Origin of the sequence: Sphingobium sp. EM0848, assembly GCF_013375555.1 — a bacterium.
Lineage (GTDB): Bacteria > Pseudomonadota > Alphaproteobacteria > Sphingomonadales > Sphingomonadaceae > Sphingobium.
The window spans coordinates 114,418-229,760 of the sequence record NZ_JABXWB010000003.1 but is presented as its reverse complement, the minus strand read 5'-3'; the positions used below and the strand labels follow the sequence as shown (position 1 = coordinate 229,760).

Sequence of the window (115,343 nt, the reverse complement as noted above, 5' to 3'; positions counted from 1 at the left end):
GAGGTCGTGATGACCGATCCGCCGGATCATACCCGGTTAAAGCGCCTTATGATGAAGGCGTTCACACCAGGCCGCATCCTCAAGTTCGAGCCGTGGATCCGCGAGATCGTCGAGGACCTGCTCGACGGACTGGACGGCGTTGAAGAGTGTGACATTATCGAACGGTTCACCGCCGCGCTTCCCCCGCTCGTCATCGGGAGGCTGATGGGGGTGCCCGCCGAGGACGCGCTGAAGTTCGGTAAATGGGTTGGAAACATCGTCGTTCTTGCCGGTACCTGGCAGTTGAGCGAAGAAGAGACCCTTTCCTGCTGGAGAGGTATCCGCGAGTTCGAGGACTATGTGCGCGGGCTTGTTGCTCTACGTCGCAATAATCTTGGTGAAGACGTCGTCTCCTACCTAATCGAAGCCAAGGGCGATGAAGGTGAAGCGGCGCTCGACGACCAAGAATTGTTGCACAATGTTTTTAACATCGCGGGAGCAGGTGCCGACACGACAGGTCAGTGGCTGACGGTAACACTTTACTGCCTGTTGTCCGGCGACCGCGAATGGGATCGTGTGGCTCAAAATCGGGCACTTATCCCCGCAGCCCTGGAGGAGTCGCTCCGCTATCGCGGTGTTGTGCGATCGCTTGTGCGCAAAGTGACTCGAGAAGTGACCCTTGGCGGCATCGACATTCCTGCCGGCGATTTCGTACTTTTCAATCTCACCTCTGCCAATAGAGACGGTGCCGTAATTTCTGACCCGGACAAGTTCCTCATCGACCGGAAAAACGTGCGCGGCCATATAGGATTCGGGCACGGCGCCCATACCTGTTTGGGTGCTTCACTCGCCCGACTCGAAGCGAAAGTCGCACTCGAATGCTTGATGGACCGCTTCCCGAACCTTCAGTTGGCCCGCGGGCAAAGTGATTTGAAATACCAAAACAACCTAATGATTCCCGGCGTGAAGAGCCTGAACGTGAAGCTCCAATAGAGCTTCACGTGCACCCGCACTGGAGTGCTTCTGAAGCCTCAAAAAGTGGCTGTCGCAAACTTTGGCGCGGGACGCAGTTTGGCTCTTTGACATAGTGGATTATGCCGCGAGGTGGTCGAACTGCTCGGCGAGGGACAGATTTCGGGTGTCGTTGGCGGCGATCATCTGGCCCTTGCGGATCATGTGGACGAGTTCGATGCCGCCGAGGATGATGGCGGCCGCGCGCTCGGACTTGAAGCCGAGCATCGGGCGGATCCGGCGCTTGATGCGCCGATGGTCCTGCTCGATCCGGTTGTTCATGTACCGGCTCTGCCGGACCTTGAGCGGCTTTGTGTCCGGCCGGTTCCGCATCCGCACTTCAGCGTGGCATTTCCGGGCCGCTTCCAGGTTGGTCTGGCTGCCGTCGATGGTTACCTGCACGGGCAGGCCATGGCGCGCATAGGCCCTGCGGAAGAAACGCTTCGCGTCCTTGAGGTTGCGCGTAACAGGAAGTCGACCGTGGCGCCGCTCTTGTCGATCGCCCGATACAGGTAGGTCCACTCGCCCCTGACCTTGATGTAGGTCTCGTCGACGTACCACTTGCCAGTCACAGGGCGCTTGCGGGCGTTGAAAGCATCGAGCAGTTGCGGCGTGTAGCGCACCACCCGGCGGTGGATCGTCGAATGATCGACGCGAACACCCCGCTCGGCGATCATCTCCTCCAAATCCCGCAGGCTCAAGGCGTAGCCCAGGTACCAGCGTACGCACAGCAGGATCAGCGAACCTTCGAAAGACGACCTTTGAACAACAATCCCATCCCTGACAGCCTCGTCAGGCCAACCTTCTCACACTCAACGAAATTTGCGACAGAACCCATGAGGGTCATGACAACGCGAAGGGGAAACCAATAGGCGATATCGGAAGAAAAGTCACATGCATTGCCGAGATCTTCCATGCGATCGACAAATTTTTTCGCAATGGCTGCGATCTGCGGTTCAAATTTTCGAAGATTCTTCGGGCCGAACCAGTCCATCGTAACGCCACGATGGGGTCCTCGTAACATTTGTGCAAAAAGTGACGCTAAGCAAGCTATTGAAATTGCGCATGAATTCCAGTTAGAATCGCCGTAACATGCTGATATAAAACAATATCCTGTTATTTTCGCGTGGCTGATGCAAATCGATGCCCGGCGGTTAGATTGGAAGGCTGATTGGGCCGGCAGAGGACGAGTCGTGGGCGACTGGGCGAAGCGCTACCTTGGCTGGGATCACTTTCCCGCCATGCTCGAGGCGCTGGAGATCGACACCTTCTTCACGCTTGTGGGCGACGAACCTGCGGCAATCCAGAGCCATCGCCGCGACATGAACCGCCTCGCGATAGCCATCCAGATTGGTTACATGCGCATGACCGGCATGGCGCTCAATTCAGTGGAAATGATCCCTTCGGCGGTGCTGGTGCATGTCGCCGGCGAACTGCAAACCCCTCCGCAGCTCACGTCGATCCGGGCGCTCTATCGCCGTCGGCGCACCCTCCATGAACATCAGGAAGCGGCGCGCGAGATCCGGCGGGAGTTCGAGGCAGGGGTGCAGGCCCGCTTCACGCCGCTCCTCGCGAACATTCCGGCCAGCGAATGGGGCGGCCGCCTGGCGGAGAATCGGGAGGGTATTACACGCCTCGAATGGCTGCGTGCCGGGCTCCGCTCGAAGAGGCCGCAGGGGATTGAAGACCACCTCGCCAAGATCCGGTTTCTCAAGGAGCTTGGTGCGCAACAGCTTGATCTGGGGCTGACGGAGACGGTGCTGGTTGCACTTGCGATGCCGATATCAGCTCGGAAGGCCGCAACGCTTGGCCGGCTCGGGTCTGCCAATATGCTCGCACTGGCCTGCTTCCGGCGGCTGACCTTCTTGCGCCTCAATGATCAGGGCCTGACGTTGCTCGATCACCGGTTCGCCGACCTGTGGCGTCAGGCGCGTGGACGCGCGGAGGCCAATGACGCGCAGGCCCTGCGCCGGTTGCGGCATCTGCCAATTGACCTGGCGGCGCTCGGCCGTGACGAAAGCCTGGGTGATGATGCGTTCCGCAGCGCAGCGCTGGCGATGCTTGAGCCGTTCGTCGGGAACGTGCTGTTTGTACCCCGTAGCCGGGTTGCCGCGGTGCGGGCAGAGCTCGCCGCGCAGGAACGGCAGGTGACCGAGACACTCGCGGCCCTGGCCGAGTTCGAGCTTGATACATCGGCAAACCCGAACCTCTCCGCGGCGATCGGCACATTGGCAAAAGCGCCGAGCGAACTGGCCGCCGGCACCGGCAATCCCTTCGGCTCGACCTGGCGGGATTTGCTGGTATCGCAGGATCGCAAGGCCGCCCTCGGCGCGTTCAACGCCGCCACTTTGCTGCTGGTCAAACGCTCGCTACGCAACGGGCAGGCGTCCTGCGGCGCCAGCATCGAGCATCGCTCGCCTGAAGATCGCCTGCTCCCGGCGCAGCTGTGGCGCCGCAGTCACAAACTGCTCTCACGCTCGCTGTCCCTGCCCGGCTGCCCTGAACGCATGTTGTCCCGGATCAGGGCGCAGCTTGGCATCAGCCTGGAAGCGCTCGCCGAAGCGGTGAAGGCGGGCGAGCTGCGCATTACCAACAACCGTCTCGTTGTGCCCCGGATCAAGGTCGACCCGGAGCCGCCCGAACTCGCGGCGTCGCGCCGCCAGCTGTTTGCACAGATTGGCAGCGTCCAGATGGCAGACCTCATGGTCGAAGCCGACAGCAGGGCCCAGTTCTCACGGACGCTGCTCGGCCGCCCGCCCCATGGCGAAACCGAGCTTGCCCTCGTCTATGCTCCCATTCTGGCGCTCGGCTCTGACATAACCGCCGCCGATATGGCGCGGATGGTCCCGCCGTTCAGCGCCGAGGCGACCGGGGTGATGATGCGCCGGCTCGTCGCGCAGAAGCGATTCAGGGTTGCCAACGATGTCATCCTCGGCGCCTTCTCCCGGCTCCCCGCCGCCCACTTGTGGGGAGACGGGCTTTCGGCGTCATCCGACATGATGAGCGTCGAGACAAGCCGGCGCCTGTGGGCCGCCCGCCACGATCCCCGCCGCCGCACGCCTTCGATCGGGACCTAAACCCACGTGCTCGATCAATGGCCGATCCTCTACGATCGCCCAATCCTGGTGAACCACCGCCAGGCTGGTGCGGCAATCGAAGGTGCACTGCACCGTCCGGAAATCGAACGCGTCGCGGTCGACACGCACGGGTTCACCCATTTTGCGATGGCTATCGCCAAGGCGGTCGGTCTTGATCTGTGCCCGCGCCTGGCCGATCTGGGTGAGCGCAAGCTCTATCTCCCACGCGGCTTTGCGGTGCCCGAAATCCTTGCGCCAATTGCCCGCCCTTGTGTGTCGGCCCGGACAATCTCCAAGGGCTATGATGGCTTCCTGCACGTAGCGGCCTCGATCCGGCATGGTTGGTGTCCCGCTACCTAGGCGATCGAGCGATTTGGGGTCGCCGCTACTGGCGCGGCCATCCATCAGACCGGCGAGACAATCGGCAAGCTGCTGCGCACGATCTACCTCGCCGACTACCTTTCCAACGCCGAATTCCGGCGGACCATCCATGCGCTGTTGGCTCAGGGCGAGGCCGTGCACCGGTTGCAACGCGCGATCCATGACGGCCAGATCGGTGGCACGCATGGCCGAACCGGCGAAGAGCTGACCGCGATTTCCGGAGGGCTGACGCTGCTCACCAATCTGGTTATTTTCTGGAATGCCGCAAAGATCGATTCTGTCATCGCCGATGGCCCTGACAAATACCCGCATGCGCATTTGGCGCGCATCGCGCCGATTGCACACGCCCACATCAACATGCGCGGGACAGTCCAGTTCAGTATCGAGCTTTACCGCGCCGCCTTGCTCGATCGACCCTCACAGGCAACCGTTCGGGCCCAAAACGCCGGAGCGACGTGAAAATAACAGGATGTTGCGCAATATCAGTATGTTACGCCACAAAAGTCGTAAGCGGGGCAAATTTCCGGGCAGGGGGACTGGACAAGGTTGGTTTGGCGTGATTCACACTGCCGATGACTTCGGGCAACGACATTGGCGGTACAAGAGGCGAGGAGGATATTCGTCGGGTTGTTGCTGCGCTGGTTGAGCGTTGCGACCGTCTGGAAGCGACGAACCAGGATCTGCTGATCGAGAGGGCGGCTGACAAGCTGGAGATCCAGGCATTACGGGACGAGATTGCGCGATTGAAGGGCGATCCGCCGCGTCCCCGCTTCAAGTCGAAGCCATCGGGGATGGAGAAGTCGACGTCACCGACACCGGGGAAGAAGCGGAGCAAGCGGAGGCGTGGGGCGGTGCAATCGAAGCTCACCGTCAGCCGGGATGTGACGCTGAAAGCGGCAGTTCCTGATGGCTCACGTTTCAAGGGTTACGAAGACGTCTTGGTGCAGGATCTTCGGCTTGAAGTTGACGTCATCCGCTATCGTCGCGAGATTTGGCGGGGTCCTGATGGTAAGCGGATCGCAGCAGAGTTGCCGGCGGGCATTTTGGGAGGCTTTGGCCCCGAGCTACGGCGCTTTATCACGGCGGGTCATTTCCAAGGTCAGATCACCAGCGAACGGCTGTGCTCGATGTTGAACGGGATGGGTTTGGCCATTTCCAAACGCCAGGTCGTACGACTGCTCAGCCGTGGGCTCGACGATCTGGTTGCCGAAGATCGGGCGATTTTAGCCACGGGGATTTCCACGGCGCAATGGATCAATGTCGACGACACTTCCGCTCCGCATGCTCGCAAGAATGGGTATGTCACCCATCTTGGGGATCGGCGCTTCGCGGTGTTTCGCAGCAGCTTTTCCAAATCGCGGCGCAATTTTCTCAATCTTCTTCAGGCGGGCATCAGCCATTTTGTCGTCAACGACGAAGCGCTAGCCAAAATGCGCGAGATGAACCTCGCGTCCGAACCGATTGCCGTGCTGGAAGCCCACGAAGCCAAGCATTTTGAGAGCCCCGAGGCGTGGCAGGCGCATCTTTGCGCGCTGGGCTTTGACAAGTTGAGCGTCACGCCCGATCCCACCAAGGTCGCGACCGAAGGCGCGCTATGGGGCGCCCTTTGCGAACAAGGTCTGCTCGGCGACACAGCTATCGTCTCCGATGGCGCCGGTCAGTTCCGCGTCGGCAGCAACCATGCGTTGTGCTGGGTACATGCAGAAAGGCTGGTCCACAAACTCCATCCCCGCTCGAAGAAAGATCGTGAAGCGCTCGAACTCATCCGCACGTTGATCTGGTGGTTCTACGCCGATCTCAAAGCCTGGCAAAAGCATCCGGATCCCAAACGGGGCCGTGCCCTCAGGGTTCGTTTTGACCGGATCTTTGCCCGCAAAACCGGCTTTGTGATGCTCGATCGGCAATTGGCACGCCTCTACCGCCAGAAAAACGATCTCCTGCGCGTTCTGACACGTCCCGAAATCCCGTTGCATACCAACGGTTCGGAAAACGATATCCGCAGCTTTGTCACCAAGCGCAAAATTTCCGGTGGCACCGTTAGCGAACAAGGACGGATCGCTCGCGACATCATGCTCGGCCTGATCAAAACCTGTGCCAAGCTTGGCGTCTCCTTCTACCAATTCCTCGGTGATCGCTTCGCCGTTCCCGGCGCGCCATCCGTTCCATGGCTGCCGGACCTCGTCAGCGCCGCTCCCGCCTGACCGCCCGGGAGTTTGCCCCGCTTACACAAAAGTCTGAATTTATCGCGCATATTCAATGGCTTGCTTAGCCTCACTTTTTGCGCATATGTTACGAAACCCTCTTATAGGGCTCGACCGCCGCATTGGCCGTCATCGTCATGCCGGCATAGACGGGTCCATAATCCGGGACATTGCGGCAGAAGCCCGCCCAGGCGAGCATTGACCGATCGGAGACCGAGAACCAGCTGCGCGTCTTCGACCCGGGATCGCCATTCGAGTTGGCGAAGTGAGTGAGTGGGATCGGCCAGGCAATGCCGGCTCGCCGAATGGCAGCGGCGAGCGCGCAGCTCGCTTAGTCGAGGAGGGACGCGCCACTGTAGCCGCGCTGATCGGGGAAGCCGCGCCCGAGATTCTTTTCACCTCGGGGGCCACGGAAGCCAATAATCTCGCGATCCTCGGTGTCGCGAACAGCCAGGGCGATCGTCAGCCTGCACGGCGAACAATTCTTATCTCCGCTGTCGAACACAAAGCAGTTCTCGAGCCAGCCGCGTGGCTCGCCTCACATGGTTTCAACGTCGAGCACATCTCCGTTGAGCCCTCCGGACGGATTAATCTCGAACACTGGCGAGATCACTACCCCCTGATCGTCGACGACAACGTTATGAAGAGGGCCCCGATCGGGGCCCTCTTCATAACGTCATGCCTGCATCATCACTGGCCTGCTTTTACTCCGCCCCGCTGGCCTGGAATCCGACCGGCGTTGGCACATGATCGCATCGACCATGCGGCTGAGCACGCGCGCGGTATCGGCGATGCTCTCGCCGCGGTCGATCTGCGTGGAGCCCGCGTCCATGACGATGGCGCTGCCGCCGAGTTGGCGCATCGCCATGTCGAACGAGACGCGCGTGCGCGTCGAGTTCTTCTCGAAGATCATCGCCAAGACATGGCCGGTGAGAGGCGCGTCGGCATCGGGCCGGCCCTTGGTCCAGGAAATCCCGGCAGAGTCCTGGCGCGTGGCCTTGCGGTCGAGCGCGTCGCCCAGCATCGCGGCGACGGCATCGCCGCCCGCGTCGGTGAGATCGATGAAATGTCGGGTCATTTTCCTGCAGGCTCCGCCCCATAGCTCGCGGCGCCGGCCGAAAGCTTTTCCATGAATTCGTCAAGATGGCTGTCGTCGATGACGAGCGGGGGTACGACCCGGATCGTATTGTTGCCGCCCGAGACGGTCAGCAGGCCGTGGTTGTCGCGCAGATGAGCGACGAAGCCGCGCGGTTCGACCTTGAGCTTGATGCCGAGCAGCAGCCCGCGGCCGCGGACTTCCTCGAACAGCTCGGGATAGTTGCCGATGAATTGCTCGAGCCGGCCGGCTATCTTGGCACCTTTGTCGCAGACGTTGGCAAGGATGTCCTCGGCCGAGAAAGCGTCGAGCACCGCTTCGCCGGCGGCCATGGCCAGCGGGTTGCCTCCATAGGTCGAACCATGCGCGCCCACGACCATGCCGCGCGCCGCCTTTTCGGTGGCGAGGCAGGCGCCGAGCGGGAAGCCGCCGCCGATGCCCTTAGCCGTGGCGACGATGTCGGGCGTGATGCCATACTGCTCATAGGCGAAGAAGGTGCCGCTACGGCCGTAGCCGCACTGGACCTCGTCGAGCGCGAGCATCAGATCGTGCTCGTCCGCCAGCGCGCGCAGGCCCTGCAGGAAGGCGTCGGAGGCGGCGCGGATGCCGCCTTCGCCCTGGATCGGCTCGACCAGGAAGCCCGCGGTATTGGGCCCGATCGCCGCCTTCGCCGCATCGAGATCGTCGAACTCGACGTACTTGAAGCCCAGCAGCAGCGGCAGGAAGCCCTTGTGCATCTTTTCCTGGCTCGATGCGCTGATCGTAGCGAGCGTTCGGCCGTGGAATGCCTGGTTGAAGGTGATCAGTTCGAACTTGTGCTCGTTGCCGCCGTGCTGGTGGTACGAGCGCGCGGTCTTGATCGCGCATTCCACCGCTTCGGCGCCAGAATTGGTGAAGAACACCGTGTCGGCGAAAGTCAGGTCGACCAGCCGCTGGGCCAGGCGCTCACCCTGCAGGCTACCATAGAGATTCGATACGTGCATGAGCTCGCTCGCCTGGCGCTGGATCGCACCGATCAGGCCGGCGTGCGAATGGCCGAGGGCATTGACCGCGATGCCCGCGGCGAAATCGAGATAACGGCGGCCGTCCTCGCCGATCAGGTGGCAGTGATCGCCGCGCACCGGCCGGAACTCGCACCTTCCATAGACGGGCATGAGCGGGGTGATGGACATCGTCAATTTCCTCTGCATTTCGAAATCGAAAGTCTGATCGTCACATCGCCGCTTTTGCGATGCTTCGGGAAACGCAAACTACAAATGGCGCCCCCCCGAGTCCGCAGACTCTTGGGGGCCGCCATTTGCGCGCGTTTATGCTGTCGCGAGCCCCGGGTCAAACGACAGGGGCGGTACGGACGGGATCAACCCTGACGCGGCACCAAGTTGACCGCCGAGTACTTTCCTCGTCGGTCGACCTGCTCCAGCCGCAGCAAGTGCGTGTGCTGAAGCGTGACCAAGTCCTGAAGTGGCTCCAGTCACGATCACGGGTACGCCTTTCACATTCATGTTTCGTCCCTTTTTGGAGTTTGCATTTATTGCATGGCCTGCGGCGAGTAATCAGGCAGGCCCGCTACTTTTCGCCCGTTCATGACTACGCAGGAGAAAACGCTGTACTTTTCCGCTCGGAGTTTTGGGTAAAGCGTCGACGAATTCGATTTCCCGCGGATAAGCATGAGCTGACAGTCGACCCTTCACATGTTGCCGCAATTCTTCCGACAGTGCCTCATCAGCCTTCAAGCCCGCTTTCAGGACCACAAAGGCCTTAATGATTTCTGTACGTTCTGGGTCGGGTTTCCCAATTACTGCCGACTCCAGCACGGCGGAATGCTCTAGCAGTGCGCTTTCCACATCGAAGGGTCCAACCCGATAGCCTGACGTTGTGATGACGTCATCAGCCCTCCCAACGAAAGATATGCTTCCATCATCATTTATTTCCGCGGTGTCGCCGGTCAGAAAGTAACTGCCTTGAAAAGCAGGAGTCTCGAGCCGGTGATAGCCTTTGAACCACATCAGCGGAGAGTTGGGCACATCGAGAGCCAAATCTCCGGGTTCGTTTGGCCCTAATTCGCATCCCTCTGGCGACAGCACAACAACCCGATGTCCTGGAACCGAATAGCCTGCTGCCCCCATATGTACGGAATGTTTCAAGCCATGATGATTGCAAAGGACCATGCCAAGTTCGGTTTGCCCGTAATGATCATATATCGCTACTTCGAGGAGCTGCTCGAACCAGCGGATAATCTCCGGATTCAGCGGCTCGCCAGCGCTGCTGACCCTCTTTAGCTGGCCCTTGACGCGATGTGCCTTTTCAGGGCCGTCGCCTACCATCAAGCGATAGGCTGTAGGCGATCCCGCCAGGTTCGTGATTCCGCATTCCGCGATCACGTCGTATGTGGAATCGACAGTGAAGCTGGCCTCCTGGAACACCGTCGTGATGCCCATGGCCAATGGTCCGACGACTGCATAATAGAGACCATAGGCCCATCCCGGGTCCGCCAAGTTCCAGAATCGGTCGCCCTCGCGAAGTCCCACGGCATCGCGCATGTAGCCGACGAAAGCGGCAATAGCGCGAATCGGCACGAACAAAGGCTTCGGAAGACCCGTCGTGCCTGACGTGAACATCAGCAAAAAGGGATCTTCGAAGGCGCAGGGCACCGGCGCGAATACATCGCTCATTACATTCAATGCGCCCCAAAAATCTGGCTCTTGCGCATCTTCGCCGGCACCAACGGTTACGATCGCCGTATCGACGGCAAGGCCGGTCAGCTTGGGACGATTAACAGTATCGGTGACGAGGACCTTTGTTTCGCCGGTTTTCAAGCGGTATTCAATGGCTTTGGGGCCGAAAGCGGTAAACAGCGGCTGGTATACGGCGCCCAATTTCCAGGCGGCAAGCATGGTGATCAGCAGTTCCGGCGTGCGAGGCAGCAAGCCCGCAACACGGTCACCTTTACCGACCCCCAGGTCCGCCAGAACATGAGCAAATTGTGAGGATCGGAGTTTGAGATCGGCGAAAGTCCAATCGCGCGTCTCCCCGGACAGGCCTCGGTGCCGCAGTGCAATGCGCTCCCGGTCGCTGGCGAACCGTTCATTACAGATTTCTGCCGCGTTCCCATGCCCTCCACAATCCATCGACAGAATCGCCATAGCCCGCGACGTGTCGAATGTGGCGGCGGCCTCTGCGTAAGAAACAGATCGGCCAGTTGCGTGCGATGACGAAGTCCGCATAATGCTCACCTTGAAGCTGTTGTGCAATGCCCGCGATAAACCCTCGTGTTCACGCCTCGACGGCCCTTATCGTCGATGAGGCGTTCGACGAGGAAAGCCGGTGCTGCTGCTGTTGTCTCTAATTCAGTTCGACGCGGTTCTGAATCTCGATCGCCGCATCAGCTGCGAGGCATAGTGAGCGTCGGCGGCAACTATTACTCGGTCCGGGGTGCCAGCTGGTGCATTTGCTCTGACAACGCCACCAAGCAGCCCGTTTCGTCAGTGATTGCCGCGCCGGCACAGGTCGGCGCGGCAATCGTCCTTACCTCATCTCCCGCAGGCGCGCTGTTGCGGCCTCGTCGACCGTCATGCGCTTGGGATCGATCACGACGCCATAGAGCTCCTTCGCCGCCTCAATCGAAACGTATTCGTCGAGAACGTCGTCGAGAACGCGAGCCGCGGGACGATCGGTCGCCTTGCCCCAGCCGCCTCCGCCGGTGCTCTCGAACTTGAAGGCCTGGTCATAGCCGAACGGATGGCCGGCCAGTAGCGGGCTGGTCCACGCGCCGTTAGGGGACAGGCCGCCGATGACCAGCTCGCGCCCGTCGGCGTCGATCTGTGTCGATCGCTGAACGGCGCTGCGACCTCCTCCGTTCACGCCTGGGCTACCCTCTCGCGTACGCGACGTTTCCATGCTGAGTTCCGCGTCGCACAGGAAGCGCACCTTGAAGAACGCCCCCAGGCCTCCACGGTTTTTTCCCGCGCCAGCCGAATCCTGCCGCAACTCGAACGCCTCGTATTCGATCGGAAATAGCAGTTCGGCCGCCTCTGCCGGCAAGTTCATGCAGTTTCCGAGTGGATCCATCGTGACGTTCATGCCGTCGTTGAACGGAGTACCACCCCAACCTCCGGCTGGCAGGTCGGAGAACACGTCCGAGCGCCCCTGCGGATCCACCACGGAAGCCACGAACCAGTTGCACTCGGAGCAAGTTGATCCGGTCACGCGGTCCGGAATCGCCTTGGCCAGAGCCTGCCAGACGGCACTCGTGATCTTTGACGAAGTAAGGGTCGTACAACCGATCGTCGGTGCCGGCCATTTGGCGTTGAGCCAGCAATCGTCGGGCAGGACGATTTTGATCGGCGCGAACATGCCGGCATTCGACGCGGCATGCGGTGCGAGGAAGAACTGCACCGAGTAGAATGCGGCAGACGCGGTGTTGGCGAAGGGCGAGTTGATCGCGCCTTTGCAGATTGGATCGGACCCCGCGAAATCGACCGTGATGTCGGAGTCCTTGACGGTGAGCGTGACCTTGACCTTGACCGGATCGTCGGAGAAGCCATCGGTATCCGCGAAATCCTCGGCTTCGTAGACGCCGTCCGGAATGTCCTCGATCGCCTTGCGGGTGATCCGCTCCGTGTAGCTGATCAGTTCGCGCATCGCCGCCTTGAGGGTCTTGGTGCCGTAGCGGGCGGCGGCCCGTTGCAGCTCGCTTTCCGCCGCCTTCAAGGCGCCGAGATGGGCCTGCAGGTCGCCCTTGATGAAGTGCGGCGTGCGGGTGTTGTTCATGATGATCGCGAGGAAGTCCTCGTTGACCTGGTAGTTCTCGTAGATCTTGATCGGCGGGAGGCGCAGACCTTCGGCCGCGACGTGCGTGCTGAACGATTGTCCACCCGCCGCGCCGCCGCCCAGGTCCATCCAGTGCCCGCGGCTGCCGGCGAACCCGATCAGCTCATCCTCGTAGAAGATGGGCATCGTGAAATTGACGTCGTTGATATGCGTTCCGCCGCAATACGGGTCGTTGAGCGCGATGATGTCGCCCGGCTTGAGCGTCTCAATCGGAAAGCGCTTCATCGAGGCATCGGCGCTGTATTGCATCGCCGCAAGATGGACCGGGCAGTTGGCCGCCTGGGCCAGCAGCCGCAGCTCAGGATCATAGATTGCGTTGGAGAAGTCCATCATATCCGCGAGGATCGACGAAAAGGACGTCCTCTGAAGCACGGTCGTCATACGCGAGCAGGCGTATTCGAACATGTTGCGCAGCACCTCGAATGTCACGAGGTCGATTTCCTTGCTCGCGACTATCTGGCCGCTTGCGTACTGAACCGTCATAATTACCTCCGGTACATCTTAATTGATCGAAATGATCAGGTTGCCACAAGCGTCAACAAGTCCCTCGCAAAGAGGGGGTACGATTGCGATCGAGTCGCTGTATTCGACGACCGCCGGACCTTCGACTTTAGATGAAGGTGCAAGGTCGCGCCAACTATAGATCGCAGTATCGACCCACTTGCCGTCGAAGTAGACCGCACGGGCGCCCGGATTGGCGTCCGGCTTCGGTTTGGTGAAGTTGAACTCCGGCGGCTGCTTAAGCTCGCCCACCGCCGTGACGCCGACTGCCACGAAGGCGATCTGGAAGTCGGTCGAGCTAACGCCATATTCGTGCTGGTGGGCCGCATGAAACGCAGTCGCGATGGCCGGGAGATCCGACTTTGTGATGACACCGTTCGGAAGATCGGTGTCGACTTCGTAGGTCTGACCGACGTAGCGCATTTGTGCGGTGCGCTTGAGCGTTATCCCCTCGCCGTTGATGCCATCTTCCGCGAGACGTTCGCGGGCTTTCGTGTCGAGATCGCTGAGTATCTGGTTGAGATGTTCGAGATCGATCTCTTCGATCGTCGCGTAGATGAACGCCTCCAGGTCGTGCCGCAGGTTCATGGCGGTTGCACCCAGCGCCGAAGCCACGCCGGCTTGCGCCGGGATGATGACCTTGGGAATGTTCATGGCGCGGGCGACGAAACAGGCGTGCATCGGACCTGCGCCGCCGAAGCTCGCGAGAGTGAAGTCTCTCGGGTCCCGGGCTCGCGCAACGACGACGCCTTTTAATGCCTGCCCCATCTTTTCGCAGTTGATGCGGATCATGCCTTCGGCGACCTCGAGCCGCGACATGCCGACCTGGTCAGCAACCGAATCGATCGCCCGTTCCGCGGCCTCCACATCCAGCGTGAACTTGTCGCTCAGCGAAGGATGCAGACGGCCCAGGATCAGATTGGCGTCGGTGATGGTCGGCGTCGTTCCGCCGCGTCCGTAGCAGGCAGGCCCCGGTTCGGAGCCCGCACTCGCCGGCCCCACGCGGAGCGAACCGCCTTCGTCGACCCAACCGATCGAACCGCCGCCGGCGCCGACACTGTGGATGTCGAGCATCGGAACGCTGACCGGAGTTTCCCATTCGATCTCGTAGTTCCGCGTGATCAGCCCTTGCCCGTGCTCGACGATCGAAGCATCGAAGCTCGTACCACCGACGTCGGTATGAATGATGTTCGCGATCTGGGTCGTACGTGAGAGGTAGGATGCGTAGGCGACGCCTCCGGCGGGACCGGATTCGATCAGTTCTTCCGGGCGTTTCTTCGCGTTTTCAATGCCCATGGCGCCGCCATTGCTCTTGAGGATCAGCAGAGATCCGGCAAAACCCCTGGCGCGCAGCGCTTCTACGAGCTGGTCAAAGTAGGTCGTCATGACCGGCATGAGGCAGGCACGGATGGCCGTCGTGACGAAGCGGGCGTGCTCTCGGAAAACCGGTCGGGTTTCCGCCGAGATCGCGACGTGAACGTTTGGATTCTCCTTCAGAAGGATGTCCCGCACGCGCTCCTCGTGGACCGGATTCGCATAAGAATTGATGAGGGCGACGCCGACGGCCGGCATCTCACGCTCGGCGATGATCCGCGCGATCTTCTTGACGTCCCCGGCCTCAAGCGGCCGGCGGATTTCGCCTTTCGCTGAAACGCGTTCGGCAAGGGTGAACCGATTGCGGCGCTTGATGAGGGGCAAGGGCTTGGTCTGGTAGGGATCGTAGAGCGACTTACGATGTTGCCTGGCGATCTCGATGGTATCGCGGAAGCCTTCGGTGGTTATGAATGCCGCATCGGGATAGTTTCGCTCAATCAGCGAATTGGTGCCGGTGGTCGTCCCGTGCATGAAGAAATTGATCTCGCCAAAGGGCACGCCTGCCTTCTCGACAGCCTCGATCACTCCGCGCGACCTGTCGTCTTTGGTCGTTAGCACCTTTCCCGTCCGGTACTCCTGCGTTGCTTCATTCCAAGCGAACAAATCTGTAAAAGTACCTCCAACGTCCACGCCAACTCGCCACATATTAAGCCTCCGTGTTTGCGAAACCAGCCAACGTCGATGGAAGTCTAGAGAGACGAGCCGACTGCGTTGGGGCCTATCGAATTGATGAAAATGTTACGTTCCAGTTCGTGAGACTTTCTGCTCGAATCACCCCTGTTGCGTCGAAACACAATGATGTCGCCGTTCGATAAGCGCGGGCGACTTGTACGGGACGCGCTGCCCGCGAAGGACACTTTCTGCGAGGTTGCCGCCCGCATGACGCTGATCGGGATGGGTGGAGCATCCCGATGCACCGGCCATGCATTGACGGCATTTTATCCCGACCGAGCCGGATATCGTCGTTCGTCTGGCCGCGTACCACTCGCTTCTCCGCAGATAATGTTGATCTGCCCAAAACCTGTGATGCAGTCTGACCTCGTGCCGATAAAGAGAAAGGTCCAGTTTTCGCGCAGTTGATAGGGCCACTGCTATAAATTTGGTTGCATTGGCCAATCGTTGGGCGCAAACCACGCGCCCGCCACGGCCAGCCGACCTGCAATCGTTAACTGTGAGCGCGGAGGGGCGGCATTCCCGATGAAGCGCGTCGCGGCTTGCGCGATCCGCCGCCCGCTTTACAAAGCTGCGAGACGGCGGCCGGGAAATCTTAAGGATGGACCGAATTCGGCCCTGCTCTATCATTTCAATGCGCCGGCCAAGAGCTTGACGCCTTTGATAATTTGAGGCTCTTCCAAAGCCGAATATCCCATTACGAATCCTGCCCGGATGGGCGGAGCCGAATAGTAAGGCGTAACGGGATAGATGCCGACGCCAACGTCTTCGGCACGCTTGACCATCATATGGCTTTCATCGTTGCGCCGGTTCGCGAACCAGACGAGCATGTGAAGTCCTGCGTTGGCGCCCGTAACCGAGATTTCTTTGCCAAATTCCTCGGTCAGGCATCGAAGTAGCGTACTCCGGCGCTCCCCATTGCGCTTTCGGACTCGCCGGAGGTGCCGTTCGAAATGCCCCTCGACGATAAAGTCGGTAAGCGCATCTTGTTGCAGGCTGGAGGTGTGCCTGTCGGCGATATGCTTGAGAGTCTTGACGACGTCGATCAATGCGGGAGGAAGCACGAGATAGCCCACGCGAAGCCCGGGAAAGAAGGTCTTCGACATGGTGCCTGCGTAGATGACGTGCCCGTGTCGATCCAGGCCTTGAACGGCTTCCACCGGCCGACTGTCATAGCGGTACTCGCTGTCGTAATCGTCCTCTAGGATATAGGCGCCTGTCTCGCGCGCCCATGCGAGAAGTTCGAGGCGCCGAGCCAGTGGCATGACCGCTCCCGTTGGAAACTGATGCGATGGCGTAACGTAGGCGAGACGTGCGCGCCGCGCTGCGTGCGGCAAATTGCGGACGCAAAGTCCGTGCTCGTCGACACGGCCGAGAACGAGACGCGCGCCGGCGGCAAGAAAGACTTCTCTCGCACCAGGGTAGTGCGGGTCTTCGGCAACGACTATATCGTTCGGGTCTATCAGTGCGCGAACGATAAGGTCGAGCGCCTGTTGAGACCCGTTGACGATCACGACTTGCTCATCGGTGCAATTGACGCCACGCGATCGACGGAGATAGTCGGCAATAGCGGAACGAAGCCGGGGTTGTCCCGCCGCCGTGCCGTATATCAGAGACTCGATGGCCGAATTGCGCGCATGGCGTGTCAGCAACTTCCGCCACAGATCGAAAGGAAAATCAGCAACGCTGGGCAATCCATAACGGAAATTGTAGTCCAATCGAGTGGTTCGCTGCGTGTTCAAAGGGGTCGGAATGACTTGCGCTCGGATCGCATAGGCCGACAAGCCGAAATGGCCGCTGTTCTCGCTTTCTTCGGGGGCAACCAAACTGACCAAGGGGGTGTCGGGCAAGTGCGGGCTGACGAATGTTCCCGCTCCGACCTCGCCTACGATGTATCCTTCGGCGAGCAACTGCTCGTATGCCAATAAAATCGTATTGCGAGAGACACCAGCTTCTCGGGACAGATCGCGCGTAGACGGGAGGCGCGCCTTTTCGGGAAGAACGCCGGTGAGAATTTGATCTCGAAGAGCTCGATAAATCTGCTGATACCGCGCTCCGATTCCGTCCGTCTTCAGCAGCATCGAAATGGCCCCATCAAAGATCCTAGGTACGAAGCATGGTCCTCCCACAGCAACGAAGAATGCACGCCGTTTGGATAGTCGTCAACAAAAATGGCCCTAATCGGCGACTTACAAAGGACAAAATTCCATACCACTTGTGCGCCGCAACGGTGCTTCGGTGCCACCCGGATATTGAAGGGGCATTGTCCCAATATCACCGACGGCGGCTGCGACGCCGCTGCCGAGATTGGTGGGATGCGCTTATTGGTCGTGCGACGCTAAAGGTCAATCAGCGACGATCGTCGCTGATTGACCTTTGTCGGAAGATGGCGAACGGAACTGGCGACCCGCGTCGCTCTGAAATGCTTTGAGGCCGGACGCCGCTACTCTGGCCGCGCCGGTTTTCGCGTCATTCCGGCCATTCAGAGGGGAAGGGACGACCGGAACCGGTTGGCACAGTCATGGGAGAAGCGCAAGCTTCCCACTCAGTTCTGACACCCGATGACAGAACAAATGGGATGAAATCCTATAGGGCCAACGCGATGGAGTGCCGCTCTTACAAGCGACCTGACATGCTTGCGTAGCGGCTTGATCTGTCGCTATGCCTTTGTCTATCACGGCACGGAGCCGGAAGATCAAACGGATCGACTCCTAGCCAGATGGGTTCGACCTTTGCAATAACGGCTTCGAGACTATCGAGCATTTCTCAGATCTCCGCGCGAGACACTTTGAGAGAGGGCATCGGCCGCAGGCTGATCGAAAGGGATATGGCCATCCGATGAGGCTCAGCAACGGCCCCGGACGATTTCAACGGCACTTTATGGGTGACGCCCTACCCAACGGACAAGCCCTTCTAGGGACTTTGCCGACCGCGCAGCTTGCCAGAATTGGGCCACTCGGTCGCTGGCAAATTGACCCCGGTTTCCCGGGGAGTGTCCAATCAGTCAGCCGAGCCCTTGTAGGGGCGGCTGGCGTCAAAGCCCGTGACGTGCTCAGGCGCCGTCACACCTTCCGGAACGAGTACGTCGCGTTGTGGAACTCCGCTCATCAAAGACATCGGCAGGACGCCGGCCCAGACCGGAACACCGGCGTCTTCCTGATCGCCAGGAGGCCCCGATCGCGACTTGGCCGACGCTTCGTCGATCTCCATCCGCAGCACGGACGTCGCCTTCAACTCCTGTGCGGTCATCGGACGCATCATATCCCAACGCCCGGGGAACAGGCTGTCGAGGAAATGCTTCAAGCTTTCGGCCTTCTCATCGGGCTCGGCCACCAGTTCGGCATTGCCCAACAACATCACCGAACGGTAATTTACCGAGTGATTGAAGGCCGAGCGGGCCATCACGAAGCCATCAAAGTGCGAAATCGTTATGCAGACCGGACGGCCTTCCACGGATTCCAGCATCCGACTGGCTGCGGAGCCATGCCAATAGATGTAATTCCCCTCGCGCCAATACAGAGTAGGCGTAACGAATGGGGCGCCGTCGATCACATAGCCAACGTGGCAAAGGAAGCCAGCGTCGATGACGTCATAAAGCGACTGCTTGTCGTACTTCCCGCGCTCATGCATCCGACGCGCCCGCACACGGTCCGTCTTCGGGGGAGTTGTGATGTCTTGCATAGCGATCGCCTTCCATGAAGTTTATCTAGTGTTGGCACGACCTGCATAACGTCGTGTGCGTTTGTCGTTAGATTAATCCCGCCCTGCGGTTGAACGTAAGAACCACTTCGTCAAAATCGGTGCCCTCCACTCCCAGTTGATCGACAATGCTTCGACAACGCATCGGCCGCCTCGGTCGCGCATCGATCCGCTTTGGAGGTGAGCTAGCTGCTGCAGTCACCCCATGACCAATCGAGTCTGGTGATTTGCCCTTCGTGGCTCTCAGGTTGAAGACTGCCAGCGAAAGCGCGACGGCTAATCCTTGAGCCGTGTGACATAAGTCTTCGAAAGTATCTTCCAGGTTGCCGCATCCTTGGCGAAGATAAGCGTATCTTCAAAATAGGAGGCGGCGTTCTCGACGATGACCCGAGCGATGGCCAGATTGTGATCGATGAAAGAAAGCGACCTTACCTCTTCCAATCGATTGGATATCTCGATCGGCTTGCGGGTCCGCACCATATCGAGATATGAGGCAATCGCGAGAGGTCGTGGGCCACCCTTTTCCACCGAGTACAAGTGTGCGGAAGCGTGAAACGCCTTCGACAGCAAGTCGGCATCGGAATTGTAGAAGCCATCGAAATATGATCGCAGGGCTGAGAGAACACCGCTGAAATCCCCGGCCTCTGGACCGCGCCAATGCATCTGTCTGTTCATGGCTATCGTCCTCGTTAGCTATCAACGGCCACTGCGGGCGTCGAACACCTAATGTACCTTGTCCTGGCTTGGCTTACCTGAACGGCAAGGCAGCACGGCAAGTGATGCGAGCCCGAATGTGGGCCTCGGCAAACATCATATGCGTCGGCATCCCGATCCAATAGGTCCAATTGGCGACAATTTTCTGGAGCCAGACGGTGTTTTCACCCAGCCTGCTGGCTGCGAAGCATGTGAGTATGAGTCACCACCCAGCCCCCAAGCCAAAGTGGTTCCGGTGCTTCAAATCGTCGCCGCAAATAATTCCCATGGCTGCGATACCATATGTCCTGCAACTATGCTTGCAGATACAACGAGATACGCCCGATAGAGGGCGGATTGCATTATGCTGTTAATACATAAGATCTTCTGTCTGTCCTTAATTCGTCTGACTACGACTCTATTCCGCCCAGGCATAAATATTTGATCTCGAGGTAGTCCTCGATTCCGTACTTCGATCCCTCTCGCCCATTGCCGCTTTCCTTCATCCCTCCGAAGGGAGCGACCTCGCTCGAAATGATGCCTTCGTTGATGCCGATGATGCCGTATTCGAGCGCCTCGGCCACACGGAAGATTCGTCCGATATCGCGACCGTAGAAATAGGCAGCCAATCCGAACTCGGTGGCATTCGCGAGATTGACGACTTCCCTCTCGGTGCTGAAGCGAAAAACTGGCGCGACGGGACCGAAGGTCTCTTCTCTGAAGATCAGCATGTCCGGCGTCGCATCGGCCAGAACCGTCGGCAGGTAGTATGTCCGTCCCAATGCATGGCGTCCGCCGCCGGTCAGAACGCGCGCACCTTTGCTCACGGCGTCGGAGACGTGCTCGCTGACCTTCTCGACCGCCTTGCCGTTGATGAGCGGGCCGATGGTCACGCCAGCCTCAAATCCGTTCCCCACCTTCATGCCATTGACAGCCTCGGTCAATTTCGCGACGAAGGCGTCGTAGATTTTGTCTTGCGCAAACAGTCGATTGGCGCAAACGCAGGTCTGCCCGGCATTGCGGTATTTGGAAGCGAGCGCTCCCTTCACGGCCGCATCGATGTCCGCGTCGTCGAATACGATGAAAGGCGCGTTGCCGCCCAACTCCATCGACGTGCGTTTCACGGTCGATGCCGCCTGCACGATGATCTTCTTGCCCACGGCCGTCGATCCCGTGAAAGTCACCTTTCGTACGATTGGGCTCGAGGTTATTACTCCGCCGATTTCTGTCGCCGATCCGGTCAAGACCGAGAAGACGCCGCCCGGAATGCCCGCCCGCTCGGCCAGCACCGCAAGCGCCAAGGCCGAAAGCGGCGTTTCTTCGGACGGCTTGACCACCATCGTGCAACCGGCGGCCAGCGCCGGGCCAGCCTTCCGGGTGATCATTGCCGCAGGGAAGTTCCACGGCGTGATGGCAGCGCAGACTCCAATCGGCTGCTTCAGGACGACGATACGCCGGTCGGAGGCGAAGCTGGGAACGGTATCGCCGTAGATGCGCTTTCCTTCCTCGGCGAACCACTCGACGTAAGAAGCTGCATACATGATTTCGCCGCGACTTTCCGCCAGCGGCTTGCCTTGCTCGGCCGTCATGATCGTTGCAAGGTCTTCTTGGTTGGCGACGATCAAATCGAACCATTTGCGGAGCAGCGCGGCCCGCTCCTTTGCCGTCAGCGCACGCCAAGCTGGCCAAGCAGCGTCGGCGGCGGCAATTGCACGGTTGGCTTCGGCCGCCCCCATGTCGGGCACGGTCGCCAACAGTTCGCCGGTTGCGGGGTTTGTGACCGCTAAAGTGGCACCACTGTCAGCCAGCGTCCAGGCGCCGGCGATAAAGCAGGCGCTGCGCAGGAGTGAGCCGTCGGCCAAATTAGGCGGGCGGCTTGCGATCTTTGCTTGCGACGTCATAGGCGTACCCGTCCAATAGAATCAACTCGAAGCGATGTGCTAGCTTGTTCAGGTGCTGGAATGCGGACATTATAGTTGACGTTCAAAACGAATCTTTGAGAAGCGCTCGCAACAGCTCAAGTGCTTGAATGCATTCCGTGACCGGCCCCCACTGAGTGGTCACCCGGCATTTTTATATGCTACAACTAAGAGGGCCACGGACTTTGTCCGCTTACGCCCGGGCCTGTCTGCCCGATGGTTCGAAGCCTATGCCCTTCGCTGGCCGGGACGATGGGCGGATTCCAGCCAGGGTCGGCTCAGGTAAGACTTACGGCCAGAAAGGACGCTCGCGCGGCAGGCTTTCGCCCGTCCGCGTCAGCGCCGAGGCGGGGGTTACTTGAAGCGGACCTTCAGCGACACACCGTAAGTGGTCGGCATGCCGGTGGCCTGCGTGATGATATCGTTGTACGAGATGACGTTCTGGACGTTGAATTGGTTGAAGATGTTCTTGCCCCAGGCCGATATGGTGAGCCGGTCACCGGGGAAATCGTAGCCGATACGGGCGTCGACCAGGGTGTAGCCATCGATCCGGAACGGATACGGCTTGATCGACCGAGCGGGCGCGCCGGGAATGCGCAGGATGCTGCCGCCAATATAGGCATCAACATCAGAGCGATAGTTCACCGAACCGCCGACGAAGACTGATCCACCATTGCCCGTCGCGATCCGGTAATCGACGTCTCCGGTCAAGCTCCAGCTCGGGGCGAAGGGCAGACGGTTGCCGGCGAAGTTGAACGGCTGATTGTGGTTCGGACCGCCGATGTTCCCGAACACCGTGGTGGCTGTGTATTCGTCCACCTTGGTCTTTAAGTAGCTGGCCGAGCCCGTCAGGGTGAGGCCAGACACGGGCCGGACCACAAGGTCGGTTTCAACGCCGAAGATATGCGACTTCGGCACGTTGTCGAGGCGCTGGAGCAGGCCGAAGTTCACGTCCACGAACGTGCCCTGGATCTGCTTGTCCCGGTAGTCTTGATAGAAGATCGCTCCGGTCCATTGTACCACGTTGCCCAGGAACTTGGCCTTGAAGCCGCCTTCGTACGAGGTGACCTGTTCCTGTTTGGCAGGCCTGAAAGTGTCGGTCGTGGTGGCGGTGAGTACCGGGAAGCTGCCCGCCTTGAAGCCCCGCGAAACGTTGGCGTAGAACAGCAGGTCACGCGTCGGCTTGAAGTCAATACCCACCTTCCACGAGACGTTATCCTCGGAAAGGCGGTCCAGGTAAGGCTTGCCATTCGAGAAATCCGGGAAGAGCGTGAAGCAGGCACCCGGATTGTTTATGCCGAGACCGAACGCTACCGAAGCGCGCTGATCGGGCGTAGTGTCGCTGTTGCACAACCGCTCGTGGTTGACCGAGTGGGTGTAGCGGATGCCCCCTTTCAGCGTGATCTGATCGGTCAAATCAAATTCACCGTTGGCGAACGCGGCGACATTGTCCATCTTGCCCCGACTGTCGATGGTAGAGATATGAGCCCAGGCGACTGCCGCATTGGACACCCCGTTGTCACCGAAGGGAATGTCCTGGGATTCAACCACCTTGCTGTGGTTGTAATTGCCTCCGACGGTCCAACGAAACTGCTGGCCGGGAGCCGCGGCATTGGAGATCCGTAGTTCTTGCGAAAAGTCGCTGATCTTGCCCTCGTCGCGGGGATTGTCGACAAATTGATAGGGAGAGCCGTCCAGGTCGAACGACATATTCTGGGTCAGCCGGCTGAAGCCGGTGATCGAAGTGATGGCGATGCTGTCACTCAAGTCCAGGTCAGCGCGCAGCGTGGCCTGGAACAGGTTGCGGTCACCCGTCGGCACGGCGGGCTTCGTAATAGACTGGAAGCCCGGCGTGTAGCCCGGGGCGGGATTGAGCGGAAAAGGCAGCCCGCCGGTCAGCGGACCGGGGGTGCGGGCAACCGTCGACCAGCTCGCGGCGCGGAGGTTTTGCGGCGCGAGCGCCGCATTCAGCTCCGCAAAGGTCGGCGCCGAAGTAGTGGACGGGAGAGAGGCGATTAGCTGCAGCGCCTGCGGCTGCGAGCGATCGACCGATCCGTTGATATTCAGCGCGAACTTCAGCCGGTCGCTGGCCTGCCAGGCGGTAATCAGGCGGCCGGCAAAGTAATTCTCTGTCCCATTCTTCTGCGAGGGATCGAGAAAATTATACTGCCAGGCGTCGCGATGCTTGGCATCGAACGCTAGGCGCATCTGCACGGTGTCGCTGATCGGCCCGCTGATATAGCCGCTGCCGTGTATTTCGTTAAAGCGGCCATAATCGAGGTTAAAGCCGGCCTGGAGATCCTTGGTTGGCTTGGCGGCGACGTAGTTGATCGCACCTCCGGTCGAATTCTGGCCGAACAGGGTGCCCTGCGGACCCTTCAGGACTTCGACGCGCTCAAGGTCGTAGAGCGAGTGGCCGGCGAGGACCGGGAAGGTCAGCGGCGCTTGATCCATCGAGATGCTGACCGCCGGATAGACGCCCAGCGCGTCGGCATTGTAGCCGATGCCTCGCAGGGTGTAGACCGGGGTGCCGTGGGTTGACGGCGCCAGCGCCATGCCCGGGACGTATTTGACCAGATCTTCGGCCTTGCCGATGTTGCGCTTTTCAAGGAGCGAGGTGTCGAACGCTGCGATGCTGGCGCCGACCTTGTTGATGTTTTCGTTGCGCTTGTTGGCCGTGACGATGATGTCGCTGGTCGATTCCGCGCTTGCCTCGGCGGACGATGCGTCGGCGGCTTGTGCCCAGGCTGGTGGGGCGCTGACCGTGAAGACGACAGCCGCAGAAGCAAGCAGGCCGGACCTTGTAATGATGTTCATTCCACTCACTCCCTGTTATAAATTTTCGAGACGGCTGAAGACCTCTTGATAGGATATGGTCGCCATCACCCTCATTGTACTTGTCGCTTCCCAAGGTCCTTGCGTGCTGACGGCAGCGTGCGAATTGCCGCGGTCGGCAGAAGGCCATGATTATTCCGGAAGCGCGTCGCGGGAGACGACCGACAATTTCTTGCAGAACGGCCCCTTGGACGTCCACGTGATATGCTGGCCGGACGAAAGGCCGATCACGTCGCCCGCCTTGAACGACTGCGTCCTTCCGCTGTCGGTCTCGACCACGTCTACCTCGCCCTCGAGGAGCAGGATGGTCTCGTCGCCGTTCGTGCAGGTATAGGGCGTGACGAGCGTGCCGTTTTCATCGACAACGCTGCCGGCGATCCCCTTGCCCGACCGCCATACGCAGCTCATGAAGGAGCCCGTCGAGCCTCCGCCTCTGATGACGTAGTACTCGCCTGCGACCAGCGCGCCCTCCTTGGGCTCGACGAAATGAAACACGTCCCAGTCGGCTGGATTGTCGCTGACATGCCTGATCATGAGATCCCGCGGCGGATTTGCGGTCGGCTCGGTGCCATTCCAGATACACCAGTATTTCTTGAAGGCCGGCGCCTCGATCTCCCATTGCACTTCGAGGCCCTTGGGCAGGTTGATGACGGAGCCGGGCCCAACCCGATAGCTCTGGCCGGTGGAGGTCACGGTCAGCGTCGCGCTGCCGTCGATCACGCAGGCAAGCTCGTCGCCAAGCGGCGCGGAACAGAGAAACTTGTGCGATCCGTCCGCATTCGCGCCGGGAGCGGTCGGCCCGGTCCGCCAGAAGCCGGCCTGCAGCGATCCCGACGTGCCTTCCGGTCGGGCTATCGTCACTTCACCGTGGATCTGCCGACCGAGGCTCGGTTCAATCCAGTCGAATGGCGCCCATTGGTCCGCCGGTGGATTCTGGACACCGCGGTGTACCGTATAACGCGGGCCGGACTGAACGTCGTGCAATGAACCGGTGGCCATATTCTCGCCTCCTTGGATTGCGCCTTCACTGGGAATTGCGCCTTCACTGATTTTAAGTGCCGTGCGGCTACGAGAGGCGCCAGCCCATGTTGCAATATTGATGCAAAAGCGGGCCATGCCCTAGAACCATGATTTATGTTTTCGATGGTGCCATTTCGCCTGCCGCGGCGCGCGTTGCACCTTAGCCCCGTTAGTCTCCCAGTAGATGGGACCCCGAGGAATCCGGGGGCATGCTTCGCTCTGGTGCCCTGCTTGGACTACCCGCGCCGTCTTCGGCCGGATGCTGGCGAGGTCTTTCACGGCGAGGTCGGACAGGCGCGGTAACGGACGTATCGCGATTTGCACGCAACAATCGCGAATGGTATTAGCGTTCGAGATCTGCATTGCCGTTGATGTGCGGTTGATCGTCCAGGTGACCGTCCCAAGGGGACTGTCGAAAGGCGAGCGCAGAGCGGCGACAGGTCGCTTAGCGGAAATCTTCGGGCAAGCTTGGTAGGCTGATCTGGCTCCGTCAAAAATGCCCGAAATGGCCCTAGGTCGCGGGGGCAGACGTGCTCTAGCTAGATCCGCGCGGCGCTTTTCGGAGTGTCGCGATGAAAATGAAAGCTGCAGTGTCCCGCGACGATCTTAGCGACTTCGGCAATCAAGGAAGACAAAGATGATCGATCTCACCGGCAAGTCCGTAATTATAACCGGCACAGCCAGCGGCATAGGGCGTGCGACCGCGATACTCGCCGCCAGCCTTGGCGCGAATTTGACGTTGGGGGACCGCACCGAAGAAGCCGGGGCCAGCGTCGTCGATGAGATCGAAGCTGCCGGGGGAACGGCGCAATTCGTGCGGTGCGATGTGGCGCAGGAAGACGATGTCGAGGCGCTCGTTGCCGCTGCGGTGTCCCGGTACGGACAGCTGGACGGCGCGCTCAACAACGCCGGCCGCCTCAGTGTAGGCAAAGATCTCCATGACCTCACCTGGGATGAAATTGAGCAGGTCTACGCCGTCAACGTGAAGGGCGTGTTCCTGTGTATGAAATATGAGATCAGGGAGCTTCTACGCACAGGTGGCGGGTCGATCGTAAACACCGCCTCGGGGAGCAGCGTCGTCGCCTTCCCGCGCGCCGCCGATTACGTCAGCAGCAAGCACGCGGTATTGGGGCTGACGCGCGCCGCTGCGCTCGACTACGCACAGCACAACATTCGGGTGAACTGCGTCATGCCGGGGACAGTGTTGACCCCGATGCTCGAAGGGCTTTTCGAATCGGCACCGGAAACCAAGGCCTTCCTTGAGTCGCGAATTCCGATGGGTCGGCTGGCACAGCCCGAGGAAATGGCGGGCAGCGTCATCTGGATGCTTTCAAACCAGGCCTCTTATGTGACCGGTGCCGCGATCTCGGTGGACGGCGGGTATACGACGACCTGAGTCAGACTGATGCCCCCTTGTCGGCACGTTCGGATCGTGGCCATTCTGGCGTGATATGGAGGCAGGCGCGACCTGACCGTATCCCCGTGAAGCTTCGCCGCGTGGCCCTCTGCGGGGTTTCGCGATTAACATGAAAGAGGGCCGCCTCGAGAATTCGGCCCCAGCGCACAGGAGGATTTCATGCCTGAATACAAGCTACTCATCAATGGTCGCCTGGTCGATGGTGCCGGGGCTATGGACGTCATCAACCCCGCCACCGAGGAGGTGCTGGCGTCCTGCCCGCACGCATCCGAAGCGCAGCTCGACCAAGCGGTCGCCGCCGCCAAGGCCGCCTTTCCCGCGTGGGCGCGGACGCCGATCGAGCAACGCCGCCAGGCGATCCTGCGCCTTGCCGACGCGATCCATGCCGATGCCGGCCCGCTGGCCCGCCTGCTGACAGAGGAACAGGGCAAGCCGCTGCCAGAAGCCGAGGCTGAAATCGCCTACAGCGAGGCCTTCATCCGCCAGATGGCGACGCATGAACTCCCGGTGCGGGTGCTGGAGGACAACAACAATCGGCGCGTGGAAGTGCAGCGCCGCCCGCTGGGCGTGGTCGGTGCGATCATTCCGTGGAACTTCCCGGTGCTGATCCTCGCCTTCAAGCTGCCCTTCGCGCTGCTCGCGGGCAACACACTCGTGGTAAAGCCGGCGCCGACGACGCCGCTGGCGACATTGCGCATTGGCGAATTGATGGCGGACATTTTCCCCGCGGGCGTGGTCAACGTCGTGACGGACCAAAACGATCTCGGCGCGCGCCTGACCAGCCATCCCGACGTCGCGAAGATCAGCTTCACCGGGTCAACCGAAACGGGCCGCAAGGTCATGTCCGGCGCCGCCGCCTCGATTAAGCGCGTAACCCTTGAGCTTGGCGGCAACGACGCCGCGATCGTGCTCCCGGATGCGGACCCTGTGAAGGTAGCGTCGGGCATCTTCCAGGGCGCATTTCTCAACGCGGGCCAGGTCTGCCTGGCCATCAAGCGGGTCTATGCCCATTCGGATGTATACGATGCGTTGTGCGCCGAACTTGCCCGTCTCGCCGAGGAGACTGTCGTTGATGACGGACTGAAGCAGGGTACCCAGATCGGCCCCCTTCAGAACCGGGCACAATACGAGAAAGTGAAAACTTTCCTGGACGATGCCGAAAACGCCGGCACCATTGTGACCGGCGGCGTAATGCCGGATCGGCCCGGATTATTCATCCGTCCAACGATCGTCCGCGACATCGAGGATGGTACGCGGTTGGTCGACGAAGAGCAGTTCGGGCCCGTTCTTCCGATTATCCGTTTCGATGATCCGGAAGATGCGCTTGCTCGCGCCAATGCATCCGCGATGGGGCTCGGCGGTTCGATCTGGTCGGACGATCGCTCCGCCGCCTATGATCTCGCCAGCCGTATGGAAGCGGGCACCGTCTGGATCAACAGGCATCTGGATTTCGGCCCGACGATTCCGTTTGGGGGCGCCAAGCAGTCCGGTATCGGCGTCGAATTCGCGGAAGAAGGATTCCACGAGTTCACCCAGATTCATGTCATCAACGAAGCGCGATAGGCCATTCCTCACCGCCGTTCCGGCCCAAATCATCAAATCGGTCTAGCCGCTCGCTTGGCCACCGCTCGCTGTGATCGGCCCCTACCGGGTGGTCCGGTTGGAGATGTTGCCGAGCAGCGGCTTGATATGCGTCTTGATACCGCTCTGGTCCATCGCCAGCGAGGCATCCTTGATCGGCCGGTTCCGCCGCCCCAGGATGCGGTCGGCACGCGCCTCGCTCAGATGCCAATCGCACAGTTCGGCAACGGTCATCTCCTTGCGGGCGCGGCGTGTCCCCTCGGCCGGGTCTTCGCCGGCGGTGACCCCGCCCAGCTGCCGGCGGCAACGCCAGCCTGATGGCGTTAGTCTAGTGCCTGCCCATAAACGCTAAGATATTGAAATATTGCGTTTAATCCAGGAATTCGGGCTTTGAAGGCCCGACGGTGTCGGTTATGCTTTGGGCTCAAACCACTGAGATCATGGCATAATCAACACACGCCGGAGCCGACAATGCGCCAGAAACGCATCATCCAGAGCAGCCTATTCGATCTGTTTGCCGATCACCAGATCGGACGTGAGCTCAAGGCTATTTCCGGGTGGCTCGAGGCACACAGTGAGCTGCTGACACTGGTGGCGGCTGATCTTGGCGAGGCTGGCATCAAGGACACGGGGCGCCAGGGTTTGCCGGTGGAATCGGTTCTGCGATGCGCCGTGCTCAAGCAGTATCGCCAGCTGAGTTACGAGGAACTGGCCTTTCACCTTGAGGATTCCTCTTCGTTTCGCGCCTTCGCCCGGCTGCCCCTGGCATTGTGCCCGAAGAAGTCGGTGCTGCAAAAGACGATTAGTCGGATCAGGGCGGAGTCCTGGGAACAAATCAATCGGGCGTTGCTGAGCGATGCCAGGCAGGAAAAGATCGAGCGCGGGATGGCCGTGCGGATCGACAGCACCGTGTGCGAGGCGCTGATGCACGCCCCCAGCGACAGTTCGTTGCTGTTCGACAGCGTGCGGGTCATGACACGCTTGCTCAAGCAGGCCGCCAGCCTTCCGGGCGGCACCGCCGTCGCCTGGCGCAATCGCCAGCGGCTCGCCAAGAAAAGGGCGCTGGCGATCCGATACAGTCGGGGCAAGGACAGGAAAGCCCGGCTGTACCGGGACTTGATCGATGCCACCCAGGCCACGATGGCATCGCTCCGGAGCCTTGCGTTGCACCTTGCCTCGAGCATCGAAAGCGCAGCCTGGCGTCTTGAGGTCGAACACTATCTGCCCCTGATCGAACGGGTCATCGACCAGACCCGGCGACGGGTCTTCACCGGCGAGCGCGTACCGGCGGCCGACAAGTTGGTCAGCCTGTTTGAACCGCATGCCGAAATCATCGTCAAAGGCGGCCGTGATGTCCAATACGGCCACAAGCTCAACTTCTCCACCGGCAAGAGCGGCATGATCCTCGACGCCGTCATAGAGGATGGCAATCCGGCGGATGCGGCACGCTTTCTGCCCATGCTCGAACGGCATGTAACCTTGTATGGCCAACCACCGCGCCAGTCAGCTGCCGACGGTGGCTTTGCCAGTCGTGACAATCTCAAACAGGCCAAGGCAATCGGAGTGCGCGACGTCGCATTCCACAAAAAGTGCGGTCTAAAAATCGAGGACATGACCAAGAGCAAATGGATCTATCGCCAGCTGCGTAACTTCCGAGCTGGGATCGAGGCCGGCATCTCGTGCCTCAAGCGAGCCTACGGCCTGACGCGATGCACATGGCGTGGGATCGACCACTTCAAATCCTATGTCTGGTCGTCGGTCGTCGCCAACAATCTCGCAATCTTCGCCCGCCTCAAGCCAACATAGTCAGATCCGCACCCCCAGAACACTTCACCGGACGCCACCGGGCGATCCCTCTTGTCTACTGCCCGGGCAGAAGTGCCAGTCTCCCCTTAATCCTGCCCTCGGGCGTCAAAACAGCGACCCGTCCAACTCATAATGCGCTGTCGATGCTGATCCAGCCCGAGCCCAAAGCCCAACCAGATCGCAAAAACACCCCGTTTATGGGCGGGCACTAGCTGTCTGGTTGCGACACATCATTGGGACATGGTAAGCAGCGCTATTGCGGATCACGCATGGCGCTTTGCTGCTCTTGTTGATGAGGTTTTGTGATGGTGCAGATACATCCCCAGGCCCGAACCACGCCTGTTGTGCGGGCGGAAATCGCTCGTTCTACCGAGTCTGCCAGTGTCGTCGCAAAGCGCTATGGCATCAGCGACGAAACCTGTGGATCGGCGCCGATGCGTAACCCTGTCCTTGCGCAGCGCAACTATCTGAAATAACGTGCGAAATTGAGATGGTGCTGGGGTTCGAACCGGCGCCGATCGGGACCCCAGCGCCGCAGTATTTTTAGTTCACTTCCAGCGGCTTGGCCGAAATCTAAGCGGGTCCCGTCTCCAGGCCGATCCACAGGGATGCGCAAAAGAGCGCCCCTGGCGAGGCGTTGGCAAACATCGTGTTTCCCGGTCTGAAGAGGACATGATTGTCAACCGGCGCCCCCAGGCCGGATTAGGCGCCATGCTGCAGACAGATACTGTCGGCGTGGCTGCATCGGACTGGCCGGAACCGGTCTCTGCCACACGCATGACAGCCTTGGCGGACGCCCGGCTCCCCGCGCTCCGATCCTGGCCCAACGACCAACGCCCGATTTCACGAGCTCGCCCATTTTTCAGATGCGCGAGATCAACAGCCCCGATCTGGAACGTCGCCGGCGCAGTCTGCTGCGCATCTTCTACAAGCGGCGCATTGCCGAGCTCGAGACCCGCCTGCCGGAGATCGAGCCACAATGTTTCCTTCTGAGCTGATCAAGCGCATTTGTATGGTTGCGGATCGCATGATTGGCGGCATAAGCGAGGTCCATGCAAAGAAGCAGCAATCTGAATGGTGTTCGACGTTATAATGAGCGCTTGGCGCTCGCCACAATCCGACGGCGCAACGGCGCATCAAAGACGGACATAGCCAACGCGACTGGCCTTTCTGCGCAAGCAGCCGTCAGAATTGTCGATGCGCTGGAAGCATCGCGGCTAGTCGTGCGCACCGGCAAACGGACGGGCGGCATCGGTCAGCCTTCCATAATATATGAGGTGAACGGCGATGGCGGTTTTACGGTCGGCGTCGAAATCGGTCGCGAACGGCTGACGTTCGTCCTGCTCAACTATCGCGGGGAAGTGCTGGACCGCCATGTCCAGCCCGTCGATTTCCCGGTTCCGGCTTTTGTTCTCGATCAAACGGCGGCGTTCCTCGATCGTCAGCTTGCATGTCTTTCAGCGGAAAAGCGCGCATCGTTCCTGGGGGTCGGCATAGCCATGCCCTGGTTTATCGGCGAATGGCGGCAGGAAATCGGCATTTCGCAGTCACAGGCAGACTGCGGACCTGGAGGATGATGACGATCATCATCAGCACGATCATGATCGGGAAGATTGGAGCGAGCGCGGCGTTGGCCTTGCTGGCCTCCTCGATCGAGCCCGCCGTGTCGATATGATATTCGCTCGGCAGCTCCCTGATGATCGGCTGCAGCTTATCGAATATCGCGGTCGAGACATCGGGTGGCTGAAGACCGTCGGCAATGTCGCCCCGCACGGTGATGGTCGGCAGGCGGTCGCGGCGTTGGAGGATCGGATCCTCCATCCGCACCTCGAGCTTGCCGATCTGACTGACCGGCACGCGCTCGCCGCCGGCGCCCGTCAGCGTGTAATCACCGATGCGCGCCGGGTCGAGCCGGTCATTGCCGGCGGAACGGGCAACGACATCGACGGTACGGATGTCTTCCCGTGCCTGGCTGACGGTGACGCCGGTCAGCATCCAAGCGATATGACGGACGGTGAATGGCATTTGACAGCGCCGTTCATTCCGCCAGCGAGGAGAGGTGGTCGGCGCCGTACCGCCGATATGCGGGAGGTTCTGAACGCGATGCTCTACATTGCGGCGAGCGGTTGTGTGTGGCGCCTGCTGCCCAAATGCTTCCCACCGGTGTCGACGGTTCGACGCGATCAACACAGTGCTGGTCATGAACCTGCGTGAGATCGAGGGGCGTGAGGCGTCACCCAGTGCCGGTGTGATTGACAGTCAATCGGTCAAAACCACTGAAAGTGGCGGAATTTCCGGCTTTGACGCAGGCAAGAAAGTGAAAGGCAGGAAGCGCCATATCCTGACCGACACATGCGGCTTCCTGATCTTCATTCTCGTTCACGCCGCCGATATTCAGGATCGGGACGGTGCCGTTGATGTGCTCGCTGCAGTCCGCAAACGCTTCCCGTGGACGACACGATCTCCTGCGCGTTGATTGTCACCGTGAATTTCCTGCCTGACTCTAAATTGGCGTTTCGGCCGACTGATTGACCGGACTAAGCGGGCGTCCGCGCGAGCGTCAATCGGCGCCTGTTACCGTCCACATTAATTCGGCACCATTTGGGGCCGCTGCGACAAAACTTTTGATCAGCAGTCTAATCTGAATGAACGGCTGCCTTGGGGTTCCAAACCTCACTCACGAACGGCAGCTATGCTAGCGGGAGCCGGCGGGATCCACCGGCCAGACTCGAGCCTGCGCTTTCGTAAAGACGTATTGGGCGGGCAGCTGTTGCATCTCAGATGCCGCGTGCTCGCACCGCTCAGACAGGTCAAACGAGCTTTCCCCGGTCAAACGGAGGGCAGTTCCTGAATGCTAGCCAGCACCTGCCCGGCATATTGCAGCGGGCAGATCAGCAGATCGGGCAGATAGACGTCTGCCTGATTATAGACGAGCGGGCTGCCGTCGATGCGGCTGACGTGGAAGCCCGCCGCCTGCGCCACCGCGACCGGGGCACAGCTATCCCACTCATATTGACCGCCCGAGTGGAGATAGATCTCCGCTTCGCCGCGGACGACCGCCATCGCCTTGGCGCCGGCCGATCCCATCGGGACCAGTTCGGCGCCAAGCTTCTCGGCCACCGCCACCGCCTCCGCAGCGGGACGCGTGCGGCTGACAAGCATGCGGAGCTTTCCTTCCGCTGCCGCCGCATCGAGCTTGCGCTCGGTGCAGAGTGTCAGCGGAATACCGGGCAGCGCGACTGCGCCGATTTCCGCCTTGCCGTTGATGGCAAGCGCGATGTGGACCGCCCAGTCGGTGCGCTCCTCCCCATATTCGCGGGTGCCATCGAGCGGATCGACGATCCACACGCGCTCCCGGTTCAGGCGATCGGAATTGTCCTTCTCCTCTTCGGACAGTACGGCATCATCGGGGCGCTGCTCGGCCAGCGCCGCCATGATGAAGGCGTTGGCAACGCGGTCCCCCGCCTTGCCCAGCGCCTTACCTTCGAAGAGGCCCGACTTCTGGAGCGTGACGAGGATCTGACCGGCGATCCCCGCGATGTGGCGGGCGAGTTCGACGTCCGTCACTTCAGCAGCTCCTGGAGGATGAGTTCGGCCGCCATCTTCGTCCTGTCGATGTGAATGGGTATGTCCATCTACCGAGCCTTCTTGCTTGTGTCGGGGTCGGCGGTCGCGCCCCCGTAATGGGTTGGGAGCGGGTTGATGCCTTCGAGCGCTCGGCGCGTCCTGTCGGCGATAGCCGACCCATAAATTTCCGGTTGCATGATCAACCAGAATTGGCCGGCGTCGATACCGGCAAACGCCCAACGTGCGAAGTCTTCCGGCTCCATGCCGGTTTGCTCGGTAAAGTCCCGCATTGCCGAGATGGAACGGTCAACCGAGACCTCGGACCCAGCGCCGCGAGTGTCCGCATAGATTTCCGATCTGACGGCGCCTGGAGCGAGGACTGATACGGCGACCCTGGAATTCTCAAGCTGGAGCTCGACCGCAAGCGCTTCGCTGAGCGCCACCACGGCGAATTTGCTGGCGGTGTAAGGCGCGATGAGGGGGCTGGACAGAAAGCCACCGATCGATGCCGTATTGACGATCCTGCACGCCAGATTGCTTTCGATCATGCGCGGCACGAAGCTCGCTACGCCGTTCACCACCCCCATGACATTAACATCGAGGATCCGGCGCCAACGATCTGTTGGGATCTTCCAGCTCAGCCCTCCGGAGAGAAGGCCGGCATTGTTGAAGAGGAGATCTGTTCGGCCAAATTCACCAAAGACGCGATGCGCGAGCGCAGCGACGCTCGCCGTGTCGCTGACATCTGTCACCACCGAAAGCGGCCGGCCGTGCAGATCAGCCCCCAGGCTCGCCAGGCCCGCCTCATCAACGTCGGCGATGACCACCTGCATACCACGCTCATCAGCGATCCTGGCCAGCCCGCGTCCGATACCGCTGGCTGCGCCCGTCACCACCGCCACCTTCTTGGTTTCCATCTCCGTTTTCCTTCAATCCAGCGGACGGACTGACGACAGTCGGTGCCGCCGCTGCCCTCGCCTTCCCAGTCGTTTCACCGCATCAGCAGCTTCAGCGCCCCTCCGTCGCCGTCGCCTTTCGATCAGACGCCAAAGCCGCCAGAGACCGAGATCGTCTGGCCCGTCACATATCGCGCGCGGTTCGAGCAGAAGAAGACTGCAGCCTGGCCGATATCCTCGGGCTGGCCCCAGCGCTTCAGTGCGAGCAGCTTGTGAGTCTCCTTCACCCATTCCTCGTCAAACACCCCCTGCCTGGTGAGTTCGTGGAACATGCCCGCGTCGATGACGCCGACGAGCACCGAGTTGGCGCGGATCTCGAACTTGCCCTCTTCCTTGGCGATGCCCTTGATCAGCGCTTCGTTCGCTGCCTTGGGCGCAACCGAAAGCCCGTCCATCGCCGGCCACCAGTCATGCCCGGCCGAGCCGAGATGGACGAAGGAACCACCACCGTTCGCCCGGAAATGCTCGATCAGCACTTGCGACGCGGTGAAGAAGCCGAACACCTCGACGTCGATCGCGTTGCGATAATGATCCTGCGTCCACTCGACGATGTGGATCTGCGGCACCAGCGGGCCCGCACCCCACACCAACGAATGGACGCGGCCATGCTCCATGGCGGCTTCGGCGACAGCGGCTTCGACCTGCGCCTTGTCGCGCACATCGACCTTATGGATCGACGCCTTCACGCCATGCGTGCGGATCGCTTCGGCCGTCCTTTCAGCGACGTCCTGCTTGGAGCGGTAGCAGACCGCGACGCCGGTGCGCGACTTGGCGAACTCGATCGCGACACCCTGGCCGATGCCGCCGCTGCCGCCGAACACCATCACCGCGCCTTCGGGAAAATCACTGTTCATATCGATCCTTTCTTGCGGCACTCGAAGCGAACGGTCGGAGGGGCCACTGGATTTAAGGAAATGGCGTCAGGTGGTCACATGCAGGCAGTGCCCACCTGACGCAGTCGCTCCTGGGAGGAAGTAAGGGAGTAAAAGCCGCTCTAGAATTTCAGCAAGAAATCCAGGCCATAAGTAGCTGGCTCTGCATAGATGTTGCCCGCATAGCCCAAGGCACCAAAATCAATGCCGAACTCGCGATATTTCTCGCTGAAGACATTCTTGCCCCAGGCGGCGATTTCGGCTGACCCGCCACCCAGCTGGAGGCCCCGCAATGCGAGCCGGAGTCCAACCAGATTGCGCCCGTCCCCCCGGATTTCATCATTGAAGGGCGCGCCCACGGTTGTCGGATTGAAATATATCTTGCCGCGATAATCATAGTCCACGCGGGCAACAACCTGACCGACACTCATAGGTGGGAATTCATATTGTGCCGACGCGCTGATGGTCGTTGTCGGCCCGACCACGAAATTGGCGCTATCCTTGACGTCAACGAACGTATCGGTGACGGGATCGAGGATAAGAAACTGCTTATATTTGCGGTTCACATAGCCGACATTGGCAGCAAGCGTCAGCTCGGGTGTCGGCTTTGCAGCAAGCTCTGCCTCGACGCCCCAATATCGCGCCTTTCCCGCGTTGACGGTAGCGGTCTGGGCTCCTCCTGTGCCGGCCTGCGTCTGCTGGAGCTGAACGTCCTTGTGATCGGCGTAAAACCCGGTGAGGTTCATTCGGAGGCGACGGTCGAACAACTCACTCTTGATGCCTGCCTCGTATGAGGTGAGCGACTCCGGATCAAAGCCCGAATTCGCCGAGCGCGCGTTGAACCCACCAGATTTATAGCCCGTCGAGACCCGGCCATAAGCAAGCAGATCCGGAGTGGCCTGGAAATCGAGGCTTACGGCAAAATTCGTCTTGCTGAAGCTTGCGTCCGGCGAACGTACATAAGGCGAGGTTTGCGTGAGATGCTTCTCGTCCTCGGTATAGCGTATCCCGCCGGTGAGGGTGAGCCGGTCCGTCAGCGAATAGCTCGCCTGCGCAAAGGCAGCGCGCGATTCCGACTCATGTTGATATGCAAGCAGGCTGCCCAACGGTACGCCAAAGCCATTGAGCGTGACGTCCGGCGTAAGCGGGATCGGAACTGGCGATGGCAGGACCAGCAGGAAGTTGGTCGGGTTGGTTTCGCGTGCCTTCTCGTCAAAATAATAGAGGCCGCCGACATATTTGAAGCGATCGCCGATATTGCCCAGAACATTGAATTCCTGCGACCATTGGTGCTGCTTGCGCTCGTTCTGGGCCGTGAAGAGATTGATTGGCCTGACACCCAATGGGATGAACGGGTTCGGCGGAGCAAGGATCGCAGGGCTCACGGTGAAACCAACGAGACCGGCATTACCGCCCAACGTGTCGAGCTGGTTCAGTCCCTGCCAGCGTCTATAGCCCGTGAGAGAGCGAACGGTGACATCACCAAGCTCGATGTTGACCGTCAGGGTGTGGCCCTCGACTTCATCCCTGATCCGGCCGACCGGGGCCAGTGCCAGTTGGTCAAGCCGGCTGCGGGAAAAGACCGGCGCCGATCCGCCTAGCCCGGGCGAAGCGTTCAAATAATCCAGGACGTCCGGGCGCACCGCCGTCAGCTGGAATGCGCCAGCGATGCTCTGTCGAACCGAAAAGTCGAACCCATAATCGAGTGTTACCGCACCCGACTCGTAGCGCAGCGCGGCGCGAACGGCGTCGAGATTATAGGCGCCAGGATCGCGATTATCGGGTTTAAGCACATTGTTGACATAACCGCTGCGCTGCTTGTGCACGAAGCTGACGAGACCCTTCAGCCCTGATCCGCCAATATCACCAGTGTTGAGGGTGAATCCGCCCTTCGCAAGATCGTAGTTACCAAAAGATGCCTGGGCAGTGATGCCAAAGTCCTCCGACGGCTTGGCCGTGATGAAGTTGACAGCGCCGCCGATCGTATTGCGGCCGTAGAGCGTGCCTTGGGGGCCACGAAGAACCTCGATCCGCTCGAGGTCCAGGACTTCGAACGCTGCCCCAGCTGAACGGCCAACGACGATGCCGTCAACATAGAGACCCACGGGGCTGTCGGAGGTCAGGACCTGTTCGATCTCGCCGATGCCGCGAATGAAGAGGGAAACATTGGTCGCAGACGAAGCCCCCACCGATACGGATACGCTCGGCGCGACGGATGTCAGACCGGCCACGGAAGCGATGCCCCGGCTCCTGATCGTGTCGCTCGTTACCGCGCTCACAGCCAAGGGCGTTTGCTGTAGCCGTTCGGACCGCTTCTGGGCGGTGACGACAATGTCACCAAGCCCGCCGTAAGCCGAAGATGCGCCTGCGGATCCTTCCTGCTCCGATGCCTTGTCAGCTTCGGACGACACGCGGGCGCCAGCTGGGGGCGTGACCTGTGAATAAGCGGGATAGCAAAAACACATTACCGCAGCACTTGACAGGAAAAGGCACGCCTTCATTTTTCTCTCCTTGGATATTTTCCGCGCAATCTTTACTGTTACGCTTGCCTTTTTATGGCCTTGGTCCGAACGTGAACTTTCATCAGAACGGCTTTTCTGGATCTTGGCACTCTGAATTTGGTTCAACAATTTGGTCGCATCATCAGATGAACTAATTGGATTGCCAGCTATGCATCTTGGATCGCCCGAAGCCGGGCGAATTACAAGCAGCGACATGCCCCAACAATGCTCAGTCGATCCCTAAAAATGCTCAGAACAGGTAAGTCGTTTCCGTTCGCCCCCGGTCATGGAGGCCGGGACTAAGGCTAGCCAGTTCGCGGCGGCTTCCGAGTTATGCCATGACGCGACAATAACCCTCACGTCGCAATTGCTTCGCGCCGTCAGGACCGCCATTCCTGATGAGTTCGGCCGGCGGACGCCAATCTTCCTGGTTCATGATGCTCGCCGACATTTCCGGCGCTACGCCGTCGGTAAGCCCGACCCAGCGCATGAAGAGGCAGCCGGTGCCGTCGGGGCCAATTTCCACCCAATTATAGGTACCCGGATCCGTGAGGCCGATGACAAAGGTGAAGCTTCCGTCGCAGTTTGGCGTGGCCAGCGGCGTAGACACATTCGAGCGGACGGCGAGGATCTCGCCCACGCCGCCCCAGATGTTCGTCAGCGGCACAGTCGCATAAGCCGCGCTGCCAAGCGTCAAGGTGATGATCATCACTTCATCGCGGTCAAGGCGGACATGACCGATCGAATAAGCCTGCGACGCCGAGTAAATGCCGGTCTTGTTGATGGCGGGGTCGCCGAACTGATTGGCCGGCCCGGCCATGGCGAAATTCCTGGTCGTGAAGATCAAGTCGTCGACATGCTTCCGAATATGGGTCTCGGCGGCGGCATCTAGGGCCGGCAGTTCTATGGAGGTCGGATCCGGAAGAGGCTCCGTCCGAACGATCTCAAGATCCAGAGGCATTTGTGACCTTGGGTCTCCGATGACGTCGCGCAGCAGGAGCTGATAGCTGTCTTGATCCACCTGGAAGTGATTTTGCCGATCGCCCGCTTCCTCGCCATCCACGTAGATGTCGAAGGTGCCGTCGGAGCTTAAGGCTAGATCAGCGAGCGCGAGCGTTTTTTGATAAACTTGGCCCGCCGTCAGAAGAGCATATTCTATCGCAAGCGGTGCTTGCCCGTCGCGCACCCGGCCCCGGATATGCAGCGAAGAAGCCCCATGGAGGGGCACGAACCGATAGACATAATCGAGATTGGTATGCGCCGTCCGCGTGGCCGGCACAGTCTTTCCATCAATCTCGTGTCCCAGCCGGCCGAAGGCGTGCATGAGAGGCCGGCCGGGATCGGCGTTGGCGGTGTTCAGCAGGCCGCAAAACACCGCCCGCTCGAGTTCGAGTTCGAACTGGCGAAGCTGCGCTTCGTCCGGTTCAATTTGTGCGATCCAGTGCTGTGCAACAGATTGGCCGACCACTGCCAGCGATCTGTCGCCAAGAATTCTGAGTGCCAAACGCTCCACCCATCTCTGATCCGATGTGTCGAGAGGAGGCTGAGAAATTGGCATGACCATCTCCTTTTGTTCGGGCAGCGCCCCCGCGCTCGTCGTCGCGCGGCGGCCCCTTGATGTCGGTCGAAACTGGCCCGTGCAATCCAACCCAGATCACAGAATTGCTTGGCCTTACCTCAAATATGCTCACAACGCCACACGCCACTTGCCTCTGAGCATATGTGCACCAATGATGCGCACTTCCGTTCCGGCATGGTCTGGACGAGAAGCGCGGTAACGCCCTAGTCATCGCGTCGATCGGGACAGGAAACACCTCCTGCCGAATCCCTAGGAGAGATGCATGGGCAACCCCAACGAGCTCGGAAGCGAGGATCGCCGCAAGACGTGGCAGCCGGCCCCGCGACCCGAATGGCTAACGATGCTGAACCAGCTTGGCGACAAGATGGATGGCCAAGCCGTCATCCCCCTCGACGAGGATTCGCTGTTCAGCGCCGCCCGTCACAATACAGGGCTGGATGATTTTGGCGACGACGGCTGGATCGAGCACTTCCGAGTGCTCATCAAGGCTATCGAGGAGGAAGCCAGGCTAAACTTCTTCGGCAGAATTCTGACGCGCTCTGAACTCGTCAGCTATCTCGAGGCCAGGCTCCAGGTCACCGAAGCCTATCGTCTCAATCCTGAGATCGAAGACGAGGCCATTGTCGAGCCCGTCTTCATCCTTGGTCTCGGGAGGTCGGGCACAAGCATCCTCCACGAGACGCTGTCGCACGATCCACAATTTCGTTCTGTTCGTCGCTGGGAGGCGCTCTACCCCGCGCCGCCTCCAGAGGCGGCCACCTATCGGACCGATCCGCGGATACGCAAGGCACAGGACAGGATCGACATTATCGACGCGATCTCACCCGAATGGAAAGGTGTCCATCCCACCGGCCCGGAACTGCCGGTGGAGGATATCGAGTTCACCTATCTCGCCTTCTTTTCCGAAGTGTGGGTGAACGCTTTTCAGATCCCGACTTACGAACGGTATTTTCGCGAGCAGGCGGCCGATTACCATTTCCATTGGCACAAGCGCATTCTGAAGCTCCTCCAGTTCAAATATATGCAGAAGCACTGGCTACTAAAAAATCCTACCCACATGGAGCGGATCGAGGCACTCCTGAAGGCCTATCCTGACGCAAAGATCATCCTTCCCCACCGGGATCCCATCGTCACCGCAGATTCGGTCGTGAACACATCGGGGACCATCTATTATTGGCGGACGGACAACCCTTTTCTCTATCCGGACACGGCGAGCGCCTGGGCGGACATCGGCTCACGGGTGGCGATGTGGGATGACGTGATTGCGGCTATCGAAAACGGTGTGCTACGCAAAGGCTATTACGCCAATTTGCTATATTATGATTTCATCGCTGATCCCCAGACGGTGATCGAGGAGATATATCGGGATCTCCATCTCGAGCTGAAACCTGAGGTGCTTTCCTCGATGCTTACGTGGCTAAAAAGCCGTCACCAGTCAGGTCATGGTAATTCGTCCAAATACCAGAAGTCCCGCCAGGGTGACGCGCGAACAGCGGTAGAGCGCGAGAGCTACAGAAAATATCAGGAATACTTTAAGGTTCCTGACGAAATCTGAGGAATGCCAGGAGCGACGACCGTGAGCAGCGATAAGAAATATGCGCCGACCGAACAGCTCGTCCTCCTCCTGCGCAAGGCGGAGAGCGTTGGACTCTCCGCCACCGCGATTCTTCGCGAGTGTCGCTTTTCCTATTCCTTTGAGGATCTCCTCTTGCGACGAGTCCGGCATCTGCCGGTCACGGACTTCGCGCGCATCAGCCAGCATTGCGTTAACAGCATCCGTCAGGTGTACGTTCCGGCAGGCATTACAGGTCTGTCGCGCGAAGATTTCGACCTGATGTGCCACGCGCTCGTTACGAGCTCGTCGTTGAGGGAGGTGATCCAGCGCCAATCGCGGTTCTTCGAGATTTGCGGACGAGCATATGGCTGGCTCGATACCATCGAAGCGGACGATATGATGAGGATGGGGATCCACCTCGGCCCCGTAGAGGAGGGTTGGCGCACATTCTTCACGCTGAATGCTTTTCTCGTCTTCTCCAGGCTATTCGAGTGGCTGATCGGTCAACCGGTAGATCCCAAATATGAGCTCGTGATGGGAATGGACGAAGAATCCGCCTCAATTTCTGCGGTGTTCGGCATCACGGTCAGATATAATGGCCAGATGGACGGCCTGATTTTCCCGGCGCAAGCGCTAGACCGCCCTGTGGTCCGAGACGGCGTTGAAATGCGCCAGTTTCTGCAATCATTCCCCTTCGACGTTCTGCTGCCCGCAGATATGACCGTGAGCCTCTCGGCCCAGGTCACGGCTCTCTACCGGGACGCAATGCTGAGTGCCCGGCCGCTTCCCAACCATGTCGAACTGGCCAAGCGGTTCGGTATGTCGAGTGCTACGTTCCGGAGACACCTGGAATCCGAGGGCGGTTCGATCCGCGAAATCAAGGCCAACATCCGGTATCGCGTCGCGCGAGAATTGCTGGCTGCTGACAACGCGCACTTCGACCAGGTCGCGACGATACTGGATTTCAGCGGGACCAAAGCGTTCACGCGCGCGTTCGTGGAATGGAGTGGCACCACCCCAATCGCGTTTCGACGAGACACTCTTTCACGCCGAGGTGCGTCGGCCGACGGAAGTGGGCGCACAACCGGATGAACGGTAACGTCGTTTGTCGACGGTCCACCTATCCGTCAGCTGAAGGCCCTCGTCGGTCGGAACCGAAACTCAGCTGCAGCCTGAGTGGTGTGGCGCCAACTCGAGAACGGCTATTTCTGTCACGCCAGAACATAAATGGATGGCAGTTATTGGGAGCGGCCAAATCCCAGCGAACGACTGGATTGTCGGCGGATGCAGTCGCTCCGGTAGGCCCAGCTGAATGTCTGGTTGCCCCAGGTCTCTTCCCCAGACCGGAAAGTCGGCTAGGTCCCAGGGCCGGTCAGAAATAAAAGGCACCCTGTCCTTTTTAGGTCGTTTTAGCTGGTTCTAGCGGATGCGGTTAGAACTATGTAATTTTGCTACAAACGCGCCGAAATCATTAAGCTGCAATTCATGCGCCGGCCGGCCGCAGCCAATTCTCAACCCTGAGGCCGGGAACACGCGCGAACTCGCGGACATTGTCCGTCACCAAGGTGGCATCGAGCGCAAGCGCATGCGCCGCGATGAACATGTCGTTCCCCCCGATGGGCGTACCCTGCCGCTCGAGGGCGGCGCGGAGCGCGCGATAGTGACGGTCTGCGTCCGCGGCGAGTGGCAGGACGGGAAGTCGCTTGAGGATGCCCTCCAGCTGTGCGGTCAGTCGCTCAGAACCGCGGCGCTCGGCACCGAACCGCAATTCGCTGGCCACTACAACGCTTGTTGCGACCGCATCATTGGGCAGTTGGGTAATGCGCGCGCCGATCACGCCCCCAGGGTGCCGGACGAGATCCGACAGGATGTTGGTATCGAGCAGATACATGGGTCAGAAGTCGACGGGATCAGGCGGCGTGTCTTCGATGGCGCCGAAATCGTCGTCGATCGGCTCCAGGGTGGCCAAATAGGCAGCCAGCGACAGCACGGGGGCCGGCTCGATGATGAGGCGATCCCCATCCTTGCGGATGATCGCGTCCTCGCCCGGCAGCTCGAACTCGCGCGGAATGCGGACCGCCTGGCTGCGACCATTCTTGAACAGTTTGACGTGACGATAGGCGTTCATGGCGCCTCCTTGGCCTATGTCAATAGCATATGCCAGCGCGTTTGGCGAGACGAGATTCGGCCTCCCATAACTTGTCTATGGGACCGCAGGCTAATGATGAACCATCTTCATTCGAGCTTCCGCATCAGGCTTCATCTCAAGGTCTGTGCGCCAGACAAGATCCCATGGGGACAGGTCGCTATCCACTCCCCATGGGATCTTGTTGGTAGCAATACGGAGATATTGGGCTGTCGTAGCCAAGGCGCGGTGGCCAAGCAGGAGTTGGATGGTTCGCACATCAGTCCCAGCTTCGAACAAATGAACCGCAAAGGCATGCCTCCTATTTCTCCGAAGAGATAGGAGACACTATGTTCCCATACTGATTATGTCGGGTAATTTCCCATATCCCACGTAAATCCGTCGATTCTTATGGCTTTCCAGAGACATAATATTGATCGCCTTCCACCAACAGCGTGGCCAAAGACATTACCTCACGACGCAAAACTGGGTCGTTATCGGCCGGTAGATCGTTTGCTCGGTTTCCTCATCAGTCTGTAGCTCAAGAAATTATGTCGCGTGGTATGTCCACGGATGCGCCGAAATGCCCAATGTGCCGCCGTTCGGACAGCGCTACCCGACATAATCAGTATGGGAATATAGTGCCTCATCCCATGGGGGCTTACCGGTTTGGTTAGCCCAGACCGGGCATGCGCTTTCTCGCAGGCGAGGCCTACTGCCTGACGGGTGATTGGTCGATCATCGGATGTACCGGGAAATAGCCAATCCTTGGGCCTGGCAACGCGCCAGTAGCTGGTCAGGATATCGAGCAGCCTCACGGACAGCATGACGTAGCGGTCCTTCTGCCCCTTGCCTTGTTCGATCCGTAGGACCATCCGCTGACGGTCGATGGCACCGCGGCACTTCAGATGCGTAGCTTCGGAGATACTCCTTCGGTCAATCAGGCTGGTGTTTACAGCCAACTGATTGTGCCCGATTCGAGAGCCCTCAAACATGGCGTCACGGCTGCGGCCGGACCTGGCAAAATGACCTCAGTCCTCACTTCCGCAAATGTGTTGGACAAAGCCGGCACCACGCGCCAGCTCCCGCGAAGCGGGTCGTCTAATCGCCCCTCTGTCAAGCCAGCAAAATCATTCGTTCATAACTGTTGCCATGCGTATGCCGGGTACAGGGTCGTCTACGCGGTCGATGCAAGTTGATCGCCGCAGGATGGGTTCCGTAGGCAAGATCTTCCTATGTTCGTGACGCAATCTGCTTATGAGGACAGTTGCTTCCCGCTTCGCGGAATGATCTCGGCCGCGTCCCGGCAGGGACGGCTCGGCACGCCCTGAAAGGGCGTTATCAGTGAAACGATGAGTGTTCTGTTAATGGCGTTGGTTTATTGGGTCAGACTGATACGGTGGTCCCGGCGTTTGGATCGAACAGTTCGCCCGTCTTCAGCATCGCGTGCATGATCACCGCTAATTTGCGGGCAAGAGCTACAGCCGCTCGCTTGAAACCAAGCCGCTCTTTTAACGCCAGCGCCCAAGTGCGTAACGTGTTCGTCTCCGTTGATCTGTTCAATATGACCGCGGCCGCCTCGTACAACAGCGTCCGTAACTTAGGGTCGCCACGGCGCGAGATGTGGCCTTCATAATCAACTTCCCCCGATTGATATCGCTTTGGGGTGAGCCCGACCCACGCCCCGACAGCGCGGGAGTTCTTGAAGTTGATCGAATCCTCCACTGCTGCTGCAAAGGCGGTAGCGGTGACCGTGCCCACGCCAGGCACCGAGGTGAGCAGACGGCAGCGTGGATCCGTGCCAGCCATCGCAACCAGCTGCTTGGTCAACTCCGCCACCCGAAGCCGAATATCGCTCCAGGCCTTAAGCAGCGGTAGGATGATGCGCGACAGATTGTCTTCGCCTTCCAGAAGCGTAACGACGTTGCGCTCAAAAACGCTGCCGGTGCCTTTGGGTATGACAAGCCCGAATGTCTTCATCAGCCCGCGTATCTGGTTCGACATCTGTACCCGCATCTTCATCAGTTGGCGTCGGGCGCTGATCAGCGTCCTCATCAACATGCTGTCAAAGCCTTTGACGCGCACCTCCCGATAAAAGCCCACCTCAGCCAAATGAGCCAGACCGTCGGCGTCGTTTGCATCGGTCTTGTTGGCAGCCATATCGAGGGCGGCCTTTGCATGGCGCGCGTCTATACAGATCGCGGGCAAACCCTCCGCAGTAAGCGCATGGTAAAACCAAACCGACAACGGTCCGGTCTCAAATACCACGCGCTTTGCATTCGGCGCGCGTTTGCGGATCACTTCGGCAAGCAGTTTGGGATCGGAGGCACACTTGCCGCGCCAAACGCGCTTGCCATCCTGACGAACCGATAGCGAAGTGTCTTTTAGAGAAACGTCGAGTCCGATATACTGATCCACGGTTGTCCTCCGTCTGATGCTGGGCCCGGTCCAAAATCGTGAGCCCGTTCTTCATCTTATCGGGGGGCAACCAACCTTCCAGTAATCTCGTGCTCCTGGCCCGCGGCCGGTGCTCCCGCGATTACGTCATGTTCGTCCAACTTGCGCTTATGGAAGGTCCGTGATCCGTGGTCCGGTCGGAGTAGAATGGGCATCCGCACGCTCATAGCTGTGCCGCGGTTCTGTTCGAACATGCTCGAAGGATTCGAACCCATGTTACCAATAAAGCTGAACCTGCGGGTGAACCCCTAATCAAACTTCAGCCAACCGCCGTTCGCAGACAGATTTTACAAGACCTTGAAGGCAAAAAAGCCTCTCACCGAGCCAGTTCAATTCCTCGTCCGTTACTTTGTAATGAGGCGAGTATCTTGCGTTCACATAGGCTTGGCGTAGCAACTCGAAGCAACGGCGGCTGAACTTGTCATCGCGCGGCCACGCCTCAATCAGTTCGGGGGCAATTTCTTCCGCATGGCCGCGCAGGAAATTGAGCTTGTGAGATTTCGGCGAATAGAGCGTCAACACGAGCAACGCGCAATGATATGCCCGCTCTGCGGCTTGATGGAGCGTGAACGCAGCGTCATTGCGCTCATCGTCCTCAAGGTATCTAGCGGCACCCCTCACGGCGCTCAAAACCTTGGGAAACCACAGATCAAAATATTCTTTAGCTTCCGCGAGGGCTTTTTCGGGCGCAAGCTTCTGCGGCGTAGCCAGCCCAAAGCCTTCCGCCTCATATAGCGCAATGCCCTGTTTGGCGATGTCGACGAAAAAGGGACGCCCATGTTCGAGCTGCTTATTCAGGTCCTTGAGACTATGCACGATTAGGCCCACCGGCGCGCTGAGGGTTCCCGTTATCGTCATCTCGCGCATCAGCCGGTCTTCGGCCGAGGCCCAATAATCCACTACATCCGTCAACCGCTCATCGTTCACGACGACCAGAATGTCATAGTCGGATTTGTAACCGCCGATGGGATCGTCCACCCAATCGCCACGCGCATAGGAGCCATAGAGGATGACCTTGAGGATGCGCGCCTTCTTTTTCCAAGGCGCGGTGCTCTCGCCAATGACGGCTGCAAATTCCTCAAACAGGATACGCATGACCTCTTGCAGCTCCTGCTGCTTGGGTGCCGGAAGATGGTCAAGGTCGGTTCGCATCACATTTTCACACTGTCGAGGGAAGCGCTGCAAAGCAAGGGGTTACGCGTCAGACTGAGTAAGCGGGGCAAACTCCCGGGCGGTCAGGCGGGAGCGGCGCTGACGAGGTCCGGCAGCCATGGAACGGATGGCGCGCCGGGAACGGCGAAGCGATCACCGAGGAATTGGTAGAAGGAGACGCCAAGCTTGGCACAGGTTTTGATCAGGCCGAGCATGATGTCGCGAGCGATCCGTCCTTGTTCGCTAACGGTGCCACCGGAAATTTTGCGCTTGGTGACAAAGCTGCGGATATCGTTTTCCGAACCGTTGGTATGCAACGGGATTTCGGGACGTGTCAGAACGCGCAGGAGATCGTTTTTCTGGCGGTAGAGGCGTGCCAATTGCCGATCGAGCATCACAAAGCCGGTTTTGCGGGCAAAGATCCGGTCAAAACGAACCCTGAGGGCACGGCCCCGTTTGGGATCCGGATGCTTTTGCCAGGCTTTGAGATCGGCGTAGAACCACCAGATCAACGTGCGGATGAGTTCGAGCGCTTCACGATCTTTCTTCGAGCGGGGATGGAGTTTGTGGACCAGCCTTTCTGCATGTACCCAGCACAACGCATGGTTGCTGCCGACGCGGAACTGACCGGCGCCATCGGAGACGATAGCTGTGTCGCCGAGCAGACCTTGTTCGCAAAGGGCGCCCCATAGCGCGCCTTCGGTCGCGACCTTGGTGGGATCGGGCGTGACGCTCAACTTGTCAAAGCCCAGCGCGCAAAGATGCGCCTGCCACGCCTCGGGGCTCTCAAAATGCTTGGCTTCGTGGGCTTCCAGCACGGCAATCGGTTCGGACGCGAGGTTCATCTCGCGCATTTTGGCTAGCGCTTCGTCGTTGACGACAAAATGGCTGATGCCCGCCTGAAGAAGATTGAGAAAATTGCGCCGCGATTTGGAAAAGCTGCTGCGAAACACCGCGAAGCGCCGATCCCCAAGATGGGTGACATACCCATTCTTGCGAGCATGCGGAGCGGAAGTGTCGTCGACATTGATCCATTGCGCCGTGGAAATCCCCGTGGCTAAAATCGCCCGATCTTCGGCAACCAGATCGTCGAGCCCACGGCTGAGCAGTCGTACGACCTGGCGTTTGGAAATGGCCAAACCCATCCCGTTCAACATCGAGCACAGCCGTTCGCTGGTGATCTGACCTTGGAAATGACCCGCCGTGATAAAGCGCCGTAGCTCGGGGCCAAAGCCTCCCAAAATGCCCGCCGGCAACTCTGCTGCGATCCGCTTACCATCAGGACCCCGCCAAATCTCGCGACGATAGCGGATGACGTCAACTTCAAGCCGAAGATCCTGCACCAAGACGTCTTCGTAACCCTTGAAACGTGAGCCATCAGGAACTGCCGCTTTCAGCGTCACATCCCGGCTGACGGTGAGCTTCGATTGCACCGCCCCACGCCTCCGCTTGCTCCGCTTCTTCCCCGGTGTCGGTGACGTCGACTTCTCCATCCCCGATGGCTTCGACTTGAAGCGGGGACGCGGCGGATCGCCCTTCAATCGCGCAATCTCGTCCCGTAATGCCTGGATCTCCAGCTTGTCAGCCGCCCTCTCGATCAGCAGATCCTGGTTCGTCGCTTCCAGACGGTCGCAACGCTCAACCAGCGCAGCAACAACCCGACGAATATCCTCCTCGCCTCTTGTACCGCCAATGTCGTTGCCCGAAGTCATCGGCAGTGTGAATCACGCCAAACCAACCTTGTCCAGTCCCCCTGCCCGGAAATTTGCCCCGCTTACTCAGACCGCTGTATGCGGCTCCACCGGCTTGCCCTTGAACGGCATGACCTTGATTTCGCCCTCACGCTTGCGAGCCTGCGCAATGTCATAGCTGTTCTGCATCCGCATGAGCGTGTCCATCGACACGCCGAACGCTTTCTCGATGCGCAGCGCCATTTCCGACGAAAGGCTTGCACGCTCGTTGAGCAGGGTCGAGAGGGTCGCCCGCGTCACACCCAACACTTCGGCCGCCGCCGTGACCGTCAGGTCCAGCGGCTCGATGATTTCATGCTTGATAAAACCGCCGGGATGGGCCGGGTTCTTCAAACGAATGCCTGCAATCGCACTCATGGCCACCTCCTAGTGGTAATCCTCATAATCAAGGTCGATGATCTCGATCTCATCACGGTCGATCCGAAACGTCATCCGCCAATTTTTCGTGACGAACAGGCTCCATGTTCCCTTGCGGTCGCCGGTCAGCAGGTGCGCCTTCCAGCTCGGCACGGTGCGCAATTCGTCCTCCCGCTCCATATCCTGGAGGAAGGACAGCATACGCCGGACCTTGCCGATGACCACGGGTTGCAGCCCGCTTTCATCGTCGTCCTCCATGAGTCGGCGCAATCCCTTGTGGATCACGTTTCTGATCTTCATATCGACCTCTACTCTTTAAAGTCGTTCGGTGTCAAGTGACGCCATACAGTACGGGCCGCGCATTATAGCCGGTTCAACCCAACATCCGCTCAATAGCAGCACCAATCTGCTCCGCAGCATCGAGCAGATGGGCATCGTCAAGATGGGCATAGCGCGCCGTCGACTGGATTTCGCTATGGCCAAGCAAGCGTCCGATCATGGGCAAGGTTTCTTGGCTCATGGCCGCATGGCTCGCGAATGTGTGCCGTAGGTCATGCAGGCGAACGCGGCGAAGACCCGCTTCGGCCTGGAATTCCGTCCAATAATAATCGACGGCCTTTAGCCGACGCCCATAGTTGCGGTTCCAGAACAGCCATGGGCTCCGCATATAGCGCGGCAAGCCGTCGATCAGCGCCCGCGCCTCATCCCCCAGCCAGACCGTGCGCGGCCCCGTCTTGCTGTCCCGCAGCTTGAGCCTGTTCCCTCGAACGTCGCGCCATTGCAGGTCCATGATCTCACCAGCCCGACAACCCGTCAGCAGCATGAGCGTGATCGCGGTCGCAGCGATGGGCCGAACCGCCTCGTCAGTGGCCCGTACCCTGGCGAGAACAGCACCGACCCGCTGCAACTCCTCATGGCTGAGGAACCGATCGCACCGGCGCGTGCGATTGAACCGGATGGACTTGCAGGGATTGCTATTCTCAAGCCGATAGCCCCACGCCTCAGCCTTGTTCATCATACTGCTGAGGATCGTCATCACCCGGTTCGCCCCACCGGGACCAAGGCGGTTGTTGAGGTCGGAAAACCAGCTGGCGACATCGGCCTCATCCAGTCCATCGATGGTCCGGTCGGGAAAGGCACGATCGAGATACAGCCGCCGATATTTATTGTGGGTGTCGAGGGTGGACGGCTTCCAGCGCGGAGACCAGCGCGTCCAATATTCCTCAAGGAAATCGACAAAGCCCGGCGCAGACCTGATCCTCTTGCGTTCCGCTGCCGCATCAAGGCCCAGCTGTGCGTAGGCAATAACCCGCCGTGACACGGTGGTCGCCTGGTGGCGGGACAGGACCGTTGCCGGACCAATGGTGACCGTCCGCAGGCGACCAGCCATTCGGGCCTGGACGATATAGACGTTGCGGCCGGAGGGATAATGGCGGATGCCAAACCCCTGCCCGCCAAGCCAGGTCGTTGTCCGCGCCTTGCCCCTTGGCAGGCGGGTGAAGTCGAATGCGACGCCCACCTCCGCCAATGCCTCGCGGACCACCTGCTTGAGTGCAAGCGCGGTCATGGGCGAAGCCCTATCGCCTGGGCGAGATTGCCGGAAATCCGCTGCGCCGCATCGGCAATGACATCATCGGATAGATGGGCATATTTGGCGGTGGTTTCGGGGAGAAGATGACCGAGCAACGCACCGATGGTCGCCAACGGAACATTGTCCATGATGGCGGTAGATGCAAAGCTATGGCGCAGGTCGTGAAGACGAACATCCGGCAACGCGCAAGTCCGCCGAAATCTGAACCACCAACTGTTCGGGTCCAGCGGCGCCGACCCATCCCGATTGGGAAAAACATAGGGGCAACCTTCCACCCGAGGCTGCATGTCCAGGATCGCAAGCGCCTGCCTGTTCAGCCAGATCGTCTTGGGACCGGTCTTGCTGTCGGGCAACGCCAGATGCGGCGGCCGCACCCATAGCCATTGCAGGTCGCGAATCTCGCTGATCCGCGCGCCGGTATATAGCAGCAGGCGAATCATGGCGACTTCGTCGGGATTGTCTGCCTCGGCTTCTCGCAATGCGGCCCCCATGCGACGATATTCGAGGGGCGACAGATAGCGTTCGCAGGCCTCCCGCTTGTATCGCGGCAACCCCCGCGCCGGGTTCGAGCCCTTGCGCCGCAAGTGAAGCGCTTCAGCATAGTCGAGCAGCGCCGAAAGGACCGGGACAGCGCGATTGTAGCTGGCCTCTCGGCACCCTGCGCACTCATCCCGCCAACGCCTGACATCCGCCGACACAATGTCGGCTAGGTGCATTTTCCCGAAATAGGGTGCTAGATCCCGACGCCAGGCAGCGTGATTGCGTTTGGCGGTGGACGGCTTCCAAAGCCGGATCATGTCGCACCAATAGGTGGCAACAAAGTCCGCCATCGTCGGACTGGCCTTGATCACCGTTCGCTTGGGTAAGCCATCCAGCGCCACGTCCGCCAGCAACCGCCGCGCCTTTGCCCGTGCCGTATCCGCATCGACTTCATTGGTACGCCCCAGGGAGACACGCTTCCGGGTTCCGCGATGCCTGACGCGGACACACCAATAATAGCGGCCCGTCGGCCTGACACGCAGGCCAAAGCCCGGCAATTCCGTATCCCAGATGCAATAGTCCGTCGTACGGAGCGGTAGCTTTCGCCGCGCAAAATTGCCGTCGAGATAGGCCCGGCACCCAAGCTTTTGCCCGTTGGGGACCATAAGACCATCATCGACAGCCGAATCCGCCTCGAAAGTCTCGGGAAACAGGGCGTTTTGGGGGACCCAATCGCCAGCGGGAGCAGCCGGACCCGCGGGCAGGTCGAGGAACTCAAATGGCGGTTTTATTGAACTTTTTTCCATACATGCACCATATGGTGCGTGGGGTGTGCTTATGCCTTGGGGATGATTCTGTGGCTTCTGGTCGTGCTGGTCGTGGCTCATAGGGGGATGGTTCGCGCTTCCGGCGGGGCAAGGTTCCGCCCGACGGGCGGAACAAGATAAGGGCGGCTGACAGGTGAATGGCGAGGCCATTGACGCGCAAAAAAGCGCTGAGAGAAAAGCCCCAGCGCGGGTCATCCGTCGGGCCTCCAGGACCGACGGTCCGGCAGGGGATCGACACCCGGCAGGGCGGAGACAAGGCATCGCCTTGGCTCCGTGAGCCTGGGTCGACGGCGTCCCTGAAAGGGGCGTCGGAGGCCCAAGCGAATAGAGCTCCGGTCGGCGGTGAGGAACGAACCGCCGAGCCGCCAGCCTTTCCCTTTGATCAGCTCGATTAGCGAGCGCCGAGGCGGCAATCCCCATCGCCACAGCAACGGCCGGGCGTGAGGGCCGAAGGCCGTCACGCCCGGTTCGTGGCGTATGGACAGTGGGAGATTTTGGTGGTCGAGAAGCCGATGCCGTGGACTTGGCATGGAGCTCGATCGCGGGTTATAGAGGGGGTGTCCGGAGCCCTATCTCATGGACAAGGAACGCCACTATGGCACGCACATTGGAACAGGAACGCGCCGCGATCGAGGCGGAGCAGCAGAAGCTGGCTGGTCGCATGAAGGCGCTTGAAGACAAGGAGCGTGAGGTCGCGATTGCGACCGTCGAGAGGTCGGGATTGCTGAAGGTCGAGGGGAAGAGGCTGACCAGCCTCATGGACCGGATCAGGACGCTCGGAATCGACGAAGTCCAGAAGCGATTGGGAAGCTGAAGCCACCACGGCGCGGCATCGGGCCGCGCCTGGTCATGGCGGGCTCGATGCCCGTCATGACCACATGTCCGACAGCAAAAAAAGGAGAGCCGCAGCCCTCCCCTGTCGTTCAATAATCATCCAGCAGTTTGCCGGTGACGGTATAGACGATCCGGTCGATGACGGTCATCGGCAGCGGATCATGATCGCCCTCGTCGAGGACGAGATAGCCGACCACTTCGTCGACGATGACATGCTGGTCGAAGAAGCTGTGCATCGCGCGGCGTTCGGCATTGGCGCACGCGGCGAAATAGGCGGCGTGATCGGCGCGGAACTGGTTCGTGATCGTCTGCATCATGATCCTCCTGTCTTGAAATGACAGGGTCAGTGCGCGCGGGCGGAGCGGGGTCGGGTCAAGGACGCGGGCCACCGGCCCGCGCCGCGAAGCGGGGAGTGGGGGAACCGATTTTCTCAGGGTTGGAACGGAGCGAAGCGCAGTGGAGGCCCTGTGAAAATTGGCGGGACCGCTCCTCCTTGCACGCGGCCCCGCTCCGCCTGGCACAATGGGAAGTCAGTGAGATTTTTCCTCTCGTCGGGAGACTCGGCCGATGCGTAGCGACGCGCGGACCGAAGGGGCCGTGCGGCACGCGAGCGAGCCATTCAGCTTTCGACCTCGCGGCAAAGTCGATTGATCGAAGACGACTGTTTCCGGCTGGACGAGTCCTTGAGCCCGATCATGGCGTCAATCTGATCCATAACCTCGTCATGAGGGATAGTCCGCCCGGCATCGACATCAGCCAGTCCCTGCTGAACAGCCTCAAAGATGCGGATTCCCCTGTCGACATAGGCAGTCAGCACATCTGCTGCGAGAGCAGCCCTGTCCCGTCGCATCGCGCGTGCGATCCGCTCCAGCTTTTCGGCGGATTCATCGCTTATGCTGATGGTCATGGTTGTGGCAGCAGTCATACACATTTCCCTTGGGGTCCACTGAATTGCATAGCTGCGTCAGCTTGTCTTGTCCTGCAAGTTAAGCCCATTCGAGGCGGGAAGACGCATCGGCGTTCCCCAGTTGGAGAAGCCGGTCGAGCCGCCCGAGGTAATCGGCGACGCCCGTCTCCTGACCGCGGCGTTTGACGGCAGGGTTGGTGATCCGCGCGCGGATGTCCGCGATAGCGATTTCCCCGACGCTATGGGGATGCAGGCCGAGGCTTTCGAGCAGCGCATAGGCATTGCCATTTGCCAGGTTGAGTTCCAGCCCCTGGTCCGACGTGAGTGCGACGCGCATCCGGATGCTGCGATCGGCATCGACACGGTAGACCATGACGCGCCGGCCACGGAACTGGGCCTCTTCAAGGACTGCAAGGACATCTGCATCATGGTCGAAAACCCACGCCACGCTCGCGAGTGCGAGCGGACAAATGCGCGCCTCGAAATGATAGCAGAGATAGTCATCGCCCCGCGCGTCTGGATGGAGCAGCACGATGCCCAGCCGGTCGCCCTGGGCGCGCAGATAGCGTTGGAATGCTCCGAGTTGGGGCGCCGTGATCTTGGCCATTGGACCTGACCGGTCATCGGCGTCGGTGGCGATGCGGAATGTGATGGACATGGGCTTTGCCTTCCCTTGTTGAGCCGGAAGGCCACTCCCCTCTTTCCTTTTTGTCTCCGTCGCAGCGGTGCCGACATGGGAGGGGATCCGGGCGCGAGATTCCCGAGCCTGGAGTTGGCAGACGTTGCTGTGCCTGCCGGATGATCTCCGGGTTCGGGCGACGCATCGCTCTCGCTATCCGGTTCGTCCATTTCGTCATCGCCTGCCGCCTTGGCCTCTGCCCTCTCCTGCTCTTCGAGCTGGGCTTTTTCTACCGCGTCGGTCTTGAGCGCAAAACACTGGGCGTTGGTGCAATAGCCATCATCGACATGGGTTTCGAATAGCGCGCGCTGGGCGGCCGAGTTGAACGGACAGGTCGTACACTCGCTCTTGTCGAAGCAGGCATCGGCGAGGCTTTGCGTGACGCGCATCAGCAATTCGCGGGTCTTGCCGATGTCGAGGCCGGCTTTGAGGATCGTATCGAGGGCCTTTTCCTGCTTGTCGGCCGGAACGGCGGCGAGCAACTCGGCGTGCCCGACCTTGATCCGCCGTTCATCGAGCGCCAGTTTGACCGCGTCCGCGAGGCCTGCAAGCGCGAGACGGCGATCCAGCTTTGCGCGCGACCAACCCAGGCGACGAACGGCCTCGGCGCGATCATTGTGACAGGCGGCAAGGACGCGAACAGCGGCATCGGCCTGCTCGGTTTCGGACGCATCGTCGCGCACATCATTTTCGTCGATGGCAGCTTCGAGCGCTTCCTGGTCGGTCATCTCACGGATGACGACGGGTATTTCCGCTTCGGGTCCAAAGGCTTCGAGCGCGGCCTTGTACCGGCGCCCACCTACGACAATCTCGTATGTGTCATCCGACGCCGATGCCGGCCGCACCAACATGGGCTGGATCATTCCCCGAAGGCGAAGGGATTCGACAAGTTCGTCGAGCTTCTTCCGGTCGAAATAGCGGCGTGGATTGTAACCGGGAGTGATGCGAGAGAGTGGGACCATGGCAGTCCCGGTGGGGCGCGATAGGGTCAAGGCGGGTCTCCTTATGGAACGGAACGGCATGCCTGCTCACGGCTGCGTGCCTTCTTTCCGGCGAGCCTCATGCTCACCCCTTCCACTCCCCCTTCCCTTTCAAACCCGGGCCACGCGAAATTGACGGGTCCAATCGTTCATTATATGTTCTTTCACGAAGGAGATTTGTCCGTGAATTATGAGAAGGAAATCCGCCGCTTTTTCGATCTCGACATCATGCTGCGCGACGCAGCGCTTGATCCTGAGATCCGTCCCACGCGCCGGATGATCGCCAATGCCTGCATCGGCATGTCGGCCAATGACGCCTATTATTCCGTGCGAGAGCTGCGCGAGGCGGCACAATGGGTCCATGAGGGAGAGCCAGCCGGCAAGGCGAAGCTCATGTCGGTGCTGTCGAACGATAATTGTGACGATTTCCAGCGCTGCATCTATTTCAGCCTGGCGGGCCGCGGCATCGTCGAAATGCTTGACGATCTCGAATGGCTGGAAGACCTCCTGGAGCGCCGGGGCCGCATCGCGAGCGAGCAGCTTCGCATGAACATCCCCACCCTGCCGATGGCGCAAGCCTATGTGGCCGATGAACCCGATGGCCCGATGATCGCGATGGATCGGGACTTCACGCAGGGCTCATCCTGGTGGATGGATGAGGCGCTGCGGCGCTGATCCTCGGCCTCGGCGAGAAGTTATGCTGGTTTGTGGAGCCGGCCGACCCTCTGAAGCTGCTGGTTGGCTTCAGCACATCAGCTCGACCTCGACATGATCATCCCGTGCAGGTGCGATCGATACCCGAAAAGGCTGAAACGCGTTGCCGGTACGGATGATGCTGACGGGCCGGACACCCTGGTCGAATATCTGCGAGGCGACCCGCTCGGCATTCTCACGGCTGCAAAGCGCCCGGCGTTTAGCAGAGAGGGGTTCAGGCAGAGCAGACATGACATAACCTCTTGCTGGCATAGGGTGTATGCTCATCGCTTCATGCGAAGACGGTTTCATCTCACTGTTCCGGCCGCTTGGTTCTCTGCCTATTGCTTTGTGGGCGATGCGAGGTCCAGGCGCTTAACCGCGCTGGCTTCGCAAGCCGCCTTGTGCAGTGCGGCCCAATCGTCGGGCGGATTGCCGTCGTCCAGCATCCCCTTGAAGACCTTGTAGGCGTCGGACCTCGCGCCATAGGTCCGCAGGGTCTTTTCGTCGTTGACCCACGCGAAGATGATAACCTTGGCGGTCGAGTCATAGCGGAAAAACAAGCGAAAACGGCCATTCCCGAACTTCGCCCGGAACCAGTGCTTGTAAGCTTCACCGAGTGTCGAACCCTGCCGATATGTCGTTGCCGTTGGATCAGCCGGGACAGCTTCAAAAACGAGCTTGCTCAACGCGGCCAAGAGTTTGGTATTCGCGTTTTTCCGATATTCGTCGGGCTTCTTCGCCTTCAACACCTCGACGGCCTCGGTCAGCTTTTCCAACTGATCAAGAAAGAGAGGATGCGCCAATATGGTCCAGCCATTGATAGTGAGCATGGCTAGATTGCGACATCCCCGTCGATCTCTGCGTCGAGGTCAACATCCATATCCCCAACGAGTGCCGCCATGCGATCACGCAGCGAAGCGGGCAGCGGGGCGATGGAGGTGCCCGGATGTCTGGTCATGTCGCGCGCCAGGAATTCGAGGAAGCTATCGACGACCGGATCGCTCACCTCTTCCGTTGCCTTCTCGACATAGACGCGGTGCGCATCATCGACAAAGAAGGCGATGCGCCCGCCATAATCCACGCCCAAGGCCTGTCTAACGGCCTTGGGGACGGTGGTCTGACCTTTGGCGGTGATAGTGCTTTCTTCTTTCAGCAACGCAGCCATGTCTGGCTCCCAACTTAATCCTACATCTAGGTAATGGAATTTCCTTACCTTGTCAAGAAGGCGACGTTTCGGGCGTCAAACCGATCGCCGCTGCCTGAGATCGCTTGCAATAATATGACGTCCAGATCGAGCAGCACCCCGCTACGCCCCCCCCGAAGGCGTCATGATGCCATGAGCGGGCGGTAGCCGGAGTCGTCGGCCATTTCCTCCGCCCAAACCGTCATCTGGAATTCGTCCAGTGTGATGCCGCATTCCTCGAGCATGCGTGCCGCCAACCACGGATGGTCTGCAACCGCGTCCACCAAATCATAGCGGTGACCGCGATAGCTTTCGAACCAAGTCCAGCGATCATCTTCCTGCATTGCGGGATCACGTTCAATCACGAGCAGGGAAGCGTCGAGTTTTAACATGGCTTCAAGAAGCTTTTCGCAATGTTCGACATTGAGAGTCTCCCTGGGTCCATGCTGACCGTGATAGCCCACCGACAGGTTCGTGCATTCGGGGATGATGCCGGCATATTCATTGGTGTCGGTAAAGACGCCGGTATTATCGGCTTCATATCGGAAGTCTGGATTGAGATCGTTGAGTCCTGATGCCAGGCTGACCGCAAAAGCATCCGAGCAGGTTCGCCCGTAGCTTTGATGCGTGATGACATCGCTGAAGCCTGCACGGTCGAAGGCAATGGCTGCGTCGATGCCCTTTAGCGTTTCAGGACTATTTCGTCGGATCCAGTCTGAGCCGAGACAGCCGCGTTCCTCGCCGCGATGGAACAGATAAAGGCCAGGGCGGTCGGCCGCGATCATGTTGAGCATGATCCACAGGCCGGCGCCGTCGTCGGCACCAAGCGACATGCCGGGCTTGCCGTCACACAATGCAACGATGCCACGCTCGTCAATCCAGACATCCTGTCGCCCGCCACGAGCCGCCACGGTATCGACGTGACAGCTCCACAGGACGCGAGGTCTGTCACCAATGGTGAGCATCCGATTGCCGAAGGCGTCGGCGGTCATGCCAGGAACTGTATCGAGATATTCCCGGCAGAAAGCGCGCTCAATGGCGCTGTCATGGGGGCGTGCCCAAGACAGGATTTCAAGTAGGCCGCTGCGGCCCGCAACATCATAGGTCATGGGATCAAACTCCTGCGTGGGAGGCGTTCGCGGCCTGGATCGGCGCCGCGCTCGCGATGGCAGTGAGGAGATTTTCGGAAATCTCGGTGGGCTCGTGTTGAGCGCCTTGCGAACGCACACCTACATGGGGTTCACGGTGGTCATGACGCAGCACCGCGAAACGAAACTGGTCGATCTCGTCTTGCTCGCGCCTGAACCGCTCATCACGCGCGCGCGCTCCTGCGGCCTGCCACTGGGCGACTTCGGCCTGAATGGCGGCCATCTCGTCGTGGAACTGGCGGTAAGTCAGAATATGGGCGTTGGGGAGACCGTCTTCGTCATCGTCAAATGGCTCAGGCAGATGCTCTTCGGACAGCCATTCGCCATGATATTCGGTGAGATCGTCTCTATGGAACCATTCGCCAGAGGCGTCGCACTGACGACAGCAGTCGCTGTCCCACCATTCATCGCGATATTCGAGGTAGACCGCATCGAAATCCTCGACGTCCTCCTCAAGTACGGTATGGGAGCCACCGTCACTGTAAACTATGATGAAGGATTCATTATCGCTGTAATGTCGTTGATTATGATCACAGAAGGTGGCGTGGTCATTAAAGCAGCCATAACACCATTCTTCGGCACTGCCGTCTGCGATATGGACCGTTTCATGAGGCTCGCCATCACAGTCGCACCGTGGGCAATACCAGGGAATATCAGCGAGGCCAGTCGTACTACAGGATGAGATACTGCCATGACCGACAATGAGATATGCGCCGTCGTCGCGAAGATCGCCACCCTGGTCGATATAGGGGACGACGAAATAGTCGCCTTTAGGGATGCGCCCGATACGAGCGCCGTTCAGTTCTCCTGACCTGTATCCCGCCCCTTCGAGCAGCAATCTGAGGCGCGATACATCGCCATAAATATTGGTGTAGATTCGACGATCAGGCCAGACGACACATCGGGCTGTGGCATCCTCGCGGGAACCGATGTAGGCGAGCGCAGTGTCGGGCCCGGCATAGACCCGAACGGGATGGCATGGACTCTCGAAATGGTCAGCCTCGTGCGCCATGCAACTGTTGGGACCGCCGACATAGACGTCTTCAATTTCGTCCGCGTCCTGGGTGATTTTAAGGGCATGTTCCTCCAGCAGCACAGAAAGCCGGGCGCACCATGCCTCGATAGCATTATTGTCCAGATGCTCGGAAAAGAAGCGATTGAGATAGCGGCCAGGCGAGATCACCAGCTGGCGGTCGACCTGCCCCTTTGCCGCATTTTCGGTATAGGCGATCTTGCCCGCGTGGGCCTTGGAGATATGGCAGAAATGTTCACCATGCCTGACCTGGTACCAGGGTTCGTCGTGCCAAGGGGTGGGCGAGTAGGTGCCATCTGCAAATCGCAACTTCTCGCGGATTTGCCAGTCGATGTCGCCGATTTCGGTGCCAGCAAGCGCTATGCGAAATTGGGCATTGGGCGCGCGCGATAGAAGCTGCTGCCGAGCTGTCTCGGCCTCTTCGAAGGAGGGCCAGAGATATTGCTGATCGTCTCTCGGCGCCCAGATGAATTCTGTCGTCACCGGGCGCCACTCGGTTTGCGAGTAGGGGTGCAAGATTTGGAACTGTGCCATGGGCGTGACTCCACGCAGCCGCATCCATTGCCCGCGGCTGGATTTTGATTCGGGTTGCGGAGGGCTCAGCGAGGGAGCGGGAGCGCCATTCTGGTTATCAGGCCGGCAGATCGATCTGCGCTTTGCTGCCTACCCTGCCGAGGCAATTTTCGAATGAGGCCGATCACATTTCGGATCGAGGCCAGGTTGCGCACCTTGATGAGCGGTACGGCGCGAAGGGGCCCAGCAACGGCTCGATTTCGCGGGCGCACTTGATCTGTGAGTGGCCGGGAAGCGGCTTCAAATAGGTCGGTCATTGGGATCTCCGAAGTCTCGCTGCCCAATCGGCAGCATCACTTCCCTTCCCCCTCTCCTCTCGCCTCGGATGAGGACCGGGCCGTCATCGCATCCCCGCTTCTCGGGCCTCGGCCCAATCTTCGAATCCGCGGGGTGGCGGTCGTCGGAAAATCTGGAGACCCGGTCGGGCATAGTGGGTCACGGCCTTGCCAGCGGCGAGACGGCCTGGGCCATTGTCATCTTCTGCAATCAGCAAGGTTCTGACCGACAGGGGGATCTGCATCTGGATGAGGCGCTCGGTCCCCATGCCCGCCCAGCAGGGGATGAAATGGAGGAGACTGAAAGCGGCGGCGTCTTCGAATCCTTCCGCGATCGCGAGAACGTCTGTTGCCGGCGCGCTCCGCCACGCGGCGTTGCCCGGCACGCCTAACATGCGCTTGTGGGTGTATCTGGCTGTACGGGGATCAAGGAAAATTCGCTGGATTGCGCGCAACATTTGTCCCTCCCGCAAGGCGACGAGAAGCGCGGGAAGGAACACGGTTCGCGGCCTCGGGAGATAGGGGCAGCGGGGATGGAAGCGGAGATCCGGCAGGTCCGGTGGCAAGCTGCGCGAAAACAGATAGTGCTCGGCCAGAGTGCTCTTGACTCCCCTCCCCTCCTCCCAAATGCGGTGAGGATTTCCAACCTGGGGGCGAGGCGCGGTTGATGGTGGAGTTGCAGGGCCATGCGCGCCAAGCCGTCCCAGTTCGCGCAATATGTCCTCAACCTGGCAGCCGGCAAAGCAATGGACGAGGATTCCCCGATCACCTTGCCGCAGCGACAGGCTTGGATGGTTATCGGCGTGCGCAGGGCACCGGCACATGGCAACATTACCGTGCCAGTCACCTCCGAGCTTGCTGACGATGGCGATCAGTTTGGGCGATGGTGTATGGGCGACAAGCGGCATAAGCGTACCTCCGGCTTATGCTCTCGCTCCCCCTCCCCTTTCCTTCGGCTGCCTCGCGAACCATCTGAAGGCCTTCAGGCAGCCCCGGATTCCGCTCGCTTCTCATGCCATGGTATATCGGAGGCGAGATTCCGGGGGGATTCTCGAACATCTGCCGCAGCGGCGGCATGTTCCGACGAACTGGCACCTCGTTACGCATATCCGGCTGGTGAATGACCGTCGGCCAGATAATGGCCACGCCTTCCTCCGCTGGGAGCAGTTGCGGGCAGTTGCCGATGGCGACGGTATCATTTCGCTCGAAATCGCCCTCAGCGCGATCGAGCCGGTGCGCCGCCTTTCGGTCGGACGCGAGGGGGCGATAATGCAGGACCGTCGCTGCTGGTCCAACCTTCGTGACCACGGCAACAACAACCTCAACAAGGGCTGGATCGAACTGGGCCGAATGGCATCTGGTGAATTTGACAGACGACCGAAAGCATAAGCTTTAATATGGGTCGGCTTCCCTCCTCCTTATTAAGGTTTTTTGATGCTGCCAGGCGCTTTAAGACTCTATCCCGCGTTTGCGATAAGGTCGGCGCGGCAACATGACTGACCATTGCAAACCGCGTCGACCAGCTTATGGATTATCCCAACGGGCAGCCGCTGCGCGTCCAATGATCAGTGGAGGATGCGCGCACCGGAAACACCATCCGTCTGAATGCGCCGTCAACGACACCTTTCTGAGACAGGCTGCCGGGAACCTTGGCTAGTACCGCAGCCCCATCGACCTCGAGGACAGATCACCGGCAAATAGAGCGCGAGGGATGGAGAGCTTATCGATCTGGTTGATCGCGCAGCAAAGACAATGTGACAAGTTCGCAGCAGCCTCCGGAAATTCTAGATACTTCCAGATTTTGGAAGTATCTAGAATTTTATGGCCGGACTCGCCGATCAGATTTCACAGGGTAGGCTGGCCGACCGCGTTTTCAACGAATGCCAGCTCGGCGAAATGCTGGGCGGTGGCGACGCCCGTCGCTACGGCCTCGTTAACCGGGCTCTCAAGGACGGCTCCCTGATCCGCCTCAAGAGCGGCATTTATATGCTCGACAAACGTTACCGCAGCGAAGCCATTCATCCCTTTGCGGTCGCACAGGCGCTCCTTCCCGGAAGTTATGTTTCGCTCGAGACCGCCTTGGCCTATCATGGGCTGGATTCCCGAAGCGGTATACAAGACGGCGAGTGTGTCACCAGGGCGAAAGACCGTCGTCCAGCAAAGCCCCGTACTTGGGCAATTCAGCTTCCACCCTCTCGCCATTTATGACTATCGCCTTCTGGCCGCCGTATCTCGCACGAAATTCGGGCGGCTCACCGCGTTCATCGCCGACCCCTTGCGTGCGCTGATGGATCTGGTCGCGTTCCGGAAGGCGCAATGGTCTGGCGTCGAATGGCTGACCGCGGGGATGCGGATCGAGCACGACGCGCTGCTTTCGCTCAGGAAGAAAGATTTTGCTGCGCTCCAGAGTGTCTACAAGCACAAGACGGCCAATGAGTTCCTGGCAAAGCTCGAAACGACGATCCTGTCTGGTAACACAGCAATAAAGGGACATGACATCGGATGATCGAGATGATCCAGGCGCGCGCGTTCAGGCATAGACTGGGTCGCTGAAATCGAAAAGGGATCAGTTGCCATGGTCAGCGGGCGAGTTCGATGGAGATCCCAATGTCGAGGGCCTGCCAAGCGCGATCAGTCGTCACGGCAGTCGCGCCCAGTGAACCGGCCAACGCGAGGCAAGCCCGATCGCCCAGTGAGAGGCCCGCCGACCGGGTGGCGGCGCGCAGCAGGCCGGTATCGATTGCGAGCCCTATTTCTAGCGGAATGACGGTTAGTTCAAGCGCGTCAATATTAGCGCGGATCCGATCATCGGGCATTCCACGCTCCTGGAGCTTGGTCGCTACCTCAGCAAGGTTGACCGCGCTGATCACGGACGCCGGCAGCGCCTCAATCACACGATCGGAACCTGGCTCTCCATTGAACACCGCCAGCAAGGCCGAGGCATCCAGCACCACCTCACTCACGCGCGGCTTCCGCCCGGCGATCTGCGATCAGCTCGTCGACAAGACTAACGCCTGAAGGCACATATTTGCGCACCTCCGCCTGAATGGCCTTAATCACAGCATGATAAGAGCGAACGCGCAGTTCGCCATCGACGACCTCGAGACGTACGTTGTCACCATCGGAAAGGCCGAGTTCCTTCCGAACGTCCGCCGGAATCTGAAGTCGGCCGCCCGACACGATGCGGCCTCGATATGCGGTCATGACAGCCTCCTGAGTTAGCGAAACCAACATATAGCACGACAGAAGTAGGCTCGCTATACACTCAACAGTCCATCTGTATCCTTCGTAATAAACCGCCATTCGGTAGGCAAATTGTCTCGATCAAACGTGCTTAGTGATCGATCTGCGTGGTTATTCTACACAGTTTTGATTGCGAAAGAGATGCGCAATGATCGCAGAGGTTCGTAGGATGGCGTTAATTTCCGCCGTACCATCGCGAACCGAGTTTGGAAAAAAACCTCCAAAAATACAGTTTATTGACAACCATAGCAGCGCTTCATATTTTATTGGTAACCGTACTTCGCGCGTGATTCGGCTTGGGGCACTTTTATGATCGATACCGTTTCCAACCTCAAAGCCATGGTCGAAAATGGTGAGGCCCTCAGTGCCCAATTAAAGAAGGTCGCTTTCCGACCGCGGATACGGAAGAACTTGGAATTGACCTTCGGTCCGGGGCGAGCGGCGGACCTGATCGGCCGTACTCCCGAGGCCTTGGCCAAGGCCGAAGCTAAGGGTCGCCTACCTGCGCCCAAGATCGGCTCGAACGGCCGGCGCTATTACACGCTCGAAGATCTGACGCTGATCCGTCAGGTTCTCGGGATCACCCCAGGAAAGCAGGCGCATGAACCCGCAGTCGTCCTTGCGGTGCAGAACTTCAAGGGGGGCGTGGGCAAGAGCACTATCACCAAGCATTTGGCCGACTATCTTGCGCTGCAGGGGCTGAGGATACTCGTCGTAGATTGCGACCCTCAAGCGTCAACCAGTTCATTGTTCGACGTAGACCAGCAAGAGTTGTGGGAAAGCGAAGAAACACTCGCGCATTTCCTGGCGCCTACCGCGCCGCTCAACGATTTTCGACGCACTATCCGCGATACAGCCTGGCCCACGACCAAGATCGTGCCCTCGAGCCTTGGTCTGGGCGAGATCGAGTGGCACATGGTCGCCGGCGCGGAAGGACGCGAGGAGATCATGCGCCGGTTCGGTTTGCTCAGGGCCGGTATCAGCCAGGTCCGCCGTGAATTTGACGTAATTCTGCTGGATCCACCGCCAGCGATGGGATTCCTCGGCATGAACGTGATGGCTGCGGCGAGCGGTCTCGTTGTCCCAGTCCCGGCGCGGCAGCTCGATTTTCTCTCGACGATCCACTTCATGACCAACATCGCCGATACGCTGGAATCCCTTCACGAGCATGACATGGGCGTGAATTACGACTTCATCCGCGTCGTGGCCTCCAATTACTCGCGGTCCGCCGATGGTGAAGCGGGCATGCTGCGTATTCTGCAGCAGATGTGCGGCACGAACATGCTGACCAATCCCATTCTCGCATCCGAGGAAATCAAGAATTCGGTGCAGGAGTTCCGGTCGGTCTATGAGTCCGACAAACCGATCTCCTCGCACAAGACCTTCACGCGCTGCCGGGATAATCTCGATTTGGTCTTTTCTGAAATCCTTCATGTGATCCGTCAGCAATGGCCTTCGACCAGCCTGACGGGCTTTGGCGATCAAAATGTGCTGGATGGTGAGGCCGCATGAGCAAGCGCGCAATTTTCGATGAGGTCATTGCCAACGCTGCCGCTGAGCAGGGCGATAGTGCACCGGCCGCTGAGGGCACTGTTGCCCCCCGCGCCCGCAAGCCAATGAATTTTGCCACACGGCGCCTCGATACATTCGAGGAAGCTGCGAAAATCCTGAAAAAGCCGGCGATTTCGCTCAAGCCGGACGAGGTGTCGATCTGGCCGGGCAATGCGCGGGACTATTCGGCCCTGACCGAAGAGCGGGTCCAGACGCTGATCGATTCCCTGGTTGCGGAGAATGGTAACCGGATTCCGGTCATCGTTCGACCGACTCCGGGAAGTGAAAAGCGTTATGAACTGATAACGGGCACGAGGCGCCATTGGGCAGTCGCGTGGCTTAACGCCAACAATCATCCCGAGATCAGTCTCTATGCGTCGATCGAGGATCTGACGGACGAGGCTGCATTCCGCGTCGCGGATATCGAAAACCGGGAGCGGGAAGATATCTCCGACTATGAACGGGCGATCAATTATCGCGAAGCCCTCAAGTCCCATTATGATGGCGTGCAACGACGCATGGCCGAGCGGCTGAAGCTGAGTCCCGGCACGCTGTCGCGCTATGTCGCCCTCGCAGAAATGCCTCAGACCATCGTGTCCGCATTTGGTTCCCCGCGCGATTTGACGCTTCATTTCGCCAAGCCCCTCCTTCCGCTAATTGACGACCATGAGAAGCGGCAACGCATGGAGGAGGCAGCGCGGGCAATCGCCGAGGAACAGAGCCTGAAGCAGAGCTTCGACGAGGCGGTCATTCAGGCCAGTGAAGTCGTGACGCGCTTGCTAGCTGCGGCCAATAACGTGCAAGCCCGGGCTCGGCGTCAAAAGCAGAGCTTGCGGACCCAGTCTGGGCAGGAGTTCGGTTTGGTCGAACGCGACCGGGCCACTGAATTGATGATCAAGATCATTCCGTCGGAAAGCTCGATCGACGAGGTGATGGAGAGCTTGAGGGCAACCATCGAACGCGCCCGCATCTGGTCGAAGGGCAAGGTGTGACACGTACTTTCATCGCGCCTTTCAAAAGCTCAAAGCGGCAATTTTTCCGTTCAAAATCATTATGTTCGTGTGAATGTTGCCTTCGGCAACATCGCACCGGTTGCACAAGTCGAGCGGGTTAAAAATGGCAGAATCCCCCCCCAGTCTCGGCCGGCAGGTCCAGCTCAGCTTTGAGATGTTCACGCCCCTGCCTGATTTTGGGGACATGTCGCTGCGTGACTATCAGGAGACAATGCAGCGCCCCTTCTTCTCGCTAGCGAAGAAGCGCGTAAAACCGATCCAGTATCTCAGTCCCAACGGCCAGGTGAGCGTCCATGTCTCCGCCAACCCGCATTATGGGATGGCGACAATATGGGACGCGGACATCATGATCTTCTTCGCGTCCTATCTGAACGAACAGCGGCAGCGCTCGAACCACTTGTCTCCAACGATCCGTGTCCATCCTGCGGACATCATGAAGCTGATCCGCCGTGACACGTCAGGCAGGGCCTATGAACGTTTGCGCGACGCGCTCGACCGGTTGCAAGCGACGACGATTAAAACGAACATCTGCGCAAAGGGTAAGTCCAGGGAGGTGACCTTTTCATGGATCGACAGTTGGACACAGCTGATCGATGAACGGCGCAACAAGGTACTCTGCATCGAGGTCACGCTTGCCAAATGGTTCTTTGACGGCGTCCTAGATCAGAAATCAGTGCTTTCAGTCGACCCGGCCTATTTCGATCTAAAGGGTGGGATCGAGCGCTGGCTTTATCGCGCCGCTCGCAAACACGCTGGTGGTAATGGCCCCGAAGGCTTTACCATCGGTTTTGATACCCTGCTTCAGAAGAGCGGTAGCGAACAGACGTCAGCCAAGTTCAAAGCATCGCTACTGGCGATCGCTCGCGCCGATGCCTTGCCCGAACTCCATATCGAGGTGCTTGACGAGAAATCATCCAATCCCAAGCTCTGGATGGTCATGCGCAAGGATTGGCATGGGAAGGCAAAGCCGGACCGTTCACCACCACCCCCTCCCCCTGTCGAGTCCAAACCCGCAGCTGCGTCCGCTGCGTTGCGGCCAAGTCCCGTGAAACCCACGACCGAACCGGTGATCGATCCGGAAGATCTGGTTTCCCCTGCCGATATGGCCGCCCTTGTCGCTAGCACTGCAAATGGCTTTCGGGTCGTATCGGACGGGACCAGGTCCCCCTCCCCGCCTCCTTCAAGAAAACCTGCGCTCGGCCGCAGGGGTAAACGGGCGGAGGACGTGATCGATCGCGAGACATATGACGCCATTCGCCGGGATTTTCCCGGCTGGGACCTCGACGTGCTGATGTCGAGGTTCGACAATTACATCGCCAACAACCTTACCGAGCTTCCGGCAAATTATTCCAAGCGATTCTATTTCTTCATGAAGAGCCATCACCAGCGGAACAAGCACAGCTTGCCGGGCATCTGATTGACCTAGCCGATCCGCATGATAGATGCCGCCGCGAGTCCCGTCTCGCGGCTCTCCGTTCGTACCTCTGCCCCTAGCTCGCAGACACTCGCAAGCAGCCTGCTGCATTCGAGGGTTTCGCCGTTCATCGTGCTATCGCGGATCGCAATCTGACCCTGACCAATCACTGGCTCACCCCGTCACCTACTGGGAATTATCTCGGAGACGGCAGCTTTCAAGGTCGTGCCTGATAGCACGACGGGCGCGGGTGAAAGCCCGTAAGAAAATGAAGCGTCCCATGACGGCCAGGCGCAGCGCCATCGGCCCCCCTCACCTGCCATGTACCACGTTAAGCTTGGGGAAGGGCACGCTTGGTTTGCACAATTTGCGGTAAGTGAATGCGGCTTTACAACCTCTGCGGACGTTAAGCGTTGTCATCGAACGATCATGCCGGGAAGCCGGTTGCAATGCTTTCTATCCCGCAGTGGAAGAATTGATCGTCCTCAAGGGCCGATGCTCCTTGTGCACCAACAGCAACGCGCAAATTTCAATATTATCGTTTTATATCAGTCAATTACTAAGAATGTTGCCTTCGGCAACATCTCCACTCCCGCTAGGGCTGCTATCGCTCGAAGTGAGCATTGGGGGGTTTCATATCGGCAAAGGCTCGCTCAAGCAGTTGCGCAACAGAAGAGCTCAATTCCGCCAACATCTGCCCCTGCTCGCTCCTTCGCCGCGGGAGTGACATCCCGTCGCCTTACTCGGGGGTTTCGCAACCGGCCCGCAAGTAACGTAGGCAATCGCTTTCCATCGCAAAGCGGTATCACGGCAACCTGGCACCGACAAAGGATCAGATGAAAGCCCCCTCCCCTGCCCCGCTGCGGACCTCTTTGATAATCACATTCTGATCTTCAGCTTCGGCTAGGTCGGAGGGGCCCCTGTTCCTCTCGAAGCGCTCCTGATCTCAAACGGGGCCTCTCGCGAGGACTTATCCAAGCGAAGATGGAGCCTCATGCGACTGATAACTCGGCCTCCGCGCAAGCCGAAGCGGCTGCGATCCTGAAGGACAGTTCCCGCGCAGCGACTCCGACGAGGAAAGGCGCGCTGCCTCCCGCCGCGAAGCTGGCCATCGTCTCCCCCTCTATGCCTTGCCAAACTTCGTCTGACATCGGCCAATCATTTATGGCATGACGGGAGCAGGGGGTGGACCATCCCGTCTTCAATGGAAGCGAATGGACGTAGTCACTTCAAAACTCAGGAGAGGGAAGGGGGAGGGCGCTGGTCCGTCGCGCCGGTAAGCCGACATCAGGCGAGAGGATGCTTGCTATCAACCATTCTAGGCGAACCGCATAACACCGCCCGTGGCCTGCCTGACCAACAAATCCGTCGATTCATCTGCAATCCGATGACACACCGCAATCCCTCACCCTACCGGGTCCGCACCAGCATGCCCCTGCCAGCTTCGCTAGGGATCTCAAGCAAGAGGATGTAATCGGATCAAGCGCCGTTAGGCGCCCCATTCGTGTCAGATCCCGATATCCCAACCCACCCGGACAAAAGACCATTGCGCGTTGCGGTAGCGCCTAAATAGTCTTCACGCGGCACGGTGGATCGAATGGTCGACGGCTGGTGGAAATCGGTCATCGTCAATTGGCCGACCAGAGCCGAGCGCATGGCCTACACGCGAAGATCCTACCTCTTGGCACCAGCTTGCTCCCTCATTCATTGCGGTATCGCGTACCACTGAAATCGGAGCGCTAGGCTCTCGGAGTGATCGTAATCAGTCCCTGCAGTCATGCACGGGCAAGAAGCGCTTGACGAAATCAAGTCCATGTAAGGGGAAGGGAGGGGCAGGGCCAAAAAAAGACAATCTCGCGCCATGCGGATGCTGTGCCTGATAGCACGATCAAGAACAGTTCGACATTTCCGCACCAGTGCAGAGCCTGTTCCCGATAGCACGTCGGGACTCTTTCTCGAGTCCTTGGGCAACAGATGAAGATCGTAAGAAACCCCGGAAAACGGATTCGAAGCAAGGGCTAAGGCGCGATCGACGGTCCGAGACGACAAGGGTTCATCGTTCTATCGGAACCATTGGTGGATCACTCGATCCTGGACAACCGTGCTATCAGGAATGCGCAATCGTGCTATCGCACCGCGCCAAACGTGCCATCACGGATCGTCTGTCGTGCCATCACGCCGGTCCAAAAATCTGCGAATCGTGGAGTCAGCACGATTCGCATCCAGCCTGATTTCTCTTAACTCTCTAACTTCTACATAATATCATAACCCATGGCGCCTGCGGCGCTGAGATTTCGATTTGAAGATTTGGATGGATAGATGGTGTTGAACCGGGACGCAGCCTGACTCCCGCCGCAGAAGTTGCAGCAGAGTGTGGAGCGAAAGCCCGACGATACCTGGTGTCGCAACTGAATTCTGGTCCTCTCGCCAGAGCTCCCACCGCGCCGCACACCCGCTTCAGCCCGACCGCATTAACCGCGCCCGGATGGTGCGTCTGAAGACGACACACAAATACTGAGGGGTGGTACCGGCAGTGACAGGAAAGGATGATCGGACCACCGCACGCTGTGGGACTTCAACCTACTTCAGCATTTGAAGCGGGCATGGGGTGGCTTGAGCAACTCCGAATTCTACAACTCGGAGGCCTCGCAGTTGGACAATGATCAACTGGCAGATAGCAACCCAAACGAGATCCTCAAGTTAGGGCGTTGCGCGAGCAGGCTCGCACCGGAGGACCTTCTTTCGAGGCGGATCTACGTCCGGCGTTTGCCGACGGACTGCTGGAGCGGGTCAAGCCCAGCACGTTCACCCATCCTTCCGATAAGTTACAGCTCAGGTCAGTGTCACTAATTCAAACCGGGATGCCCACCGGACCCGGAATGAGAACAAATCACGAAATAGGTCTCAGGGCTGCTCAGAGGCTCACCAGGTGCTTTGAACTTGCCTGGCATCATCTGGGGCCGGACGGGCCTGGAATCGCTCTCAGAAGGGCTCCTGGGAGACCTCGATTTCACCCTCTTCGCCCCAAAAATCGGGTTCGAATGCTGTTGCGGCTAACCTACTCCCCGCAGTCGAAGACGAGACCGGCTCGCTGACGGGTATCGCATAGCTCCGATAGCTTGCCTGGCCACTCCGTTCCAGGAGGAGTCCCTCTTCGGTCGCGATCGTCAAAAGCTTGATCGCACCCGCCGACGTGAGTTCGAGGGACCTCGCGACATGGGAACTTGTGACATAAGGGCGGGCCATCGCGAGCAAGAGCAAATCCTTCAACCGACCTGGACGGCGGCGAGCAGCAAGCTTCTGACTGGCACGGGCCGCATAGCCTCGCAACCTGACTTCCATCTGAAGGTGGGTCTGAGCACCCGCCGTCACTGCAGCAAGCCAGATGCGGTCCAACACCTCACCCTGTGCAACCTTCCATGCCGCTCCGGTCAGTGTGAGGCCAAGTGCCGTCAATCCTCCTTGAGATCCGTTCCAGCGACCTGCCCCCCAGCGATCGCCGATGAGCAGGCTTGCAACGGTGTCACCCCGGCCAAGAGGGGCGTGTTGTCGCCAGGCCGCGGCCAACCGGCCTCCGTGGAGCAGGGGAGGGGAGGGGGGGAGGCCCTTCACAGCACGCACCCAGGCGGCCAGGCTCTGCATGATCTCAGCTCGCTGCCGATGAGCAACAGCCGAATCATAATCAATATCGGCAACCCCGAACCAATCAAGCAAGGCTTCCGGATCGCTAAGGATCGCCTCGAGGGTGAGGGGGCTGCCAATCGCCCGCTTCCAGTTCGTCAGATCATAAACAGAGCTTGAGACCGTTCCACGGCCGTCGACGGTAACATTGGCGAGATCGAAATCGACACCGTCAACCCTCGCCAAGGCTTGTCTTTCGGCGATCGCCATGCGACCTTTCCATGGACGGCGAACGGGGCTAAGGCGAAGACGCTCCTCGATGCGCTCAAGTGAGGCCTGGGCGTCGGCATAAGCCGGCAAGAGGCGCTCAAACGGGTGCGAAACCAGGCTGTCAGGGTCGGTCATACGGATAATGATTGATCTCAGATTCTTCCGGAAAATCTGATTACTATGATGCGTAATTAAACGGAAGAGCGCTTAAAGAAAGTCTGATCATATGGCTATCGGCTGACAACAGGCGAGCCAGCTCGCGCTCGAAGCGGCGGTTGCGGCGATGGCCCCGACGATCAAGGCGTCGATCACCGCCGACCTCAAATGCGATCAGCGTCGTCAATTGTACACAATAGGCTGTGCCGTCAATTTTGGCAGGATTCCCCGCTGGCGGAATCGGCCGTTGAAGTGAACTCTGGCAGCCGACGTGTGTCCGGTCACAATTCCCCGTTTTGAGGCCACTTCTCACCATCGCCTGCCCGCGCACAGATCCCATTAGTAACGAATGGTTGACTTTTGTGCAGAACAAATCACGAAATCGTTATTATCCTATGGAGCAAGGCACGACCTCGTTTCTTGTCTCCATACCGAACAGCAGGTTGCCATGACGAAACGAACCACAGGCGAATATGAAAACGTGATAGCGGGCGGGGAGGAGGTCCTGGCGTTTTTGCCTTACGCGTTGCCGCCGCGCGATCCAGCTTTTGACATCTCTGAGGCACTCAACAGGCGTCTGCGGGCCGCAGATCAAGCCTTGGTGCGGCTTGATCTCGCAACCGAAATGGTCCCATCGCTCGATTGGTTTCTGTACGGGTTCGTCCGGAAGGAAGCCGTGATCTCATCACAGATAGAGGGAACGCAGGCGACGCTGCTCGATCTGCTGAGCTTTGAGGCGGAAGAGGCAAAAGCACCCGATGCCGATGTGGAGGAGGTCTGCAATTATCTCGACGCCTTGAACCACGTCCAGCAGGAGTTGGCGGACCCGTCGGGCATTCCGATTTCCATACGTCTCCTGAATGATGCGCATCGCCGTTTGATGGATGGGGTTAGGGGCGCAACCAAACAGCCGGGCGAAATCCGGCGCAGCCAAAACTGGATTGGTGGAAGCAGACCCGGCAATGCTGTGTTCGTCCCGCCGCCGCCCACGCGCCTGCCGGAATTGCTAAGCGCGCTCGAAAAATACATTCATGCAGACGATGACTTGCCTCCAATCATTCGCGCAGGGCTTGTTCACGTGCAGTTCGAAACGATTCACCCCTATCTCGACGGTAACGGACGCATAGGCCGGTTGCTGATTTCGTTGCTGCTCCAGCATTGGGGGTTGCTGCGCGCGCCTTCGCTGTACCTCAGCCTGTTCTTCAAACGTCACCGTGCCGAATATTATCGGCGGCTGGATGCGGTGCGAACGCAAGGCGACTGGGAGGGATGGACCGACTTTTTCCTCGACGGGGTGGCAACTATCGCCGACGAGGCAGTGACATCGGCGCGGGACATCTTTGGGATCGTCGGCCAAGATCGCGCCCGATTGCTGGCGAGCGACACCGCTTCCGTTTCATCTGTCAGGCTGTTTGAGGAACTGCCCAATCATCCAATCGTCACGGTTGCGTCGACAATGACCTTGCTGGGTATCAGCAAACCAACAGCGATCCGGGCGATCGAGGCGCTGATGTCTACGGGGATTCTGACGGAAACAACCGGCAGGCGCCGGGATCGCAGCTTTGCCTACGCTGCCTATGTCGACTTACTGCGGATCGGCACAGAACTCGGGGATGATCGATAAAAAGTCGATCTATCGATCACAGCCCTGCCCGACCGGCAATCTCGTTAGACAACACAGAATCAGTATCGGGCGACCTGGGCTGTCCGTCGTCGTGAGATAGACCGGAAGGCCGGCGGTCTGGGATGCGCCCTGACAGCCGCGCGTTTGAGCGTGCTCGACCGTCTCAAGTTTTTGATTGAACGGGGGCAACCGAACGATTGATCCCGTTAGCTTATTTGTGACAAATTGACCTCCAATGGAAAATCGGGGTCCGGATGGCGATCATTGGCTACGCGCGCGTCTCGACGGACGAGCAGGATACGGCGGCGCAGCAGGATGCTCTGCGCGCAGCGGGCTGTGTGCGACCGTTTTCGAGGATAAGGCCAGCGGAGCGAGCCGTGAGCGGCCCCAGCTTGCGCGGGCCATCGTGCGGGCAGGGGAGGGGGCACGCTGTTGGTGGTGAGGATCGATCGCCTCGCGCGTTCGCTGTCGCATCTGCTGGAGGTAGTGGAGACGCTGCGGAAGAAGGGGGCGCATTTCCGGTCGATCAATGATCCGATCGATACCGGCAGCGCGCAAGGTATGCTGACGATGCAGATGCTGGGTGCATTTTCAGAGTTTGAACGGGCGCTGATCCGCGAGCGCACCCGATCCGGTCTGAAGGCCGCCGTCGCTCGGGGGGCCAAGCCCGGAAATCCCAAGATGCGCGCGCGGGATGCCCGCGCCATCGCTGACATTCGCTATGGCCACCGGGAGCGCTATCTCAATGAACTGCTCGATGGCCGCCATCGCTGGCTGCCAACGGTCGAGCGCCTCCGCCCGCATTTGCCTTGGAAGTTGGTGGTGCGGCAGTTGCAGGCGCTGCCGCGGCCAGTGCGGTCCTTTTCCGAGCGGACGCTGGTGAAGGCCGGCTATGCAGATGCGGTCATCCTCGACAAGGCAGGCCGGTTGCCGCCGGACACGCGGGTGGCGAGGCTGATTGCCGACCGGGTTCGCACGCATCCCGATGTGACTTTGCGGGAACTCGCGACATGGCTTTCGCGCGATCTCCGGGAGCCCACAGCCCGGGGTGGTCTGTCATGGGCACCCGAAGGCGTACGCCGGGAGAAAGAGCGTGCGCGGCTCCTTGGGCTGTTGGAGTAGCGATAGAGGCAGAGGGTTTGATGAGAGCGGAGTGTCAGGGGGAGGGAAGATGCCTACTTGTGGTCTGCTCTCACGATCTGTCCTGGCCTATGGCGGAGTGTCAGCAATTGCTTGGAAACCAATTGGCAGGGCCGAACAAAGGATCGGCCAAAAGATCGGCCAAATTTTTCTTACCCGGTAGCTGTAGCTGCAGAAAATCGGATGATTGCGTAAATCTGTTCTTGCGCTAAGATCGGCCAATGAAAGCCAGACTTGAAGAAATGCCATCCCGAATTGAACCAGCCCGTATCGACACGCTGGGCGGTGATTTACCTGATCTCGTCGCAGAGGTCGCGGCAAAGGCTGAGCGACTGGGGCATTCGTTGCATCCAAAAACCGCGGCGAACCTGTCGGATCTCGTTCGCCTGATGAATACCTATTACAGCAATCTCATCGAAGGCCACAATACGAGGCCGCGCGACATAGAGCGGGCGCTTGCCGGCGCTAGAGACGAGGGGCAGCGAGACCTGCAGCAGGAAGCGGTGGCGCATTATCGGTTGCAGGAACGCATCGATCGGCAGGCTGCGTCAGGCGAACTTCCCGATCCCGCTGACCCGGAATTTATCCGGCAATTGCATCGCGACTTCTATGCAGGTGCGTCGGTCGAGATGCTGACGATCAGAAGCGGTGATCGGTCTTTCACCATGCAACCGGGTGAATGGCGATCCGTCGCTGAGCAGGATGTGGAAGTTGGCAGGCATTTGCCCCCGACAAGTGCGTGCGTCCCTGCGTTCATGGACTATTTCCACCTTCGATTTGCGTTCGATCCTGCTCCCGGCCGCGTGCTTCAGGGAGTGGGAAAGGGCAAGGCAAAGCGTCTTCTTGCCACGGCGACTGCCCATCATCGCTTCAACTGGATCCATCCCTTTCCCGATGGCAACGGTCGTGTCAGTCGCTTGATGAGCCATGCGATGGCGCATGCCAGCGGCATAGGCGCGCATGGCCTTTGGTCGATATCTCGTGGACTGGCGCGCGGTCTTCAGCCTGGCCTAGACGGGCGTGGTGAGTATAAGCAGCATATGGCCTGGGCGGATGAAGTTAGACAGGGTGACCGCGATGGTCGCGGCCATTTGTCGCTCAAGGGGCTGGAACTTTTCACCGGCTGGTTCCTGCGCGTGTGCATCGATCAACTGACCTATATGTCGGACCTGTTCGAACTCGATGCCCTGTCCAAGCGTCTGGATCGCCATGTCGCCTTGAGCGAAACGCTGCCCAAGGAGAGCGCGCGCCTCCTTCAGGAAGCGTTGATGCGCGGCGAGATTGATCGTGGGGAAGCCGAACGGATCACGCAGATGCCGGAGCGATCGGCCCGTCGTGTGCTCAAGCAACTGATCGACGAAGGACTTCTTGCCTCCGATACGCCGAAAGGGCCAGTTTCCCTAAGATTTCCCAGTGCGACCCTCGATACGTTGTTTCCGCGCCTGTACGCTTAGCGCCTTACGGACTAACGGCGGCAAGAGGATTTTGGGCAGATCAGCAGAACGCTTTCGCCAAAAGTGAAAGCACCTCTGCCGTCCGTTTTTCGTCAAGGATTGGGACTTTCGTGACGGTCGGCTTCAGAGGAGGCAACCGGCAATAGCTGCCGTTGGCTGGCTAACATCGAATTTCTGTTAAGCGTCAAAGCCGGACACTTAACGGTCTGGTCTCCGATCCTAGAACCTGCTGTTCGCGGAAGTCGGGCGTCGACTGGCCTGACGAGCTGGCCGTGGGACTTTCTGCTCTATCTGCTTGGGAGAAGGCAACTGGCTATAGCTGCTTGCCTCGAGTTTCTCGTGAGCGGCATAGTCGGTCGTTTCGGCGCAGGTTTGCGTAACCCGAAACCAGTCCTTTCAGGTTGCTCAAACGATGCGAACTCGGTTCACCCTCTTGGGGGTGAGCCGAGTTCCTGTAATCAGAATTCTACTCCATCAGCCATATTGAAGCACTTTTGGCTCATCAATCTAGGCATCGGCGAATGGTGCCAATTAAACGAAAACGTTATGGATAACTGCCTGAATATAATCAGAACTTCATCGTAACTTCGGCACCGAAGGTCTGAGGCTCGCCAGGGATCACTGTATTCATGCCACCCGAGGCGCCAAGGACATAGCCAGACTGATAATATTGACGATCGAATAGGTTCTTCGCATAGATGCCCAGCGAAAGCGGGCTACCCATGATCTCGTTCCAGCTCAGGCGTGCCGCAATGGTCGTGTATCCTTTGATCTTGGTGCCCGGCGTGATCGAATAATTATTGTTCGAGAAATAGGATGAGGTTTGCGAGAAGCTGTCGACCCGGAAATGCATTTCGCCCCACTGCGCCGGTGTCGGCAGGGTCAGATCGGCATAGAGTGACCCCGACCATTTGGGCGCGTCGGGATAGGAATCGAACGGAACGACGAAGCCGGGCGTACCGGTCTGCACTGACAGATCGACGATGTTCTTGGTGTATTTCGCGTCAGTATAGGCGCCGGAAAAGCCCAGTTTCAGCCAATCGGCCGGCATGATGTCGCCGTCCATCTCGACACCCTTTACTTGCGCTTCGGGCACGTTGACGGTGAAGGCGGACGGCGCGCCGGCCACCACGGCGTAGAGCGAATGCTGCGCGTTCTTCACGATCTGCTTATAGGCGGCCACGTTGAAATGAGCGCGCTGACCGAGCAGTATCCCGCTGAACTTGTAGCCCAGTTCGAAATCATGGGTATATTCATTCTTGAAGAAATTCGCGAGACCATAGGGCACCACGGCGCCGTTGAAGTTGCCGGCCCGGAAGCTGCCGCGTTGCGTGAAGTAGAACTGGCTCGATGGACTGGCCTGCCATTGCAGAGTGCCGACCCAGCTTGGCGCTTTAAGCGTCGCCTTTTCACGGGGAAGCCGACGAAGAAAGCATGATCGTCATAGGATGTCATGCCGACCGTTTCCCAGGTATAGCGGGCACCAGCGGTGAACTTCAGCCCTTCCAGCACGGCGTCCGACAGGTCGTAGGTAGCCTGCCCGTAAACCGCGCGTGAGCGCGTGGTGCCGTGGGTGTGGTACAGAACCTCGCCTGCCGGGGTCGGGAGTTCGGCCCCGACGATGACGGGGATGGCTTCTTCCTTCGTGGCATAGTTGTAAAAGCCGCCGATGATATATTCGAGCTTGCCGTCGGCGGATTTTCCCTGAAGCTGGAGTTCTTCGGAAATGCTCTTGTTGCGGAAGACCTGTCCGCCCGGAGGGCCGGTATAGTTACCAGAGCTGTTATAGAGGTCGAGCGAGGCGAAAGGCGATCCGCTCAATATGCCTGCGGTCCGGGCGAAGGTCTTTTGGAAGCCGAAGATATTCTTGACCGTGAGATTGTCGTTCAGCTCGAAAGTCGTGGTGTTCGACAGGAAATAGCTGCTCGCCTTGTGGGGCAGGTCGTAGGACAGATAGGTTTCGTAGGGATGGGCCTTCTGCCAGGCGAGATAGCCTGCAACCGCGCCGGGGAAGGTGCCGGGTCCGGGCGGGCCGTCGCCTACGCCGGGGAAGAAGCCGTTGCCGTAGAGCGCGTCCAGCGTCGCCGTCAGGTTATAGGTGATGCCGGTCTGGCTGGAAGTGTTGGTCGAGCCGAGCGGATAATAGGAATAGAGCTGGCCGTTGGATTCCGTGCCGCGAAACCGGCTATATTGGAAGACGGTAGTGTTCTCGATCGTGTCGGTCGGGCGCAGGACTGCCGTGATGCGGCCGGAGCGGTTGTCGACATCGCCCAGCGTATTGCCGGTCAGCAGGTTGTGGACATAGCCGTCCTGCTTCTGATAGTCGCCAGCGATACGGAGCAGGATCTTGCCCGGTATGACGGGAATGTCGACCGCGCCCTGTAGCTGGATGAGATCGCGTTCACCCGCGCGAATGGTGCCGAAACCGCCGAAATTCTCGCCTGGCTTGGCCGATGCATACAGCACCGCGCCGCCGGTCGCGTTGCGGCCGAACAGCGTGCCTTGCGGCCCCTTGAGCACCTGCACCGACGAGAAGTCGTAAAAGGCCGTAGCCGAATTGCCGCCGGTGAAGGGGACTTCGTTCAGATAGGTAAGCACGGCCGGGCTGGCGCCGGAGAAGGGGTCCAGCGTCTGGCCCCGCATGGTGAAGCTGAGCTGGTTCTGGTTCTGGCCGTTCTTGACGATCAGGCCGGGGACGAGCGCCGCCAGATCCTGCTCCTTCGTGACCACCCGGTTCTGCAAGGTTTCGGAGCTGAGCGCCGCGACGGAGAGCGGGACTTTCGACAGCGATTCCTCGCGCCGTTGCGCGGTCACGACGATGTCGGACGTGTCGGCGGGCTGGGGCGTGCTTTCGGCCGCCTGCGGGGCGCTGGATGCGGACTGGGCGATGGCGACATTGCCAGCCAGTCCGAACAGGGCGATGGCGGCCGATCCCGCCGATGCCATCAATATCCGACGATAGAGAGGGGAAACGGCCTGGCTGACATCATAGGCCCGAAGTTCGTCTTGCCTCATATTCTACTCCTCACCTGATTATTGTTCGTTGATAGCCGCTGGGCGCCATGATTGCGGGCGCGATTGTCTCGACAGGTTCATCGACCGGCGCTCTGCGACGCCTGCAGGCTTTGCCTAATTCAAATTAGGGCAACGTGCAAGAGGGATTATGCGGTGCGTGTTGGGTTCGTTCCGCTGTTTATTTTCGTCGCTATCGCGGAAGAATGCCGTGGTCGATGCGAAATAATCGTTGAAAACATGGTATTATCAGGAAATTGGCGTAAGCGGGGCAAACTCCCGGGCGGTCAGGCGGGAGCGGCGCTGACGAGGTCCGGCAGCCATGGAACGGATGGCGCGCCGGGAACGGCGAAGCGATCACCGAGGAATTGGTAGAAGGAGACGCCAAGCTTGGCACAGGTTTTGATCAGGCCGAGCATGATGTCGCGAGCGATCCGTCCTTGTTCGCTAACGGTGCCACCGGAAATTTTGCGCTTGGTGACAAAGCTGCGGATATCGTTTTCCGAACCGTTGGTATGCAACGGGATTTCGGGACGTGTCAGAACGCGCAGGAGATCGTTTTTCTGGCGGTAGAGGCGTGCCAATTGCCGATCGAGCATCACAAAGCCGGTTTTGCGGGCAAAGATCCGGTCAAAACGAACCCTGAGGGCACGGCCCCGTTTGGGATCCGGATGCTTTTGCCAGGCTTTGAGATCGGCGTAGAACCACCAGATCAACGTGCGGATGAGTTCGAGCGCTTCACGATCTTTCTTCGAGCGGGGATGGAGTTTGTGGACCAGCCTTTCTGCATGTACCCAGCACAACGCATGGTTGCTGCCGACGCGGAACTGACCGGCGCCATCGGAGACGATAGCTGTGTCGCCGAGCAGACCTTGTTCGCAAAGGGCGCCCCATAGCGCGCCTTCGGTCGCGACCTTGGTGGGATCGGGCGTGACGCTCAACTTGTCAAAGCCCAGCGCGCAAAGATGCGCCTGCCACGCCTCGGGGCTCTCAAAATGCTTGGCTTCGTGGGCTTCCAGCACGGCAATCGGTTCGGACGCGAGGTTCATCTCGCGCATTTTGGCTAGCGCTTCGTCGTTGACGACAAAATGGCTGATGCCCGCCTGAAGAAGATTGAGAAAATTGCGCCGCGATTTGGAAAAGCTGCTGCGAAACACCGCGAAGCGCCGATCCCCAAGATGGGTGACATACCCATTCTTGCGAGCATGCGGAGCGGAAGTGTCGTCGACATTGATCCATTGCGCCGTGGAAATCCCCGTGGCTAAAATCGCCCGATCTTCGGCAACCAGATCGTCGAGCCCACGGCTGAGCAGTCGTACGACCTGGCGTTTGGAAATGGCCAAACCCATCCCGTTCAACATCGAGCACAGCCGTTCGCTGGTGATCTGACCTTGGAAATGACCCGCCGTGATAAAGCGCCGTAGCTCGGGGCCAAAGCCTCCCAAAATGCCCGCCGGCAACTCTGCTGCGATCCGCTTACCATCAGGACCCCGCCAAATCTCGCGACGATAGCGGATGACGTCAACTTCAAGCCGAAGATCCTGCACCAAGACGTCTTCGTAACCCTTGAAACGTGAGCCATCAGGAACTGCCGCTTTCAGCGTCACATCCCGGCTGACGGTGAGCTTCGATTGCACCGCCCCACGCCTCCGCTTGCTCCGCTTCTTCCCCGGTGTCGGTGACGTCGACTTCTCCATCCCCGATGGCTTCGACTTGAAGCGGGGACGCGGCGGATCGCCCTTCAATCGCGCAATCTCGTCCCGTAATGCCTGGATCTCCAGCTTGTCAGCCGCCCTCTCGATCAGCAGATCCTGGTTCGTCGCTTCCAGACGGTCGCAACGCTCAACCAGCGCAGCAACAACCCGACGAATATCCTCCTCGCCTCTTGTACCGCCAATGTCGTTGCCCGAAGTCATCGGCAGTGTGAATCACGCCAAACCAACCTTGTCCAGTCCCCCTGCCCGGAAATTTGCCCCGCTTACGAAATTGGCCGCCCGGTGCTGACCGCGATAGGAAAATCGGTGCCCGCGCTTCCTGAGGAAAGGTTTTTCCGCTTTTGGCAAAAAATTTCGAATTTCAATTAGGATTACGATTCTATCGCCCGAGCCATTGGGGTGCGCGCCGTTCCTTCCATGCGACTGCCGCTTCCGCGCAGTCCCGTGCCGCCTGATAGCTTTTGATCTGGGGGTAGGAGGCCGACAAGGCGTCAGGCAGCGAATGCCTCAGCCCGTCCAGTGCTGCCTCTTTGCCCGCTTGTGACACCAGTGGCGAGCATTCCAGCAGCTTCGCGATCCAGCGAGTGGTTTCCGCGGGCAATGCGCTGCGGTCGACGCAGGCATTGATCAGGCCAAATCGCAATGCGTCCTGCGCGGTCAGCGGTTCGCTGGCGATGATCATGGCCATGGCCACATGATGCGGAAGTTGCCGGATGGCGCGATGGACGACGCCGCAATGGTCGATGATGCCGGCCCGCGCCTCTGGCAGACGGAACACAGCGTCCTCGGCGGCGATGATGATGTCCGCGCACATGGCCAGCTCGAAACCAAGTCCCAGCACATGGCCCTGGACCGCGCAGATCAGGGGTTTGCGCAAGGCGTTCAGCCGCCCCCCTATGCCCGTCAGGCCGCCGCCGAAGGAAAGGCCGTCATGGCCCAGCGGTGGGTTCGCTATGTCTGCCCCGGCGCAAAAGGCCCTGTCGCCGGTGCCGGAGAGAACAGCGACCCGGATATCCGGGTCGCCGTCCACATGTTCCCAGGCATCGGCAAGTGCCCGGTCCATCTCATCATCAATGGCGTTGAGCGAGGCGGGCCGGTTAAGCCGTATCTCGGCAACATGGCCGCTGCGGTGAAACTCGACCGTTGGCACGGCGCTTCCCTCCCGGTCAGTGGGCCAGCATGCCAGCGTCGACCAGATGTTCCGAGGCAGTGATGTAGGATGATTCGTCCGAAGCCAGGAACAGCACGAGGTTCGACACTTCGGACGGATCGGCGATGCGGCCCAGCGGGATTTGGGCCAGCGCCTCGCCGCCGACTTCGTCGGTCGCCTCGACCATCATCGGCGTCTGGATGAAGCCGGGATGCACGGAGTTCACGCGGATATTATTTTTCCCATATTCCATGGCCGTGGCCTTGGTCATGCCGCGCACGGCGAACTTGCTCGCGACATAGGCCAGGCTGGGGAAGCCATAGTTCGCCGCCATGCCAGCGATGGAGGAGATGTTCACGATCGAGCCCTTATTGGCCTTCACCATCGTCGGCAGCACGGCCTGCATGCCGTAAAAGACCGAATGCTGGTTGACCGCGCAGACGAGTTGGTAGCTCTCTTCCGTCAGGTCGACCGTATTGGCCATCGGGCCGAGGATGCCGGCATTGTTGACGAGGATGTCGATCGTTCCGAAGGTTTCGACCGCCTTGGCGACGATGCGTGCCCAGTCGTCGGTCTTGGTCACGTCATGCGCCAGGAATATTGCCGCTTCGCCGATTTCCTTGGCCAAGGCCGTGCCCTTTTCGACGTTGAGGTCGGTGAGGACGAGTTTGGCGCCTTCACGCGCGAACATGCGGGCGTGGGATTCCCCCATGCCGCGAGCAGCCCCTGTGATGATGGCCACTTTGCCTGCCAGACGACCCATATGCTCTCCTTCGCGATTCTTCATTTGCCTAATGTTGGTTATTGAATATTCTTGGCGCGTAAATGTCAATAGGGTGGGATTGATCCGGCTGTTCCGGTGCCGGAGATTCAATACGAATATTCAAAAAAATATTACGTAAAAACAGTAATTTATGAAATTACTAAGGTTGTCTTTGCGGGGTACTCCTTGATGTCGCCTGCAATCGCCTCTTGCATCGTCAGGCTAATTTTGATTAGTTTCGTTTCAATGGCGGGGACGTCGACCCTGCAAGTGAGTTAAAAGCCGTTCGAACGCCGGTGCGACGGCTACGAAGGCAAAGCTGAGAGGATGAGGGATGCAGGGCAGAGCTGCGGTGATGGTGGAGAAAAACCGCCTCGAAACTTGGGACGTCGACATCCATGCGCCCGAGGCGGGTGGTGCGTTGGTCCGCACCATATTGGGCGGCGTATGCGGTAGCGACGTCCACATATTGAGCGGAGAGGCGGGCGAGATGCCTTTTCCGATCATCCTGGGCCATGAGGGCGTCGGACAGATCGAGCAGCTCGGCGCCGGTGTGTCGACCGACTATGCGGGCGTGCCGGTCAAGCCCGGCGACCTTGTCATCTGGTCGCCCATCGCGCTGTGCCACCGCTGCTATTCCTGCACCGTCCTCGAACAGACGCCGTGCGAGAACAGCCAATATTTCGAGGATGCGGCCAAGCCCAATTGGGGCAGCTATGCCGATTATGCCTGGCTGCCCAACAACATGCCCTTCTATCGCCTGCCGGACCATGCCCGGCCGGAGGCGGTCGCGGCACTGGGATGTGCCTTGCCGACGGTATTGCGCGGCTTCGACCGCTGCGGTCCGGTGCGGTTCGGCGACTCCGTCGTCGTTCAGGGGGCAGGGCCGGTGGGTCTGTCCGCCGCGCTGGTGGCGGCGCAGGCGGGCGCGCGCGAAGTGATCGTGATCGATGGCGCCCCGGCACGGCTGGAGGCTGCGAAGTCGCTCGGCGCGACGGCGACGGTGTCGCTCGACCTGCCCGCCGAGGAGCGCAAGCGGATGATTTACGACCGTGTCGGCCGTCAGGGTCCGGACATTGTCATCGAAGCGGCTGGCGCGCTGCCGGCCTTTCCCGAAGGCGTCGATCTCAGCGGCATTCACAGCCGCTACATCATATTGGGCCTGTGGGGTGCGATCGGCACGCAGCCGATTTCCCCGCGGGATCTGACGCTGAAGAATCTGACGGTCGGGGGTGCTTCCTTCCCGGCCCCCAAAAATTACTATCAGGCGATGCAATTTGCGGCGCGCGTTCAGGATGCGGTGCCGCTGGGCCAGCTCGTCAGCCATCGCTTCGGTATCCATCAGGCGGCCGAGGCCCTCCATGTCACGAAAACCGGCGTCGCCACCAAGGCGGTGATCGACCCGACCATCCGTTGAAAAGGAATGCGGCCATGAACACCGATCTGCTGACCCCGGCCCCCGCGAAGCCGCGCGTCGCCCTTCCTGATCATGTGCCGCCGGCACTGGTCCGGGACATCGATATCTACGGACTGGACGGCATAGAGGAGGGCTTTCACGAGGCATGGAAGCGCGTGCAGCAGCCCGGCACGCCGCCGCTGGTCTGGACGCCGCTGACCGGCGGCCATTGGGTCGCGACGCGCGGCGCGGTGATCGACGAGGTCTATCGCAGTCCCGACCGCTTCTCCAGCCGCGTCATCTGGGTGCCGCGTGAGGCGGGCGAGGCCTATGAGATGGTCCCGACCAAGATGGACCCGCCCGAGCATACGCCCTACCGCAAGGCGATCGACAAGGGGCTGAATCTGGCCCAGATTCGCAAGCTGGAGGCGGATGTGCGCGCCGTCGCGGTCGAGCTGATCGAGGGGTTCGCGGACAAGGGCGGGTGCGATTTCGCGCGGGATTATGCCGGGGTCTTTCCGGTCAAGGTGTTCCTGGCGCTCGCTGGCCTGCCGATGGACGATGCGCCGATGCTGAACGCGCTGGCCAAGGAGATGACGCGTCCTTCGGGCAACACGCCCGAGGAGCAGGGCCGGTCGCTGGAGGCCGCGAACAAGGGCTTTTTCGCCTATGTCGCGCCGATCATCGAGGAGCGGCGCGGCGGCACCGGAACCGACCTCATCACCATGATGGTGAACAGCGAGATCAACGGCCAGCCGATGCCGGAGGACAAGATGCTGGGTCTTGTCTCGCTGCTGCTGCTGGGCGGTCTCGATACGGTGGTCAATCTCCTCAGCTTCATGATGATCTATCTCGCTCGCCATCCCGAGACGGTGGAGGAATTGCGGTCCGACCCGATGAAGCTGCAACGCGGTGTCGAGGAGATGTTCCGCCGCTTCGCCGTGGTGTCCGACGCGCGCTATGTCGTGTCCGACATGGAATTTCACGGCACGCAGCTGAAGGCCGGTGACCTGATCCTGCTGCCCACGGCCCTGCACGGGCTGGACGACAGCGAGCATCCTGATCCGATGAAGGTCGACCTGTCGCGTCGCAATGTCGCCGCCCATTCCACCTTCGCCCAGGGGCCGCATCGCTGCGCCGGCATGCATCTGGCCCGGATGGAGGTGATCGTCACCTTGCAGGAATGGTTGGCCCGGATTCCGGGCTTCGCTATGGAAGAGGGCGCGGCGCCGACCTATCATGCAGGCATAGTCGCAGCCGTTGAAAATGTCCCTCTCGTCTGGAAAGTCTGATTCTCCCATGACCGTCACGATCGACCCGCACGATTTCCGCCGCATATTGGGTCACTATCCGACCGGCGTCTGCGCCATCACCGCGGTCCAGCCGGACGGCGTTCCCGCCGCCATGATCGTCGGCTCCTTCACCTCGGTATCGCTCGATCCGCCGCTGGTCGCCTTCTTCCCCGACAAGGGGTCGTCGAGCTGGCCGAAGATCGAAGCGGCGGGACGCTTTTGCGTCAATGTGCTGGGCGACGGGCAGGAGGGGCTTTGCCGCATCCTCGCGTCCAAGGACCCGAACAAGTTCGAGGGCGTGCCGCATCATCTCTCTGCGCTGGGGTCGCCGGTGCTGGATGGCGCGCTCGCCTGGATCGATTGCACCATCCACGCCGTGCACGAAGCGGGCGATCATCATATCGTGCTGGGCGCGGTGCATGCGCTCGACGCCCACCATCCCGGCGCGCCCCTGTTGTTCCACAAGGGCGCCTATGGCCGGGTCATGCCGATCTGATCCTGTTTGCCTGGGGCCGAAACTATCGGTCCCAGGCTGGTGAGCGATATCATCCCTCGACGGGGCTGCGCAGCGGAACGCGTCCTACCACCGTCAGACCGAAGCCCTCCAGTGCCGCGAGCTTGGCTTTGCTGGAGGTCAGCAGGGTCATCTGGCGCACGCCCAAATCCAGCAGGATTTGGGCGCCGATGCCGTAATCGCGGGTCGCATTGGTGTCGTGATAGGTCTTTCGCCCGCCCTTGATGCGTTGCGAAATGGAATCCGGGCTGGGATCGCGGACGAAAACGGCGACGGCCTGCCCCTCATGCGCGGCCATGGCCTGAAGGGCCTGCGGCACATATTCGGGGTGCGCCTGCGACCAGCCGAGCAGGTCGGCCGTCAGGTCCACCTGATGCACGCGGACCAGCGTTTCCCGATCGGGACGGACTTCGCCTTTCACCAGCGCGACATGTTCTCCACCGTCAATCTGGTTGCGATAGACATGGATGGTGAGGTCGCCGCCGTAGAAGCTGTGGAATGGCGCGCTGGCGACGCATTGCACCAGCTTTTCCGACCGGCGGCGATAGGCGATGAGGTCGGCGATGGTGCCGACCTTGAGGCCATGCTCTTTCGCAAAAACCAATAGCTCCGGCAGACGCGCCATGGTTCCATCGTCGTTCATCACCTCGCAGATGACGCCCGCTGGCGTGAGGCCCGCGAGGCGCGAGATGTCGACGGCCGCCTCCGTATGCCCGGCCCTGACCAGCACGCCGCCGTCGCGCGCCGTCAGCGGAAAGATATGGCCGGGCGAGACGATGTCGGCGGCGGTCTTGGTGGGATCGACCGCCACGGCGACGGTATGGGCGCGATCCTGCGCCGAAATGCCGGTGGTCACGCCTTCGCGGGCTTCGATCGATACGGTGAAGGCCGTGCCGTGGCCGGACTGGTTGTTGACCGTCATCGGCGGCAGTTTCAGATGCTCCGCCCGCGCCTGCGTCATGGCGAGGCAGATGAGGCCGCGTGCATGCTTCGCCATGAAATTGATCTGGCGCGGCGTCGCGAACTGGGCCGGGATGATGACATCGCCCTCATTTTCGCGGTCGTCGGCGTCGACCAAGATATAGGGGAGTCCGTCGATGGCATCCTGGATGATGTCTTCGATCGATGAGATGCCTTCGGTGCTCATTGTTTTTCTTTCCATTTGCCTGTTGGTTCAGGCTGCGCCCTTCGCCGCAGCGAGCTGTGCCAATGCCATGTCCTTGAGGATGTTCTTCTGCACCTTGCCGGTGCCGGTCTTGGGCAGTTCATTGTCGGCAATGAACCAGATATCCCGCGGCAGCTTGTAGCCCGCCACTTGCGGAGCGAGCCAGGCGAGCAGTTCTTCGGCGGTGAAGGACTGGCCATCGGCCAGCACGATCCAGGCACAACCGCATTCGCCCCAGCGATCATCAGGCATGCCGATGAAAAAGGCCTGTGCGATGGCCGGATGCGCGGTGACCAGCTGCTCCAGCTCCTTGGGGGAAACCAGTTCGCCCTTGCTCTTGTAGAGTTCCTTCGACCGCCCGGTCAGGAACAGATTGCCGTCGGGCCTGAACTGTCCAAGGTCGCCCGTGCGAATCCAGCCACCCGGAAGGAAGAGCTTCGCGCTTTCCTCCGGACGGCGGAAATAGCCGAGGCTGTTCATCGGTCCGCGGGTGCACAATTCGCCCGCGGCGCCGTGCGGCAGATCTTCACCGGTTTCCGGGTCGATCGTCTTGAACTCGCAAATCCTGCCGCCCAGCGCGGGGATTCCGGCTACACCGGCCTCGACAATGCAGCCCTGCGTTTCCGCGACGATCTCGATGGGATCGCCCGGCTTTGTGCACACGATGGTCGCGGTCACTTCGGTCTGGCCGTAGCTGGTGAAAATCTCCTCGCAGCCGAAGACCCGCTGTATCTCGCGCCAGACCCAGCTTGGCGTCGGGGCGGCGGCGCTGTGCACGGCGGTCAGGGAGGACAGATCGTAACTTTGCGTCTTCGCCTGCTCCATCATGGCGATCGTCATGGTCGGGACGCCCATGAGATAGGTCGCGCGGTGGCGCTCGGTCGCCGTCAGCAGGGCGTGCGGATCGAAACGGAGCAGGGGAATGATGGCGCCGCCGACGATCATCCCGGACAGCAGCCCCACGACAAGGCCGAAGGAATGATAGAGCGGCAGCGAGAAGACCGCGCGCCGGCCGTCTTCGAACGCCTGATGATAGGCGCCGGCATAAGCGGCCCGCAGCAGATTATCATGGGTCTGCATCACGCCCTTGGGCGATCCGGTCGTGCCGGAGGTGAACATGATGACGGCCGCATCATGGGGTTCGGCGCCCTGTTCGGGCAGCTCCCCGGCCGGTAGCGCATCGAAAAAATGCTGCGGCGCGTTGATGTCGTGCACCAAGCCCCGGCGCAATTCCGGCAGGGGTGCATAGTCGCCGGTCCGCCATCCCGGCATGCGCTCGTCCAGTTCCCGATCGAAGCGGCGGGAACCGAAGCCGGCCATGCTGACGAGCAGCGCGCATCCGGCTTCGCGGATGACATATTCCAGCTCCTTGGGGCCATAGAGCGTGTTGATCGCTACGGCGATGGCCCCGGTGCGCCAGATCGCGAAGAGCAGGGATACGGTAACGGGATAATTGGCCATCATCAGGCCCACCCGTTCGCCGCGCTGGATGCCGAGGGCCACGAGGCCTGCCGCGATCTGCCGGGATTGCGCCTCCACCGTGCCATAATCGAGCGTTTCGGCATCGGTGATGACGAGGGGGCGCGTGCCATAATCTTCGGCGGCGCGTCTGAGATAAGCGTCCAGCGTCATCTCCTGCCAGACAGGATGCCGGTCTGCCATGGCCTGGCGCCGCGCTGCGATGGACTCACTCACCGGTCGAAATCTCCTCTGCCTAATTTCTGTTATGATGCAAATTTACGCCATGTTCGTCAAGGGCGACGGTTTTTCGCTGTCGTTTCCCGTCTCTGCCTTCGATTTTAAAGGGAAAATGAAATATCATTTAAGTAGCAGATATAATGAGATAAAATAGCAATATTTGAGCGGATTTCCGACTTTCTTAGTGGCCGAAAATGGCCTCGTGGGCAGCTTTGCCGTGCGAAGGGGCTTGCCAAATCAGCCTAATTATAATTAGTTTAATTCCAAGAGATGCGATTTGGAGGCGAATATGGATGTGGGATTGGGGCTGACGTTCCAGAATCTGAACGACAAGGTCAGCGATATCGACGTGTTCCGTCACGAACTCTCGCTGGCGGCGCGCGCCGAAGATCAGGGCTTCGATTCCGTCTGGACGCCGGAGCATCATTTCACCGGCTATATGATGACGCCCAACGTGCCCCAGTTCCTGTCCTGGGTGGCGGGCCAGACCAAGCGGATCAAGCTCGGCACGACCGTCACCGTGTTGCCGTGGCAGAACCCGGTTCGCATCGCGGAAAGCTTCCTCCTGCTCGACCAGTTCTCCGAAGGGCGGGCAATTCTGGGCATTGGCCGGGGTCTGGGCAAGGAGGAGTTTGACGGCTTCGGCGTGCCCATGGGCGAGGCGCGCAAGCGTTTCCGCGAATATGCCGAAGCCCTGCTGGAAGCGCTGGAAACCGGCGTCATGGAATATGACGGCGACTATTTGAAGCAGCCCCGCGTCGAGCTGCGTCCGCGCCCCTATGCCAGCTATCGGGGTCGCGTGTTCGCCTCCGCCGTGTCGCCGGAATCGGTCAAGCTGATGGCCAATCTGGACGTCGGGCTGATGATCATCGCGCAGAAGCCCTGGGACCGGGTCGAGGAGGATATCACCAGCTATCGCGAGCGTTTCTTCGCGATGCAGGGCCGTCCCGCGCCCAAGCCGGTGGTCGTCGCCTTCGTCGCGGTCAATGAGGATGCGGCGAAGGCGCAGGAGATGCGCGATAAATATCTGGTCGAATATGCCCGCTCCACCTCCTCCTTCTATCAGTTCGGCAACAAGGAATTCGCGTCGATCGAAGGCTATGAATATTATGGCGCGCTGGCGGCCAGCGTGGAGAAGAACGGCATCGAGAAATTCAACAATTTCCTCGCCGATCTCCAGATATGGGGCCGCCCGGAAGAGGTGCTGGAAAAGCTGAAGGCGATGGTCGATCGCTTCGACGTGGGCAGCTTCATCATCTATACCCAGTTTGGCGACATGCCCTTCGAGGTGGGTCGGGAAAATTACGAGCTTTTTGCGCGCAAGGTCCTGCCCCATCTCAAGGATATCGATGTGTCCGCGCCGGTCGCTCCGGTCGGCGTGCAGACTTTGGCATGATGCGGCGGCCGATCAGGATCGGCGCCTTTTGAGAGGATGAGGACAGGATGACCGAGCCATTGCTCCTGTACGATGTGCGTGACGGGACGGCGTGGATTACGCTGAACCGGCCCGAAAAGCGCAACGCGTTGAGCGAGGAGTTGCAGGAGCAGCTGAATGCGATGCTGTGGGACGCTGATGAGGATGTTCGCGTCCATGCGGTGGTGCTGAAGGCTGCGGGGCCGGATTTCTGTTCGGGTTATGACCTGCAGAAATATGACCAGCCGATCCCCGGACAGGTCGATCACCGGCGCGGGCGGGCGAAGTTCGACGATGACAGCTGGCATCAGGAACGGGCGCAACGGCTGCGCATGGCGCTGTTCGACATGCACAAGCCGGTGATCGCGCAGGTCCATGGCCGTTGTCTGGCGGGAGGGACCGATCTGGCCCTGCTCTGCGACATGGTGATCTGCGCGGACGATGCGATCTTCGGCTTTCCGCCCGCGCGGTCGCAGGGGTCGCTGCCGAGCCATATGTGGCTCTATCTGGCGGGGCCGCAATGGGCGAAGCGATTGCTGCTGACCGGGGATTCCATTCGGGGCGAGGATGCGGCCCGGATCGGCCTGGCGCTCAAGGCCGTTCCCGCCGACCAGTTGGAGGCGGAGGTCGAAGCGCTCGCGGCGCGGCTGGCGCTGATCGATCCCGATCTGCTGAGCGCCAACAAGCGGATCGTCAACATCGGCCTCGAACTGATGGGCGCGCGCACCTTGCAGCGCATGGCGGCGGAAATGGATGCGCGGGGGCATCTGGCGGCGAGCCGGACGCGCTTCAACGAAACCGTGCGGACGCAGGGCCTCAAGGAAGCCGTGCGGCAACGCGACGAACCCTTTGGCGATCCGATCGTGAAGCTCTGATAGAAGGACGGGATGAGGCTATGATGGAAGGCGAAGGCTGGCGCTGCCTGTGGGATGCGAAGGCGATCCTGGGCGAAAGCACCATCTGGGACGATCGGGACGGCTGCATCTATTGGGTCGATATCGAAGCGCCGAGCGTCAACTGGTATCATCTGGAGAGCGGCGAGAAGGGCCGGTGGGACGCGCCAGCCTGGATCAGCGCCATCGCGCCGCGGGCAAGCGGCGGCTTCGTCGCCTCCTGCGCCGACGGTTTCGCCCATATCGATCCCCGGCGGGGGATTTACCAGCCCTTCATCCATCCCATCCCCAACCCGAAAGTCGCGCGCCTGAATGACGGCGTCACCGACCGCAAGGGGCGCTACTGGTCAGGGTCCTGCGATTCCAGCCAGTGGGACGAAAGCACCACGGCTGAGGATAAGGAAAGCACGCTTGGCAATTTCGAGGTCCGCAGCACGGGCGAACTCTACCGGCTCGATGCCGATGGAACGGTCAGCACGCAGGAACGCAATATCGTCACCGCCAATGGCCCGGCGTTCAGCCCCGATGGCAGGATCGCTTATGTGAACGATTCCATGCCGCTGGTGAGCTGGGCCTATGATTTGGCGGAGGATGGCACCCTGTCCAACCGCCGCGATTTCCTGACGTTCAAGCCGGAGGATGGCTATCCCGACGGCATGGCCGTCGATGTCGAAGGCTGTATCTGGATGGCCTTTTACGAAAGCTGGATGTTGCGTCGCTTTGCGCCGGATGCCACCTTATTGGAGGAGCGGCGCCTGCCGGTCCGGCGCGGTCTTCGCCCTGCCTTTGGCGGTACAGATTATAGTCGGCTGTTCCTGATCACCGGTTCGCAGGGTTTCACGCCCGAAATCTTCGCGCAGCAGCCGCTGGCCGGTGGTCTGTTCGAGATTCTCGATCCTCCCGCCGCAGGCGTCCCAAACACGCCTTTCGCCGGATAGGCTCGCCATAGGCGAAAGGACTGTATTTCGCTGAAATAGCGGTTAAGAGGGTTCATGGCACAAGCAGATAATGGCCGAACGCGCATTCTGGATTCCGCCGCCGCGATCCTGCGGCAAAAGGGGCTGGCCGGCGCCAAGCTGAGCGACATTGCAAAGGGGGCCGGCATGCTGGCCCCCAGCATCTATCATCATTTCCCGTCCAAGGACCATCTGGTCGAGGAAGTGATGATGGAGGGCATCTATCATAACAACCGCCACATCATGGCGCGCGTGGAAGGGCTGGGACCGGGGGCATCGCCGATGGTGCGCCTGCGCGCGGCGATTGTCGCGCATGTCGACTTCCTGTTGACGGGTGATGACTATTCCTCGGCTGTGTCGCGCGTGTTCGATGACTTGCCCGATGAGATGCGTCAGCGCGTGCTGGCGGCCTATTCCAGCTTTGATAACTACTGGCGCGATTTGATCGTCGCCGCTCAGGCCGACGGCAGCGGTGCCAAGGCTCTGGACGCCACTGTCGTTCGCAAGTTCCTGATTGCGATGCTCGATTCCTGCTCGTCCTGGTATCGTCCGGGAAAGCTGGGGCCTGCGCAGATTGCCGAACAGGCGGCCCATCTGCTTCTCCACGGGTTCGCGGTCGAACGTCCCTGACCTTTAGCCCATCTTATTCGTGACGATGTCTTTTCCGCCGGTGGCCGGCCTACTACACTATCTGCTGTATGATCGGGACGAGCGATCGTGCTGCGTCTATTTCACCGCGGATGTTTGATAGGCTTTCGGGTTGAAGGAGCGGGTTGTGTGGTTCAGCGGCACGGCCGCGTGGGCTATGTCGGCGCGGACCTGAGCGCGGCGGCGACAGCCCGGAACGTGTTGGCATCAGGACAGGCGGAAGCGAAGGCGACGCGGATTCGGCTTGCGGTTTCGATTACGCGGGCGGCGACTTTGAGGAGCCGCAGGCGCAGGGTGGCGAACTCGGCATTGGCAAGGGCTGCTGCTTTGGGGACAGCCTGCTGGATGCGCCACATCAACCAATAGGCAGCGGTGTGCAGAATGAGCCGCATCTGGTTGGCGTTGGCCGATCGGCACGAGGTGCGATCGCTGCTGAGCTGGCTCTTGTGCCGCTTGATCAGGTTTTCGGCCTGGCCCCGGGCGCAATAAAGGCTGTCGTAGATATGTTCGGCGGAGCCCTGTGCCAGGGAAGTGACGACGTAGCGGATATCCATGCCCAGGGTGCTGGCTTCAATCCGGGCGACGACGCGGCGCTGACACTTCCAGCTTTTCGCCCCATAGCGGATCTCGGCATAGCTACGCAGGACCACGCGCTGTTTCTCGGCACGCTTGACCGCACAGGCATCGGCGGCGGCGACGATGTCAGGGTTGGCGCGCAGGGCATCAAGGCCGTCAGCGTCTTCGTAGCCGCAGGCGATCGCCAGGATCCGCGCCCGCAGGATATCATCGAGCTTATGGGTGACCCGCGAAGGATCGCGCGGATCGGCAATGCAGGCCGCGAGCTGCCGGCAGATACCCATTGCGCGCTCGGCCTGAGCCAGCAGCAGAACCCCACCGTCCGAGGTCAACCGGCCTCCATCGAAGGCGCCTGCCACTTTCTTGCGCGACACTGCTGGAAACGAAATCACCGCCGCACTATCGTCGCTCCCGGCGGGAGTGGCCTGTGGCATTTTTTGCCTCGCTGCAGGTTGGTCTAGACATCCAATTTCCTACAGCAAGCCAAGCGCTTAGGCCACTCCCGTCAACCCCTCACATCCAACCTCATGAATAAGGCGGGCTAGGCGCGTACTGCGCGCATCGCTTTTTCAGGCACAAAAAAAGGGGTGAGAGATCGATGATCTCCCGCCCCTTTTTGCGTTGCGATCCGAAGATCAGGCGACCGCCGCCTCACTCACCGCTTCGCGCGTGCCCGGCAGCTTCACGCGGGGGGCGACTTCCTTGGCGAGCAGTTCGAGCGAATAGAACCAGGGCGACGGATCGTCATAATAGTCATGGGCTTCGACCTGGAGCGTGCCCCAACCGCCGCATTGTTCGAACAGCGTGTTGAGCTTGTCGACGACGGTGTCGGGCGAGCCGACGACGAAGACATTATCGACCAGGAATTCGAGGTCGGCGTCCTTGGGATCGATGCCGGCGTCCTTGGCGAAGCCATCCATCATGCCGAAGCGGTGCCAGATCGGGATCAGATATTTGTTGAAGCAATAACCGATCGGCCCCTCCATCACGAGCCGCTTGGCCTCTGCATCCGTATCCGCGCAGAAGACGGTCTGCGAGACGGCATGGCGCTGGCGGTTCGGTGTGAAGCCTGCCTTGATATTGGCCTCCGAATAGATTTCCCAGTGACGCTTGAGCGCGTCGAGGCCGGAGAAGATCGATACCGGCTTGAAGTTGCGTTCGCCTGCGAGCTTCATCGATGGCGAATTCTGGCTGAACCCGGTGACGGCGAATTCGGGAAAGGCGCCGTTCCAGGGCGAGAAATCGGCCAGCATATGCTGTTCGTCTTCCTCGGTTTCCGCCGGGGTTTCCTCGGGAAAGCCGGCGTCCCAATATTTGCCCTCGTAGAAAAAGGGCTCGCGCTTCCAGATCTTCTCCATGATGGTGAGGGATTCGCGCACCATGTCGTTCAGCATCTGCGGCTCCGCTTCCCTGATGCCGTGCATGTAGGAGGCCTGCGGATAGGCGCCGGCGCCGATGCCCATGAAATAGCGGCCTTCCAGAATCTGCGACAGCCAGCCGACCATGATGGCGAGCTTGGCGGGATGCTGGTGGGGCAGGATGTGCGCCATCGGAGCGAATTTGATCTGGCTGGTCTGCAACGCGGCGGCGGCCATGATGAGTTCGGGGTTGGGGATATTCTCCCAGATCTGCGAGGCATGCTCGGAAATCATCATCGAGGTGAAGCCTGCCTTGTCGCAGGCCACGCTGTTCTGAACGCCCCATTCGAAGGTCTGCCGCGCCGTTCGGCCCGGGCGCATATAGGGGTGGAAGATGAGGCCGGTTTCCATCGCCATGAAAGTCTCTCCTTGAGCGTAATCGCAACGAGCCGATGGCTGCCGTCTTTGGGCGGCATATGGGCCAGGGCTGTCTAACGGTGATTAGGGATAATCCAGCGCGGGAATTTAAGTCAAGTGTATTTCGCGTCTGGGGTAGGGTTTTGGCCCGGCGCGCAGAGGCTGTGAGCGCGGTGCGTCGACATATTGTGCCGAAATGCCGCTAAAATTCTTGCAATATGCCCACTTTTCTGCGATCGGTTTCGGCGGTTGGGAAGGGGCGGTTTCTGGAAATATATTTTTCAGCCCGCCTTCAATGCCGGGTATTTCTAAAACAGATGTAATAAGGAATGTGGGTGGCGGGCATGGATAACCAGCTGGAGGATGGGGCGGCGACCGAAAGTCTCGACGGCAAGACCCGCCTCATCCTCGCCGGTGAGCGGCTGTTTGCGAAGGGAGGCATCCATGGTGCCTCGATGCGCGAGATTGCCGCACAGGCCGGGCAGGGTAATCACGCGGCGGTGCAATATCATTTCGGATCGCGTGAGGGACTGGTGCGCGCCATCTTCGACTTTCGCATGGATCAGATGGAGGACGCGCGCGGCACCCTGTTGCGCCGGGCGGAAGCAGGCGGGCGGCTGAAGGATGCGCGCACCATATTGGAGATCATCCTGCTGCCGCAGCTCGACCTTCAGGACGCCGATGGCAACCATAGCTATGCCAGCTTCCTCAGCCAGTATCTGCTGCAAAGCCGTTCTCCGGAATTTGGCGATTTCAGCGGATCGGAGCCGCCCCATCTGACCCGCGCGCTCCATCTGCTGCGCGATCGGGTCGATTATCTGCCGCCGCATGTCGCGCAGCGGCGGCTCATCAGCATCAGTCTCATGTTCCTCAACATACTGGTCCGCCATCATGGCACGGACGGGGAGATGTTCGGGGAGACGTTCGAGGAAGCGCTGGAGGACACGATGGAGCAGATCGTGGCCGTCATGTGCATGCCGCTGAGGCTTGGGCCAGCATAGACCTGAAGCCATATCCATAGGAGAGAGAAAATGCGGATCAAGGACATGCCCGCCGTCGTGACCGGCGGCGCATCGGGATTGGGGGAGGCGACCGCGCGGGCGCTGCGTGACGCGGGGGCCAGAGTCGCGATCTTCGACGTGAATGCCGAGCGCGGCGAAGCACTGGCGGCCGAGATCGGCGCCCTGTTCTGCGCCGTCGATGTCACCGACGAGGCATCGGTCGACGCTGCCTTTGCCAGGGCGCGCGATGCGCAGGGGCAGGAGCGCATTCTCGTCAACTGCGCGGGCATTGCGTCGGGCGAAAAGACGGCCAGCCGCGACAGGGAAAGCGGCACCCCCGTCGCCCACCGCATCGCGGCCTTCATGCGCACCGTGAGCATCAATCTGGTGGGAACCTTTGCCTGTATCGCCAAATCGGCGGCGGGCATGCTGACGCTTGATCCGCTCGAGGATGGCGAGCGGGGCGTCATCATCAACACCGCTTCCGTCGCCGCCGAGGATGGGCAGATCGGCCAGGCCGCTTATGCCGCCTCGAAGGCCGGGGTGAAGGGCATGACCCTGCCGATCGCCCGCGATCTCATGGGCGACGGCATTCGCTGCAACGTCATCCTGCCGGGGATATTGGGCACCCCGATGCTGGCCGGGCTACCGCAGAATGTTCAGGATTCGCTGGCCGCGACGGTGCCCTTTCCCAAGCGTCTGGGAAAGCCGGAGGAATATGCCGAGACCGTGCTGTTCTTGATCGGCAATGGCTACATGAACGGCGCTTCGGTGCGCCTTGACGGCGCGCTGCGCATGACGCCGCGGTGAGAGGTGAGATTATGGAACCGATCTACATATTGTCGGGCGTTCGTACCGCCATCGGCGATTTCGGCGGCAGCCTGAAGGACATTCCGCCCGCTCGCCTCGGCACGCTGGTCATTGCAGAGGCCGTGCGGCGCGCGGGACTGGAGCCTGATGCGGTGCAGCATGTCGTCATGGGCAATGTCATTCCCAGCGAACCCAAGGATGCCTATCTCGCCCGCGTCGCTGCGGTCGAGGCGGGCGTGCCTGTCGAAGCGCCCGCGCTGACGCTCAACCGGCTGTGCGGATCGGGTGTCCAGGCCATCATTTCCGCCGCGCAGATGATCGCGCTGGGGGAATGCGGTATTGCCGTGGCCGGGGGCGCCGAATCGATGACGCGCTCGCCCTATCATATGGCTGCCGCGCGCTTCGGACAGAAAATGGGCGATGCCGTCATGGTCGACGCGCTGACGGCTGTGCTTTCCGACCCGTTCGAAGGCATGCATATGGGCGTGACGGCGGAGAATGTGGCCGCCGACCATCACATCACGCGCGAGATGCAGGACGAACTGGCGGTACTCAGCCACCAGCGTGCGGCGACTGCGCAGGCGGAAGGACGCTTCAGGGAGCAGATCCTGCCCGTCGAGATCAGGAGCCGCAAAGGCGTGCAACTGTTCGACACGGACGAGCATGTCCGCGGTGGCGCGAATGTGGAGGATATGGGCAAGCTCAAGGCCGTGTTTCAGAAGGGTGGCACGGTCACGGCCGGCAATGCGTCCGGCATCAATGATGGCGCGGCGGCGCTGGTTCTCGCCTCGCAGGCGGCGGTCAGGGAAAAGGGGTTGAAGCCCAGAGCCAGCATATTGGGATGGGGCCATGCCGGGGTCCAGCCCGATCGCATGGGCATCGGGCCGGTCAAGGCCGTGCCGATCGCGCTGGAGCGGGCTGGCGTGACGCTCGATCAGGTCGATGTCATCGAATCGAACGAAGCCTTTGCGGCGCAGGCCTGTGCCGTCGCCCATCTGCTCGGCTTCGATCCCGAGAAGGTCAATCCCAACGGGTCCGGCATTTCGCTGGGCCATCCGGTCGGTGCGACGGGCGCGATTTTGACGGTCAAGGCTCTCTATGAGTTGGAGCGGATTGCGGGGCACTATGGCCTTGTCACCATGTGCATCGGTGGTGGGCAGGGGATCGCCATGGTCATCGAGCGGGTGATCGACTGAAAGCCTTCTGCCCGCCGCCTCACCGGCGGCGGGCAGGCTGCCATCCTATTTGCTGGGGAGGGCAAAGGCGACGATCTGATCGCCCAATTTACTGCCCAGCAGCTTGTTTCCTCCGGCCGAGATGACGACGAATTGCCGCCCGCTGCGCGCGGATAGGTAGGTCATCGGCATTGCCTGTCCGCCAGCGGGCAGGCGTGCGGTCCACAGCAGGCGTCCTGTTGTGCTCTGGAAGGCGCGGATCGCCCGGTCCTGCGTCGCGCCGATGAAAGTCAGTCCTCCGGCGGTCGAGATGGCGCCGCCCGTATTGGGCATGCCCGTCTGCAGCGGCAGGTGGGACGCGATGCCCCGGGGGCCTGCGTCGCGCGTCGTGCCCAGCGTCTTGGCCCACAGCAACTTGCCCGTGCGGATGTCGATGGAAGCGATCCGGCCGAAGGGCGGCTGGTTGCACGGAGCGCCCAAGGGCGAGAGGAAAGGCTTGCTGGCGGCGGCATAGGGCGTGCCCATCTGCGCCATGACGGCGAAATTTCCCTTGCCTCCGGGGTAGACCGGTTCCACGCCCATCGCGTCGGCCTGCCTGCGCGGGATCAGACGGGTGTAATTGGGCACATGGCTCATATTGACGATCAGCCGGCCCGTGCGCTTGTCCACGGTCGGGCCGGCTCAGTTGGTGCCGTCCAGATAGCTGTGATGGCGCGCTTGTCTCGGGCCAGAGCATGATTGTCAGGACGCCCACCGGGAGCAGGCTCATCGCCACGGCGCCGGTCAACGCGGGCCGTCGCGACAGCCTGTCGCTCAGGCGCTGAGGAAGGAAGAGCAGGCCGAACAGCAGCGGCAGCTTTCAACCTGCCAGCAATCCTTGTAGCGACGTTGGTTTTACTGAATCTGAGCGTCCAACTTTCTTTCTATCCGGCAAAAGGCAACCTTCCGCTTTCGGCCAGACTCGCGGGGAAAAGGAGCCAAATTTAATGGCCGCTTTGGAGCATAGCGAATTCGCGCGGGAATGACGACAAAGGGTCGACAACGGGTCGACAACGGGTCGGCATGGCAAGGTGGCGACTTTCGGCACCGTGCAGGGGTGCCCGTAGAGGCGGCTGACGCACTATATCGGCGGAAAGGTTGAAACGGGCGGGGCCACAGGGCAAGAGGTATTGCATGGCAACACTTCTTGACTGGGGAAACGTAGACGCGGCTGCCGCTCAGATTGAGAAGACTCTCAATCTCGAAACCCGGCGGGAAGCGTTCTCCCTCCTCTGCGTGACATCACTACTACGCATCGACTTCGATGAGGCGAGGGGCTCGATCACCGATGGAGGAGAGGACAGGGGCGTTGACGCGGTCTATCTCGACGAGCGCTTCGGGCTCCGTGTGATCCATCTCTTCCAGTTCAAGTGCCACAGCAAATTCAACGGCAGCAACCGCAACTTCCCGTCGACTGAGATTGACAAACTCCTTGCCTTCATCGGGGACTGCTTCGGACAGGTCGACGGCTTTCTCGACACATGCAATCCGCTGCTGCGGCAGAAGGTGTTGGACATCTGGGACTTTGTGAATTCGGGGGCGTGCAAGGTCGAAGTCCACCTTTGCTCCAATGGGGAGCGGCTCATCCCCGACCACAAGGCTCGCTTTGAATCATCGCTTGCTCGGTTCAAGTTCTTCCAGCTCCACGAAGCCGATCTCGATTCCCTGTCTGACACGGTCTCCCACCGGACAGCGACAGAGCGGGAGATCCACCTCCGGATCGTGGAGGAACAGGTTTATGAGCGCACGGACGGCAACGTGCGGGCTGTCATCGGAACGGTCTGCGGCGACGAATTTATCGCGGCGCTGACAGATCCCACCAAGCCGACGCAGCTCGACCCCGATCTGTTTGAGGAGAACGTCCGCGTCTACCTTGGTGAACAGAACGACATAAACCGGCGCATCTACGATACCGCCGTGTCCAACGAAGCCGGAATGTTCTGGTATTTCAACAATGGCATTACGATTGTCTGCGAACGGTTCAGTTATCAGCCTGGCTTCAAGAATGCGCCATTGCGCCTCCTGAATCCTCAGGTGGTGAACGGTGGCCAGACCTCGCACGCGCTCTTCCAGGCATCGCGAACCAGCTTCGCTTCCGTGCAGCGCGTTCGGCTTCTCGTCCGCATTATTGAGACGCAAGACAAGAGCCTCTATGCGAAGGTCGCCGAGGCAACGAACAGCCAGACGCCGATACGAAGCCGCGACCTGAGATCGAACGATCCCGTACTCGTTCGCCTCGAGGCGTCGCTGCTGAAGCACGAGTGGCATCTGGATCGAAAGCGCGACCAGCATTCTAAGATCGACGAAAGCAAACGCATAGATGCCCTGAAGCTCGGGCAGGTCTGGTTAGCCTACGTCCGCGCTGAACCTGATAAGGCGAAGACGGCTTCGGATCGAATATTCGGAGAGTATTTCCCGCTGGTCTTCGATCCTTCTGAGATGGATGCGAAGCGCGTGATAGCGGTGTGGAGCCTCTACACCGAGATCGAGAAGCATCGCCGCGCCAAGCTGCAGGAAGCGCGTAGGGCATCAAAGCTGGTCGCGGAGCAGGAAATCGAATCTGCTTGGATCGTCGAGGGGTTGTATCATCTGGCCTTCGCAGTCAGAAAACTCGCGGACCGCGCCAACATCGACATCTTCGATTTCGACCAGGTCAGCCCTCTAATCCCCGAGGCGGAGCGGCGGTTGGCCGAGTTCGTCAAGGACCGCCCGAATATCTCGACCTACCGCCTCTTCAGAAATGCGGCCACGAAACAGAACCTGTTTCGAGCCTCGCTCAACGAGCAACCCCAGCAACTTAGCCTCCTCTAGTCCGTCGAGCCATGTCTGTCGTCGGTAACGCTGGCTAACGGCGCAAGCTGGAAGTTGGCATTGCCGACGCCTCCACCTGAGGCGAACGGCAGTTCCCAGCATATTCGGCCATTCGCGCCTGACCACTGAACGGCGGAAGATGGTCGACGGCGGGATGGCGGCAACGCGCGCCCAGAGCCGTCGTTCTCGGACAAGGACAGGCTTCCCAAAATTGGTCATTACTGCAGGCAATGGTCAAGCTACCGTTATTGTTTGGTCTGCAGACATTCCACTTTCTTAGCGTACTGAAGTAGGCCTATGCGTTGGAAATGAATACCTCGCAGGGATATTTTTAGCACAGTATGATCATGCAGCCCTTTTCCAACGCCGAGATCGAATTCTTCATTGAGACCAACGGCCGGCTAAGCGCAGAGCGGGCGCTTGCGCTGGGCACAGAATTCGTACTCTTCATTCAATCACAATTCGCGGAGGGAGAGCTCGAAGCGACTGAGATCGTCCACCTCGGTCGCGGCAGCTTCCGCGCCCGTCTTATGGTCATTCTCCGCGACCCGGCAACCGGCACAGCGATCGCTCTTGCGGCCTTGGCACTCAGTGGCGCGGATATGCTAAAGGGCGACAGTGACGGCTCCTTCGCCACGGAAATTGCGAAGGCCTGCGTCGAAAGCGGCGCGGCCCGCTGTGGGTTCCGGACTTCGGAGGAAGAATTCCTCGTCGAACGCAACGCCATGCCCGCAATCGAAAAGTTACAATCGCTCGCGACGGAAAAAGCGGCACCCTTTTCCGGAAAATTCTCGTCCGACTTTGCAGAGGGCTCGCCTCAAGCCGGAAATGCGCCTGAGCTTGTTGCAAGTGATCCTCTGCCTTCCACCGAATACGAGCCTCCTCAGCTCGACGTTGTCGGCTTGTTTGATCACGACGACGGCGTCCCAAAGGTCTACACCGTTGATGGCAGCCACGATATTGAACTCGATAACGATCGCGAGACACCGCCCGAGGGCCGCGTCGCTGACTTCCGCCTGCGCGGTCCGCTCGCAAAATACGGTCAGACCTACGCTATCGAAGGATGGGCGCCGCGCAGCGACAGACCGATAGGAAGCTTCGTCGGACGGATGATCGAGGTTCATGACGGACGCGCCGTCACCTTCGAAACCACCGATGGCGCGCACTATGCCCCTGTCGTGCCAGACGATACGCTCGGATGGGTGCCGATGGGTGCGCTCGTCGAGGTTAGAGCTTCGTTGACCGACGGCGAGCAGCTCGAGATCTACGACTGGCGCGAGCTTGATCGAGAGGAAGCAGCAACCATCTCGTCTTCTGCGCCTGGTCCCGAACTTTCGACCTATTCCGGCGTGCTGTCTGAAGACGTTGACGGACTGCAGTTCAAATTAGACTGGGGCGGGACCGCCTTAGTCAACGGCGTAGCCCCCGGAATCAATGTCCCGCGTGACCGACCAATAGAAGTCAGAGCCGAACTTAGCCGCGGTTCGCGGGGCGGTATGGTCGATCCCCGATTATTCATTCATAGTTGGCGTCCACTCGATGATGACGCGTTAGTGGATACAGAAAGCTAGATTTTCTCGATATCGAACGTCTGCTTAGGATCCATGATATCTTGGACCGGAAAGTCTCCTGCTGGCCAGTCTTGGGCGTGCAGAGTGATGAAGCAGACCGACCGCAGCTGGGAACGGAAACTTGGCGGCTGAATGGCGGCAAAGGGTCGACGGCAGAAGCGGTAACCATGCGCCAATTCCGAATGCAGCGCCACGGGGGATGTCTCGCGGCGATGACCGCTGCACATTTCAGGAGTTTTGAAGAATCGGTGCCAGGTCGCGAAACGCGTTGATGACGCGCTGAATGGTGACGACCTTCCCGTCCATGTTATAAGCGATCAATAAGCGACGCTCAAATGTCAGCGTCCGCAGACCTGCGACCAGGTCATCGCGGGGGGAACCGGCACACGGGCGATGTCGAGCCGATCGAGTGGCTGCGAAAAGGCCGGATCGATGCGGTCGTTCGAGTGGCGGAAGGCGCGTTCGATTATCTGTGAAGTTCGAATTCACTGATGCTGCATTTTGCGCGTTGAGGTTCGCGCAAGAATCTGCGAAAAAAATGAGTTTAGTTGCGCGAAACGGGGAATAATTGCGCATTGACTTGTTTAGTTGCGCGGTTCAGGTTTTCGCGCAACTAAGGAGTGATTATGGCGCGGCCGATACCCGAGGCGGATCTCAATGAAATTCTGGCGATTGTCGCGCGCCGTGGCGGCGGAGCTTCGGTTGCACAGATCGCACAAGCGCTTGCCACGCCCGGCGCCCGCCGCACCCTTCAATATCGCCTTCGGACATTAGTCGATACCGGCCGATTGCGCTTGAGCGGCGAAGGGCGCACGGCTCGCTATCATGTTGTGGAACACAGCAGCGTCACCGAACCAGTCATCACCGACATTGTTCCGCTATCGCCAGAAGGAGAGGCGCTCCTGGCCTATGTGCGCCAGCCCGTGGCCGCAAGAAAACCGGTTGGATATGCTCGTGCCTTCCTTGACGGTTACCGCCCGAACGAAACATTCTATCTGACGGAAGAGCAGCGTGCGCATTTGGCAAGTCTCGGAAAGCCGCGCGTCGAGGCGGCTCCGGCAGGTACTTATGCCAAGCAGATCCTCAGCAGGCTGCTGATTGACCTCGCGTGGAATTCGAGCCGGCTCGAAGGAAACACCTATTCACTGCTGGACACACGGCGACTGCTCGATTTTGGCGAGGCTGCTGCTGGCCACGGCCAACGCGAAGCCCAGATGATCCTCAATCACAAGGACGCCATTGAATTCCTGGTCGCGGCGGCCGACGATATCGGGTTCAATCGCTACACCATTCTCAACCTGCATGCGCTCCTTGCGAACAACCTGTTGACCGATCCCGTTGCAGTCGGGCGATTGCGGCATATCGTTGTTGGCATTGATGGCTCGACCTTTCATCCGCTCGAAGTGCCCGGGATGATCGAAGAATGCTTTGATCAGCTCCTGGCCACGGCTGAAGCGATCAACGACCCGTTCGAACAATCGTTCTTCTTCATGGTGCAGCTGCCATATCTTCAGCCTTTTGATGACGTGAACAAGCGTGTTTCGCGTCTGGCCGCGAATATCCCGATGATCAGGGCTAACCTTGCTCCACTATCATTCACCGATGTGCCGGGTGATCTATACATCACGGCAACGCTGGGCGTTTATGAACGCACCGATATTGCGCTGTTACGCGATGTCTATCTCTGGGCCTATGAACGCTCGGCCGCACGTTATGCAGCGGTTCGTCAGTCCCTTGGCGACCCTGACCCATTCCGATTACGCTACCGCGACACTTTGCGCCAGATCATCCGGAATATCATTCGTGAGGCGAGCGGCAGACCGGCGGCGCGCACGCATCTCACGTCCTTCGTGAGCAATCAGATACCGACCGAAGACCAGGAACAGTTTGTCGAGGTGGCGGAAACGGAGTTGTTGGGCCTGCATGAAGGCAATTTTGCCCGTTATCAGGTGCGCCCGTCTGAATTCGCACGGTGGCAAGCAGCCTGGGCGCAAAATTGACCGTTCGAACCATTCAAGCGCCAATCATCTGATGGCTTGCCGGCGGTCGCCAGGGTGGGAGTGCCATAAATTCGTTCATATCGCTGAGGCATGCCGCGTTGTGTGATCGAGCGGGCTAATTTTTGACTGGCGGCTCGCCCCTGAGAGCCATCACGATATAACGCGTGGAATGTCCTCTCACATTCGCAGAGGGGAATTCTCGTATGGTACTGAACAAACGTCGCGTGACGATGGTCGCGCTTCCATTTGCACTTTCGGCAGCGGCGCCTGGGCCGATGCAGGCACAGGGAGTTTCAAACAGACCGGCCTATGGTGCGTTCGGCTTCGACGGCGAGGGCATGGACCCACAAGCACGGCCGGGAGATGATTTCTACCTCTATGCGAACGGACATTGGGCGGCGACCACAGACGTTCCTGCCGATCGATCCAGCTACGGGGCGTTCGCGATACTGGAAGATCTGTCGCGGGAGCGAACCCGCGCCATTCTGGAAGCCGCCGCGAAAGATTCATCAACCAAGATCGGCGCTGCGTACGCAAGTTTCATGGCCAGCTCTGCCGTCGAAGAAAAGGGGATGACGCCGATCCAGCCCTGGCTCATGGAAATCGCGGCGATCAAAAACAGGGAGAGCTATGCTAGGGTCGCCGCTCAGGCAAGCCGCGCCGGAGTTGCCGGACCTTTCCGCATCTACATCAGCCAGGATGACAAGGACCCCGATCGCTATATCCTGAAATTAAGCCAGGGCGGTCTGGGGCTCCCGGATCGTGACTATTATCTGGACCCGTCCGAGAAGATGGCTGCGATCAGGACGGCCTATGTCAGGTACCTGGAGAAAATGCTGACGCTGGCCGGGCAGACCCACGCGAGGGGCAGGGCAGAGGCTCTGCTGGGATTGGAAACCGAGATCGCCAGAACCCATTGGTCGCGCGTCGACAGCCGGGACGTCGAGAAAATCTACAATAAGATGACCCTGGTCGAACTGATAAAGACCGCACCGGGTTTCAACTTTCGCGCCTTCTTCGCGGCGAACAAGATCGACGCCACGGCCCTCATCGTTGCCCAGCCTAGCGTAATTGTTGGCGAGGCAGCGGTGATCGGCAATGCGCAGCTCGATGTCCTCAAGGATGCACTGTTGGTGCGCAGCCTTCACGCCCTTGCTGATGTTCTGCCCGACCGAATCGGCGCGGAGGATTTCGCATTTTACGGGACGGTGCTGACCGGTGCTCCGACCCGGCCAGAGCGCTGGAAACGGGGCTTCGATTTTATGAAGGGTGCGCTTGGCGAGGAGGTTGGCAAGACCTATGTCGCCCAATATTTCCCGCCGCAGACCAAGTCCGCGATGGACCAGTTGGTGAAGAATGTGATCGCCGCCATGGGCCGGCGCATTGATCGTCTGAAGTGGATGAGCGAGCCGGCCAAGCTCCGGGCGCAAGCAAAGCTCACCGCGTTCACCGCGAAAATCGGCTACCCTGACAGATGGCGCGATTATACCGGCCTATTGATCAAGCCCGACGATCTGTTCGGCAATGCAGTCCGGGCCAATCAGTTCGCATTCGACTATAATGTCGGAAAGCTCGGCAAGCCGATCTATCGGTGGGAATGGGGCATGACCCCCATGGAGATCAACGCCTATGCCAGCTTCAGCAAGGTCGAGATCGTGTTCCCCGCGGCGATACTGCAACCGCCTTTTTTCGATCCCCATGCCGACCCGGCGATCAACTATGGCGGCATTGGCGCGGTCATCGGTCATGAGCTCAGTCACCATTTCGATGATCAGGGCGCCAAATATGACGAATCCGGCAAGCTAGCCCAATGGTGGACCGAAGCGGACGTCGCGGCTTTCAGGAAATTGAGCCAGCAGTTGGTCCGGCAGTACGATGACTATGAGCCTTTCCCAGGCAGCCATGTCAAAGGCGCCCTCACTCTTGGCGAGAATATCGGCGATCTCGCTGGCTTGGCCGTCGCGCTCGACGCCTATCACACCTCGCTTGGCGGAAAGCCGGCCCCGGTCATCAATGGCACGACGGGCGATCAGCGTTTTTTCCTGGGCTGGGCGCAGGTCTGGCGGATGAAATATCGGGAAGCGATTGCTCGTCAGCGGCTCGTCACGGACCCGCATTCTCCCGCGCAATATCGCGCCGCCACGGTGCGCAACTTCGATGCATGGTACGCAGCGTTTCAGGCGAAGCCGACGGACAGGCTGTACCTGCCGCCGGAAGACCGCGTCAGGATTTGGTGACGATCGGGCGGGGCTGGGCTAAACCCAGCCCCGCCCGATCAGATGCGTTGCCGCAATCAGTCTGCGAGCCGTTCCTCGCAGATTTCCTTCACCAGTGACTGGAGATGGCTAACGCGCTCGCAGAGCCAATCCAGTTCTTCCACGCTGATCTTGTAATGATCGGAATAACGCGCATTGACATAGGCGCTGCGGAGCAGTTCGAAACAGCGCTGAGCGAAGCGGGTATCGCGCGGCCAGGCGGCAATCAGCCGCGCGTCCTGTCCCTCACACTGAGAACGTAAGAAATTTAGCTTATGAGATTTTTGGGAATACAGTGTTAGAACTAACAGAACGCAATGATATAGCCGTTCTGCAGTTTGATGAAGGTCGAACGCAGCATCGTTCAGATGGCCTTTCGAAATATGATATTTTGCGCCATCAAACCGGCTCTCTGCGGCTGGAAACCATTTGTCGAAGGATTTTTGCGCTTCCTCTCGTGCCTCTTCTGGCGGGAGCTTGATTGGTTGTTTGAAGGGATTATCTGGCGCTTCGTAGAGCGCAATGCCCTCGCGAACGATGTCGACGAAGAATGGCCGGCCCTTCTTGAGCTGCGCATTGATGTCGGTGAGGCTGTGGTAGATGGGGTTGACGGGGGTGTCGATCGTTTTGACGATCGTCTGCGCCCGCATCAGATGATCTTCGGCCTGCGTCCAATATTCCACAGCATCGGTCAGTTCCTCGTGGTTCACGACCACCAGGATGTCATAGTCCGAGAAATAGCCGCCAACCGGATCCTCGACCCAGTCGCCGCGCGCGTATGAGCCAAATAGGATCACCTTCAATATCTTACCCGCTTTTCGGTGCGGCGCATTGCGCCCGGCCAGTGCGTCCTCGAACTCCTCAAAGAGAATGCGGACTACCTCTTCCAGTTCGGCACGCTTGCGGGGAGGCAGATGATCAAGAGAGGTCTTCATAGCGCCCAGAGTCGTTCCTCGGCGCGGAAAAGCCAAGAAAAATATGCACCTCGCGATGAGGCCGGGACGGGGATTGGCATGGCTCTGCGCGTCGCCAGCCCCGCCAACACGAGCATTCGCCCCCGTTCTCTTCGCGAATCATGCTCAACCGTAAAATGCGGCGCTCTTCTCGCGTCCGAAGATTCGCTGCGCGATTTGCGAAAGAAATTGCCGAATCTCGGCAGCAATTTTTCGTAAAACGCGCAATTTTCTTCGTAACCACCGGAAAGCGGATATTTTTTTCGCCTTTGGGGAACCGAAGTTAGACAGCAGCGACCGCTGCGCTATGGAGACAATGTCGGGTGCCGTGAAACAGGACGCGCGTCCCATGGGCCGGGGGATCGGCGGGCTTTTGGCCTGGTCGGTCGGCAGCGGCGCGATGTTCAAATAGCGGGTCTCAACAGGGATTTCCAACACCCGACCCCTTTTTGCAAACACTTGCAGCCGGAGTCCTGATGCGGGATTTTCCTGCCTGCCATCGGGAGGCCGGTGGCGGGGCGTGGAAACCCCTGTACCGAGATCGGGCGCCGCTCCGTCGATACGACTGACGTGTCTGATCACTAGCGCGCGCCTTTGCGTGACGCGCCGGCATGGAGCCTTTCCTTCGCCGTCCCTTTGGGACGGCGCGCCCGCCATATGTCGAGGAAAGGCGCGGGTCATGACCGGCGAACGAGGAAAAGGGCCGTGGCTGTCAGGGGACAGGCGGCAAGATGGGATGATCGAGCGGCTTTACCGCAGTCATGCCGGTTGGCTGCTGGGAAGACTGCAACGCCGGTTTGCGGGCATGGGCCTGGAAGCGGAGGATCTGGTGCAGGACACCTATATGCGGGTCGCACGCTACAGCGAGGAAGCGACGCAGCTCCATCCCCGCGCGCTGCTTTTGCGCATCGGCGTCAATCTCGCCCGCGACCAGATGCGACGGAACAAGATCCGCCCGGCGCCGGTGGCGGCCAATGATCCCGATCCGTCCTGGGACATTCCGGTCTGCGCCGACCAAGAATATCTGCTGGACCTCAAACAGGCTATCCTCTCCTTGCCGCAGGACCTGCGCAGCGTCTTTCTTTTGTCGCGGTTCACGCCCATGACGAATGCGGATATTGCAAAACGGCTCGGGATCTCGGTCAAGACCGTGGAATGGCGGATGTGCAAGGCACTGGCACATTGTGCGCAATGGCTTTCTGACTGAGGGCGAGGATGACGATGGGCAGGGAAGAGGAAGAAAAGATAGAGGCGGAGGCGGCCCATTGGGTTGCGCGCTTCAATTCGCCCGTAGCGGACACGAGCGAGATCCACGAGTTCTTCGCCTGGAAGAAAGACCCGCGCCATGCGGCCGCGTATGAGCGGATCGACCAGCATTGGCGCTCAGCGCAGGCGCTGGGAAAAGATCCCGATATCGCCACACTTGTCGGGGAAACCCTGGAGCAATCGGCCTCGCGTACACGTAGCAGGCGGCCGCTATTGTGGTTGGCAGGCGGGGTCATTGCCGGGGCACTCGCGCTGGGCGCCTTCTTCCTCTGGCCACTTTCAGTCCATTATGAAACCGGCATCGGTGAGCAGCGGCTTGTGCGGCTGGAAGATGGGTCGACCCTTCATCTCGATAGCGCGAGCGCCGTCGACGTCCGTTTTACTGATGGCCACCGTCGGCTGACCCTGATCAGTGGCCGCGCGCTGTTCGATGTCGCGCATGACAAGAGCCGCCCGTTCGATGTCGATGCGGGCGCGGCAACGGTGCGCGCGCTCGGCACACGCTTCGAAATCGATCGCCAACAGTTCGACGCCAGGATTCTGCTGATTGAAGGCAAGGTGCGGGTGGATTCCACCGATTGCTCCACGGACGCATGCAGCGACCATTTGCTGCCCGGTGACATGATGATGGCGGGACAGGGCGGGCTTGGTCCCAAGGAGCGCGGGAACATCCAGGCGGTCACATCCTGGACAAGCGGTCGGCTTCTCTTTGAAGGCCGTGCGCTCGCCGACGCTGTGGACGAGGTCAATCGCTATTGTGAGGCGCCGATCATCCTGGAAGCGCCGGAATTTGCTGAAGAGCATGTGAATGGTGGATTTGCGGTGGGCGATCGCGATGCCTTCATCCGTGCGGTGATCGCGCTTTATCCCCTGCGCGCCCAGCCTGAACCCAATGGTGCGATCCGTCTGGTGCTTGACCCCGCGCGCTCCTGACATAAAAATTTAACATGTCTGCCAGGGTTACCCCCAATCCCTTGCGTTGCAGGGATAGGCGACAGGGGAAGGTGCGAGCCCGCCCCTCAGTCCGCCGGACCAGCAGGGGAAGGGGAACCATGAAAGTCAAGATCGTCCATCGAGATAAGCGAGGGAAGCGTAGCGCGGTCGGATTCTGCCGCAGTGGACTGCTGACCTGCGCGGCCTGGGCGCTGGCAACCGTTCCCGTCGCTGCGCCTATCGTGCGCGCGCAGGAAGCCCGGCAAAATTTCGACATCGCGGCCGGATCGCTCGACCAGGCTCTGCAGCGTTATATGGCGCTGACGGGACGGCAGCTGCTTTATCGCAGCCAGTTGGTCGAAGGGCGCCGCGCGCATGCGGTCATGGGATCGATGGATGCTGACAAGGCACTGCGCAAGCTGATTGGCGGCTATCCCATTGCGGTCAGCCATCAGGGGCGCAATGTCTATATACTCTCGCCGCAGGCTTCGCCGCCACCCCGTGCCTCGACGCAAACCCCGGCTCGCACCCAGCGCGCGCCGCAGTTGGTCGCACCGCGACCAAAGCCGGTCCGGGCACCGGACATGGCGGCGTCGGAGGTCACCGTCACCGTCACCGGCACCAATATCCGCTCGGCAGCCCCGCCATCCTCTCCGGTGATCAACATGACGGCGACAGACATCGCGCGATCGGGGGCCGGCACGGTCGCTGAGGCTTTGGCGCTGCTACCGCAGAATTTCGGGGGCATGGCCAATGAGGACACCAGTCTCACCGGCTCGGACCGGGTGAGTATCAATCCGGGCCTGGGCTCCAGCATCAATCTGCGCGGCCTCGGCTCCGACGCCACACTGACGCTCGTCAACGGCCGCCGCGCGGCGGGCGCGGGCGGCAAAGGGGACTTCACTGATCTCTCAAGCATCCCGGCGGTCGCGGTCGAGCGGGTCGAGGTGCTGGCTGACGGCGCCTCCGCGCTCTACGGTTCGGATGCGATCGGCGGCGTGGTGAACATCCTGCTCCGCAAGGACTTCGAAGGAGCGGAAAGCCGGATGCGGCTGGGAACGGTGACGCGTGGCGGCAGCGAGGACATTATTGCAGGCCAGGTCGTGGGCGCGCGCTGGTCGACCGGCCATATCCTCGCTGCTTATGAATATCAGCATCGCGGCCGCTTGCCCGGCTCCGCGCGCAAATATACGCGCTCGGCGGACCTGCGGCCGCTGGGCGGGCATGATTATCGCCAATATTTCTCGGTGCCGGGCACGATCGTCGTGCTGGACCCGGTCACCCGCACCTATGTCCCGGCCTATGCGATTCCCGATGGGCAGGACGGGACGGACCTTGCTCCCGGCGACTTCATCCCCGGAGCAAGCCTCTCCAGCCCGCGGGCCCATGTCGATCTGCTCTCGAAGCAGGACCGACACAGCCTGTTCGTGAGTGGTGAGCAGGAGCTGACCGATGGCCTGACCTTCTATGTCGAGGGCCGCTATTCGGATCGCAAGTTCGATGCGAAATCGCAGCCTTCGCTCACGATCATGAGCGTGACCCGCTCCAATCCGTGGTTTGTCTCGCCCACTGGCGGTTCGTCGGTTGCGATTGCTTATGATTTCGGTCGGGACATTGGCCCGATCGTCAGCAGCGGACGGGTGCGCAGCCACTCGGTGACCGCCGGGGTCCGAGCGGAGCTGGGCGGTGACTGGCAAGTCGACGCCTATCTGTCTCATGCCCGGCAGGTCGACCGCCAGTTGAGCGACCATCTGCTCAACAGCACCGCGCTCAACGAAGCGCTGGGCCTCACCGCTGATAATCCGGCAACGCCTTTCAGTGCGGCACGGGATGGCTATTTCAATCCCTTTGGCGACGGCAGCAGCAATAGCTCCGTCATCACGGACTTCATCGGCAGCGGCTTCATTCGCCAGCACTACCGCAGCGAATTGCTGAACGGGAGTTTGATCGCTGACGGCACGATCTTCGATCTGCCAGGCGGCCCGGTGAAGCTCGCCTTCGGGACGCAGGCACGGGAGGAGGATTTCAGCCGCTCGATCCAGACCTTTGCCTCTGGCGTGACCCCGCCTGCGCCGGTCGCGGCCAAGGCCAACCGGACGATCGTGGCGGTCTTCGGCGAACTGGCCGTGCCGCTGGTCGGTCCAGAGAATGCGCGCCCCGGCGTTCAGCGCCTCGACCTGTTGCTGGCGGTTCGCCATGAGCGCTATTCCGATTTCGGCTCGACCACCAATCCCAAGATCGGGCTGGTGTGGGAGCCGGCCGACGGCCTGCAATTGCGGGGAAGCTGGGGCACCTCCTTCCGCGCTCCCGCTCTTCCGGAAATCTTCGATCCCTTCCGCGTCTCCTATACCCAGCTCCCGACGACTGGCGGCGGCAATCTGCCCGTCCTTTCGCTTCGGGGCGGTAATCGCGATCTGGAACCGGAAAAGGCGAAGTCGCTGTCCCTGGGCTTCAAGGTTCAACCCAAGGCTGCGCCAGGCTTTGGCTTTGAGGCCAATTATTTCCAGACCCGCTTTTCCAACCGGATTGGCCAGCCGGTCACCGAGAATATCCTGCAAGCGCTCACCAATCCGATCTACGCGCCCTATGTGACGCTAATTGATCCTGCACATAATGCCGCCGATCTGGCGCGCGTCCGGGCGCTGCTGGCCGTGCCGGGGTCGAGCGTGCCGACGACATTCGCGCCTGAATCCTTCCGTGCGATCATCGATGGGCGTTATGTCAATTCCGCGCGGGTCGATGTGCGGGGCGTCGATCTGCTGGTGCGCCAAAGTCTCACCCTTGGTTCGAACCGGCTGAACCTGTCGATCAACAGCACGATCCTCATCGACTATAAGGATCAATTGACGCCTGCCTCGCCCATGATCGAACGGGTGGGCACGCTCGGCAATCCGGTCGACTTCCGTGCGCGAGGCACCCTGGACTGGGCGCGCGGCGATGTCGGCGCCACGCTCTCGGTCAACCATGTCGGGTCCTATACCGACAATATCAGCGTGCCGGCGCGGCCAATCTCCTCATGGACGGGGATCGACCTGCAATTGCGCTACGAGCCGCGAGCGACAGAGGGTTGGCGCAAGGGCCTCAGCCTCGCGCTCACCGCGCAGAATCTCTTCGACCGCGACCCGCCCTTTGTCGATCGCAATCTTGGCTTTGCCTATGATCCGGCCAACGCCGACGTGCTTGGCCGCTTCCTGTCGATGCAGATAAAAAAGCGATGGTAGCGCGGCGCGGCTGAGCCGCCTTTCGCACCCCTTCCAAGATCAGGACTCTTACCCATGCGTTTCCCATGGCTGGCGGCGCTATGCCTGGCCGCGGCCGGCATCGCCGAGGCACGCCCTTATGGCGTGGACGATATGCTGCGCGTTGAAAGCTACGGGCAGGCGCTAGTCGATCCTGATGCCCGGTGGGCGGTGATTGATCGCTACCGCCGCTATGACGGCGGCACGAGCTACCGCTATGATGGCTTCAACCGCCGTGGCTTGGGCGTCGTGATGCGCCTCGATCTTCAGCATGGCCGCCGTCTCGAGCCGCTGTTCCCACAGGATGATGGCGCGGGCTACTGGATCGCCAGCCTCTCGCCCTCGGGTAAGCGCCTCGCGGTGTTCCGGCTGAAGGATGAAACCCTGTCATTGGGGATCGTCGACATGGCGGCGCGGGAAGTGAAGTGGCTTCCGCAGCATCCCGCGACCTCGGTTCTGCATCCGGCGCCCGACTGGCTGGACGATCGTCACCTGCTGCTGGTCGAAGCGGACAGCCCAGCTCTGCCCTGGCCGCTCGCTGCCGGCAGCCGCTTCCAGGCGGAGGTCGCGCCGCTCTGGGCGCGAACGGCGCTTGGGGCGCAGCCGGGTGTTTCGGTCATCGGCGGAAAGGGCGAGGCGGCGCCGGACCCGCAACGCAAACTCCTGCTGGTGAACGCTGATACGAAGGACACGCGGCAGATTGCGACTGGGCCGATCGTCGATGTTGCGATCTCGGCGGATCGGGCCTGGCTTGCCCTGCTGCGCGAGGGGCCGGAAACGGTCATCCCCCAGAATGTGCCCGTGCGGTCGAGTGACCAGAACCGGCAATATCGGCTGTCGGTCTTGCCGATTAATGGTGGACTGGAGCATCAGGCCTGTTCGAACTGCGACATCCAGCCCGGGTTCCTCGAATGGGCGCCCAAAGGGAGCAAGCTCTTATTCTTCGCGCGCAAGCCCGGCGACGATTGGGCGATGGGCGCGCTTCGGGTCTTCAATACAGGGAGCGGGCAAAGCAGCGCTGCGTTCGAGCAGGTCACGCCGTATCTGCCGCCCGATGACAGCGGCGTCCGTCTGGCGCGCGCGGGGTGGTGGGGTGAAGTTCCGCTTCTCTATGGCCGACGCGGGGCGGGGCAAGATCGCTGGACGGCTCCGCGCGCGGCACAAACTATCGATAAGGCGCTGGCCCGGCTGCCCTGCCAGCCGCCGGCGCTGCAGGCGGGGAGCACCCGACTGCTCCTCGCCTGCCCGGATGGGCTTTGGTCGATCGATCGGGCGGGCAACGTCGAGCGGATCATAGCGGGCGGACCGCTACTGATAACTCGCCCGGCCAGCGAGAGTTTCGACGTCGGCATTCGTGCTAACCATCGCTCGATCACGCCGATCAACGACAACACCCCCGTTGCCCTCTTGCAGGGGAGGGTAGCGCAGCTGGATTGGCCCGGCACGCCGTCTCGGGCAATCGAGACAGGAGACTCTCCCATTACCCGTCTGCTCGCAGGCAACGGGCGGCACGGCATCGCGCTTTGGGTCGCGCGCGATATAAGGGGTGTCGGCCGGCTCATGGTCTCAGGGCCGGTCGGCATTCGCGAGATCGACCGGATCAATGGCCATCTGGCCGACATTGACCTGCCGACTATGCGTCCCCTGATAAATCCTGCCTCCGGGCTGACCGATTGGCTGATCCTGCCAACGGGACATAGCCCCACGCCGCACCCTCTGGTCGTGATCCCCTATCCGGGGACGACCTTCACCAACACTCGTCCTCCCGTGCTCGCACCGGACGTTGTTGCCTCACCGGTCAATCCGCTCCTCCTTACCAGCATGGGCTATGCGGTGCTCATGCCCAGCCTCGTTGACGCGCACGATGGCATGGACCGCGGCGCCGGCTTGACCGCGCAGGTCGAGCAGGCGGTCGACCGGGTCCTCGCCACGGGCCTGGTCGATAGCAAGCGCATGGCGGTCTATGGCCACAGTTTCGGCGGCTACACGAGCCTCAAGATCGCATCCCAAAGCCACCGCTTCCGCGCCTATATTGCCAGCGCCGCGCCCGCGGACCTTGCGATCCAGCATGGCGCGCTGCCGCCGCCCGACCGCGTGGCCATGAAGGAAGGATTTCCACTGACGTCGGGTTTCGGATGGGCCGAGGGCGGGCAGGGGCACATGCTGACGGGGCCGCAGGCGGCGCCCGAACGCTATTGGCGGAGCAGCCCCTATTATCAGGCCGAGGGCATCCGCGATCCCGTGCTGCTGATCCATGGCGACATCGACGCGGTGCTTGCGATCAATGCCGAGCGCATGTTTGCGCTGCTGCACCGCGCCGGGCGGGACGTCACCTTGCTGCGCTATTGGGGCGAGGCGCATAGCGTGCGCAGCCCCGGCAATATCCGCGACATGTGGCAGCGCATATCTGCCTGGCTCACCGATCGGCTATCGGTTGACCGGATTGCTACACCCATCGCTGCGCCCATAATTCCATTGCCACAAGCGTTGCCAGCAGCGAATGGTCGCCACGCCAGAGCAGCGCTTCCGCGTCCAGCATCGGTTCCAGCGCCGCGCGGTCGATGATGCCTTGCCGAACCAGATGACCTTCGCGCAGCAGCGGTCCCAACCGATCGAGTTGGAGCGCGATAGCACGGCTATAGAAGCCGGTCGCCTCTCCCTTGGTGC

89 protein-coding genes and 11 pseudogenes (2 of these 100 only partly in view) are annotated in these 115,343 nt (G+C 60.2%); 42 read left to right on the top strand and 58 right to left on the bottom strand.

From position 1 onward, the window contains the following. Positions 1 to 972 carry the 3' portion of a cytochrome P450 gene (locus HUK73_RS17205; RefSeq protein ID WP_176593228.1) on the top strand. 270 nt of this gene lie to the left of the window's left edge, so only the last 972 of its 1,242 coding nucleotides appear in the window; the start codon falls outside the window, past its left edge; the stop codon is at positions 970 to 972. A 99-nt stretch (positions 973 to 1,071) separates the two neighbouring features. Here the strand turns inward: HUK73_RS17205 and HUK73_RS17200 are convergent. Further along, positions 1,072 to 1,763: pseudogene (locus HUK73_RS17200) on the bottom strand (IS6 family transposase). Beyond that, entirely contained in the window at positions 1,727 to 1,984 is a 258-nt protein-coding gene (locus tag HUK73_RS27265) for a hypothetical protein (protein ID WP_176593227.1), read from the bottom strand. Before HUK73_RS27265 ends, HUK73_RS17200 begins: the two are co-directional and overlap by 37 nt. Positions 1,985 to 2,123: 139 nt before the next feature. On the opposite strand from HUK73_RS27265, the pseudogene HUK73_RS17190 reads away from it, so the two are divergent. The 3 genes and pseudogenes from HUK73_RS17190 to HUK73_RS26880 form a co-directional block, all read left to right on the top strand. Next, positions 2,124 to 4,907 (top strand): annotated as a pseudogene (locus HUK73_RS17190) (Tn3 family transposase). A gap of 113 nt (positions 4,908 to 5,020) precedes the next feature. Next, on the top strand, positions 5,021 to 6,649 hold the full coding sequence (locus HUK73_RS17175) for a transposase (RefSeq protein ID WP_218036409.1): 1,629 nt from the start codon (positions 5,021 to 5,023) through the stop codon (positions 6,647 to 6,649). A 265-nt stretch (positions 6,650 to 6,914) separates the two neighbouring features. Continuing rightward, positions 6,915 to 7,250 (top strand): annotated as a pseudogene (locus HUK73_RS26880) (aminotransferase class V-fold PLP-dependent enzyme); the annotation flags it as partial. Positions 7,251 to 7,325: 75 nt separating this feature from the next. Here HUK73_RS26880 and HUK73_RS17165 read toward each other — a convergent pair. The 11 genes from HUK73_RS17165 to HUK73_RS17115 all read right to left on the bottom strand — a co-directional run bounded on the left by HUK73_RS17165 (position 7,326) and on the right by HUK73_RS17115 (position 25,267). Then, positions 7,326 to 7,727 carry a hypothetical protein gene (locus HUK73_RS17165; RefSeq protein WP_255326402.1) on the bottom strand — a complete coding sequence of 134 codons (402 nt, stop codon included), beginning with the start codon at positions 7,725 to 7,727 and terminating at the stop codon, positions 7,326 to 7,328. After that, the gene (locus tag HUK73_RS17160; RefSeq protein WP_176593224.1) at positions 7,724 to 8,917 is read right to left on the bottom strand and encodes an aspartate aminotransferase family protein; all 1,194 of its coding nucleotides are present in this window, start codon (positions 8,915 to 8,917) and stop codon (positions 7,724 to 7,726) included. The genes HUK73_RS17165 and HUK73_RS17160 overlap by 4 nt, the downstream gene beginning before the upstream one ends. 381 nt (positions 8,918 to 9,298) lie before the next feature. Continuing rightward, a complete protein-coding gene (locus HUK73_RS17155; protein WP_176593223.1) occupies positions 9,299 to 10,888 on the bottom strand; it encodes an AMP-binding protein in 1,590 nt (529 codons plus the stop codon). Between the two features lie 382 nt (positions 10,889 to 11,270). Next, positions 11,271 to 13,058 carry a hydantoinase B/oxoprolinase family protein gene (locus tag HUK73_RS17150; RefSeq protein ID WP_176593222.1) on the bottom strand — a complete coding sequence of 596 codons (1,788 nt, stop codon included), beginning with the start codon at positions 13,056 to 13,058 and terminating at the stop codon, positions 11,271 to 11,273. 18 nt (positions 13,059 to 13,076) lie between these two features. Then, entirely contained in the window at positions 13,077 to 15,095 is a 2,019-nt protein-coding gene (locus HUK73_RS17145) for a hydantoinase/oxoprolinase family protein (RefSeq protein ID WP_176593221.1), read from the bottom strand. Between the two features lie 653 nt (positions 15,096 to 15,748). Further along, positions 15,749 to 17,203: a PLP-dependent aminotransferase family protein gene (locus HUK73_RS17140; RefSeq protein WP_176593220.1), complete on the bottom strand. Its 1,455-nt coding sequence runs from the start codon at positions 17,201 to 17,203 to the stop codon at positions 15,749 to 15,751. A 919-nt stretch (positions 17,204 to 18,122) separates the two neighbouring features. Further along, positions 18,123 to 18,803 (bottom strand): pyridoxamine 5'-phosphate oxidase family protein, encoded by a 681-nt coding sequence (locus HUK73_RS17135; RefSeq protein WP_176593219.1) that lies wholly within the window; start codon positions 18,801 to 18,803, stop codon positions 18,123 to 18,125. Positions 18,804 to 19,097: 294 nt separating this feature from the next. Then, positions 19,098 to 19,496: a nuclear transport factor 2 family protein gene (locus tag HUK73_RS17130; RefSeq protein ID WP_176593218.1), complete on the bottom strand. Its 399-nt coding sequence runs from the start codon at positions 19,494 to 19,496 to the stop codon at positions 19,098 to 19,100. 428 nt (positions 19,497 to 19,924) lie between these two features. Next, positions 19,925 to 21,415: a succinate-semialdehyde dehydrogenase gene (locus HUK73_RS17125; RefSeq protein ID WP_176593217.1), complete on the bottom strand. Its 1,491-nt coding sequence runs from the start codon at positions 21,413 to 21,415 to the stop codon at positions 19,925 to 19,927. Between the two features lie 372 nt (positions 21,416 to 21,787). Continuing rightward, complete coding sequence (locus HUK73_RS17120; RefSeq protein ID WP_176593216.1) at positions 21,788 to 24,250, bottom strand: TonB-dependent receptor; 2,463 nt, start codon at positions 24,248 to 24,250, stop codon at positions 21,788 to 21,790. Between the two features lie 150 nt (positions 24,251 to 24,400). Continuing rightward, a complete protein-coding gene (locus tag HUK73_RS17115; protein WP_176593215.1) occupies positions 24,401 to 25,267 on the bottom strand; it encodes a cupin domain-containing protein in 867 nt (288 codons plus the stop codon). Between the two features lie 658 nt (positions 25,268 to 25,925). Here HUK73_RS17115 and HUK73_RS17110 point away from each other — a divergent pair. Then, entirely contained in the window at positions 25,926 to 26,684 is a 759-nt protein-coding gene (locus tag HUK73_RS17110; protein WP_176593214.1) for an SDR family NAD(P)-dependent oxidoreductase, read from the top strand. 180 nt (positions 26,685 to 26,864) lie between these two features. Beyond that, positions 26,865 to 28,268: an aldehyde dehydrogenase family protein gene (locus HUK73_RS17105; RefSeq protein WP_176593213.1), complete on the top strand. Its 1,404-nt coding sequence runs from the start codon at positions 26,865 to 26,867 to the stop codon at positions 28,266 to 28,268. Positions 28,269 to 28,376: 108 nt separating this feature from the next. Here HUK73_RS17105 and HUK73_RS17100 read toward each other — a convergent pair. Next, positions 28,377 to 28,583 (bottom strand): annotated as a pseudogene (locus tag HUK73_RS17100) (integrase); the annotation flags it as partial. A 174-nt stretch (positions 28,584 to 28,757) separates the two neighbouring features. On the opposite strand from HUK73_RS17100, the gene HUK73_RS17095 reads away from it, so the two are divergent. From HUK73_RS17095 to HUK73_RS27260, 4 genes and pseudogenes are all read left to right on the top strand, one after another. Next, positions 28,758 to 30,092, top strand: a complete 1,335-nt coding sequence (locus HUK73_RS17095; RefSeq protein WP_176592939.1) for an ISNCY family transposase — start codon at positions 28,758 to 28,760, stop codon at positions 30,090 to 30,092. Positions 30,093 to 30,397: 305 nt separating this feature from the next. Next, a pseudogene (locus HUK73_RS17090) lies at positions 30,398 to 30,511 on the top strand (IS481 family transposase); the annotation flags it as partial. 447 nt (positions 30,512 to 30,958) lie between these two features. Further along, complete coding sequence (locus tag HUK73_RS26875; protein WP_255326401.1) at positions 30,959 to 31,090, top strand: hypothetical protein; 132 nt, start codon at positions 30,959 to 30,961, stop codon at positions 31,088 to 31,090. A 54-nt stretch (positions 31,091 to 31,144) separates the two neighbouring features. Beyond that, positions 31,145 to 31,267, top strand: a pseudogene (locus tag HUK73_RS27260) (ROK family transcriptional regulator); the annotation flags it as partial. Positions 31,268 to 31,309: 42 nt separating this feature from the next. Here the strand turns inward: HUK73_RS27260 and HUK73_RS26870 are convergent. After that, a complete protein-coding gene (locus HUK73_RS26870; protein ID WP_255326400.1) occupies positions 31,310 to 31,513 on the bottom strand; it encodes a hypothetical protein in 204 nt (67 codons plus the stop codon). A gap of 88 nt (positions 31,514 to 31,601) precedes the next feature. Then, positions 31,602 to 32,117 carry an efflux RND transporter permease subunit gene (locus HUK73_RS17080; protein ID WP_255326399.1) on the bottom strand — a complete coding sequence of 172 codons (516 nt, stop codon included), beginning with the start codon at positions 32,115 to 32,117 and terminating at the stop codon, positions 31,602 to 31,604. On the opposite strand from HUK73_RS17080, the pseudogene HUK73_RS17075 reads away from it, so the two are divergent. Continuing rightward, positions 32,097 to 32,544: pseudogene (locus HUK73_RS17075) on the top strand (IS5 family transposase); the annotation flags it as partial. The gene HUK73_RS17080 and the pseudogene HUK73_RS17075 sit on opposite strands and share 21 nt — an antisense overlap. 377 nt (positions 32,545 to 32,921) lie before the next feature. On the opposite strand, the gene HUK73_RS17070 reads toward HUK73_RS17075, so the two are convergent. The 5 genes from HUK73_RS17070 to HUK73_RS17050 form a co-directional block, all read right to left on the bottom strand. Next, positions 32,922 to 33,659, bottom strand: a complete 738-nt coding sequence (locus tag HUK73_RS17070; protein WP_176593211.1) for a 3'(2'),5'-bisphosphate nucleotidase CysQ — start codon at positions 33,657 to 33,659, stop codon at positions 32,922 to 32,924. A gap of 68 nt (positions 33,660 to 33,727) precedes the next feature. Continuing rightward, positions 33,728 to 34,576 (bottom strand): SDR family oxidoreductase, encoded by an 849-nt coding sequence (locus HUK73_RS17065; RefSeq protein ID WP_176593210.1) that lies wholly within the window; start codon positions 34,574 to 34,576, stop codon positions 33,728 to 33,730. Between the two features lie 122 nt (positions 34,577 to 34,698). Beyond that, positions 34,699 to 35,469, bottom strand: a complete 771-nt coding sequence (locus tag HUK73_RS17060) for an SDR family NAD(P)-dependent oxidoreductase (protein WP_176593209.1) — start codon at positions 35,467 to 35,469, stop codon at positions 34,699 to 34,701. A 140-nt stretch (positions 35,470 to 35,609) separates the two neighbouring features. After that, positions 35,610 to 38,204 carry a TonB-dependent receptor gene (locus HUK73_RS17055; RefSeq protein WP_176593208.1) on the bottom strand — a complete coding sequence of 865 codons (2,595 nt, stop codon included), beginning with the start codon at positions 38,202 to 38,204 and terminating at the stop codon, positions 35,610 to 35,612. A gap of 115 nt (positions 38,205 to 38,319) precedes the next feature. Next, positions 38,320 to 39,546, bottom strand: coding sequence for a hypothetical protein (locus HUK73_RS17050; protein WP_176593207.1), 1,227 nt, complete (start codon positions 39,544 to 39,546; stop codon positions 38,320 to 38,322). Positions 39,547 to 39,829: 283 nt separating this feature from the next. Here HUK73_RS17050 and HUK73_RS17045 point away from each other — a divergent pair, with 283 nt between their 5' ends. Further along, a complete protein-coding gene (locus HUK73_RS17045) occupies positions 39,830 to 41,122 on the top strand; it encodes a sulfotransferase (protein WP_176593206.1) in 1,293 nt (430 codons plus the stop codon). A 21-nt stretch (positions 41,123 to 41,143) separates the two neighbouring features. After that, positions 41,144 to 42,214, top strand: coding sequence for an AraC family transcriptional regulator (locus HUK73_RS17040; RefSeq protein WP_176593205.1), 1,071 nt, complete (start codon positions 41,144 to 41,146; stop codon positions 42,212 to 42,214). Positions 42,215 to 42,605: 391 nt separating this feature from the next. Here HUK73_RS17040 and HUK73_RS17035 read toward each other — a convergent pair whose 3' ends face one another. From HUK73_RS17035 to HUK73_RS16985, 11 genes and pseudogenes are all read right to left on the bottom strand, one after another. Continuing rightward, positions 42,606 to 43,013 (bottom strand): type II toxin-antitoxin system VapC family toxin, encoded by a 408-nt coding sequence (locus HUK73_RS17035; RefSeq protein ID WP_176593204.1) that lies wholly within the window; start codon positions 43,011 to 43,013, stop codon positions 42,606 to 42,608. A 3-nt stretch (positions 43,014 to 43,016) separates the two neighbouring features. After that, positions 43,017 to 43,250: an antitoxin gene (locus tag HUK73_RS17030; protein WP_176593203.1), complete on the bottom strand. Its 234-nt coding sequence runs from the start codon at positions 43,248 to 43,250 to the stop codon at positions 43,017 to 43,019. Positions 43,251 to 43,340: 90 nt separating this feature from the next. Further along, positions 43,341 to 43,556, bottom strand: a pseudogene (locus tag HUK73_RS27255) (hypothetical protein); the annotation flags it as partial. Between the two features lie 185 nt (positions 43,557 to 43,741). Beyond that, positions 43,742 to 44,242 (bottom strand): tyrosine-type recombinase/integrase, encoded by a 501-nt coding sequence (locus HUK73_RS27250; RefSeq protein WP_176593202.1) that lies wholly within the window; start codon positions 44,240 to 44,242, stop codon positions 43,742 to 43,744. A 391-nt stretch (positions 44,243 to 44,633) separates the two neighbouring features. Further along, on the bottom strand, positions 44,634 to 45,665 hold the full coding sequence (locus HUK73_RS17015) for an IS110 family transposase (protein WP_176592052.1): 1,032 nt from the start codon (positions 45,663 to 45,665) through the stop codon (positions 44,634 to 44,636). Between the two features lie 291 nt (positions 45,666 to 45,956). Next, entirely contained in the window at positions 45,957 to 46,856 is a 900-nt protein-coding gene (locus tag HUK73_RS17010) for a HEPN domain-containing protein (protein WP_176593201.1), read from the bottom strand. Between the two features lie 83 nt (positions 46,857 to 46,939). Further along, complete coding sequence (locus tag HUK73_RS17005) at positions 46,940 to 48,568, bottom strand: transposase (protein ID WP_218036409.1); 1,629 nt, start codon at positions 48,566 to 48,568, stop codon at positions 46,940 to 46,942. A gap of 66 nt (positions 48,569 to 48,634) precedes the next feature. Continuing rightward, the gene (locus HUK73_RS17000; RefSeq protein WP_176593200.1) at positions 48,635 to 48,964 is read right to left on the bottom strand and encodes a HigA family addiction module antitoxin; all 330 of its coding nucleotides are present in this window, start codon (positions 48,962 to 48,964) and stop codon (positions 48,635 to 48,637) included. Positions 48,965 to 48,973: 9 nt separating this feature from the next. Further along, complete coding sequence (locus HUK73_RS16995; RefSeq protein WP_176593199.1) at positions 48,974 to 49,264, bottom strand: type II toxin-antitoxin system RelE/ParE family toxin; 291 nt, start codon at positions 49,262 to 49,264, stop codon at positions 48,974 to 48,976. A 73-nt stretch (positions 49,265 to 49,337) separates the two neighbouring features. Beyond that, positions 49,338 to 50,531, bottom strand: coding sequence for a site-specific integrase (locus HUK73_RS16990; RefSeq protein ID WP_176593198.1), 1,194 nt, complete (start codon positions 50,529 to 50,531; stop codon positions 49,338 to 49,340). Then, positions 50,528 to 51,700 carry a site-specific integrase gene (locus HUK73_RS16985; RefSeq protein WP_176593197.1) on the bottom strand — a complete coding sequence of 391 codons (1,173 nt, stop codon included), beginning with the start codon at positions 51,698 to 51,700 and terminating at the stop codon, positions 50,528 to 50,530. Before HUK73_RS16985 ends, HUK73_RS16990 begins: the two co-directional genes overlap by 4 nt. Before the next feature lie 757 nt (positions 51,701 to 52,457). Here HUK73_RS16985 and HUK73_RS16980 point away from each other — a divergent pair. Continuing rightward, positions 52,458 to 52,676: a hypothetical protein gene (locus HUK73_RS16980; protein WP_176593196.1), complete on the top strand. Its 219-nt coding sequence runs from the start codon at positions 52,458 to 52,460 to the stop codon at positions 52,674 to 52,676. Between the two features lie 109 nt (positions 52,677 to 52,785). Here HUK73_RS16980 and HUK73_RS16975 read toward each other — a convergent pair whose 3' ends face one another. From HUK73_RS16975 to HUK73_RS16960, 4 genes and pseudogenes are all read right to left on the bottom strand, one after another. Next, entirely contained in the window at positions 52,786 to 53,010 is a 225-nt protein-coding gene (locus tag HUK73_RS16975; RefSeq protein WP_176593278.1) for a hypothetical protein, read from the bottom strand. A 305-nt stretch (positions 53,011 to 53,315) separates the two neighbouring features. Further along, positions 53,316 to 53,621, bottom strand: a complete 306-nt coding sequence (locus HUK73_RS16970; protein ID WP_176593195.1) for a CopG family ribbon-helix-helix protein — start codon at positions 53,619 to 53,621, stop codon at positions 53,316 to 53,318. A gap of 61 nt (positions 53,622 to 53,682) precedes the next feature. After that, positions 53,683 to 54,261 carry a hypothetical protein gene (locus HUK73_RS16965; RefSeq protein WP_176593194.1) on the bottom strand — a complete coding sequence of 193 codons (579 nt, stop codon included), beginning with the start codon at positions 54,259 to 54,261 and terminating at the stop codon, positions 53,683 to 53,685. 110 nt (positions 54,262 to 54,371) lie between these two features. Beyond that, positions 54,372 to 55,304: pseudogene (locus tag HUK73_RS16960) on the bottom strand (PRTRC system ParB family protein); the annotation flags it as partial. 186 nt (positions 55,305 to 55,490) lie between these two features. Here HUK73_RS16960 and HUK73_RS16955 point away from each other — a divergent pair. Further along, positions 55,491 to 55,937: a hypothetical protein gene (locus HUK73_RS16955; protein WP_255326413.1), complete on the top strand. Its 447-nt coding sequence runs from the start codon at positions 55,491 to 55,493 to the stop codon at positions 55,935 to 55,937. A gap of 69 nt (positions 55,938 to 56,006) precedes the next feature. On the opposite strand, the gene HUK73_RS16950 is transcribed toward HUK73_RS16955, so the two are convergent. The 6 genes from HUK73_RS16950 to HUK73_RS16925 form a co-directional block, all read right to left on the bottom strand. Further along, positions 56,007 to 56,207: a hypothetical protein gene (locus tag HUK73_RS16950; protein ID WP_176593192.1), complete on the bottom strand. Its 201-nt coding sequence runs from the start codon at positions 56,205 to 56,207 to the stop codon at positions 56,007 to 56,009. A gap of 89 nt (positions 56,208 to 56,296) precedes the next feature. Further along, positions 56,297 to 56,788: a type II toxin-antitoxin system YhaV family toxin gene (locus HUK73_RS16945; protein ID WP_176593191.1), complete on the bottom strand. Its 492-nt coding sequence runs from the start codon at positions 56,786 to 56,788 to the stop codon at positions 56,297 to 56,299. 2 nt (positions 56,789 to 56,790) lie between these two features. Beyond that, positions 56,791 to 57,123 carry a type II toxin-antitoxin system PrlF family antitoxin gene (locus tag HUK73_RS16940; protein ID WP_176593190.1) on the bottom strand — a complete coding sequence of 111 codons (333 nt, stop codon included), beginning with the start codon at positions 57,121 to 57,123 and terminating at the stop codon, positions 56,791 to 56,793. A 161-nt stretch (positions 57,124 to 57,284) separates the two neighbouring features. Beyond that, on the bottom strand, positions 57,285 to 58,250 hold the full coding sequence (locus HUK73_RS16935) for a M28 family peptidase (RefSeq protein ID WP_176593189.1): 966 nt from the start codon (positions 58,248 to 58,250) through the stop codon (positions 57,285 to 57,287). 4 nt (positions 58,251 to 58,254) lie between these two features. Next, on the bottom strand, positions 58,255 to 59,856 hold the full coding sequence (locus HUK73_RS16930) for a hypothetical protein (RefSeq protein ID WP_176593188.1): 1,602 nt from the start codon (positions 59,854 to 59,856) through the stop codon (positions 58,255 to 58,257). Positions 59,857 to 60,235: 379 nt separating this feature from the next. Continuing rightward, positions 60,236 to 61,078, bottom strand: a complete 843-nt coding sequence (locus HUK73_RS16925; RefSeq protein ID WP_176593187.1) for a toprim domain-containing protein — start codon at positions 61,076 to 61,078, stop codon at positions 60,236 to 60,238. Between the two features lie 109 nt (positions 61,079 to 61,187). On the opposite strand from HUK73_RS16925, the gene HUK73_RS16920 reads away from it, so the two are divergent. Next, positions 61,188 to 61,559: a hypothetical protein gene (locus HUK73_RS16920; protein ID WP_176593186.1), complete on the top strand. Its 372-nt coding sequence runs from the start codon at positions 61,188 to 61,190 to the stop codon at positions 61,557 to 61,559. A gap of 432 nt (positions 61,560 to 61,991) precedes the next feature. Beyond that, positions 61,992 to 62,676: pseudogene (locus HUK73_RS16915) on the top strand (hypothetical protein). A gap of 73 nt (positions 62,677 to 62,749) precedes the next feature. On the opposite strand, the gene HUK73_RS16910 reads toward HUK73_RS16915, so the two are convergent. Together HUK73_RS16910 and HUK73_RS16905 are read right to left on the bottom strand one after the other, a co-directional pair. Continuing rightward, positions 62,750 to 63,133 carry a type II toxin-antitoxin system VapC family toxin gene (locus tag HUK73_RS16910; protein WP_176593185.1) on the bottom strand — a complete coding sequence of 128 codons (384 nt, stop codon included), beginning with the start codon at positions 63,131 to 63,133 and terminating at the stop codon, positions 62,750 to 62,752. Beyond that, on the bottom strand, positions 63,126 to 63,374 hold the full coding sequence (locus tag HUK73_RS16905) for an AbrB/MazE/SpoVT family DNA-binding domain-containing protein (RefSeq protein ID WP_176593184.1): 249 nt from the start codon (positions 63,372 to 63,374) through the stop codon (positions 63,126 to 63,128). Before HUK73_RS16905 ends, HUK73_RS16910 begins: the two co-directional genes overlap by 8 nt. A 348-nt stretch (positions 63,375 to 63,722) precedes the next feature. Between HUK73_RS16905 and HUK73_RS16900 the strand changes: the two genes are divergently transcribed. From HUK73_RS16900 to HUK73_RS16890, 3 genes are all read left to right on the top strand, one after another. Continuing rightward, complete coding sequence (locus HUK73_RS16900) at positions 63,723 to 64,925, top strand: AAA family ATPase (protein WP_176593183.1); 1,203 nt, start codon at positions 63,723 to 63,725, stop codon at positions 64,923 to 64,925. Next, positions 64,922 to 65,956: a ParB/RepB/Spo0J family partition protein gene (locus tag HUK73_RS16895; RefSeq protein ID WP_176593182.1), complete on the top strand. Its 1,035-nt coding sequence runs from the start codon at positions 64,922 to 64,924 to the stop codon at positions 65,954 to 65,956. The genes HUK73_RS16900 and HUK73_RS16895 overlap by 4 nt, the downstream gene beginning before the upstream one ends. A 100-nt stretch (positions 65,957 to 66,056) precedes the next feature. Next, positions 66,057 to 67,394, top strand: a complete 1,338-nt coding sequence (locus HUK73_RS16890) for a replication initiator protein A (RefSeq protein ID WP_255326397.1) — start codon at positions 66,057 to 66,059, stop codon at positions 67,392 to 67,394. Between the two features lie 989 nt (positions 67,395 to 68,383). On the opposite strand, the gene HUK73_RS16885 is transcribed toward HUK73_RS16890, so the two are convergent. Together HUK73_RS16885 and HUK73_RS16880 are read right to left on the bottom strand one after the other, a co-directional pair. Continuing rightward, positions 68,384 to 68,542, bottom strand: a complete 159-nt coding sequence (locus tag HUK73_RS16885; protein ID WP_176593181.1) for a hypothetical protein — start codon at positions 68,540 to 68,542, stop codon at positions 68,384 to 68,386. A 1,831-nt stretch (positions 68,543 to 70,373) separates the two neighbouring features. Then, a complete protein-coding gene (locus HUK73_RS16880; protein ID WP_255326396.1) occupies positions 70,374 to 71,282 on the bottom strand; it encodes a hypothetical protein in 909 nt (302 codons plus the stop codon). A gap of 604 nt (positions 71,283 to 71,886) precedes the next feature. Between HUK73_RS16880 and HUK73_RS16875 the strand changes: the two genes are divergently transcribed. From HUK73_RS16875 to HUK73_RS16865, 3 genes and pseudogenes are all read left to right on the top strand, one after another. Next, the gene (locus HUK73_RS16875; protein WP_176593179.1) at positions 71,887 to 73,062 is read left to right on the top strand and encodes a Fic family protein; all 1,176 of its coding nucleotides are present in this window, start codon (positions 71,887 to 71,889) and stop codon (positions 73,060 to 73,062) included. 254 nt (positions 73,063 to 73,316) lie between these two features. Next, positions 73,317 to 74,184 (top strand): annotated as a pseudogene (locus HUK73_RS16870) (recombinase family protein). Between the two features lie 239 nt (positions 74,185 to 74,423). Further along, a complete protein-coding gene (locus HUK73_RS16865) occupies positions 74,424 to 75,656 on the top strand; it encodes a Fic family protein (RefSeq protein ID WP_176593178.1) in 1,233 nt (410 codons plus the stop codon). 1,158 nt (positions 75,657 to 76,814) lie between these two features. On the opposite strand, the gene HUK73_RS27245 is transcribed toward HUK73_RS16865, so the two are convergent. The 4 genes from HUK73_RS27245 to HUK73_RS16845 form a co-directional block, all read right to left on the bottom strand. Further along, complete coding sequence (locus HUK73_RS27245; protein WP_369805546.1) at positions 76,815 to 78,671, bottom strand: TonB-dependent receptor; 1,857 nt, start codon at positions 78,669 to 78,671, stop codon at positions 76,815 to 76,817. A gap of 284 nt (positions 78,672 to 78,955) precedes the next feature. Next, positions 78,956 to 80,584 carry a transposase gene (locus HUK73_RS16855; protein WP_218036409.1) on the bottom strand — a complete coding sequence of 543 codons (1,629 nt, stop codon included), beginning with the start codon at positions 80,582 to 80,584 and terminating at the stop codon, positions 78,956 to 78,958. Between the two features lie 178 nt (positions 80,585 to 80,762). Next, positions 80,763 to 81,533 (bottom strand): enoyl-CoA hydratase-related protein, encoded by a 771-nt coding sequence (locus tag HUK73_RS16850; RefSeq protein ID WP_176593177.1) that lies wholly within the window; start codon positions 81,531 to 81,533, stop codon positions 80,763 to 80,765. Between the two features lie 16 nt (positions 81,534 to 81,549). Then, positions 81,550 to 82,296, bottom strand: coding sequence for an SDR family NAD(P)-dependent oxidoreductase (locus tag HUK73_RS16845; RefSeq protein ID WP_176593176.1), 747 nt, complete (start codon positions 82,294 to 82,296; stop codon positions 81,550 to 81,552). Between the two features lie 334 nt (positions 82,297 to 82,630). Here HUK73_RS16845 and HUK73_RS16840 point away from each other — a divergent pair, with 334 nt between their 5' ends. Genes HUK73_RS16840 through HUK73_RS16830 form a run of 3 tightly spaced genes read left to right on the top strand, consistent with a single transcriptional unit; the run spans position 82,631 to position 85,480 of the window. Next, complete coding sequence (locus HUK73_RS16840) at positions 82,631 to 83,713, top strand: zinc-binding dehydrogenase (RefSeq protein WP_066562727.1); 1,083 nt, start codon at positions 82,631 to 82,633, stop codon at positions 83,711 to 83,713. Positions 83,714 to 83,727: 14 nt separating this feature from the next. Then, a complete protein-coding gene (locus tag HUK73_RS16835) occupies positions 83,728 to 84,984 on the top strand; it encodes a cytochrome P450 (protein WP_176593175.1) in 1,257 nt (418 codons plus the stop codon). Positions 84,985 to 84,991: 7 nt separating this feature from the next. Beyond that, complete coding sequence (locus tag HUK73_RS16830) at positions 84,992 to 85,480, top strand: flavin reductase family protein (RefSeq protein WP_176593174.1); 489 nt, start codon at positions 84,992 to 84,994, stop codon at positions 85,478 to 85,480. Positions 85,481 to 85,529: 49 nt separating this feature from the next. Here HUK73_RS16830 and ribB read toward each other — a convergent pair whose 3' ends face one another. Further along, positions 85,530 to 86,645: a 3,4-dihydroxy-2-butanone-4-phosphate synthase gene (ribB, locus tag HUK73_RS16825; RefSeq protein WP_176593173.1), complete on the bottom strand. Its 1,116-nt coding sequence runs from the start codon at positions 86,643 to 86,645 to the stop codon at positions 85,530 to 85,532. 27 nt (positions 86,646 to 86,672) lie between these two features. Continuing rightward, positions 86,673 to 88,358 carry a class I adenylate-forming enzyme family protein gene (locus HUK73_RS16820; RefSeq protein WP_369805544.1) on the bottom strand — a complete coding sequence of 562 codons (1,686 nt, stop codon included), beginning with the start codon at positions 88,356 to 88,358 and terminating at the stop codon, positions 86,673 to 86,675. 292 nt (positions 88,359 to 88,650) lie between these two features. Between HUK73_RS16820 and HUK73_RS16815 the strand changes: the two genes are divergently transcribed. The 4 genes from HUK73_RS16815 to HUK73_RS16800 are packed head-to-tail and all read left to right on the top strand — an operon-like array spanning position 88,651 to position 92,254. Beyond that, the gene (locus tag HUK73_RS16815; protein ID WP_176593172.1) at positions 88,651 to 89,757 is read left to right on the top strand and encodes an LLM class flavin-dependent oxidoreductase; all 1,107 of its coding nucleotides are present in this window, start codon (positions 88,651 to 88,653) and stop codon (positions 89,755 to 89,757) included. Positions 89,758 to 89,804: 47 nt separating this feature from the next. Next, the gene (locus HUK73_RS16810) at positions 89,805 to 90,650 is read left to right on the top strand and encodes a crotonase/enoyl-CoA hydratase family protein (RefSeq protein ID WP_176593171.1); all 846 of its coding nucleotides are present in this window, start codon (positions 89,805 to 89,807) and stop codon (positions 90,648 to 90,650) included. A 20-nt stretch (positions 90,651 to 90,670) separates the two neighbouring features. Beyond that, positions 90,671 to 91,606 (top strand): SMP-30/gluconolactonase/LRE family protein, encoded by a 936-nt coding sequence (locus HUK73_RS16805; RefSeq protein ID WP_176593170.1) that lies wholly within the window; start codon positions 90,671 to 90,673, stop codon positions 91,604 to 91,606. A gap of 54 nt (positions 91,607 to 91,660) precedes the next feature. Continuing rightward, complete coding sequence (locus tag HUK73_RS16800; protein WP_176593169.1) at positions 91,661 to 92,254, top strand: TetR/AcrR family transcriptional regulator; 594 nt, start codon at positions 91,661 to 91,663, stop codon at positions 92,252 to 92,254. Positions 92,255 to 92,427: 173 nt separating this feature from the next. Here HUK73_RS16800 and HUK73_RS16795 read toward each other — a convergent pair whose 3' ends face one another. Then, entirely contained in the window at positions 92,428 to 93,282 is an 855-nt protein-coding gene (locus HUK73_RS16795; protein ID WP_176593168.1) for a transposase, read from the bottom strand. Positions 93,283 to 93,483: 201 nt separating this feature from the next. Further along, a complete protein-coding gene (locus tag HUK73_RS16790; RefSeq protein WP_066562704.1) occupies positions 93,484 to 94,623 on the bottom strand; it encodes an LLM class flavin-dependent oxidoreductase in 1,140 nt (379 codons plus the stop codon). A gap of 344 nt (positions 94,624 to 94,967) precedes the next feature. Here HUK73_RS16790 and HUK73_RS16785 point away from each other — a divergent pair, with 344 nt between their 5' ends. The 3 genes from HUK73_RS16785 to bktB are packed head-to-tail and all read left to right on the top strand — an operon-like array spanning position 94,968 to position 97,630. Next, positions 94,968 to 95,624, top strand: coding sequence for a TetR/AcrR family transcriptional regulator (locus tag HUK73_RS16785; protein ID WP_176593275.1), 657 nt, complete (start codon positions 94,968 to 94,970; stop codon positions 95,622 to 95,624). A gap of 30 nt (positions 95,625 to 95,654) precedes the next feature. Next, positions 95,655 to 96,434 carry an SDR family NAD(P)-dependent oxidoreductase gene (locus HUK73_RS16780; RefSeq protein ID WP_176593167.1) on the top strand — a complete coding sequence of 260 codons (780 nt, stop codon included), beginning with the start codon at positions 95,655 to 95,657 and terminating at the stop codon, positions 96,432 to 96,434. Between the two features lie 11 nt (positions 96,435 to 96,445). Continuing rightward, positions 96,446 to 97,630 (top strand): beta-ketothiolase BktB, encoded by a 1,185-nt coding sequence (gene bktB / locus HUK73_RS16775; RefSeq protein ID WP_176593166.1) that lies wholly within the window; start codon positions 96,446 to 96,448, stop codon positions 97,628 to 97,630. Positions 97,631 to 97,675: 45 nt separating this feature from the next. Here bktB and HUK73_RS16770 read toward each other — a convergent pair whose 3' ends face one another. Next, positions 97,676 to 98,278 (bottom strand): PQQ-binding-like beta-propeller repeat protein, encoded by a 603-nt coding sequence (locus tag HUK73_RS16770; RefSeq protein ID WP_176593165.1) that lies wholly within the window; start codon positions 98,276 to 98,278, stop codon positions 97,676 to 97,678. Positions 98,279 to 98,782: 504 nt separating this feature from the next. Here HUK73_RS16770 and HUK73_RS16765 point away from each other — a divergent pair. The 5 genes from HUK73_RS16765 (at position 98,783) to HUK73_RS16745 (ending at position 106,267) form a co-directional block, all read left to right on the top strand. Then, on the top strand, positions 98,783 to 100,459 hold the full coding sequence (locus HUK73_RS16765; RefSeq protein WP_176593164.1) for an AIPR family protein: 1,677 nt from the start codon (positions 98,783 to 98,785) through the stop codon (positions 100,457 to 100,459). Positions 100,460 to 100,800: 341 nt separating this feature from the next. Further along, the gene (locus HUK73_RS16760; RefSeq protein ID WP_176593163.1) at positions 100,801 to 102,030 is read left to right on the top strand and encodes a hypothetical protein; all 1,230 of its coding nucleotides are present in this window, start codon (positions 100,801 to 100,803) and stop codon (positions 102,028 to 102,030) included. A gap of 335 nt (positions 102,031 to 102,365) precedes the next feature. After that, positions 102,366 to 102,506 carry a hypothetical protein gene (locus HUK73_RS16755; protein WP_176593162.1) on the top strand — a complete coding sequence of 47 codons (141 nt, stop codon included), beginning with the start codon at positions 102,366 to 102,368 and terminating at the stop codon, positions 102,504 to 102,506. A gap of 150 nt (positions 102,507 to 102,656) precedes the next feature. After that, positions 102,657 to 104,030, top strand: coding sequence for a Fic family protein (locus HUK73_RS16750; RefSeq protein WP_176593161.1), 1,374 nt, complete (start codon positions 102,657 to 102,659; stop codon positions 104,028 to 104,030). A 203-nt stretch (positions 104,031 to 104,233) separates the two neighbouring features. Then, positions 104,234 to 106,267, top strand: a complete 2,034-nt coding sequence (locus HUK73_RS16745; protein WP_369805542.1) for a M13 family metallopeptidase — start codon at positions 104,234 to 104,236, stop codon at positions 106,265 to 106,267. Positions 106,268 to 106,323: 56 nt separating this feature from the next. Here HUK73_RS16745 and HUK73_RS16740 read toward each other — a convergent pair whose 3' ends face one another. Further along, a complete protein-coding gene (locus HUK73_RS16740; protein WP_176593160.1) occupies positions 106,324 to 107,220 on the bottom strand; it encodes a HEPN domain-containing protein in 897 nt (298 codons plus the stop codon). A 144-nt stretch (positions 107,221 to 107,364) separates the two neighbouring features. Continuing rightward, the gene (locus HUK73_RS16735; RefSeq protein ID WP_176593159.1) at positions 107,365 to 107,673 is read right to left on the bottom strand and encodes a hypothetical protein; all 309 of its coding nucleotides are present in this window, start codon (positions 107,671 to 107,673) and stop codon (positions 107,365 to 107,367) included. A 244-nt stretch (positions 107,674 to 107,917) separates the two neighbouring features. Here HUK73_RS16735 and HUK73_RS16730 point away from each other — a divergent pair, with 244 nt between their 5' ends. From HUK73_RS16730 to HUK73_RS16715, 4 genes are all read left to right on the top strand, one after another. Then, complete coding sequence (locus tag HUK73_RS16730; RefSeq protein ID WP_176593158.1) at positions 107,918 to 108,445, top strand: RNA polymerase sigma factor; 528 nt, start codon at positions 107,918 to 107,920, stop codon at positions 108,443 to 108,445. 8 nt (positions 108,446 to 108,453) lie between these two features. Continuing rightward, entirely contained in the window at positions 108,454 to 109,437 is a 984-nt protein-coding gene (locus HUK73_RS16725) for a FecR domain-containing protein (RefSeq protein WP_176593157.1), read from the top strand. Between the two features lie 119 nt (positions 109,438 to 109,556). Continuing rightward, positions 109,557 to 112,658 carry a TonB-dependent receptor gene (locus tag HUK73_RS16720; RefSeq protein ID WP_176593156.1) on the top strand — a complete coding sequence of 1,034 codons (3,102 nt, stop codon included), beginning with the start codon at positions 109,557 to 109,559 and terminating at the stop codon, positions 112,656 to 112,658. 54 nt (positions 112,659 to 112,712) lie between these two features. Then, a complete protein-coding gene (locus HUK73_RS16715; protein ID WP_176593155.1) occupies positions 112,713 to 115,241 on the top strand; it encodes a S9 family peptidase in 2,529 nt (842 codons plus the stop codon). Here HUK73_RS16715 and HUK73_RS16710 read toward each other — a convergent pair. Next, a protein-coding gene (locus HUK73_RS16710; protein WP_176593154.1) for an asparagine synthase C-terminal domain-containing protein crosses the window boundary here: on the bottom strand, positions 115,123 to 115,343 show its 3' portion. It continues 1,516 nt past the right edge of the window; 221 of the gene's 1,737 nt are visible here — the last part of the coding sequence; its start codon lies off the right edge, out of view; its stop codon occupies positions 115,123 to 115,125. The two genes, HUK73_RS16715 and HUK73_RS16710, sit on opposite strands and share 119 nt — an antisense overlap.

Bases quoted from the DNA above. Each gene is read 5' to 3' on its own strand.
- HUK73_RS17155 (WP_176593223.1), bottom strand. From the start codon at position 10,888: ATGGCGATTCTGTCGATGGATTGTGGAGGGCATGGGAACGCGGCAGAA.
- HUK73_RS26875 (WP_255326401.1), top strand. From the start codon at position 30,959: ATGCGCGAGATCAACAGCCCCGATCTGGAACGTCGCCGGCGCAGTCTG.
- HUK73_RS16840 (WP_066562727.1), top strand. From the start codon at position 82,631: ATGCAGGGCAGAGCTGCGGTGATGGTGGAGAAAAACCGCCTCGAAACT.
- HUK73_RS16895 (WP_176593182.1), top strand. From the start codon at position 64,922: ATGAGCAAGCGCGCAATTTTCGATGAGGTCATTGCCAACGCTGCCGCT.
- bktB (WP_176593166.1), top strand. From the start codon at position 96,446: ATGGAACCGATCTACATATTGTCGGGCGTTCGTACCGCCATCGGCGAT.
- HUK73_RS17145 (WP_176593221.1), bottom strand. From the start codon at position 15,095: ATGTGGCGAGTTGGCGTGGACGTTGGAGGTACTTTTACAGATTTGTTC.
- HUK73_RS17110 (WP_176593214.1), top strand. From the start codon at position 25,926: ATGATCGATCTCACCGGCAAGTCCGTAATTATAACCGGCACAGCCAGC.
- HUK73_RS17160 (WP_176593224.1), bottom strand. From the start codon at position 8,917: ATGTCCATCACCCCGCTCATGCCCGTCTATGGAAGGTGCGAGTTCCGG.
- HUK73_RS16975 (WP_176593278.1), bottom strand. From the start codon at position 53,010: ATGCAGACGATCACGAACCAGTTCCGCGCCGATCACGCCGCCTATTTC.
- HUK73_RS17115 (WP_176593215.1), bottom strand. From the start codon at position 25,267: ATGGCCACCGGTTCATTGCACGACGTTCAGTCCGGCCCGCGTTATACG.
- HUK73_RS17175 (WP_218036409.1), top strand. From the start codon at position 5,021: ATGACTTCGGGCAACGACATTGGCGGTACAAGAGGCGAGGAGGATATT.
- HUK73_RS17010 (WP_176593201.1), bottom strand. From the start codon at position 46,856: ATGCGAACCGACCTTGACCATCTTCCGGCACCCAAGCAGCAGGAGCTG.
- HUK73_RS17130 (WP_176593218.1), bottom strand. From the start codon at position 19,496: ATGAACAGACAGATGCATTGGCGCGGTCCAGAGGCCGGGGATTTCAGC.
- HUK73_RS16940 (WP_176593190.1), bottom strand. From the start codon at position 57,123: ATGGCTGCGTTGCTGAAAGAAGAAAGCACTATCACCGCCAAAGGTCAG.
- HUK73_RS16925 (WP_176593187.1), bottom strand. From the start codon at position 61,078: ATGCCGCTTGTCGCCCATACACCATCGCCCAAACTGATCGCCATCGTC.
- HUK73_RS16715 (WP_176593155.1), top strand. From the start codon at position 112,713: ATGCGTTTCCCATGGCTGGCGGCGCTATGCCTGGCCGCGGCCGGCATC.
- HUK73_RS16905 (WP_176593184.1), bottom strand. From the start codon at position 63,374: ATGACCGCATATCGAGGCCGCATCGTGTCGGGCGGCCGACTTCAGATT.
- HUK73_RS16785 (WP_176593275.1), top strand. From the start codon at position 94,968: ATGGATAACCAGCTGGAGGATGGGGCGGCGACCGAAAGTCTCGACGGC.
- HUK73_RS17080 (WP_255326399.1), bottom strand. From the start codon at position 32,117: ATGCCATTCACCGTCCGTCATATCGCTTGGATGCTGACCGGCGTCACC.
- HUK73_RS17120 (WP_176593216.1), bottom strand. From the start codon at position 24,250: ATGAACATCATTACAAGGTCCGGCCTGCTTGCTTCTGCGGCTGTCGTC.
- HUK73_RS16865 (WP_176593178.1), top strand. From the start codon at position 74,424: ATGAAAGCCAGACTTGAAGAAATGCCATCCCGAATTGAACCAGCCCGT.
- HUK73_RS16970 (WP_176593195.1), bottom strand. From the start codon at position 53,621: ATGACTGCTGCCACAACCATGACCATCAGCATAAGCGATGAATCCGCC.
- HUK73_RS16855 (WP_218036409.1), bottom strand. From the start codon at position 80,584: ATGACTTCGGGCAACGACATTGGCGGTACAAGAGGCGAGGAGGATATT.
- HUK73_RS27250 (WP_176593202.1), bottom strand. From the start codon at position 44,242: ATGTTTGAGGGCTCTCGAATCGGGCACAATCAGTTGGCTGTAAACACC.
- HUK73_RS16965 (WP_176593194.1), bottom strand. From the start codon at position 54,261: ATGTCCATCACATTCCGCATCGCCACCGACGCCGATGACCGGTCAGGT.
- HUK73_RS16725 (WP_176593157.1), top strand. From the start codon at position 108,454: ATGACGATGGGCAGGGAAGAGGAAGAAAAGATAGAGGCGGAGGCGGCC.
- HUK73_RS17165 (WP_255326402.1), bottom strand. From the start codon at position 7,727: ATGACCCGACATTTCATCGATCTCACCGACGCGGGCGGCGATGCCGTC.
- HUK73_RS16830 (WP_176593174.1), top strand. From the start codon at position 84,992: ATGACCGTCACGATCGACCCGCACGATTTCCGCCGCATATTGGGTCAC.
- HUK73_RS17035 (WP_176593204.1), bottom strand. From the start codon at position 43,013: ATGTATCTGCTCGATACCAACATCCTGTCGGATCTCGTCCGGCACCCT.
- HUK73_RS16935 (WP_176593189.1), bottom strand. From the start codon at position 58,250: ATGACCTATGATGTTGCGGGCCGCAGCGGCCTACTTGAAATCCTGTCT.
- HUK73_RS17030 (WP_176593203.1), bottom strand. From the start codon at position 43,250: ATGAACGCCTATCGTCACGTCAAACTGTTCAAGAATGGTCGCAGCCAG.
- HUK73_RS16885 (WP_176593181.1), bottom strand. From the start codon at position 68,542: ATGTCAGACGAAGTTTGGCAAGGCATAGAGGGGGAGACGATGGCCAGC.
- ribB (WP_176593173.1), bottom strand. From the start codon at position 86,645: ATGAGCACCGAAGGCATCTCATCGATCGAAGACATCATCCAGGATGCC.
- HUK73_RS17055 (WP_176593208.1), bottom strand. From the start codon at position 38,204: ATGTCGCTGCTTGTAATTCGCCCGGCTTCGGGCGATCCAAGATGCATA.
- HUK73_RS16875 (WP_176593179.1), top strand. From the start codon at position 71,887: ATGACGAAACGAACCACAGGCGAATATGAAAACGTGATAGCGGGCGGG.
- HUK73_RS16955 (WP_255326413.1), top strand. From the start codon at position 55,491: ATGCTGCGCGACGCAGCGCTTGATCCTGAGATCCGTCCCACGCGCCGG.
- HUK73_RS16930 (WP_176593188.1), bottom strand. From the start codon at position 59,856: ATGGCACAGTTCCAAATCTTGCACCCCTACTCGCAAACCGAGTGGCGC.
- HUK73_RS16755 (WP_176593162.1), top strand. From the start codon at position 102,366: ATGTCAGCGTCCGCAGACCTGCGACCAGGTCATCGCGGGGGGAACCGG.
- HUK73_RS16795 (WP_176593168.1), bottom strand. From the start codon at position 93,282: ATGCCACAGGCCACTCCCGCCGGGAGCGACGATAGTGCGGCGGTGATT.
- HUK73_RS16750 (WP_176593161.1), top strand. From the start codon at position 102,657: ATGGCGCGGCCGATACCCGAGGCGGATCTCAATGAAATTCTGGCGATT.
- HUK73_RS16880 (WP_255326396.1), bottom strand. From the start codon at position 71,282: ATGGCGATCGCCGAAAGACAAGCCTTGGCGAGGGTTGACGGTGTCGAT.
- HUK73_RS17000 (WP_176593200.1), bottom strand. From the start codon at position 48,964: ATGAGTGCGATTGCAGGCATTCGTTTGAAGAACCCGGCCCATCCCGGC.
- HUK73_RS16815 (WP_176593172.1), top strand. From the start codon at position 88,651: ATGGATGTGGGATTGGGGCTGACGTTCCAGAATCTGAACGACAAGGTC.
- HUK73_RS17065 (WP_176593210.1), bottom strand. From the start codon at position 34,576: ATGGAAACCAAGAAGGTGGCGGTGGTGACGGGCGCAGCCAGCGGTATC.
- HUK73_RS16945 (WP_176593191.1), bottom strand. From the start codon at position 56,788: ATGCTCACTATCAATGGCTGGACCATATTGGCGCATCCTCTCTTTCTT.
- HUK73_RS16800 (WP_176593169.1), top strand. From the start codon at position 91,661: ATGGCACAAGCAGATAATGGCCGAACGCGCATTCTGGATTCCGCCGCC.
- HUK73_RS16780 (WP_176593167.1), top strand. From the start codon at position 95,655: ATGCGGATCAAGGACATGCCCGCCGTCGTGACCGGCGGCGCATCGGGA.
- HUK73_RS16765 (WP_176593164.1), top strand. From the start codon at position 98,783: ATGGCAACACTTCTTGACTGGGGAAACGTAGACGCGGCTGCCGCTCAG.
- HUK73_RS16980 (WP_176593196.1), top strand. From the start codon at position 52,458: ATGGCACGCACATTGGAACAGGAACGCGCCGCGATCGAGGCGGAGCAG.
- HUK73_RS17005 (WP_218036409.1), bottom strand. From the start codon at position 48,568: ATGACTTCGGGCAACGACATTGGCGGTACAAGAGGCGAGGAGGATATT.
- HUK73_RS17060 (WP_176593209.1), bottom strand. From the start codon at position 35,469: ATGAACAGTGATTTTCCCGAAGGCGCGGTGATGGTGTTCGGCGGCAGC.
- HUK73_RS17095 (WP_176592939.1), top strand. From the start codon at position 28,758: ATGCGCCAGAAACGCATCATCCAGAGCAGCCTATTCGATCTGTTTGCC.
- HUK73_RS16790 (WP_066562704.1), bottom strand. From the start codon at position 94,623: ATGGCGATGGAAACCGGCCTCATCTTCCACCCCTATATGCGCCCGGGC.
- HUK73_RS17140 (WP_176593220.1), bottom strand. From the start codon at position 17,203: ATGCTGCTGAAGACGGACGGAATCGGAGCGCGGTATCAGCAGATTTAT.
- HUK73_RS16995 (WP_176593199.1), bottom strand. From the start codon at position 49,264: ATGAAGATCAGAAACGTGATCCACAAGGGATTGCGCCGACTCATGGAG.
- HUK73_RS16845 (WP_176593176.1), bottom strand. From the start codon at position 82,296: ATGGGTCGTCTGGCAGGCAAAGTGGCCATCATCACAGGGGCTGCTCGC.
- HUK73_RS17105 (WP_176593213.1), top strand. From the start codon at position 26,865: ATGCCTGAATACAAGCTACTCATCAATGGTCGCCTGGTCGATGGTGCC.
- HUK73_RS16950 (WP_176593192.1), bottom strand. From the start codon at position 56,207: ATGTCTGCTCTGCCTGAACCCCTCTCTGCTAAACGCCGGGCGCTTTGC.
- HUK73_RS17050 (WP_176593207.1), bottom strand. From the start codon at position 39,546: ATGCCAATTTCTCAGCCTCCTCTCGACACATCGGATCAGAGATGGGTG.
- HUK73_RS16760 (WP_176593163.1), top strand. From the start codon at position 100,801: ATGATCATGCAGCCCTTTTCCAACGCCGAGATCGAATTCTTCATTGAG.
- HUK73_RS16745 (WP_369805542.1), top strand. From the start codon at position 104,234: ATGGTACTGAACAAACGTCGCGTGACGATGGTCGCGCTTCCATTTGCA.
- HUK73_RS17045 (WP_176593206.1), top strand. From the start codon at position 39,830: ATGGGCAACCCCAACGAGCTCGGAAGCGAGGATCGCCGCAAGACGTGG.
- HUK73_RS16805 (WP_176593170.1), top strand. From the start codon at position 90,671: ATGATGGAAGGCGAAGGCTGGCGCTGCCTGTGGGATGCGAAGGCGATC.
- HUK73_RS16835 (WP_176593175.1), top strand. From the start codon at position 83,728: ATGAACACCGATCTGCTGACCCCGGCCCCCGCGAAGCCGCGCGTCGCC.
- HUK73_RS16990 (WP_176593198.1), bottom strand. From the start codon at position 50,531: ATGACCGCGCTTGCACTCAAGCAGGTGGTCCGCGAGGCATTGGCGGAG.
- HUK73_RS16920 (WP_176593186.1), top strand. From the start codon at position 61,188: ATGGTATATCGGAGGCGAGATTCCGGGGGGATTCTCGAACATCTGCCG.
- HUK73_RS17135 (WP_176593219.1), bottom strand. From the start codon at position 18,803: ATGCAAGACATCACAACTCCCCCGAAGACGGACCGTGTGCGGGCGCGT.
- HUK73_RS17125 (WP_176593217.1), bottom strand. From the start codon at position 21,415: ATGACGTCGCAAGCAAAGATCGCAAGCCGCCCGCCTAATTTGGCCGAC.
- HUK73_RS16740 (WP_176593160.1), bottom strand. From the start codon at position 107,220: ATGAAGACCTCTCTTGATCATCTGCCTCCCCGCAAGCGTGCCGAACTG.
- HUK73_RS17150 (WP_176593222.1), bottom strand. From the start codon at position 13,058: ATGACGGTTCAGTACGCAAGCGGCCAGATAGTCGCGAGCAAGGAAATC.
- HUK73_RS16900 (WP_176593183.1), top strand. From the start codon at position 63,723: ATGATCGATACCGTTTCCAACCTCAAAGCCATGGTCGAAAATGGTGAG.
- HUK73_RS27245 (WP_369805546.1), bottom strand. From the start codon at position 78,671: ATGAGGCAAGACGAACTTCGGGCCTATGATGTCAGCCAGGCCGTTTCC.
- HUK73_RS16985 (WP_176593197.1), bottom strand. From the start codon at position 51,700: ATGGTCCCCAACGGGCAAAAGCTTGGGTGCCGGGCCTATCTCGACGGC.
- HUK73_RS16810 (WP_176593171.1), top strand. From the start codon at position 89,805: ATGACCGAGCCATTGCTCCTGTACGATGTGCGTGACGGGACGGCGTGG.
- HUK73_RS16720 (WP_176593156.1), top strand. From the start codon at position 109,557: ATGAAAGTCAAGATCGTCCATCGAGATAAGCGAGGGAAGCGTAGCGCG.
- HUK73_RS27265 (WP_176593227.1), bottom strand. From the start codon at position 1,984: ATGGACTGGTTCGGCCCGAAGAATCTTCGAAAATTTGAACCGCAGATC.
- HUK73_RS16730 (WP_176593158.1), top strand. From the start codon at position 107,918: ATGACCGGCGAACGAGGAAAAGGGCCGTGGCTGTCAGGGGACAGGCGG.